Raw genomic sequence first — 115343 nt, forward strand, 5'->3', positions numbered from 1 at the left:
GCCGCAAGGGCCTGCGCCCGATGACCCCCGAGGCGGGCGCCGAGGAGTTCGTCGCCGCGATCACCGCGGGCGAGGCATGTGTCACCGTGGCCGACTTCGACTGGCCGGCGTTCTTCGAGAGCTTCCGGACCGCGCCGATGCTGGCCGAGCTCCCGCACCCGGAAACCGCGGCGCCGGAAGCGCCGGTCGCCGACCTGCGCGCACAGCTGACCGGGCTCATCGAGCCGGAACAGCGGCGGCTGCTCGTCCAGCTCGTGCGGGACGCCGTCGCCCGGGTGCTCGGCCACCCGGACCCGGCGAAGATCGGGCCGGACCGCGCGTTCACCGAGCTCGGCTTCGACTCGCTCACCGCCGTCGAGCTGCGCAACCGGCTCGACGCGGCCACCGGGCTGGCCGTCCCGGCCACGCTCGTGTTCGACCACCCGACCCCGGCGGCCCTCGCCGGGTACCTCTGGCAGGAGCTGGCCCGGCCCGAACCGGCGGACCCGGCGGACCTCGACGGCCTGCTCGACGGCCTCGAAGCCGCCCTCGACCGGCTCGACCCGGCGGGCGAGGACCACGCCCGCGTGAGCGACCGGCTGCGCGCGCTCGCCGACCGTGTGGGCGCCCCGGACTTCAAGCCGGCGTCCGACGACGAGCTCTTCGCCTTCATTGACCAGCAACTCGGCGCTTGAGCCGGGTGCACGCGACCACGACCGATGAGTGGGGACACCGTGGGTGAGAACGACAAGCTTCGCGACTACCTGACGCGAGTCACCGGCGAGCTGCAGCGCACGCGCGGCCGGCTGGCGGCGCTCGAGGAGCGCGCGGCCGAACCGATCGCGATCGTCGGGATGGGCTGCCGCTTCCCGGGCGGCGTCCGCTCCCCGGAACGGTTCTGGGAGCTGCTGACCGCGGGGGAGCACGGCATCACCGGCTTCCCGGCCGAACGCGGCTGGGACGTCGGCGGCCTCGTCGACCCCGACCCGGACCACCTCGGCACCAGCTACGTCGACCGCGGCGGTTTCCTCGACGGCGCCGACGAGTTCGACGCGGAGTTCTTCGGCATCTCGCCGCGCGAGGCCGTCTCGATGGACCCGCAGCAGCGGCTGCTGCTGGAGACGTCGTGGGAGGCCCTGGAACGCGGCGGCATCAACCCGGCGTCGCTGGCCGGCGGCCGCACCGGCGTGTTCGTCGGCACCAACGGCCAGGACTACGGCCGTGACCTCGCCAAGGGCGTCGAAGGCGTCGAGGGGTACCTCGGCACCGGCATCTCCGGCAGTGTCCTTTCCGGACGGATCTCCTACGTCCTCGGTGTCGAAGGCCCGTCGGTCACGGTCGACACGGCGTGCTCGGCGTCGCTCGTCACCCTGCACCTTGCGGTTCGCGCCCTGCGCGCCGGGGAGTGCGACCTGGCGCTTTCCGGTGGCGCCACGGTGATGGCGAGCCCGGACGCGTTCATCGAGTTCTCCCGCCAGCGCGGTCTCGCGCGCGACGGCCTGGTCAAGGCGTTCGCCGCCGGCGCCGACGGCACGGCGTGGGGTGAGGGCGCGGGCATGATCGTGCTGGAGCGCCTCTCCGACGCCCAGCGCCACGGCCACCACGTCCTCGCCGTCGTCCGCGGCACCGCCGTCAACTCCGACGGCGCGTCCAACGGCCTCACCGCCCCCAACGGCCCCTCGCAGCAGCGGGTCATCCGCCAGGCGCTGGCCGACGCGCGGCTGTCGGCCAAGGACGTCGACGTCATCGAGGCGCACGGCACCGGCACCACCCTCGGCGACCCCATCGAGGTCCAGGCGCTGCAGGCCACCTACGGCCGCGAGCGCGGCGGCCGCGGTCCGCTGCTGCTGGGCTCGGTCAAGTCGAACATCGGCCACACCCAGGCCGCCGCCGGGGTCGCGGGTGTGATCAAGATGGTGCTGGCGCTGCAGCACGGGCACCTTCCCGCGACCCTGCACGTCGACGCGCCGAGCACGCAGGTCGACTGGTCGCCGGGCACCGTCGAGCTGCTCACCGCCGCGCGCGAGTGGTCCGGTGAGGACACTCGCCGTGCCGGGGTGTCGTCGTTCGGCATCAGCGGGACGAACTCGCACGTCCTGCTGGAGCAGGCCCCGGTTCCCGAAGAGTCCACTGTGGACGCACCTGAGGTGCCGCCCCTGGTGCCGTGGGTCCTTTCCGGACACACCGAGGCGGCGTTGCGCGCCCAGGCGCGGGCGCTGCTGGACGTCGAGGGCGACCCGGTCGACATCGGCTGGTCCCTGGCCGCCACGCGCGCGACGTTCGACCACCGCGCCGTCGTCACCGGCGCCACTCTTGAGGAACTGCGGGCCGGGCTGTCGGCCGTCGCGGACGGTGCGACCAGCGGCGAAGCGGTCGGCGGGCAGCTCGCCGTCGCCTTCACCGGCCAGGGTTCCCAGCGGCTCGGCATGGGCCGCGAGCTGTACGACGCGTACCCGGCGTTCGCCGCGGCCTTCGACGAGGTGTGCGCGCTGCTGCCCGGCGTCCGCGAGATCGTCTTCGGCGAGAACGCCGACGCGCTGCAGGACACCGGGAACGCGCAGCCCGCGCTGTTCGCCCTGGAGGTCGCGCTCTACCGGCTCGTCGAGTCGTGGGGTGTGGTCCCCGAGTTCCTGATCGGCCACTCCGTCGGCGAGCTGGCCGCCGCGCACGTCGCCGGCGTCTGGTCCCTGGCCGACGCGGCCGAGCTGGTCGCCGCGCGTGGCCGTCTGATGAGCGCATTGCCGCGTGGCGGCGCGATGTGCGCGATCGAAGCCGACGAGGACGAGGTTCGCGCGGCGCTGGTGCCGGGTGCGGACATCGCCGCCGTCAATGGCCCGCGCGCGATCGTCGTGTCCGGCACTGAGGACGCCGTCCGGCAGGTCCAGGCGGTGTTCGCCGACCGCCGGACCAAGCAGCTCGCCGTGTCGCACGCGTTCCACTCCGCGCTGATGGACGGCATGCTCGCCGAGTTCGGCGAGGTCGCCCGCCGCATCACCTACCGGACGCCGAAGATCGCGCTGGTCTCGAACGTCACCGGTCACATCGCCGCCACCGCCGAGATCACCGATCCGGAGTACTGGGTCCGGCACGTCCGCGAGGCCGTGCGCTTCGCCGACGGCGTCCGCGCGCTGGTCGACGCCGGCGTCACCCGCTTCCTCGAACTGGGCCCGGACGGCGTCCTCTCGGCCGCGGGCCAGGACAGCGCGGACGGCCTGTTCGTCCCCGCCCTGCGCCGCGACCGTCCCGAGGTCGAGACGCTCGTCGCCGCGCTGGCCGCGGTGCACGTCCACGGCGGCAAGGTCGGCTGGGCCGCGATGCTCGCCGGCGGCCGGCGCGTCGACCTGCCCACCTACCCGTTCCAGCGCGCGAGCTACTGGCTGCCCGCGACGGCGTCCACCGGCGACGCCGCCGGGCTCGGCCTCGGCTCGATCGAGCACCCGCTGCTCGGCGCGGCGGTGTCCGTCGCCGACGCCGACGGGTTCCTGTTCACCGGCAGCCTGTCCCTGCGCACCCACCCGTGGCTGGCCGAGCACGCCGTGCACGGCCAGGTTGTCGTGCCCGGCACGGCGCTGGTCGAGCTGGCCGTCCGCGCCGCGGACGAGACCGGCCTGTCCGCGCTCGAAGAGCTGACCCTCCAGACGCCGCTGGTGCTCCCGGAGACCGGCGCGGTCCAGGTCCAGCTGTGGGCGGGTGCGCCGGAGGAGTCCGGCCGCCGCCCGCTGACCGTCCACTCGCGACCGCACGGCGCCGGAGACTGGACCCTGCACGCCACCGGCTCCCTTGCCAATGCGGAGCTTTCCCGTGAAAGCTCCGACCTGGGGGAGTGGCCGCCGCCGGGCGCCGAGGCCGTCTCCCTTGATGGTCGCTACGAAGAGCTGGCGGCCGCCGGGCTTGATTACGGCGAGACTTTCCAGTGCCTGCAAGGGGTCTGGCGGCTCGGCGACGACACCTACGCCGAGGTCGCGCTGCCCGACGCCGCCCGGGACCAGGCGGGCCGGTTCGGCCTGCACCCGGCGTTGCTCGACGCCGCTCTGCACGCCCTCGCCTCCGGGGACGGCCCCGCGCGGCTGCCGTTCGCGTGGAGCGACGTTGTCCTGCACGCTTCCGGGGCCGCCGAACTGCGCGTCAAGCTGACGCCGTCCGGCACCGACGCCGTGTCGCTGCAGGTCGCCGACGGCACCGGTGCGCCGGTCGCCACGGTCGGATCCCTGGTCGTGCGGCCGGTTTCGGCCGAGCAGCTGCGTCCGTCGGCGAGTGTCGACGGGCTCTACGAGGTGACCTGGCAGCCGATCGTCCCCACCGGCGACGTGCCGGGTCACGCGGACTGGCCGGAGGTCGCCGACGTTGTCGTCTTCCGTGCCTCCGGCGACGACGTGCGTGCGCTGACCGGCGAGACCCTCGACGTCCTCAAGACATTCCTCGCCGACGAGCGGTACGCCGACGTGAAGCTGCTCGTCCACACCGGACAGTCCGATGTGGACCCGGTTGCCGCCGCGGTGTGGGGCCTGGTGCGCAGTGCGCAGTCCGAACACCCAGGCCGGTTCCTTCTCGCCGACGCCGACGAGCTGACCGACGCCGTCCTCGCCGCGGGAGAACCGCAGGTCGCCGTGCGCGAAGGCGAGCTGCGTGTCCCGCGCCTGGTCACGCCCGAAGCCGCCGGACGGCTGCTGCCGCCGGCCGGGAACTGGCGCCTCGGCCTCGCGGGCAAGGGCACCTTCGACCACCTGACCCTGGAAGAGGTTCCCGAAGAGCCGCTGAGCCCGCTCGGCGTCCGCGTCAGCGTGCGCGCGGCCGGGCTGAACTTCCGCGACGTCCTCAACGCCCTCGGCATGTACCCCGGCGAGGCCGGGCTGCTCGGCAGCGAGTTCGCCGGAACCGTCCTCGAAGTCGGTGCCGACGTCGACGACCTGCACCCGGGCGACGAGGTCATGGGCCTCGTCTCGGGTGGCGCGGGTCCGATCGCCGTCGCCGAACGGCCGATGATCACCCGCAAGCCCGCGGACTGGACGTACGAACAGGCCGCGACGACGCCCCTGGTGTTCCTCACCGCCTACTACGCCCTGGTCGACCTCGCGGACCTGCGGGCGGGGGAGTCGATCCTCGTCCACGCGGCTGCCGGCGGCGTCGGCATGGCCGCCACGCAGCTCGCGCAGTACCTCGGCGCCGACGTCTACGGCACGGCCAGCGAGGGCAAGCAGCACATCCTCCGCGAGGCGGGCCTCGACGACGACCACATCGCTTCGAGCCGCACCCTGGAGTTCGAAGAGCGCTTCAGCGGCATCAACGTCGTCCTGAACGCCCTCGCGGGCGACTTCATCGACGCCTCCTTCCGCACGATGGCCCCCGGCGGCCGGTTCCTCGAGATGGGCAAGACCGACATCCGCGAGGGTGACGGCTACCAGGCGTTCGACCTGATCGACGCCGGTCCCGAGCGCACCGCGCAGATGTGGGACGCGCTGATCGAGCTGTTCGACTCCGGCGCGCTCAAGCCGTTGCCGGTGCGGTCCTGGGACGTCCGCGAAGCGCGTGAGGCGTTCCGGTTCCTCAGCCAGGCCAAGCACATCGGCAAGATCGCCCTCACCGTGCCGCGCGCCCTCGACACCGACCGCACGGTCCTGATCACCGGCGGCACCGGCGGCCTGGGCGCGCTGATCGCCCGGCACCTGGTGGAGAACCACGGCGTCCGGAAGCTGCTGCTCACCAGCCGTCGCGGCCCGGACGCCCCGGGCGCCGCGGACCTGCGCGCCGAACTCGACGCCGAGGTGGAGATCGTCGCCTGCGACGTCGCCGACCGCGACGCCGTGGCCGCGCTGCTCCAGGACGTCGACCTCACCGGCGTCGTCCACGCCGCCGGCGTCCTCGACGACGGCACCATCGACACCCTCACGCCCGAGCGTCTCGACTACGTGTTCGGCCCGAAGGTCGACGCGGCCCGGCACCTGCACGAGCTGGCCGGCGACGTCGACCTGTTCGTCACGTTCTCCTCGGCCGCCGGGGTCCTCGGCGCGCCCGGGCAGGGCAACTACGCTGCCGCCAACGCCTACCTCGACGCCCTCGCCGCGCACCGCCGCGCGCAGGGCCTCGCCGGGCAGTCGCTGGCCTGGGGGCCGTGGGCCGCGGGCATGGGTGAGGCGATGGGCGAGGCCCACCTGGCCCGCCTGCGCCAGAGCGGCACCCCGGCCCTGCCCGTCGCCGAAGGCCTCGCCCTCTTCGACGCGGCCCTGGCCGCCGGGTCGCCGTTGGCCGTGCCGGTGAAGCTGGACCTGCCGGTGCTGGCCGCGGCGGCCGCGTCCGAACCGCTGCCGCCGTTGCTCGGCACGCTGGTCAAGCCCGGCCGCCGGACCGCGAAGTCCGGTGGCGGCCAGGACTCGTCGCTCGCCCGGCGCCTGGCCACCTTGACCGAGGCCGAGCAGGACCGTGAGCTCCTCGACCTGGTCCGCACGCAGGTCGCGCTGGTGCTCGGGCACGTCACCGCGGCCACCGTCGAGCCCGGCCGCGGCTTCATGGACCTCGGTTTCGACTCGCTCACCGCCGTCGAGCTGCGCAACCGCCTCGGCGCCGCGACCGGCCTGCGGCTGCCCGCGACGGTCATCTTCGACCACCCGACCCCGGTCGCGCTCGCCGGGTACGTCCGGTCCGAGCTGCTCGGCGACCTCGCCGCCGGCCCGCGCACCCGCGCGCGGGTCGCGGCCGCCGACGAGCCGATCGCGATCGTCGCGACCAGCTGCCGGTTCCCCGGCGCGTCGACGCCGGAAGACCTGTGGCGCCTGGTCGTCGAAGGCCGCGAGGGCCTCAGCGAGTTCCCGACCGACCGCGGCTGGGACCTGGCGGCGCTCTTCGATCAGACGCCGGGCAAGCAGGGTGTCTCGCACACCCGCACCGGTGGGTTCCTGCCCGCCGCCGGTGACTTCGACCCCGAGTTCTTCGGCATCTCGCCGCGTGAAGCGCTGGCCATGGACCCGCAGCAGCGGCTCCTGCTGGAGATCGCCTGGGAGGCCTTCGAACGCGCGGGCATCGCGCCGAGCACCCTGCGCGGCAGCGACACCGGCGTGTTCACCGGTGCGATCTACCACGAGTACGCGTCACGCCTGACGAAGATCCCCGAGGAGGTCGAGGGGTTCCTCGGCACCGGCACGTCCGGCGCGATGATGGCCGGCCGCGTCTCCTACACCTTTGGCTTCGAGGGCCCGGCCGTCGCGGTCGACACGGCGTGCTCGTCGTCGCTGGTCGCGATGCACCTGGCGAGCCAGGCCCTGCGGTCCGGCGAGTGTTCGCTCGCGCTGGCCGGTGGCGTCACGATCATGGTCAACCCGGACCCGTTCGTCGACTTCAGCAAGCAGAACGCGATGGCCGTCGACGGCCGCTGCAAGGCCTTCTCCGACGGCGCCGACGGTGTCGCGTGGGGTGAGGGCGCCGGGTTCGTGCTGCTGGAGAAGCTGTCCGACGCGCGCCGCAACGGCCACCAGGTTCTCGCACTGCTCAAGGGATCCGCCGTCAACCAGGACGGCGCCTCCAGCGGCCTCACCGCACCCAACGGGCCCGCGCAGCAGCGCGTGATCCGCCAGGCGCTGGCCAACGCCGGACTGTCCACATCGGACGTCGACGTCGTCGAGGCGCACGGCACCGGCACCCGTCTCGGCGACCCGATCGAGGCCCAGGCCCTCCTGGCGACCTACGGCCAGGAGCGCGAAGAGCCGCTGCGGCTCGGCTCGGTGAAGTCCAACTTCGGCCACACGCAGGCCGCGGCGGGCGTCGCCGGGGTCATCAAGATGATCGAGGCCATGCGCCACGGCGTGGTCCCGGCGACCCTGCACGTCGACGCCCCGTCGGCCCAGGTCGACTGGGAGACCGGCGCGATCCGCGTCGCCACCGGCGTCGAGCCGTGGCCGGAGACCGGCCGTCCGCGCCGGTCCGGTGTCTCGTCGTTCGGCTTCAGCGGCACCAACGCGCACGTCGTGCTGGAGCACGTCCCGGCCGAGGAGGTCACAGCCGTCGGGGTTGCGCCCGCGGTTCTGCCGTGGGTCCTTTCCGGACGGTCCGAAGAGGCGCTGCGGGCCCAGGCCGCGCGGCTGGCCAACGTCACCGCCGAACCGCTCGACGTCGCGTGGTCACTGGCCACGGCCCGCACCGCCCACGAGCGGCGTGCGGTCGTCGTCGGCACCGACCCCGCCGTGCTGCGGGCCGGGCTGGCCGCGTTCGCCGACACCGGCCGGGCGGCCAACGTCGTCACCGGCCGCGCGGTCACCGGACGGCTCGCCGCGCTGTTCACCGGTCAGGGCTCCCAGCGCCCCGGCATGGGTGACGCGCTGGCCGAGGCGTTCCCGGTGTTCGCCGCCGCGTATGCCGAGGTCCGGGCGCTGCTGCCGGGCCTCGGTGAGGACATCAACCGCACTGGCACCGCCCAGCCTGCGATCTTCGCCCTCGAAGTCGCGCTGTACCGGCTCTTCGAGTCCTGGGGCGTGGCGCCGGACGTCCTCGCCGGGCACTCCATCGGCGAGATCGCCGCCGCGCACGTCGCCGGAGTGTTCTCCCTGGAAGACGCCGCGAAGCTGGTCGAGGCGCGCGGCCGGCTGATGGAGGCGCTGCCCGAGGGCGGCGCGATGGTCGCGATCGAGGCCACCGAGGCCGAGGTCGCCGACGTTCTCTCCGACGAGGTTTCGCTGGCCGCGGTCAACGGCCCCACCGCTGTCGTGCTTTCCGGTGTGGACAGTGCACTGCGGACGGTCGCCGCACAGTTCGCCCGCGATGGTCGTCGCACCAAGCACCTCGTGGTGTCCCACGCGTTCCACTCGGCGCTGATGGAGCCGATGCTGGCGGAGTTCGACGCCGTCGCGCGGTCGCTGACCTACGCCGAGCCGCGCCTCCCGATCGTCTCCACGGTCACGCCCGACGCCGACTTCACCGACCCGGCCTACTGGGTGACCCATGTCCGCGAGACCGTCCGGTTCGCCGACGCGGTCGAGCGCCTGGCCGCCGACGGCGTCACGACGTTCCTCGAGCTCGGCCCGGACGCCGTCCTCGCCGCGATGGGCCCGGACAGCGCTCCCGACGCCGCGTTCGTCCCGGCGCTGCGCAAGGACCAGGAGGAGGCCCGCGCGGCCGTCTCCGCCCTCGGCGCGATCCACGCCGCGGGCGCACCGGTCGACTGGACCCGCTTCTTCGCCGAGAGCGGCGCGCGCCCGGCGTCCCTGCCGACATACGCCTTCCAGCGCCGCCGGTTCTGGCTGCTTGCCCCGCCGGGCGGCGGCGACGCCACGGCGCTGGGCCTCGGCGCGCTCGACCACCCGCTGCTCGGCGCTGCCGTCGCGCTGCCCGAACGCGGCGGCCTGGTCCTGACCGGACGGCTCTCGCTCGACGAGCAGCCGTGGCTGGCCGGGCACCAGATCCGCGGCACGGTCCTGCTGCCGGGCACGGCGTTCGCCGAACTGGCCGTCCGCGCCGGCGACGAGGCCGGGTGCGGCGAAGTCGAAGAGCTGACGCTGCAGGCCCCGCTCGTCCTCACCACCACGCCGGTCCACTTGCGAGTGTCCCTTTCGGACGCCGACGACTCCGGCCGCCGCACCCTCGCGATCCACTCCCGCCCCCAGGACGCCGACACCGACTGGGACCTGCACGCGACCGGCTCGCTCCTCCCCGAAGCGGAGCTTTCCCGTGAAAGCTCGGCCCAGTGGCCGCCCGCGGGAGCCGAGGCCGCCAACCTGGAGGGCTTCTACACGACTCTCGCCGACGCCGGGCTCGGCTACGGCGATCCCTTCCGGGGTCTGCAGGCCGCCTGGCGCCTCGGTGACGACGTCTTCGCCGAGGTCGCGCTGCCGGACGGCACCGAGGTCACCGGCTTCGGCCTGCACCCGGCGCTGCTCGACGCTGTCCTGCACGCCGTCGGCCTGACCGGCGGCCCGGCCCGGCTGCCGTTCTCGTGGACCGGGCTGCGGCTGCACGCCACCGGCGCGAGCACGCTCCGGGCGAAGCTCACGCCCGCCGGGCCGGATGCCTTCTCGCTGACCGTCACCGACGGCACCGGCGAGCCGGTCCTGACCGCGGCCTCCCTGAGCCTGCGCCCGGTCGGCGACGCCCCGCTGGCCTCCACGGCCGGCGACGCGGTGTTCACTGTGGACTGGATCCCGGTGGCCCTGCCCTCGGACGCACCCGAAGTTGATGTGCTCGAAGGGATTTCGGCCGACACCGTGCTCGCCGAGCTGCAGGAACGGCTCGCCGGAGAGGGCCAGGTCGTTGTGCACGTCCCGGGCGACACCCCGGCGCACGCCGCCGTCGCCGGGCTCGTCCGCAGCGCCCAGGCCGAGTACCCGGACCGCCTGGTCCTGGTCCACGGCACCGGCGACCTCGCGGCGGCCGCGGCCACCGGTGAGCCCGAGATCGCCTTCACCGATGACGGTCCACGTGTTCCCCGCCTGGCGCGGGCCCGCGCGACCGGCGACCCGGACTGGACCCTCGACGGAACCGTTCTGGTCACCGGCGGCACCGGCGGACTCGGCGCCCAGGTCGCGCGGCGGCTCGTCGAGCGCCACGGCGTCCGGCACCTGCTGCTCGTCGGCCGCCGCGGCGGGGACGCCCCCGGCGCGGACGACCTGCGCCGCGAGCTGACCGAGCTCGGCGCCGAGGTGACGTTCGCCGCGTGCGACGTCACCGACCGCGACCAGCTGCAGTCCGTGCTCGCGCTGGTCCCGGCCGAGCTGACCGGCGTTGTGCACGCGGCCGGTGTCCTCGACGACGGCGTCTTCACTTCGATGACGCCCGAGCGCCTGGCCGCCGTCGCGGGCCCGAAGGCCGTCGCGGCGCAGCACCTGCACGAGCTGACCAGCGGCCTCAAGCTGTTCGTCACGTTCTCCTCGATCGCGGGCGCCCTCGGCGCACCGGGGCAGGCGAACTACGCAGCCGCCAACGGGTTCCTCGACGGCCTCGCCGCCCGGCGCCGTGCGGAAGGCCTCCCGGCGACGTCGATCGCCTACGGCCTCTGGGAAACCGGCATGGGCGACGGCCGCGGCGGTTCCGGCTTCACGCCGCTGCCGGTCGACGCCGGGCTGGAGCTGTTCGACCTCCTGGCCCTCGGTGACGACCCGCGCCCGGTCGCGACGCGGCTCGACCTCCCGGCGTTGCGCGCGGCCGAAGTCCCGCACGTCCTGCGCGGCCTGGTCCGGACCCGCCGTCGCACCGCCGGCGTCGCCGAAGCGGGCGGGTTGCGCGAGCGCCTGGCCGGGCTGCCGGCGTCCGAGCAGACGCGGCTGCTGACCGAGCTGGTCCGCACCGAAGCCGCGATGGTGCTCAGCCACACGAGCCCTGACGCCGTCGAGGCCGACCGCGCGTTCGGCGACCTCGGGTTCGACTCGCTCACCGCCGTCGAGTTCCGCAACCGCCTCGGCACGGCCACCGGCCTGCGGCTGCCCGCGACGCTGACGTTCGACCACCCGACCCCGCTCGCCCTGGCCGCGTTCCTGCTCGCGGAGCTGCTGGGCGCGGAGGACGAGCCGGTCAAGCCGACGTTCACCCCGGCGCGGTCCGGCGACGACCCGATCGTCATCGTCGGCATGGCCTGCCGCTACCCGGGCGGCGTGACGTCGCCGGAAGAGCTGTGGGACCTGGTGTCCGGCGGCCGTGACGGCGTCACGCGGTTCCCCGAGGACCGCGGCTGGGACGTCGACGGCATCTACGACCCCGACCCCGACCGCCCCGGCAAGACCTACACCCGCGAAGGCGGCTTCCTCCACGACGCCGGCTACTTCGACCCGGAGTTCTTCGGCATCTCCCCGCGGGAAGCCCTCGCGATGGACCCGCAGCAGCGGCTCCTGCTGGAGACGTCGTGGGAGGCCCTGGAGCGCTCGGGCACCGACCCGGCGTCGCTCAAGGGCAGCCCGACCGGCGTGTTCGCCGGCGTGATGTACCACGACTACGGCACCCGGCTCGGCGACGTGCCCGACGACGTCGAGGGTTTCCTCGGCACCGGCACGTCCGGCAGCGTCCTGTCCGGGCGTGTCGCCTACACGCTCGGCCTGGAGGGCCCGGCGGTCTCGGTCGACACGGCGTGCTCGTCGTCGCTGGTCGCGTTGCACTGGGCCATGCAGGCCCTGCGCTCCGGTGAGTGCTCGCTGGCATTGGCGGGCGGTGTGACCGTGATGGCGACGCCGGAGACGTTCATCGGCTTCTCCCGCCAGCGCGGCCTCGCCGCCGACGGCCGCTGCAAGTCCTTCTCGGCCGACGCCGACGGGACCGGCTGGGCCGAGGGCGCGGGCATGCTCGTGCTGGAGCGGATGTCGGACGCGCGGCGCAACGGGCACCGGATTCTGGCTGTGGTGCGCGGTTCCGCGGTGAACTCCGACGGCGCGTCCAACGGCCTGACGGCGCCCAACGGTCCGTCCCAGCAGCGGGTGATCCGTCAGGCGCTGGCTGCTGCGGGGGTCGAGTCGTCCACTGTGGACGCCGTCGAGGCGCACGGGACCGGCACCACGCTTGGTGACCCGATCGAGGCGCAGGCTTTGCTGGCCACCTATGGCCGTGAGCGGGACGCCGAGCCGTTGTACCTCGGCTCGGTGAAGTCCAACTTCGGGCACACCCAGGCCGCTGCCGGTGTTGCCGGGATCATCAAGATGGTCCAGGCCATGCACCACGGTGTCCTCCCGCCGTCGTTGCACCTGGGGGAGCGGACGCCGCACGTCGACTGGGAAGCCGGCGATGTCACGCTGCTGGCCGAGGGGCGGGCGTGGCCGGAGACCGGGCGGGCGCGGCGCAGTGCCGTGTCGTCGTTCGGGATCAGCGGGACCAACGCGCACGTCATCCTGGAGCAGGCTCCCACTGTGGCGCCGGTTTCGCGCTCGGTGACGCCGCCTCCTTTGGTGCCGTGGGTGCTGTCCGGTCGCAGTGACGAGGTCTTGCGCGAGCAGGCTGCCCGACTGCGGGACGTCGAGGGCGAGCCTGTTGATGTCGGCCTTTCGCTGGCCACCACTCGTACTGCGCACGATCGCCGTGCCGTGATTCTTGGTGATCTCCGGTCTGGTTTGGACGCTCTGGCGTCCGGTGTGGACAGTGACTTCGTTGTCTCGGGACGTGTCCTGCCTGGACGGACCGCGTTCCTGTTCACCGGCCAAGGTTCGCAGCGGGTCGGCATGGGATCCGGGCTGTACGAGGCGTTCCCGGTCTTCGCTGCCGCCTACGACGAGGTCCGGGCGTTGTTGCCGGAGATCGGCGAGAACCTCGACCGGGCCGGCAACGCGCAGCCCGCGATCTTCGCCCTGGAAGTCGCGCTGTACCGGCTCGCGGAGTCGTGGGGGATCGTGCCCGACTTCGTCGCCGGGCACTCGATCGGCGAGATCGCCGCGGCACACGTCGCCGGGGTGCTGTCGCTCGAGGACGCGGCCAAGCTCGTCGAGGCGCGGGGACGGCTGATGGAGGCGCTGCCCGAGGGCGGCGCGATGGTCGCCGTGCAGGCGTCCGAAGAGGAGGTTCGTGAGCACCTGACGCCGAAGGTTTCGCTGGCTGCGGTCAACGGGCCGAACGCCGTGGTGCTGTCCGGGGCCGCGTCGCCGACGCTCAAGCTCGCCAAGAAGTTCGAGAAGCTCGGCCGGCGGACCAAGCGCCTGGAGGTCTCGCACGCGTTCCACTCGGCGCTGATGGAGCCGATGCTCGACGAGTTCGCCGCGGTCGTGCGGGAGCTGGAGTTCTCCGCGCCGCGGATCCCGTTCGTGTCCACTGTGGATGGGTCGCGGACCGATCGGGTCGCCGAGCCGGAGTACTGGGTCGAGCACGTCCGCGCGACCGTCCGGTTCGCCGACGGCCTCTCGTGGCTGCGCGAGGCCGGGGTGTCGAAGTTCCTCGAGGTCGGCCCGGCCGCGGTCCTCACGGCTTTGGCCGCTGACGACGGCTTCGCGGCCTCGTTCCTGCGCGCCGACCGCGACGAAGCCACCACGGCGTTGACAACGCTGGCCGCCGCGCACACCCGCGGTGTCCCGGTCGACTGGGCCGCCGTCTTCCGTCCCACCGGCGCCCGGGTGGTCGACCTGCCGACGACGGTGTTCGACCGCCGCCACTACTGGCTGGCCGCCGGAACCGGCGCAGGCGACGTCCGCGCCGCCGGGCTCCAGACGGCCGGGCACCCGCTGCTCGGCGCGGCGGTCCCGTTCGCCGACGGCGAGGGCTGGGTCCTCACCGGACGGCTCTCGACGGCCACGCACTCGTGGCTGGCCGGGCACGCCGCGTTCGGCGAGGTCCTGGTGCCGGGCACCGGCCTGCTGGAGCTGGCCATCCGTGCCGGCGACGAGGCCGGGTGCGCGGGTGTCGAGGAGCTGACCCTCGCGGCGCCGCTGGTGCTGCGCGGGACGGTCGACGTCCAGGTGCTCGTCGGCGCGGCCGATGCGGCTGGACGGCGTCCGGTCTCGATCCACTCGCGCGCCGCGGAGGGGGAGTGGACCGAACACGCTTCCGGCACCCTCACTCCCGAGCCTTCCCGGGAAAGCTCGGGGCTCACCGAGTGGCCGCCGGCCGCCGAGCCGGTTGCGTTGGACGGGCTCTACGCGGACATGGCCGCGGCGGGTCTGGACTACGGGCCGCCGTTCCGCGGCCTCACCGCCGCGTGGCGCGCCGGGGACACGGTGTTCGCCGAGGTGGAGCTGCCGGAGGGCACGGACGTCGACGGCTTCGGCCTGCACCCGGCCCTGCTCGACGCGGCCCTGCACACCCTGGGCCTGCTGCCCGGCGAGGGGACGCGGTTGCCGTTCCTGTTCGGTGACGTCACTTTGCACGCGACCGGCGCTTCTGCGCTGCGGGTGCGGGTTACGCAGTCCGGGACGGACACGGTGTCGGTCCTGGCCACGGACGCCACGGGCGCCCCGGTGGCAACGCTCGGCACGGTCACGGTTCGGGTCGCGGAGGCCCCGCGGGCGCAGGGCACGGACTCGCTGTACGAGCTGACCTGGGTCGAGGTCCCGGCCGGAGAGGTCGGTGACGTGACCACGCAGGTGTTCACGGCACCGGACAGCGAGCCGCACGAGGCATTGGCCGCGACGCTGACGGCGGTCCAGGAGTTCCTGGCGGACGACCAGCTCGCCGACACGCGGATGGTCATCCACACGGGCGATAACCCGGCCGGGGCGGCGGTCCGCGGCTTGGCCCGCAGCGCGGCTTCGGAGCACCCGGACCGGTTCGTGGTGGTCGAGGGCACCCCCCTCGGTGGCGATGCTGACGCCCGAACTGGCGGCGAGGCTGCCGGGACTGGCGGCGAGGCTGCTCGGATCGGTGGCGAGGCCGCCCAGCCCGGCAGCGAGGCCGCCCAGCCCAGCAGCGGTGGTGCCGCCCAGATCGGTGGCGAGGCCGCCCAGACCGGTGGCGAGGTCGCCCGGACCGGCGGCGCGGGCGGCGGCGAAGCCGCCGACCGCATCCGCGCCGAGGTCGCCCTGGCCCTGGCCACCGGCGAACCCCAGATCCGCATCCGCAACGGCATCACCGAAGCCCCCCGCCTCGCCCGCACCACCACCGGCGACCCCGCGACCTGGGGTGAAGGCACCGTCCTCATCACAGGCGGCACCGGCGGCATCGGCGCAGCCATCGCCCGCCACCTGACCGCCACCCAGAACGTCACCCTGGTCCTCACCAGCCGCCGAGGTCTCGACGCCCCCGGTGCGAAGGAACTCGCGGAAGAACTCGGCGCCCAGGTCGTAGCCTGCGACGTCGCCGACCGCGAAGCCCTCGAAACGCTGGTCAACGGCATCGAGGACCTCACCGGCATCGTCCACGCGGCCGGCGTCCTCGACGACGGCATCCTCACCGAGCTCACCCCTGGGCGGTTCGAAGCCGTCCTCCGCCCCAAGGCCGACGCGGCCGAAACCCTCCACGAGCTGACCAAGGACAAACCGCTCACCCAGTTCGTCCTCCTGTCCTCGGTCTCCGGCATCCTCGGCGGCCCCGGCCAGGCGAACTACGCCGCGGCCAACGCCCTCCTCGACAACCTCGCCCAACGGCGTCACGCCGAAGGCCTCCCGGCGACTTCACTCGCCTACGGCCTCTGGGCCAACGGCATGGGCAACCAGTCCAACCTCGACCGGCTGGCCCGCGCGGGATTCGGAGCCCTGACCGAAACCGAAGGCCTGGCCCTGTTCGACGCCGCCCTGGCCGCCGGAACCCCGGTTCCGGTGCCGGTCAAGCTCGACCTGCCGACCCTGCGGACCCTCGCCCGGACCACCGAACCGCCGTCGGTGCTGCGCGGGCTGGTGAAGGTCCCGAAGCGACGCGGTGCCGCCAACGCCGCAGCCGCCGCGGGACTCGCCGCCACCCTCGCGCGGCTCTCGCCCGCCGACCAGCAGACGCACCTGCTCGACCTCGTGCGCGGGCACGTCGCCGGCGTGCTCGGGCACGGGACCGCCTCCGTCGAGGCCGGGCGCGCCTTCACCGAGCTGGGCTTCGACTCGCTCACCGCCGTCGAGCTGCGCAACCGCCTCGGCGAGGCGACCGGGCTGCGGCTGCCCGCCACCCTCGTCTTCGACCACCCGACGCCGCTCGACCTGGCCACCCACGTCCGGGCCGAGCTGGTCGGCGAGACCGAAACGACCGAGACGCCGACCGTGGTCGCCTCGGACGAGCCCATCGCCATCGTCGCCATGAGCTGCCGGTTCCCCGGGGGCGTCAGCTCGCCCGAGGACCTGTGGCGCCTGGTCGCCGACGGGACCGACGCCATCACGCCGTTCCCCGCCGACCGCGGCTGGGACCTCGACCGGCTCTACAACCCCGACCCGGACCACCCCGGCACGTCGTACGCCCGCGAAGGCGGCTTCCTGCTCGACGCCGCCGACTTCGACGCCGAGTTCTTCGGCATCTCGCCGCGGGAGGCGCTCACCGTCGACCCGCAGCAGCGCCTGCTGCTGGAGACAGCGCACGAGGCGTTCGAGCGCGCCGGCATCGACCCGGTGAGCCTCAGGGGCAGCGCCACCGGCGTCTTCGCCGGTGTCATGTACGACGACTACGCCTCCCGCCTGCCGTCCACCCCGGACGGCATGGAAGGCCTGCTCGGCACGGGAAGCGCGAGCAGCGTCCTGTCCGGCCGCGTCGCCTACACCTTCGGGCTCGAAGGCCCGGCCGTCTCCGTCGACACGGCGTGCTCGTCGTCGCTGGTCGCCCTGCACTGGGCGGCACAGGCGTTGCGCTCCGGCGAGTGCACGCTCGCCCTGGTCGGCGGCGCGACCGTCATGTCCAGCCCCAACCCCTTCATCGAGTTCTCCCGCCAGCGCGGCCTCGCCGCCGACGGCCGCTGCAAGCCCTTCGCGGCCGCCGCCGACGGCACCGCCTGGGCCGAGGGGGCCGGGTTCCTGCTCCTCGAACGGCTTTCCGAGGCCAAGCGCAACGGACGCCGGATCCTCGCCGTCGTCAAGGGTTCCGCCGTGAACTCCGACGGCGCGTCCAACGGCCTCACCGCTCCCAACGGGCCGTCCCAGAAGCGGGTCATCCGCCGCGCGCTGGCGGCGTCCGGAGTGGACTCGTCCACTGTGGACATCGTCGAGGCGCACGGCACCGGCACCGCGCTCGGTGACCCGATCGAAGCGCAGGCGCTGCTGGCCACCTACGGCCAGGACCGCGACGAGCCGCTCTGGCTCGGCTCGGTCAAGTCGAACATCGGCCACACGCAGGCCGCGGCCGGCGTCGCCGGGATCATCAAGATGGTCGAGGCCATGCGCCACGGCGTCCTGCCCGCGACCCTGCACGTCGACGAGCCGTCGCCGCACGTCGACTGGAGCGAGGGTGAGGTCCGGCTGCTCACCGAGGCACGGCCGTGGCCGGATGCCGGACGTCCGCGCCGCGCGGCGGTCTCGTCGTTCGGCATCAGCGGCACCAACGCCCACGTCGTGCTGGAGCAGGCCCCCGACCAGCCCGCGCCGGCCCGGACTCCCGAGCCGCCCGCATTGCTGCCGTGGGTCCTGTCCGCCCGCACCGAAGACGGGCTGCAGGCGCAGGCGGAACGGCTGCTCGGCACCGTCGGGTTCGAAGACCCCCTCGACATCGCCTACTCGCTGGCGACCACGCGCACCGCGTTCGAGCGGCGCGCCGTGCTCACCGGCGACGTCCGGGCCGGGCTGGCCGCCCTCGCCGGCGGCCGTGCCGGTTCCGGTGTGGTCACCGGCCGGGCGGTCGACGGGAAGCTCGCCTTCCTGTTCACCGGCCAGGGTTCGCAGCGGGCCGGGATGGGAACCGGGCTCTACGAGGCGTTCCCGGTCTTCGCCGCGGCCTACGACGAGGTCCTGGCGTTGCTGCCGGGCCTCGGCGAGGACATCAACCGCACCGGCACCGCGCAGCCGGCGATCTTCGCCCTCGAGGTCGCGCTGTTCCGGCTGGTCGAGTCGTGGGGCATCCGTCCCGACTTCCTCGCCGGACACTCGATCGGCGAGATCGCCGCGGCCCACGTCGCCGGGGTCTTCTCCCTGGAGGACGCCGCGAAGCTCGTCGAGGCGCGGGGACGGCTGATGGAGGCGCTGCCCGAGGGTGGCGCGATGGTCGCCGTCCAGGCGAGCGAGGACGAGGTCGCGGAGTTCCTCTCCGCCGAGGTCGGCCTGGCCGCCATCAACGGCCCGAACGCCGTCGTCCTGTCCGGTGTGGACGGTCCGGTGCACGCCGCCGCCGCGGCGCTCGCCGAACGCGGCCGCCGCACCAAGGGCCTGGTCGTCTCGCACGCCTTCCACTCCGTGTTGATGGAACCGATGCTGGCCGAGTTCGAGGCGGTCGCGCGGTCGATCGACTACACCGAGCCGTCCATCCCGGTCGTCTCCACCCTCACGGGGCGCCACGCCGACGAACTGACCGACCCGGGCTACTGGGTGCGGCACGTGCGGGAGCCGGTCCGGTTCGCCGACGGCGTCCGTGCGCTCACCGAAGCCGGTGTCACGCGCTTCGCCGAGCTGGGCCCGGACGGCGTGCTCTCGGCCATGGGCCTCGACAGCGCCCCGGACGCGGTGTTCGTCCCGGTCCTGCGCAAGGACCGCGACGAGCGGCAGACCGCCGAGACGGCGTTCGCGAAGCTCGTCACGGCCGGCACGCGCATCGACTGGACGGCGTTCTTCGCGGGCACCGGCGCCCGCGAGGTTCCGCTGCCGACGTACGCCTTCCAGCGCGAGCGGTTCTGGCTCGACGCACCCGCGGGCACCGGCGACGCCGCCGGGCTGGGCCTGGCCGCGGCCGGGCACCCGCTGCTCGGCGCGACCGTCCCGACCGCGGGGGAGGACGGCCTGGTCGCCTACGGCCGGCTGTCCCGCGCGGCCCAGCCGTGGCTCGCCGACCACGCCGTGCTCGGCACCGTCCTGGTCCCGGGTGCGGCCCTGGTCGAGCTGGCCGTGCGGGCCGGCGCCGAGCTCGGCTGCGGCCGGCTGGCCGAGCTGACCCTGGCCGCGCCGGTGGTGCTGCCGGAGTCCGGCGGCCTGTCGGTGCAGGTCGTGGTCGGCGCGCCGGACGGCGACGGCCGCCGTCCGGTGTCGATCCACACCCGGCGCCCGGACGCCCCGGCCGGGGAGCCGTGGACCGCCCACGCCACCGGCCTGCTCGCCACCGGCGAGGGCCACCCGGCCGCTCAGGAGAGCCAGTGGCCGCCCGCGGGTGCGGAAGCCCTCGACGTCACCGAGCTGTACCCGGGGCTCGCCGAGGCGGGCCTGCAGTACGGGCCGGTGTTCCAGGGCCTCACGGCTGCGTGGCAGAACGGCGATGAGGTCTACGCCGATCTCGAACTGCCCTCGGTCGCGCACAGCGACGCCGCGCAGTTCGGCCTGCACCCCGCGCTGCTCGACTCCGCGCTGCACGCCATCGGCCTGCTGCCGACCGGGGACGCCCCGGCCACGCGGCTGCCGTTCCTCTGGCGGGACGTCGTCCTGCACGCGGCCGGCGCCACCGCCGCCCGCGTCCGGGTCGCCAAGGCCGGGGACGACGCCGTCCGCCTGGAGCTCACCGACGGCGGCGGCGCCCCGGTGCTGACCGTCGGCGCGTTGCTGCTACGCGAGGTCACCGACCTCGGCCCGCAGACGTCCGACGCGCTGTTCCGGCTCGGCTGGGCCCCGGTCGTGAACGAGCCCGGAACCGTGGCCCCGCACGAAGTCCTGGACGCGGTGCCGAACGGCGAGACCACCCCGGTGGCCACGCACACCCTCCTCACCGAGACCCTGGCGAAGCTGCAGGAATGGCTCGCGAAGGAAAGCGACGCCGTCTTGGTGGTCCGGACGGAGAACGCCGTCGCAGTGTCCACTTCGGACACCGTCGACCCGGCCGCCGCCGCGGTGTGGGGCCTGGTCCGCAGTGCCCAGTCCGAACACCCCGACCGTTTGACCCTGGTCGACGCGGCCGAGCTGGACGTCCAGGCCGCGCTCGCCGTCCAAGGCGACGAGACGCAGCTGGCCGTCCGCGACGGGGTGGTCCACGCCGCCCGGCTGCTGACCGCGGCGTCGTCGAACGACCTCGTGCCGCCGTGGCACGAGCCCGGCTGGCGCCTCGACAGCGTCGAGAAGGGCACCCTGGAGCGGTTCTCGTTCGAGCCGTTCCCGGAGGCCGTCGGCGAGCTGCTGCCGGGGGAGGTCCGGATCGCCACCCGCGCGGCCGGCACCAACTTCCGCGACGTGCTCAACGTCCTCGGCATGTACCCGGGTGACGCGGGCCGGATCGGCTACGAGGCCGCGGGTGTGGTCGTCGAGGTCGGGTCCGAAGTGGACGACCTGCAGGTCGGGGACCGCGTGATGGGCCTGGTGCACGGCGGGTTCGGCCCGCTCACCTTCGCCGACCGCGCGCTGCTGGCCCCGGTCCCGGACGGCTGGACGTTCGAAGAGGCCGCGTCGGTGCCGCTGGTGTTCCTCACCGCCTACTACGCGCTGACCGACCTCGGCGCGCTGAAGGCGGGGGAGTCGGTGCTCATCCACGCCGCCGCCGGTGGGGTCGGCATGGCCGCGACGCAGCTGGCCAAGCACCTGGGTGCCGAGGTCTACGGCACCGCGAGCGAAGGCAAGTGGGACGTCCTGCGCGAAGCGGGGATGGACGACGGCCACCTCGCGTCGTCGCGGACCTTGGACTTCGAGGAGAAGTTCCTGGCCACCAGCGGCGGCCACGGCGTCGACGTCGTGCTCAACGCGCTCACCGGGGAGTTCATCGACGCCTCGATGCGCCTGTTACCGCGTGGTGGGCGGTTCGTGGAAATGGGGAAGACCGACGTCCGTCCGGACGGCGGCGGCGAGGGGCACCATCCCGGTGTGACCTACCGGGCGTTCGACGTGATCGAAGCGGGGAACGACCGGATCGCGCGGATCTGGGAGGAGCTGATCGTGTTGTTCGAAGCAGGCGCGCTCAAGCCGCTGCCCATCCGCACCTGGGACCTGCGCCGGGCCCCCGAGGCCCTGCGGTACCTCAGCCAGGCCAAGCACGTCGGCAAGGTCGTCCTGACCATCCCGCGGCGCCCCGAAGGCACCGTGCTGGTCACCGGCGGCACCGGCGGGCTGGGTGCGGTCCTGGCCCGGCACCTGGTCACCCGCCACGGTGTCACCGACCTGGTGCTCACCAGCCGTCGCGGCCCGGACGCCCCGGGCGCGGCCGAGCTGGCCGAAGAGCTCACCGGGCTGGGCGCGACCGTGCGGATCGAGGCGTGCGACGCCGCCGACCGCGCCGCGCTGGCCGCCGTGCTCGACCGGACCCCGGACCTCGGCGGCGTGATCCACGCGGCCGGCGTCCTCGACGACGGACTGCTCACCGCGCTCACCCCCGAGCGCCTCGAGAAGGTGCTGCGGCCCAAGGTCGACGCGGCCTGGAACCTCCACGAGCTGACCCGCGACCGTGACCTGGCGATGTTCGTGCTGTTCTCCTCGGCCGCCGGGGTGCTCGGCGCGCCGGGCCAGGCCAACTACGCCGCGGCCAACACCTTCCTCGACGGCCTGGCCCAGCACCGCCGGGGCCTCGGGCTGCCCGCGACGTCACTCGCCTTCGGTCTCTGGGCCGACGGCATGGGCGACACCGCGGACAGCGCCCGGATGGGCCGCGACGGCATCGGCAGCTTCGCCCCCGCCGAAGGCCTGGAGCTGTTCGACCAGGCGAGTGTGCTGGCCGAGCCGGTGTCCGTGCCGGTGAAGATCGACCTCGCCGGCCTGCGGGCCGAGCCGGGGCCGGTGCCCCCGCTGCTGCGCGGGCTGGTGCGCGGATCCGTCCGCCGCGCCGCCCCGATGGCCGCGGCGGCCCAGGCCGACGGGCTCAAGCGCAAGCTGACCGGGCTGTCGCAGCAGGACGCCGAAATGGTCCTGCTGACCGTGGTCCGCGGCCAGGCCGCGGCCGCGCTCGGGCACACCGGGGCCGACGCGATCGAGCCCGGCCGGGCGTTCACCGAGCTCGGCTTCGACTCGCTGACCGCGGTCGAGCTGCGCAACGGCCTCGACGCGGCCACCGGGCTGCGCCTGCCCGCGACGCTGATCTTCGACTACCCGACCCCGGACGCGCTGGCGAAGTTCCTCCAGTCCGAAGTGGTCCCGGCCGCGGCGGCGACGCCGGAAACCGGCCTGGGCGCCGGGATCGACCGGCTCGCCGCCGAGCTGTCCACTGTGGACGTCTCGACGGCCGACGGCGCCGCGGTGGAGGCGAAGCTGCGGCAGCTGGTCTCGCTCTGGCAGGAGCGGACCCGTCCGGCCGCCGGGGACGACCTCGAAGTGGAGACCATCGACGACATGTTCGCCTTGCTGGACAACGAACTCTGACCCCGGCCCGGCCCTGCCGCCGCTAGGAGGACCACCGTCATGACCACCGACGAGCGGACGCTCGAGTACTTCAAGCGGCTGACCGCCGAGCTGCGCGAGACGCGGCGACGGCTGCAGGAGGCCGAGGACAGCGGCTCCGAGCCGCTGGCCGTGATCGGCATGGCCTGCCGGTACCCCGGCGGTGTCACCTCGCCGGAGGGACTGTGGGACCTGGTCGCCGAGGGCGGCGACGGCATCACGGCGTTCCCGGACAACCGTGGCTGGGACACCGAGGCGCTCTACCACCCGGACCCCGAGCACCGCGGGACCACCTACAGCAACCAGGGCGGGTTCCTGCACGACGCCGGTGAGTTCGACGCGGGCTTCTTCGGCATCTCGCCGCGGGAGGCCCTGGCGATGGACCCGCAGCAGCGGCTGCTGCTGGAGGTCACCTGGGAGGCGCTGGAGCGGGCGGGCCTGGACACGACGTCGCTGAAGGGCAGCGGCACCGGTGTGTTCGCCGGCGCGATGCGCAGCGAGTACGTGTCCGGGTTCGACGGGGTGTCCGAAGAGGTCGAAGGCTTCCTCGGCACCGGGTCGTCCAACAGCGTGCTGTCCGGCCGGATCTCCTACACCCTCGGCCTGGAGGGCCCGGCCGTCACGATCGACACGGCGTGCTCGTCGTCGCTGGTCGCGGTGCACCTGGCCGCGCACGCGCTGCGGTCGGGGGAGTGCTCGCTCGCCCTCGCCGGGGGCGTCACGGTGATGGCGACGCCGGAGACGTTCGTCGAGTTCTCCCGCCAGCGCGGCATGGCGCCGGACGGCCGGTGCAAGGCCTTCGCCCAGGGCTCCGACGGCACTGGCTGGTCCGAGGGCGCGGGCATGCTCCTGCTGGAGCGCTTGTCCGACGCCAAGCGCAACGGTCACCGCATCCTCGCGGTGATCCGCGGCTCGGCGGTCAACCAGGACGGCGCGTCCAACGGCCTCACCGCGCCCAACGGGCCTTCGCAGCAGCGGGTCATCCGCGCCGCGCTGGCCAACGCCAAGCTCACCGCCGCGGACGTCGACGCCGTCGAAGCCCACGGCACCGGCACCACCCTGGGTGACCCGATCGAGGCCCAGGCCCTGCTGGCCACCTACGGCCAGGAGCGCGACGAGCCGCTGTGGCTCGGCTCGATCAAGTCGAACATCGGCCACAGCCAGGCCGCGGCCGGCGCGGCCGGGCTCATCAAGATGATCGAGGCGATGCGCCACGGTGTGCTGCCCGCGACGCTGCACGTCGACGAGCCGACGTCGCACGTCGACTGGTCCGCCGGTGCGGTGCAGCTGGTCACCGAACGGCGGGAATGGCCGTCCGCCGAGCGTCCGCGCCGCGCGGGTGTCTCGTCCTTCGGGCTCAGTGGCACCAACGCGCACGTCATCCTGGAGCAGGCTCCCCCGCCCGAAGAGTCCGAAGAGGACCGGACCCCGCCCGCCGTCCAGCCGTGGCTGCTCTCGGCCCGCGGTCCGGCCGCGCTGCAGGGTGCGGCTCGGTCCCTGCTGTCCACTGTGGACGACGTCGACCCGCTCGACCTCGGCTGGTCGCTGGCCACCACACGCACTGCGCTGGAGACGCGGGCCGCCGTCGTCGGCCGCACGGCGGAAGACCTCAAGGCCGGGCTCACCGCCCTGGCCAACGGCGACCCCGCGCCGGGTGTTGTCACCGGTGAGCCGCTGCACGGGCGCACCGCGTTCCTGTTCTCCGGCATGGGCGCCCAGCGCTGTGGCATGGGCCGCGAACTGTACGACACGTTCCCCGCGTACCGTACGGCGTTCGACGAGGCCTGCGCGGCTCTGGACGCCCACCTCGACCGGCCGCTGGCCGACATCGTCTTCGGGGACGACCAGTCGCTGCTCGACCGGATGACCTACGCGCAGCCCGCGATGTTCGCCCTGCAGGTCGCGCTGTTCCGTCTCTACGAGTCCTGGGGCGCGCGCCCCGACTACGTCGTCGGCCACTCCGCCGGTGAGCTGGGCGCCGCGCACGTCGCCGGCGTCTGGAACCTCGCCGACGCCGCCCGGATGATCACCGCCCGCGGCCGTCTGATGGAGGCGCAGCCGCCGGGTGGCGCGATGATCGGCATCCAGGCCACCGAGGAGGAGGTCGCCGCCGAACTGACCGACGGCCTCGCCATCGGTGCCCTCAACGCGCCCGACTCGATCGTCATCTCCGGCGAGGAAGCCGTCGCCGAGGCCCTCGCGGCGAAGTTCGCCGAGCGCGGCCGCAAGACCAAGCGGCTCAACATCTCCCACGCGTCGCACTCCGCGCGGATGGACGGCATGCTCGCCGAGTTCGGCGCCATCGCCGACGAGATGACCTACCACGCGCCGTCGATCCCGGTGGTGTCCAACGTGACCGGTCGGCTCGCCGGCGCTGACGAAGTCACCGTCCCCGGCTACTGGCCGCGGCACGTCCGCCAGCCGGTCCGGTTTGCCGACGGCGTCCAGTTCCTGCGTGGCGAGGGCGTTTCCCGGTTCGTCGAGATCGGCCCCGACTCGGTGCTGGCCGGGATGGCCGCCCGGACGCTGCCGGCCGAGGGTGTGCTCGCCGTCCCGGTGCTGCGGCGCGACCGCGACGAGGCGCTGACCGCGATGTCCGTGCTGGCCGAGCTGCACGTCCGCGGCGCCCGCGTCGACTGGACGGCCTTCTACGCCGGGACCGGCGCCCGCACGATCGACCTGCCGACCTACGCCTTCCAGCGCGACATCTACTGGTTGCGCGGCAACCGCAGTGCCGGTGACCCGAGCGGGCTGGGCCTGGCCGACGCCGGGCACCCGCTGCTCGGCGCGTCCGTCACGCTGGCCGACGGCGCCGGGGTTGTGCTGACCGGCCGGATCTCGCCGTCCACCCACCCGTGGCTGACCGACCACGCCGTCGGCGGCATGGTCGTCGTGCCCGGCACCGCTTTGGTCGAGCTGGCCCTGCGCGCGGGGGACGAAGCCGGGTGCGCGCACCTGGAAGAGCTGACCCTGCGTGAGCCGATGGTCCTGGCCGGGGCCCTCGACGTCCAGGTCGCCGTCGCCGGGCCGGACGAGAGCGGCCGCCGCGCCGTGGCCGTCTACTCCCGCGCCGGCGAGGGCTCCTGGACGCTGCACGGCACCGGCACCCTCGCCCCGACGGCCCCGGCCGCCGGCTTCGACCTGACCGCGTGGCCGCCGCGTGACGCGACCCCGGTCGACCTCACCGACGTCTACCCGGCCTTCGCCGCCGCGGGCATGGAGTACGGCCCGACCTTCCGCGGTCTCACCCACGCCTGGCGCCTCGGCGACGAGATCTTCGCCGAGACCGCGCTGCCGGAGGACGCGGGCAAGGCCGATGTCGAGCGCTTCGGCCTGCACCCCGCCCTGCTCGACGCGGGCCTGCACGCGATCGGCCTGGTCACCGGCGGGGGCGGCGGCGCGCAGCTGCCGTTCCTCTGGCAGGACGTCGCCCTGCACGCGACCGGCGCGTCCCAGCTGCGGCTGCGCATCACGCGGGACGCGTCGGGCGCGGTCACCCTGCGCGCGGCCGACAGCACCGGTTCGCCCGTCGCCACGGTCGGCTCGCTGACCCTGCGCGAACTCACCGCGGGCCCGCTCACCGCGTCGACGCCGGGCCTGGACGCGCTGTGGCGCCTCGACTGGACGCCGCTGCCGACGCCCGCCGACCCCGAGCCGGTCGGCTGGTCCTTCCACGGCCGCCTCGGTGGCGGGGACGTGCCGCCGGTTGTCGTCCTGCCGGTGCTGACCGACCCGGACGACGCCGCCGAGAGCGCCCGGCTCGCCACCCGCGAGGTCCTGGCCGTCCTGCAGCAGTGGTCGACCGAAGACCGCTTCGCCGACGCCAAGCTGGTCATCGTCACCGCCGACGCCACCACCGGCCGTGTCGACCCGGCCGCCGCCGCGGTCTGGGGCCTCGGCCGCTCCGCGCAGAGCGAGCTGCCCGGCCGCGTGCTCCTGATCGACACCGAGACCGGCGATCTCTCCGACTCCGAGGTCGCCGCGGCCATCGCCACCGGCGAACCGCAGCTGACCCTGCGCGACGGCGTCTTCTCCGCGCTGCGCCTCGGCCCGCTGCCGGGCACGGACGAGCTGGTCCCGCCCGCCGAAACCGCGTGGCGGCTCGGCATGGCCGGTCGCGGCACCCTGGAGGAGCTGCGGCTGGAGCCGTGCCCGCAAGCCCTGGAACCCTTGGCGCCCGGGAACATCCGCGTCGCCGTCGGGGCTGCGGGCCTGAACTTCCGCGACGCGCTCAACGTGCTCGGCATGTTCGACGGCGAGCCCGGCCCGCTCGGCAACGAGGTGGCCGGGGTGGTCCTCGAGGTCGGGTCCGAAGTGGACGATCTCGCCCCCGGCGACCGCGTCATGGGGGTCGCGATCGGCGGCATCGGCACGATCACCACCGCCCAGCGGTCGATGTGCGCGCGGATCCCCGGCAGCTGGACCGACGAAGAAGCCGCGTCCGTGCCGCTCGTGTTCCTCACCGCCTACTTCGGACTGAAGGAGCTGGCCGGGCTGCAGCCGGGCGAGAGCGTGCTGATCCACGCCGGCGCCGGTGGTGTCGGCATGGCGGCCATCCAGATCGCGCGTCACCTCGGCGCCGAGGTCTACAGCACCGCGAGCCCCGCCAAGCAGCACATCCTGCGCGAGGCCGGGCTCGACGACGCCCACATCGCCAACTCCCGCACCCTCGACTTCGAGCAGCAGTTCCTCGCGACCAGCGAAGGCCGCGGTGTCGACGTTGTGCTCGACGCGCTCACCGGCGACTTCGTCGACGCGTCCCTGCGGCTGCTGCCGCGTGGCGGCCGGTTCCTCGAGATGGGCAAGGCGGGCCTGCGCGACCCCGACGAGGTCGCCGCGCAGCACACCGGCGTCCACTACCGGCCCTACGACCTCATCGAAGCCGGTCCGGAGCAGTTCTCCCGCATGTGGGCCGAGGTCCTCGAGCCGTTCGCGGCGGGGACGTTCGAGCCGCTGCCGCGTCGCGTCTGGGACGTTCGCCGCGCACCCGAGGCGTTCCGGCTGCTGAGCCAGGCCAAGCACATCGGCAAGCTGGTGCTGACCATCCCGAAGCGTCCCGACGGGACAGTCCTCATCACCGGCGGCACCGGCGGCCTCGGCGCGATGCTGTCGCGGCACCTGATCACCGAGCACGGCCTCCGCGACCTGGTGCTGACCAGCCGTCGCGGCCCGGACGCCCCGGGCGCGGCCGAGCTGGCCGAAGAGCTGACCGGGCTCGGCGGGAACGTCACCATCACCGCGTGCGACAGCTCCGACCGCGATGCCGTCGCCACGCTGCTCGCCGGGATCCCGAACCTGACCGGCGTCATCCACGCGGCCGGCGTCCTCGACGACGGCCCGATCGACACCCTGACCCCCGAGCGTCTCGACCGGGTCCTGTACCCGAAGGCCGACGCGGCCTGGCACCTGCACGAGCTGACCGCGGACCTGCCGCTGCGCTGGTTCGCCACGTTCTCCTCGGCCGCCGGTGTGCTCGGAAACCCGGGCCAGGGCAACTACGCCGCCGCCAACGCCTTCCTCGACGGCCTGGCCGCGCGCCGCCGCGCCGAGGGCAAGGCCGCGCAGTCCGTCGCGTGGGGCCTGTGGTCCGGCGGCATGCGCGGCGAGCTGGGTGACGCGGGCGAGGAACGCATGCGCCGCAGCGGGTTCCCGCCGATCGCGCCCGAAGAGGGCATGGCGATGTTCGACCGCGCCGTCTCCCTCGACCACGCCGTCCTGCTCGGCCTGAAGCTCGACCGCGCCACCGTGCGCGGCAGCGACGCGCCGATCTCACCGCTCATCCGGTCGCTGGTCGGCGGGTCCACCCGCGGCAAGGCCAAGACGGCGACGGCCGAGCAGGCGGGCGAGCTGCGTCGCAAGCTCACCGGCCTGCCCGGCGCGGAGCAGGACGAACTGCTGCTGGAGCTGGTGCGCCGCGAAGTCGCGCAGGTCCTCGGTCACGCGGACGCGGCGGGCATCGCCGCGACCCGCGCGTTCAACGAAATCGGGTTCGACTCGCTCACCGCGGTCGAGCTCCGCAACCGCCTCGGCGCCGCGACCGGCCTCCGGCTGCCCGCGACGCTCGTCTTCGACCACCCGACGCCCGCCGCGCTGAGCACGTTCCTGCGCGCCGAGCTGATCGGGACCGAGGAGCCGGCCCCGGCCGTGGTCGCCCCCAGCGCGGCCGGCGCCGGTTCCTCCCCGGACGACCCGATCGTCATCGTCGGCATGGGCTGCCGCTACCCGGGCGGCGTCACCTCGCCGAGCGAGCTGTGGCAGCTCGTCGCAGAAGCCCGTGACGGCGTCGGCGACTTCCCGACCGACCGTGACTGGCCCCTCGACTCCCTGTTCCACCCGGACCCCGACCACCGCGGCACGACGTACGCCTCCGAGGGCGCGTTCCTCTACAACGCGGGCGACTTCGACCCCGAGTTCTTCGGCATCTCACCGCGCGAAGCCCTCGCGATGGACCCGCAGCAGCGTCAGGTCCTGGAGACGGCGTGGGAGGCCTTGGAGCGGGCGGGTATCGACCCGTCCTCGCTGCGCGGCACCAGCACCGGGGTGTTCGCCGGCGCGCTGTCCAACGACTACGTCTCGCGGCTGAGCGCCATCCCCGAGCAGGTCGAGGGCTTCCTCGGCACGGCGTCGTTCAGCAGTGTCATCTCCGGGCGTGTCGCCTACGCGCTCGGCCTCGAAGGCCCCGCGGTGTCGGTGGACACGGCGTGCTCGTCGTCGCTGGTCGCCGTGCACCTCGCGGCCCAGTCGCTGCGGTCGGGGGAGTGCACGCTCGCCCTCGCCGGTGGTGTCAACGTGATGGCGTCACCGGACATGTTCGTCGAGTTCTCCCGCCAGCGCGGCCTCGCGCCGGACGGCCGCTGCAAGCCGTTCGCGGCCGCGGCCGACGGCACGAACTGGGCCGAAGGTGTCGGGATCCTCGTCCTGGAAAGGCTTTCCGACGCCCGCCGCCACGGTCACCACGTCCTGGCCGTCGTCGCCGGATCCGCGGTCAACCAGGACGGCGCGTCCAACGGCCTCACCGCCCCCAACGGCCCGTCGCAGCAGCGTGTCATTCGCGCGGCGCTGGCCAACGCGGGTGTCGAGGCGTCCACTGTGGACGTTGTCGAGGCGCACGGCACCGGGACGCCGCTGGGCGACCCGATCGAAGCCCAAGCCCTCCTGGCCACCTACGGCCAGGGCCGCGAGCGGCCGCTGCTGCTCGGCTCGGTGAAATCCAACATCGGCCACACGCAGGCCGCGGCGGGGGTCGCCGGGATCATCAAGATGGTCGAGGCCATGCGCCAGGGGGTTGTCCCGGCGAGCCTGCACCTCGACGAGCCGACCCCGCACGTCGACTGGGAAGCCGGTGAGATCACACTCCTCGGCACGCAGGAGCAGTGGCCGGAGACCGGACGCCCGCGTCGCGCCGGGGTGTCGTCGTTCGGCATCAGCGGCACCAACGCCCACGTCATCCTCGAACAGGCGCCGGCCGCGGCCGAGCCAGAGCCGACGCAGCCGCTGCCCGTGGCCGCGTACCCGATCTCGGGCCGCACCCCGGCCGCGCTCGCCGCGCAGGCTTCGCGCCTGCTGTCCACTGTGGACAACCCGGCGGACGTCGGCTTCTCGCTGGCCACCACCCGCACGCACCACGCTCACCGCGCGGTGGTTGTCGGCGACCCGGCCGCCGGGCTGCAGGCGCTGGCCGCCGGCGGGACGTCGGCGCACCTGGTGACCGGCGAGACCGCGCCGGGCCGCCTGGCCTTCCTCTTCACCGGCCAGGGCTCCCAGCGGGCCGGGATGGGCCGCGGCCTGTACGCCGCGTTCCCGGCGTTCGCGGCGGCCTACGACGAGATCGCCGAACTGCTCCCGGCCGTGCGCGACGTCAACGACGCCGTCGCGCTCGGCCGGACCGGGCTCGCCCAGCCCGCCATCTTCGCCCTCGAAGTCGCCCTCTTCCGGCTCTACGAGTCGTGGGGTGTGCGGCCGGCGTTTGTCGCCGGGCACTCGATCGGCGAGATCGCCGCGGCGCACGTCACCGGGGTGCTGACCCTGGCGGACGCGGCCAAGCTGATCGAGGCCCGCGGCCGCCTGATGGAGGCGCTGCCCGAGGGCGGCGCGATGGTCGCGGTGCAGGCGTCCGAAGAGGAGGTCGCCGAGTTCACCGACGTGAGCATCGCCGCGATCAACGGCCCGCAGGCCGTGGTGCTTTCGGGTGCCGAGGAGCCGGTGCTGGCCGCCGCGGCGGCGTTGGAAGCGCGGGGCCGCAAGATCAAGCGCCTCGACGTCTCGCACGCCTTCCACTCGGCGCTGATGGACCCGATGCTCGACGACTTCGCCGCCGTCGCCGGTCAGCTGACCTACGCCGAGCCGTCGATCCCGGTGGTGTCCTCGGGCACCGATCTGACCGACCCGGCGCACTGGGTCCGGCACGTCCGCGAGCCGGTCCGGTTCGCCGACGCCGTCGCGACCCTGAAGGCCGAAGGTGTGACGACGTTCCTGGAGATCGGCCCGGACGCCGTGCTGTCGGCCCTGGCCGCGGACGCGGGCACGGCCGTCCCCGCCCTGCGCGCGGACCACGACGAGCCGGCCACGGCCGTCACGGCGTTGGCGCGGCTGCACGTCGTCGGCGTCGACGTCGACTGGACGGCGTTCTACGCTCCCGCCCGGCCCCAGGTGATCGACCTGCCGACCTACGCCTTCCAGCACGAGCGGTTCTGGCTGCGCGAGCCCGCCGTGGCCCGTGCCGCCGGCGGTCTCGGCCACCCGGTGCTGGCCGGCGCGGTCACCTCGGCCGGGGACGGTTCGGTGCTGTGCACCGGCGTCCTGCCCGCCGAGCCGTCGGACACGCTGCTCGTCGAGCTGGCCATCCGCGCCGGTGACGAGGTCGGCGCGGGCACCATCGCCGAGCTGGCCGTCGAGGCTCCGCTGGCCGGGGACCGCGAGGTCCAGGTCGCCGTCGGACCCGAAGCCGACGGCCGCCGTCCGGTCTCGATCCACACCCGCGGCGGCCGGGACTGGCAGCGGCACGCCACCGGCTTCCTGGTCGGCACTCCCGCCCCGGCGCCGGTCGCCGACGGCCCGCTCACCGAGCTGACCGTGCCCGGCGCGTCCGACGACACCGCCCAGCTCTACGGCTTGCACCCCGAACTGCTGGACCCGCTGCTGGCCGAGCACGGCTGGCCCGCCGGCTGGCGGAACGTCACCCTGCACGCCACCGGCGCCACCACGGTCCGGGCTCGGGTGGAGAACGGCAAGCTGGCCGTCTTCGACGTCTCCGGCGAGCCGGTCCTGTCCGCCGAGATCACCTTCGGCGAACGCCCGGCCGTCGCGGGCTCCGAGCAGGAGCACCTGCACCGGCTGGCCTGGACGCCGGTCGCGCTCGGCACCGCCGAGACGACGTGGACGCGTCGCGAAGACCTCGGTGACGAGGTCCCGGACGCGGTCGTGCTGGAAGTGTCCGAGTCGGACGGTGACCTCGCCGGAGTGCTGACCGCCGTGCAGGAATGGCTCACCGAGCCGAAGTTCGCCGAAAGCCGTCTGGTCGTGCTGACCGCCGGGGCGACCGGGCTGTCCGAAGAGGACGGTGCCGACCCGGCCGCGGCGGCCGTCTGGGGTCTGGTGCGCTCGGCGCAGTCGGAGCACCCGGACCGGTTCGTCCTGGTCGACGGCGACGGCGACACGACGGCCCTGGGCCGCGCGCTCGCCACCGGCGAAGGCCAGCTGCTGCTGCGGGACGGCCAGGCGTACGCGCCGAAGCTGGCCACCGTCAGCGGTCCGGTCATTGAAGCGCCCGAACTGGCCGGCGGCACCGTGCTCGTCACGGGCGGCACCGGCGGGCTCGGCGCCCAAATCGCCCGGCACCTCGTGCGGAACCACGGCGTCACCGACCTGGTGCTCACCAGCCGTCGTGGGCTCGACGCGCCCGGCGCGGCCGAGCTGGCCGACGAACTCGGCGCCCGGGTCGTGGCCTGCGACGTCGCCGACCGTGGCGCCCTGGAAGCCCTGCTCGCCGGGATTCCGCGCCTGACCGGCGTGGTGCACGCGGCCGGCGTCCTCGACGACGGTCTGGTCGAAGCCCAGACGCCGGAGCGGCTCGACGGCGTCTTCGCGCCCAAGGCCGGGGCCGCTTGGCACCTGCACGAGCTGACCAAGGGCCACGAACTCGCCGCGTTTGTCCTGTTCTCCTCGGCTGCCGGGGTCCTCGGCAACGCCGGGCAGGCCAACTACGCGGCGGCGAACGCGTTCCTCGACGGACTGGCCGTGCACCGGCGGGCTCTCGGCCTGCCGGCCCGGTCGCTGGCCTGGGGCCGCTGGGCCGACGGCATGGGCGGCGCGCTCGACACCGCGGCCGCGCAACGGCTCAGCCGCACCGGTTTCCCCGCGCTGTTGCTCGACGAAGGCCTCGCGCTGTTCGACCGGGCGCTCACCACCGACGTCGCCTCGCAGGTGCCGGTCAAGCTGGACCGGACCGCGCTCGCCGCGGCCGCCGGGGCCGGGCTGCTGCCGCCGGTGCTGCGGGACCTGGTGCCCGCGGTGCGGCGCCGGGCCGCGGCCGCCGACGCCGGGGAGCTGCGGCGCAAGCTCGCCGGCCAGGCCGGGTCCGAGCAGGAGCGCACGCTGCTCGACCTGGTCCGCGGGCACGCCGCGACCGTGCTCGGGCACACGACCCCGGCCGCGATCGCCCCGGCGCGTGGCTTCCTCGACCTGGGCTTCGACTCGCTGACCGCGGTCGAGTTCCGGGCCGCGCTGGCCGCCGCGACCGGGCTGAGCCTGCCCACGACCGTCGTGTTCGACTACCCGGCGCCCGACGCGCTGGCCAAGTACCTGCAGGCCGAGCTCGCCCCCGAGACCGGCCCCGGGGCCGCGGTGACCGAGCAGATCACCCGGCTCGAAGCCCTCCTCGACGGCGCCGACCCCGCCGACGCGGAGATCGACAACCGGCTGAAGCGGCTGGTGTCGGCGTGGGCGGCGAAGAAGCCCGCGCTCGCCACCGCCGACCTCGAAGCCGCGTCCCCGGACGACCTCCTCGCGCTGATCGACGACGAGTTCGGCCCGCGCTGACCCGCCCTCCAGCCCCTCGGGAGCCGTGACCCATGCCTTCGGAAGAGCAGTACGTCGACTACCTCAAGCGGATGGCGGCCGACCTGCGTGAGAGCCGCCGCGAGCTGGCGGACGCGCGGGAGAAGGAGACCGAGCCCGTCGCGATCGTCGCGATGAGCTGCCGGTTCCCCGGCGGGGTCCGCACCCCGGACCAGCTGTGGGACGTGGTCGACGGCGGTGTCGACGCGATCTCGCCGTGGCCGGCGGACCGCGGCTGGGACACCGACGCGATCCACGACCTCGACGCGTCCAAGCCGGGCACCAGCTACGTCCGCGAGGGCGGGTTCCTGCACGACGCGGCCGAGTTCGACGCCGAGCTGTTCGGCATCTCGCCGCGTGAGGCGGAGGCGACCGACCCCCAGCAGCGGCTGCTGCTGGAGACGGCGTGGGAGGCGGTCGAGCGGGCCGGCATCAACCCGGCGTCGCTCAAGGGCAGCGCGACCGGTGTGTTCGCGGGCGTCGGCTTCACCGACTACGCGTCGCGGCTGACGGCGCTGCCGGAGGAACACGAGGGCTACCTCGGCATCGGGACCTCGGGCTCGGTGGTCTCGGGCCGCGTGTCGTACGCGCTCGGCCTGGAGGGGCCGTCGGTGTCGATCGACACGGCGTGCTCGTCGTCCCTGGTCGCTCTGCACCTCGCCGCCCGCGCGCTGCGGTCGGGGGAGTGCACCCTGGCGCTGGCCGGCGGTGTCACCGTGATGGCGACGCCCGGGGCGTTTGTCGAGTTCTCCCGGCAGCGTGGCCTCGCGCCGGACGGCCGCTGCAAGCCGTTCGCGGCCGCGGCCGACGGCACGAACTGGGCCGAGGGCGCCGGGATGCTCGTCCTGGAACGGCTTTCCGACGCCCGGCGCAACGGTCACCCGGTGCTGGCGCTGGTCCGCGGTAGCGCGGTCAACTCCGACGGCGCGTCCAGTGGTCTCACCGCGCCGAACGGTCCCTCGCAGCAGCGGGTGATCCGGTCGGCGCTGGCGAACGCCGGACTGTCCACTTCGGACGTCGACATGGTCGAAGCGCACGGCACCGGCACCGCCCTTGGTGACCCGATCGAGGCGCAGGCCCTGCTCGCCACCTACGGCCGGGACCGCGAGACGCCGTTGTGGCTCGGGTCGGTGAAGTCCAACATCGGGCACACCCAGGCCGCGGCGGGCATCGCCGGGATCGTCAAGGTCGTCGAGGCGATGCGGCACGGCGTCCTGCCTGCGACGCTGCACGTCGACAAGCCGTCGCCGCACGTCGACTGGTCCGCCGGGGCGGTCGAAGTCCTGTCCTCGCGCCGGGAGTGGCCGACGGCCGACCGGCCGCGCCGCGCGGGGGTGTCGTCGTTCGGGATCAGCGGGACCAACGCGCACGTGATCCTGGAGCAGCCGGTCGACGAGCCCGCTTCGGAGCGTGAGGTTTTTGCGCCGCCGGTGGTTCCGTATGTCCTTTCGGGAGCTTCTCCCGCGGCGGTGAAGGCGCAGGCCGCCGCTTTGCTGTCCACTGTGGATGAATCGGGGGCGGAGCCGGTTGACGTCGCGCTCTCGCTCGTCGCCGGCCGGGCCGCGCTGGAGCACCGGGCGGTGGTCACCGGCACGAACCGCGGCGAACTCGCGGCGGGCCTGCGAGCGCTGGCCGCCGGCGAGGCGGCGACCACCAACGGCAGCGACACCGGCGGCCGCCTGGCCGTCCTGTTCACCGGCCAGGGGGCGCAGCGGCTCGGCATGGGCCGCCGCCTCCACGAGGTCTTCCCGGCGTTCGCCTCGGCGTTCGACGAGATCTGCGCGCACCTGCCCGGCGTCCGTGACGTCGTCTTCGGCGCCGACGCCGCCCGTCTCGACCGGACGGAGTTCGCGCAGCCCGCGCTGTTCGCCTTCGAGGTCGCGCTCTACCGGCTGGTGACGTCCTGGGGTGTCACGCCGGACTTCCTGGCCGGGCACTCGATCGGCGAGCTGGCTGCCGCGCACGTCGCCGGGGTGCTGTCCCTGGCGGACGCGGCGAAGCTGGTGCTCGCTCGCGGTCGTCTCATGCAGGCGCTGCCCGAGGGGGGCGCGATGCTCGCCCTCGAAGCCACCGAAGACGAGGTCCGCCCGCACCTGTCCGACGAAGTTGCGCTCGCCGCCGTCAACGGCCCGCGTGCGGTGGTCCTGTCCGGGGCCGAAGCCGCGACCCTGGCTGTCGCCGAGAAGTTCCCCGGCCGCCGTTCGACGCGGCTCTCGGTGTCGCACGCGTTCCACTCGGCGCTGATGGAGCCGATGCTCGCCGAGTTCACCGCGGTCGCGCGGACTTTGGCCTTCCATGAGCCGACGATCCCCGTCGTCTCGACGCTGACCGGCGAGCCCACCGACCGGCTGACCGACCCGGCCTACTGGGCCGAGCACGTCCGCGGCACCGTCCGGTTCGCCGACGCCGTCGAGACCCTGCACGCCCAGGGCGCGACGACGTTCCTCGAGGTCGGCCCGGACGCCGCGCTCACCCCGATGGGCCGTTCGGTGCGGCCGGACGACGCCGTCTTCGCCGCGGCCCAGCGCAAGGACCGCGACCAGGCGCAGACCCTCGTCACCGCGCTCGGTCAGCTGCACGCTCACGGCGCGCGCGTCGACTGGGCCGCCTACCTCTCCGGCAGCGGCGCCCGCCGTGTCGACCTGCCGACGTACCCGTTCCAGCGCAAGCGCTTCTGGCTGGAGGACCCGGGCACGCAGATGGTCGCCGCCGAGGACGGCCGGTTCTGGTCGGTTGTCGAGAGCGGTGATCTCGGCGAGTTCGCCGCCGAGCTGAAGCTGTCCGATGTGGACGCTCCACTCGGGACGGTCCTGCCCGCACTGACCCGTTACCGCCGCGCCCGCTCGCTGTCCGCCGAGGCCGACTCGCTCGCGTACCACGTCCGCTGGCAGCCGTTCACACCTGCTGCGTCGACTGCGCCGGGCCGCTGGCTGCTCGTCACGGCGCCCGGCGAGCACCCCTGGATCGACGCGGCCGCCAACGCCCTGGGCGACGTAGAGCGCCTGGTCGTCGAGCGCCCCGACCACGTCGAGCTGCCCGACGAGCACTTCGACGGCATCCTCTCCCTGCTGGCCCTCGACGAGACCGAGACCGACGGCCTGTCCTTCGGCGCCGAGGCCACGATGACCCTGGTCCAGGCACTGGCGGCGCGTGATCCGCAGGGTCCGCTGTGGACGCTGACCCGCGGCGCCGTCTCGACCGGCCCGGACGACGCGCCCGACGCGCCGGCCCAGGCCCAGCTGTGGGGCTTCGGCCGCGCCGCCGCCCTGGAGAACCCGCAGGGCTGGGGCGGCCTCGTCGACGTCCCGGCCGAGCCGGCGGAGCGGGCCGTCGCGCTGCTGCGCGACGTCATCACCGGCCCGCGTGGGGAGGACCAGGTCGCCGTCCGCGCGTCCGGTGCCTTAGGCCGTCGTCTTGCGCACGCCGAGGTCGGCGAGCCGAAACGCTCGTGGCAGCCGCGTGGCACCGTGCTCGTCACCGGCGGTACCGGTGGCCTGGGCGGGGTTGTCACGCGCTGGCTGCTCGACCACGGCGCCGAGCACGTGGTTCTCGTGTCCCGCCAAGGTCTGGACGCGGCCGGCGCGAAGGAGCTCGCCGGGGACCGCGTGACGATCGCCGCCTGCGACGTCGCCGACCGCGACGCCCTGGCCGCCGTGATCGAGCCGATCCGCGATGACTTGCGCGCGGTGTTCCACCTCGCCGGTGTCCTCGAACTCGGCCTGGTCGAGTCGATGGACCGCGAGCGTTACGCGAACGTCCTGCGCCCGAAGGTCGCCGGAACGCGCAACCTCGAAGAGCTGACCGACGGCCTCGACCTCGACGCGTTTGTGCTGTTCTCGTCGATCGCCGCGTCCATCGGCAACGCCGTCCAGAGTGCCTACGGCGCCGCGAACGCGCACCTGGAAGCCGTCGCCCAGCGGCGGCGGGCGCAGGGGCTGCCCGCGACGTCGATCGCGTGGGGACGCTGGGGTCAGGTCGGCATGGGGGTCGGTGCGGACCTCGACGAGCTGCTGAGCGGCCTGGGTGTCCCGGCGATGGCGCCGGAGACCGGGCTGGTCGCGCTCGGGCACGCGCTGGACCGCGACGAGACCGCGCTGACCGTCGCCGAGCTGAACTGGGAGAAGTTCGCGCCGCCGTTCGCCGCGCTGCGGCCGAGCCCGCTGCTGGCCGACCTGCCCGAGGTCGTCGCGATCGCCGAGGCCGAGGCGGCTCGCGCCGAAGAAGGCGCGGAGGCCGCGGAAGCATGGCGGACCCGGCTCGCGGGATTGCCCGAGGCTGAACGCGAGCGCGTCGTCACGGAGCTGGTGCTGACCCACACCGCGGCGGTGCTCGGGCACACCGACGGCGTGCCGGCCGGGCAGCAGTTCACCAAGCTCGGTATCGACTCGCTGACCGCGATCGAGCTGCGCGGCCGGATCAACACCGAGACCGGGCTGGGGCTGCCGCCCACGATGGTGTTCGACCACGCCACCCCGGCCGCGCTGGCCGCGCACCTGCTGGCGTCGCTCGCGCCCGGTGCCCGGGACGACCGGCCGGTGGTGACCGGCCAGGCCGCCGCCGCGGGGCAGGACGTCGCCGTCGTCGGGCTGTCGTGCCGGTTCGCCGGCGGCAGTGACACGCCCGAGCAGTTCTGGACGAACCTCGTCGAGGGCAAGGACCTGGTGCGCGAGGTGCCGCCGGACCGCTGGACGGCCGCCGACTACTACGACCCCGACCGCACCGCGCCCGGCAAGGCGTACACGCAGCAGGGCGCGTTCGTCTCCGACCTCGCCGGCTGGGACGCCGGGTTCTTCGGCCTCTCGCCGCAGGAGGCGCGGCGGCTCGACCCGTCGTTCCGGCTGCTCATGGAGCTGGTCTGGGAAGGCCTGGAGGACGCCGGCCTGACCGCCGAGGAGCTGCGCGGCAGCCGCACCGGCGTGTTCGCCGGGCTGATCGACACGATGCAGTACAGCATGCGGCAGCTGGAGGCCGACGGCATCGACGCGGCCGACGACCCGTACTTCGGCCTCGGCAGCTCGCTGTCCGCGGCCGCCGGGCGCATCGCGCACCTGCTGGACCTGCGCGGCCCGTGCCTGACGGTCGACACGGCGTGCTCGTCGGCGCTGAGTGCGGCGCACCTGGCCGTGCAGAGCCTGCGCCGGGGCGAGTGCGACATCGCGATCGTCGGCGCGACGTCCGCGATGATCAACCCGGACGTGTTCATCCAGTCCTGCAAGATGAGCATGCTCGCGGCGGACGGCCGCACGAAGACGTTCGACGAGACCGCCGACGGTTACGTCATCGGCGAAGGCGGCGGGGTCGTGGTGCTGCGCCGCGCGGCCGACGCCGGCCGCGCCCGCGCGATCATCCGCGGCTCGGCGACCAACCAGGACGGCCGCAGCAACGGCCTCACCGCGCCCAACCGCGCGGCCCAGAACGCGGTCATCCGCGCGGCGCTGGCCGACGCCGGGGTGACGCCGGACGAGATCGGGTTCGTCGAGGCGCACGGGTCCGGCACGCAGCTGGGTGACGCGATCGAGTTCACGGCGTTGAAGGAGATCTTCGCCGAGCGGTCGGCTCCGGAGCCTTTGTTCGTGGGCGCGGTGAAGTCCAACGTCGGGCACACGCTCGCCGCGGCGGGGATGGCGGGGCTGATCAAGACCGTGCTGTCGCTGGAGAACGCGACCTTGCCGGGGAACCTGCACATGAGCACGCCGAACTCCGTGGTGACGGTGGACGGGCCGGTGCGTCCGGTGCCGGGTTCGCGCCCCTTCCCGGCCAACGCCGCCGGGGTGCTGCGGGCCGGGGTGAGCTCGTTCGGCTGGTCGGGATCGAACGTCCACTTCGTCCTCGACGCGGCCGCACCCGCTCCGGCGCCGGTGTCCGGTCCGGAGTGGCAGCTGCTGACCGTCTCCGGGCAGGGGGAGGCCGGGTTGCGCGCGAACGCTTCGGCGTTGGCGGACCACCTTTCCGGGCACCCGGAGCTCGAGCTGGCCGACGTCGCCTTCACGACGCAGGCCGGGCGCAGTGCGTTGCCGCTGCGCAAGGCGGTGCTGGTGCGTGACACCGCCGAGGCGATCACCGCGCTGCGCGAGGTGAACGGCGGCTCGGCGGTGACCGACCGGCGCCGGTTCGGGCTGCTGCTGCCCGGGACGCACGGAACGTGGTCGGACGAGCTGTACCGCACGGAACCGGCCTTCCAGGCGGCGATCGACGAGGTCGCGACGGTGAAGGACCTCTCGACGGACGAGCGGGCTGCGACCTTCGCGGCCGAGTACGCCCTCACCCGGCTGCTCGCCGCCTGGGGCCTTGAACCCGCCGTCATCCTGGGCCGCGGCACCGGCGAGCACGTCGCCGCCGTCGCCGGCGGGCTGTTCACCCTCGCCGACGGCCTCGACCTCGCCCTCGGCGGAGCCGTTCCGGCCGCCGAAGCCCCCAGGATCCCCGTCATCTCCCCGCGCACCGGGGAGCTCCTCACCGCCGCCGAAGCCGCCGACCCCGCCCACTGGCGCATCTCCGACGACCGTTTCGAGGACGGCCTGCTCGCCCTCGCCCGCTACGCCGAAGTCCTCGTCGAGGCCGGGCTCGGCGACGCCGGGGCCGAAGCCGCCGGTCGCTACCTCTCGCAGACGCCGGCCGTCTCGCTGCAGCCGCAGCCCGGCCGCGAAGCCTGGCTCACCGCGCTCGGCGCCCTCTGGGAGCACGGCGTCCCGGTCACCTGGCCGGACACGGACCGCCAGCTCGTCCGCCTGCCTGCCTACCGTTTCCAGCGCATCCGCTACTGGCCCGAGGTCGAGTCGCGCGGCAGCGGCTGGTCCATGACCCAGATGACCGCGGGCCAGGCCACCGCCGAACCCGCCGCCCCGGTCAAGGACGGCCTCGCCGCCCACACGCCGACGTGGCGCCGCGACAGCACCCGCCGCGTCCCCGCCACCCCGGGGGAGATCATCCTGTTCGGCACCCTCGACGGCTTCGAGGCCGCCGCCGAAGCCGCCGGGCACGACGTCACGCGGGCCGGGATCGAGCCGTCCGATGTGGACGGTTACCGCCGGGTGCTCGCCCAGGCGAAGGGAGATGGGCCGCTGCGGATCGTGCACACCCACGGCCTCACCGGCACCGACCTCGAAGCCGGCTTCTACAGCCTGATGTGGCTCGGCAAGGCCATCGGCGCCGAGACAAACGGCCGCCGTGTCGAACTGCTCTCCCTCGGCCGGGGCGGGTACGACGTCCTCGGCGGGGACGCCACCGACCCGTTCGCGCCGACCATCGCCGCCATGACCGACGCCATCGCCGCCGAATACCCCCTGGTCCGCGCCCAGTACGCCGACCTCGACGGCGACACCGCCACCCAGGCGCTGCACGAGCTCGATCTCCTCGCCGCGTCCACAGTGGACACCGTCGACGGCGTCGCGGTCGCGGCCTGGCGCCGCGGGCGGCGGTGGCTGCGCGACTACGACGTCGTCCAGCTGCCCGAGGTCGACGACGCGAGCGCGTGGAAACCCGGCGGCACCTACCTCGTCACCGGTGGCCTCGGGGTACTCGGGCTCGCGCTGGCCCGGCGGCTCGCGCCGCTCGGGGTCAACCTGGCGCTGGCGGGACGCACCGCGCTGCCGCCCGAGGACACCTGGGACGACTGGATCCGCGAGCACGGCGTCGACGACCGCACGAGCACCGTGCTGCTGGCCGTCCGCGACCTGCGGGCCCTCGGCGCCGACGTGCTCACCGTGAAAGCCGACGTCAGCGTCCCCGGTGAGGCCGCCGCGCTGCTGGCCGAGGTCCGCGGCTACTTCGGTGGCCTGGACGGCGTGATCCACGCGGCGGGCATCGCCGGTGGTGGCCTGCTGCAGAACAAGACCCGCGAGCAGGCGGCCGCCGTCCTCGCCCCGAAGATCGACGGCACCCTCGCCCTGGCCGAAGCGCTGCGCGTCGACCCGGTCGAGCTGCTGGTCCTGTACTCCTCGACGGTCACCCTGACCGTCGGGGTCGGCGAGACCGACTACTCCGCGGCCAATGCCTTCCTCGACGGCTTCGCCGCCGTCGAGTCGGCCTCCGGCAAGGCGGCCGAGCGGGTCGTGTCGGTGGCGTGGGGCCCGTGGCAGCTGGACGCGTGGACCTCGGCCGGGCTGTCCGGCTCGGCGGAGGCGCAGGAAGGCTCCAAGCGGTTCCGCGAGGAGTTCGGCATCGGCGCCGAAGAAGGCACCGAGCTGCTCTCGCGGATCGTCGCCTCCGGCGAGTCCCAGGTCACGGTGCTGCCGCTGCCGCTGACCGACGTCCTCGCCGCCCTGGCCCGGATGGGCTCGGTCGACGCGCTGGTCGGCGCCGACGCCGCGGTCCCCTCCGGCGAGCGCTACCCGCGCCCCGACCTGCGCACCGCGCTGGTCGCGCCGCGGACACCCGCCGAGGAACGCGTCGCCGCCGCGTGGTGTGACTGCCTCGGCCTGGAAGAGGTCGGCGTGCACGACCCGTTCTTCGACCTCGGCGGCACCTCGCTGATCGGCCTGGTGCTGATCGGCCGCGTCGCCAAGGAGTTCGGCGTCGAGCTCGCCCCGGCCAGCCTGTTCGAGAAACCGACCATCGCGGAGTTCGTCACGCTGCTCGGCGAGCCGGACGCGGCCCCCGCGGCCGGGGCCGCCGCGCCCGCCGAAGCCGCCGAAGACGTCGCCGCGCGCGGCGAGCGCCGCCGCGCCCGCGCCGCGAACCTCCGCAAACGCCCGAGCCGGACCGGAAGGTAGACCATGACCACGCAACCCAGGGACACCGGCGACGACATCGCGATCGTCGGCATGGCCGGGAACTTCCCCGGTGCGCCCGACATCGGCAAGTTCTGGGCCGACCTGTGCGCCGGCCGCGACGGCATCACCCGGATGACCCGCGACGAGCTGCTCGCCGCCGGGGTCGCGCCCGAGGTCGCCGACGACCCGGCGTTCGTGCCCGCGGCCGGGCTGCTGCCGGACATCGACCGCTTCGACGCCGACTTCTTCGGCTACAGCCGCGCGGACGCCGAACTGCTCGACCCGCAGCACCGGCTGTTCCTCGAGTGCTCCTGGCACGCCCTGGAGGACGCGGGGGTCGACCCCGACAAGATCGAGGGCCTGGCCGGCGTGTTCGCCGGCGGCGCGCCGAGCACGTACCTGATGTCGAATCTGCTGCAGAACGACGTCACGGCGCTGACCGTCGGCCCGGACCAGCTGATCCTGCAGAACGAGAAGGACCTGCTGGCGTCGCGGCTGTCGTTCGCGCTCGACCTGACCGGGCCGTCGGTGAGCGTGCAGAGCTGCAGCTCGACCGCGCTCGCCGCGGTCGCCCAGGCCTGCTCGAGCCTGCTGACCGGCGAGTCCGACCTGGTCGTGGCGGGCGCGGTGTCGGTCGTCGTGCCGCAGGACCCCGGCTACCTCTACCGCGAGGGCAGCCGGTTCGCCCCCGACGGGATCAACCGCATCCTCGACGCCGGCGCCAACGGCAAGGTCCCGGGCAACGGCCTGGGCGTGATCGTCCTGCGCCGCCTCGAAGACGCGCAGGCCGACGGCGACCGCGTGTACGCCGTGGTCCGCGGCTGGGCCATCCACCACGAGGGCAACCGCGCGCGGCAGGGCTTCAACCTGCCGGGCGTGCCGGGCCAGGCCGCTGTCGTCGCCGAGGCGATGGCCGCCGCCGACGTCGAGCCGGCCGAGATCGACCACGTCGAAGTGTCCACTTTGGGCACGCCGTTCGGGGACGTTGCGGAGATCTGCGCACTGCAGAAGATCTTCGACGTCGAGGGCGTCGAGAAGGTCACCCTCGGCTCGATCGACGCGAACCTCGGGCACATCAACCAGGCCGGCGGCATCGCCCGGTTCATCAAGGCCGCCCTCGCGCTGCACCACGAGAAGCTGCCGCCCGCGGTCAACTTCAGCACCCCCAACCCCCAGCTCGCGCAGAGCGGCGACAAGCTGGTCGTGCAGGCGGAGCTGGCCGACTGGCCGCGCGGCGAGCGGCCGCGCCTGGCCGGGGTGAGCGCCTACGGCTTCGGCGGCACCGACGCGCACGTCGTCATCGAGGAGGCCCCGGAGGACCACCCGGTGCGGCCGGCGCCGCGGCCGCACCACCTGCTTGTCTGGTCGGCGCGGACGGCCGAAGCCGCCGACGCGGCCACCGACCGGCTCGCCGCCCACCGTCCGGAGTGGACGGACCTCGCCGACGTCGCCTACACGCTGCAGGCCGGGCGCAAGGCGTTCGAGCACCGCCGGATGACCGTCGTCTCGTCCCTGGACGACGCCGCCGACGCGTTCACCGCCGAGAACCGGATCGTCGCCGAGGCCGACACGAAGCCACGGCGGACGGCCTTCCTGCTCGCCGGTGTCGGCGAGCAGTACCGCGGCATGGCGGGCGGCCTCTACGACAGCGAGCCGGAGTTCAAGGCCGCCGTCGACGAGTGCGCGGCGCTCTTCAAGCAGCACCTCGGCAGCGACCCGACCGAAACCCTGCTGGGCGCCCGCGGCGGCGACGGCGGCGACCTGGCCCGGCTGCTCGGCCGCGCCACCGACAGCGAGGAAGCAGGCCCGGCGGTCACGCAGCCTGCGGTGTTCACCCTCGGCTACGCGCTGGGCCGCCTGCTGCGCGCCTGGGGTGTCGAGCCGTCGGTGCTCGCCGGCTACAGCGTCGGCGAGTTCGCCGCCGCCGCGCTCTCGGGCGCGCTGAGCCTCGAGGAGGCGACCGCCCTGGTCGCGTTCCGCGCGCAGCTGGTCGAGAAGCTGCCGCCCGGCGCGATGGCCGCCGTCCCGGTCGGCGCCGACGAGCTCACCAGGCTGGTCGGCGACGTGACGGCGTTCGGCGTCGACGTCGCCGCGGTCAACGGGCCGCGCATGATCGTGGTCTCCGGCCCCGCCGAGGGCGTCGAGAAGCTGGCCGCCGCGCTCGCCGAACACGGCGTTCCCGCACGTCCGCTGCGGACGACCCACGCCTTCCACTCGCGCTCGCTGCGGCCGGCCGCAGCCGAGCTGACGGCCTGGGCCCGGCAGCACCTCACCCCGCGCGAGCCGGACGTCCCGTACCTGTCCAACGTCACCGGCGCGCCGATCACCGCGAAGCAGCTCAAGGACCCGGGCTACTGGGCCGAGCACATGTGCCGCCCGGTCCGGTTCGCCGCGATGATCGAGCATCTCGCCAGTGCCGCACCTGACACGGTGGTCCTGGAGCTGGGAGCCGGGCAGTCGCTGGGCTCGATGTTCCGCGGCCACCCGGACTTCCCGCAGGAGTCCTGGCCGCTGCTGGTGCCGACGTTGCCGGGCGAAGCCGATCCCCGCCCGGACACGGCGGTGCTCGCGGAGGCGCTCGGCCGGGCGTGGTTGTCCGGCGCGGACGTGGACTGGCGTGCCTGCCACGCCGGCCGCGAACCGCGCAAGACCACGCTGCCCGGTTACGCGTTCCACCGCGAGCGGTACTGGATCGAACCGACGACGACGCGGTCGGCGGCCGAGGTCGCCCTCGGCGCGCGGTCCGCGGAAACGACGGCGGAGCGGCCGGTCTACCTCGTCGAAGGCGAGCTCGACCGGACCGCCCGAGACCTCGCCACCCGGCTCGCCACCGAGCTGGGCGCCACGGTCCTGTTCGCCGGCGAACAGCCCGGGGGAGCCGACGCCGTGCGCGCGACGCACGGCCGGCTCGACGGCGTGCTGGACCTGACCACGAGCAACGCAGCCAAGGAGGAACGATGAGCCTCGTCGGAGTCGTCGGCGCCGGTGTGATGGGCACCGGGGTCGCGCAGAACCTCGCCACCAGCGGGCACGACGCCGTGCTCGTGGACGTCGACCCGGGCAAGCTGGCCGACGCCCGCGACCGGATCGAGCTCGAGTGCCGGATGAGCCGGATGCTCGGCGGCCCCGAGCTCGACGCCGAGGCCGTGCTCGGCCGGATCACCACCGGCACCGAGCTCGAGCTGCTCGCCGAGGCCGAGGTCGTGATCGAGAACATCACCGAGAACTGGGACCTGAAGTCCCGCCTCTACCCGAAGCTCGACGAGGCCTGCAAGGCCGACACCGTCTTCGTCGTCAACACCTCGGCCATCCCGATCACCAAGGTCGCCGCGCTCACCTCGCGCCCGGACAAGGTGATGGGCGTGCACTTCATGAACCCGGTGCCGATGAAGCCGGCGTGCGAGTTCATCCCCGGCTACCACACCAGCGAGTCCACGAAGGACATCGTCCGGACGCTGCTGGAGTCGATGGGCAAGAAGCCGATCCCGGTCAACGACGCCTCGGGGTTCGTCTCCAACCGCGTGCTCATGCTCACCGTCAACGAGGCCGCTTTCCTGGTGCACGAAGGTGTCGCCGACGCGGCGACCGTCGACGAGGTGTTCCGCAGCTGCTTCGGCCACCCGATGGGCCCGCTGGAGACCGCGGACCTGATCGGCGTCGACACGATCCTCTACAGCGTCGAGGTGCTCTACGACGAGTTCAACGACGGCAAGTACCGCCCCTGCCCGCTGCTCAAGCAGATGACCGCGGCCGGGCTGCACGGCCGCAAGAGCGGCAAGGGCTTCTACTCCTACAGCGCGGCCGGCGCCGGCTGAGCCGCCGGCGCCCCCTTCCCCCACACGAGAGAGGCTTTCCCATGTCGCAGGACGTCCGCGGCGAGATCCGCACCTTCATCGGGGCGAAGTTCCCCGGCCTGTCGTTCACCGACGAGCAGGACATCTTCGCCCTCGGCTTCGTGAACTCGCTCTTCGCGATGGAGCTCGTCATGTTCATCGAGAAGGCGTTCGCCACGCGGATCCCCAACGAGGAGCTGAAGCTGGACAACTTCCGCACCGTCGAGCGGATGACCGAGCTGGTGCAGCGGCGCACGGCCGCGGCCGCGCACTGACCGGGGAGGCCGAGGTGACGGCGAGGACACGGCCGGAGGCTCCCGAGCTCGTGGTGGTCGGGCGCTTCGTCGACGACGAGGTCGCCCCGCACGCGAACGGGTGGGAGCAGGCCGAAGAGATTCCCCACGAAGTCCGCGGGCGGGTGGCCGACCTCGGCCTGTGGGCCCCGTTCCTGCCGGCGGAGTCCGGCGGCGCGGGCATGGACATGGTGACCCTCGGGCGGGTGCACGAGGAGGTCGGCCGCGGCTGTTCGTCGCTGCGCAGCCTGCTGACCGTGCACACCATGGTCACCGCCACGGTCGAGCGCTGGGGCGACGACGAGCAGCGTGAGCGGTGGCTGCCGGCCCTGGCCGCCGGGGACACCCTCGGCGCGTTCTGCCTGACCGACCCGGACTTCAGCGGCAGCGACGCCACCGCGGCCGGCACCGTCGCCGTCGCCGGCCACGGCAGCTGGACGCTCACCGGCCGCAAGAAGTGGATCACCGGCGGCCAGCGGGCGGGCCTGCTGCTCGTGTTCGCCCACACCGCCAACGGGATGACGGCGTTCCTGGTGCCGGCCGACCACCCCGGCGTGCGGGTCACGCCGGTGCGGCACGTGCTCGGCACCACGGCCAGCATGCTGGCCACCATCGAGTTCGACGACGTCCGGCTCGACCCGGACGCGCTGGTCGGGCCGCCGGGCTGGGCCGCGGGCACGGTGATGACCGGCGCGCTCGACCTCGGCCGCTACAGCGTCGCCTGCGGCTCGGTCGGGATCGTGCGGGCCGCGCTGGCCGCGTCCGCCGCCTACACCTCGGAACGCTCGGCCGGCGGCGGGCTGCTGCGCGACCTGCCGCAGATCCGCGCCAAGATCAGCGACATGGTCACCGCGCGCGACGCCGCGCGGCTGCTGTGCGAGAAGGCCGGGCGGCTCAAGGACGCCGGCGACCCGGCGACGATCATGGCCACCTGGGTGGCCAAGTACTTCGCGTCCACCGCGGCCGCGCGGGCGGCGTCGGACGCCGTCCAGATCCACGGCGCGAACGGCTGCGGCCCCGACTACCCCGTCGCGCGGCTGTACCGGGACGCGAAGGTCATGGAAATCATCGAGGGCAGCACCCAGATCCAGGAGCTGACCATCGCGGACGAGGCCTACCGGGAGGTGGCGGGATGACCAGCGCGGAAACCACGGCGGTGGCGGAGAAGCCGAAGCGCGGCCGCATCAAGTGCGTGGTCTGGGACCTGGACAACACGGTGTGGGACGGCACCCTGCTGGAGGACGGCGACGTCACGGTGCGCCCCGGCGTCGTCGCCGAGATCAAGCGGCTCGACGAGCTGGGTGTGCTCCACTCGGTGGCCAGCCGCAACGACCACGACGCGGCCATGGCGCGCCTGAAGGCGGCCGGGCTGGCCGAGTACTTCCTGCACCCGCAGATCACCTGGAACCCGAAGTCCGGGTCCGTGGAACGGATCGCGAAGGCCCTCAACATCGGCCTGGACGCGATCGCGTTCGTCGACGACCAGCCGTTCGAGCTGGAAGAGGTCGCGCACGCGCTGCCCGCGGTGAAGACCGTCGACGTCGCAGACCTGGCGGAAACGCTGGCGTCGGAGGAGTTCCGGCCCAAGTTCGTCACCGACGAGTCGCGCGTCCGCCGTCAGCTCTACCGGGCCGCCGCCGAGCGGGACCAGGTGGAGCAGGACTACGAGGGCACGAACGAGGAGTTCCTGTCCACTTTGGACATGACGTTCACGATCTCGGCGGCGCAGCGCGAAGACCTGCAGCGCGCCGAGGAGCTGACCGTCCGCACCAACCAGCTCAACTCGACCGGGCGGACCTACTCCTACGACGAGCTGGACCGGCTGCGGACCTCACCCGACCACGTGCTGCTGGTCGCGTCGCTGTCGGACAAGTACGGCGGCTACGGCAAGATCGGCCTGGCGCTCGCCGAGCGCGGCGCCGAAGCCTGGCACCTGCGGATGATGCTGATGTCGTGCCGCGTGATGTCCCGCGGGGTCGGCACGGTGCTGCTCAACCACATCATGGGGCTGGCCAAGGCCGAGGGCGCCAAGCTGCGCGCGGACTTCGTCGAGACCGGCCGCAACCGCGTCATGTACGTGACCTACGCGTTCGCCGGGTTCAGCGAGATCTTCCGCGACGGCAACCAGCTGGTGCTGGAGTCGGACCTCGGGCAGATCCAGCCGCCGCCGGCCTACCTGACGCTGGAGGTGCGATGACCACGGCGACCGCGCGGCCGTGGCTGCCCGGCGGGCTGCCCGCGACCGGCGCCACGAAGCTGTTCTGCTTCCCGCACGCCGGGGCGAGCGCGGCGGTCTACCGGAGCTGGACGGCCGCCGCGGGGGACGACCTGGTCGTGCTCCCGGTCCAGCCGCCCGGCCGCGCCGAGCGGGGCCGCGAACGGCCGCACGACAGCGTCGAGGCGCTGGTCGACGACGCCGTTGACGGGCTGTCCGACACGCTGACCGGGGACTTCGCCTTCTTCGGGCACAGCCTCGGCGCCCTCGTGGCGTACCTGCTGACGCGCCGGCTCGCCGAGCGCGGCGCGACCCTGCCGCGGCACCTGTTCGTGTCCGGCCGGGCCGCGCCCCAGCTGCCCGACACGCGCCCGCCGCTGCGCGCGCTGCCCGACGACCGGCTCGCCGCGGAGCTGGACGCCCTCGGCGGGCTGCCTGACGTCCTGCGGCGGGAGCCGTCGCTGCTGGCGATGTTCCTGCCGCTGATGCGCGCCGACCTGGCCGTCAACGAGACCTACCGGCACGTGCCGGGGGAGCGGCTGCCGGTGCCGGTGACCGCGTTCGGCGGTGACCACGACCCGCGGGCGAGCGAGGACGAGCTGGCCGCGTGGCTCGAGCTGGGGACGGACCCGGCGATGTTCACCTACGTCGGCGGGCACTTCTACCTCGAGGAGCGGGTGCCGGAGCTGCTGCGGGTGATGCGGCGGAGGCTGGCGCGGTGACCACGGACTGGTCGCCGGCGTGGCGGCAGCCCTCGGGCGCGGTCGGCGAGCGGCTGCGGCCGGGCCGCGACGTGCACGTCTGGCGGATCGGCCTGGGCCGCGTCCTCGGCGTGTCCGACGTCTGCGGCCTGCTCGGCCGGCTGTCCGACGACGAGCTGCGCCGCGCGGCCCGGATCACGGTCGACGAAGAGCGCACCCGGTTCCTGGCCTCGCACGTCGCCCTGCGCGACGTGCTCGCCGGGTACGTGCCCGGCGAGCTGCGGTTCACCCGCGACGGCGACCGCCCGGCGCTGGCCGGCGACTCCGGGCTGGAGTTCAGCCTGTCCCGCTCCGGCGGCCTGGCGCTGGTCGCGGTCGCCGCCGGGGTGCGTGTCGGGGTCGACGTCGAGGAGATCCGCGCCGTGGACCACGTCGGGCTGGCGTCACGCACGCTGGCCGCGTCCGAAGCCGCCGACGTCGCCGAGCCGGAGACGTTCTTCCGGTACTGGACCTGCAAAGAGGCCTACCTCAAGGCCGAAGGGGTCGGCCTGGCCGGGCTCCCGGGCCCGGCCTTCACCCTCACCGGCGGCGAAGCGGGGTGCCCGGACAGTCCCGAATGGACGGTCACGGAACTGGCCGCCGGCCCCGGCCACGCCGCGGCGCTGGCCGTCCCGGCGCGCCCGGTGACGGTGCGCGCCTTCGACTGGCTCCCGGGCCGGACCCCGGCCGGAGCGCACGGGAAAGGAGCGACATGAGCGAGCCGCGAGCGGAGCTCGAAGAGTTCATCCAGACCAAGGAGTTCAGCTGCCTCGGCGCCCGGTCGGCGCTCAAGCGCGGCTCCATCGAACACGGCCACTACCCGGCACTGGGCGACCCGGCGTCGGCCCGCGCCAACTACCGCGACCTGCTCGGGTACGCGCGGGGCATCCGCCCGACGCTGTCGGACAAGAGCTTCCGCACGTTCGTCTCGACGTTCGAGACACCCGGCGGGATCCTCGACGAGGAGGAGCACGAGCGCCTGTTGTGGCGCCACCTCCAGCTGATGCACGACATCGACAGCCGCACGTACGGCCTCGACGAGGGCGCGACGTCCGACCCGGCCGAGCCCAACTTCGGCTTCCACGTGGCCGGCCACGCGTTTTTCATCGTCGGCATGCACCCGGGCGCGTCCCGCGCGAGCCGCCGGTTCGTCCGCCCGGCGATCGCGTTCAACTCCCTGATGCAGTTCATGCTCCTGGGCGACAAGTTCTTCTCGATGCAGGACGCGATCCGCAAGCGCGAGAACACGAACAACGGCTCGGTGAACCCGAGCTTCACGACGTACGAGTACCAGATGCCGTCCCGCCACTTCGCGGGCCGGATGACCGAAGAGGACTGGAAGTGCCCGTTCAGTTCCCGGCACGAGGCGTCGGCGGTCAAGTACGACTCGGACGTCATGCAGCGCCCCACCGGCTGACGTCGGACACGAGGAAGCCCCGGTCACTTCGGTGGCCGGGGCTTTGTCGTGCGCCGGGACTCCCGCCGTGTGGGGGACATGGCTGTGCCGCCTCCCGCAGGCGAGAGGCGGCACAAGACGCGGACGCTCAGGCGGGGATCTCCGTGCGGGCCGCCCGGCTCACCGGACGGCGCAGCAGCTCGGTCCGCACCGACCGCGGGATCCGCTGGTAGGCCAGCTCCCGCAGCGCCGCGCGCCGGAACGTGAAGCCGTCCTCCTCGCGCTGCAGCACGTCGCGCTCGGTCAATGCCGTCAGCGCCGCCGCTACCTCCGAGGCGGACCGGTCGCAGACCGAAGCCACGTCGGACGCGTCGAAGACGTCTCCGGTCAGCGTCGCCGCCTTCAGGACCGCCTTCTCGGCCGGGGGCAGGCTGTCCAGCAGGGCTGACAGCGTCCGGCGGACCAGCGGGGGTGTCGTCTGGGCCGCGAACGGCGTTGTGCGGCCGCGGACGCTGTCCGCGTAAGCGTGCGCGAAACGCGGGTTGCCGCCGATGCGCGTGATCAGCTCGCGCTTGCCGCGGGCCAGGCGGGTCGTGCCTGGGAGCAGGACGTCGAGCAGGCCGGCCACCGCGTCGTCGGCGAGCGGGGCCAGGGTGACCGTCGTCTGCCCGGCCGAGCCCGGCGCCGGCTCGGGCGAGCCGGGGCGCGCCGTCGCGACCACCAGCACCGGCAGGCTCGCGCAGGCGCCGCCGAGGGCGGACACCGGCAGGCCGGACTCGTGGACGTCGTCGGCCAGCACCACCAGCGGCCCGTGCGCGGTCAGCTCGGTCGCGGCCGCGCGCAACGCGTCGTCGTCGCCCTCGGCGCGCAGCCGGGCCACCGTGCGGGGGAGCAGCCCCGGCGCGCCGGCGAACGTCGCCGCCAGGTCGCCGGACGCCTCCAGCACCCGCACCTCGGGCCGCTTGGCCAGCAGCTCGCCGAACTCCGCGAGCAGCCGCGTCTTGCCGATGCCGGGCTCGCCGAGCACCGTGATCCGGTGCGGGCGGCCGCCGTGCTCGACAAACCCGAGGAAGTGGGCCAGCAGGGCGAGGTCGTGGTCGCGGCCGGCGAACGTGCCGGGGTCGGGCGTCTCGGCCACGACGTGCGGACGCACCGAAGCCGCCTGCCACCAGTCGGGGGAGTCGTCGGCGGCGCCGTAGACCACCGTCGGCTCGCTCGCCTCTCGCACCGCGTCGGAGACCCGGACGCGGCCGTCGGGGGCGGCCAGCGCGGACCGGACGCAGCGGTCCAGCACCGGCCCGGTGACCACCGGCCCGCCGGGGGAGGACTCCGCCAGGACGTCCCCGGCGTCGACGCCGATCTGCGTGACGACGCCCGCGGCGGCCAGCCGGTCGCGGATCCGCAGCGCGGTGCGGACCGCACGCACGGCGTCGTCGTCGCGGGTGCCGGGCAGGCCGAACACCGCCAGCTGCACCGGGCCCGGGCCACCGGGCAGGTGGGCGCCCTCGGCTTCGGCCTCTTCTTCGGCGACGGCGCGCAGCCGGGCGAGGACCTCGACGGCGTCCTCGGGGTCGTCGTCGCCGGTGTCGGCGGGGGCGATGCCGACCACGACGACCGGCTTCCGCTCGGCGTCGGCCGGCTCCGGGCGGGCCGGGGCGACCGCGATCACCGGCGGCGCGGGCGAGACGGGCGGTGCGGGCGTGACCGGCGGCGTCGGCAGGACCGGCGGCGCGACGGGCCGGGGCGCGGGTTCGGGCGCCGGCTCGTGGGTCAGCAGGGTGTCGTCGTGCTGCAGGATCGCCCGCTCCAGCTCGCGCAGCTCCTTGCCCGGCTCCAGGCCCAGCCCCTCGGCGAGGGCGACCCGGGTCGCGCGGAAGACCTCGAGCGCGTCGACGTGCCGGCCGCAGCGGTACAGCGCGGTCATCAGCTGGCCGTTGAGGCGCTCGCGGTTCGGGTGGGCCTCGGCCAGCGCCCGCAGGTCGGTCAGCACCTCGTGGTGGCGCCCGCGGTCCAGCTCGAGCGCGAACAGCTCCTCGTGCACGGCCAGCCGCTCGTCCTCGAGCGCGGTGAGCTCGGGCCAGGCGACCCCGGTCTCGGCGAGGTCGGCGAGCATCCGGCCCCGCCAGAGCCCGAGCGCCTCGCGGTAGGCCGCGATGGCCGTCTCGTCGTCGCCTGCCGCGGCCCGCCCGGCCGCGACCAGCCGCCGGAACCGGGCGACGTCGACCTGCTCACCGTCGACCCGCAGCAGGTACCCGGGCGCGTGGGTGAGCAGCATCGGCGGCTCCTCCCCGGCGCCGGACCGCGCGGCGAGCGTCGTGCGGAGCCCGGAAACGGCGTTCTGCACCATCTTGCGCGCGGTCGCGGGGACCCCGTCCGGCCAGAGGGCCGAGAGCAGCGTGCTCGTCGCGACGACCTCGTTGTGGTGGAGCAGGAGGAAGGCCAGCACGGCTCGCTGGGTCGCCCCGCGCAGCACGACCGGGCGTCCGTCGTGGACTACGTCGAGTGGGCCGAGAAGGTCGAAACGCACGGGTCACCGCCTTGTCCGGGCTTGTGAAGACGATCTCCACCGTGGGCCACGAACGGGGTCGCCGACAACGCCTGGGGCCCGATACTGGCGGGGTGCCAGGCCGCACCGGAACGATGCCAGTTACCGCCGGATGTGTTGACGATGACCGGGGGAACTGCTATCGGAAACCGGCCGGAACCGAGGGGAACCGAACGCGGGCCCGCCGCGTCCGAGTGGTCGTGGTGGCGCCTGGGACGGCCGCCCGGCCCGTGAGCAGGACGGCGGCCCGGGCGCTCGGTGCTGCCCGCGGGCAGCGTCCACAAAGCACCGCGCACCGCGGGCGAACCGGAGCCGGGGCGTCCAGTAGGTTGCGGAGCGTGTCCCGTCCGACCGTGTCCGTGCCCGAAGCGGTGCTGCGCACCTCGATCGTGGAGTGCCTGTTCGCCCGCGCGGACGACGAGCGCCCGCTGTTCACCCACCAGGACCACTCGCACACCACGGAACACACGCTGACGTGGGCGGAGTTCGCCGCCCGGGTCCGCGTGGTCGCCGGGGAGCTGCGCCGGGCCGCCGAGCCAGGGGAGCGGGTCGCGATCCTCGCCGGGCAGGAGCTCGCCTACCCGCTCGCGTTCTTCGGCGCGCTCGCCGCCGGGCTGGTCGCCGTCCCGCTGATGGCGCCGTCGAGCCCCGCGCAGGCCGAGCGGCTGACCGGGATCCTCGCCGACTCCGGCGCACGGCTGCGGCTGACGTCGAAAGCCGTGGCGGAGCGCCTGCCGGGGGACGGCCTGATCGTGATCGACGACCTGGCCGGCCCGGGCGCCGACCCGGTGCCGTCGGAGCCGGAAACGCCCGCCTACCTGCAGTACACCTCCGGTTCGACGCGCGAGCCGGCCGGCGCGGTCGTCCCGCACCGGGCGATCGTCGCGGCCTGCTGGCAGGGCAGCCGCGCCTACGCCGTCGACGAGGGCACGACGTGTGCCGGCTGGATCCCGTTCTTCCACGACATGGGCCTGATCCAGCTGCTGTGCCTGCCGGTCTTCGCCGGCGGGCGCTCGGTGTTCATGGCCCCGGCCGAGTTCGTGCACCGGCCGGAGCGCTGGCTGCGGCAGCTGAGCGACTACCCCGCGGTGTTCACCGCCGCCCCGAACTTCGCCTACGACCTCGCGGCCGACGCCGCGGGTGCGGGCGAGTTCGACCTTTCCGGCGTGAGTGTCGCCCTCAACGGCAGCGAACCCGTCCGGCCGCGCACGGTCGAGCGGTTCCAGGAGGTCTTCGGGCCGCACGGGTTCCGCCGCGAAGCGCACCGGCCGTCCTACGGGCTCGCCGAAGCCACCGTCTACGTCGCGAGCGCGGGGCCGGAAGGCCCGCGGGGCGCGGTGTTCGACCGCGAAGCCCTCGCGCAGGGCCGGGCCGTCGAAACCGTCGAAGGCCAGGAACTGCTGTCGGTCGGCCGTCCGGTCGGGCAGCTGGTGCGGATCGTCCACGACGGCGAGGAGCAACCCGACGGCCTGGTCGGCGAGATCTGGGTGCACGGCCCGAACGTCGCGACCGGGTACTGGGGCCGCGGCGACGGCACGGCGTTCGGCGCGACCCTCGGCGGCCTCGGCGGCTGGCTGCGCACCGGCGACCTCGGTGTGGTGCACCGCGGCGACCTCTACGTCACCGGCCGGCTCAAGGACCTCATCGTCATCGACGGCCGCAACTTCCACCCGCAGGACATCGAAGCGTCCGCGGGCGAGGCCCACCCCGCGGTGCGCCGCGACCGCGTCGCCGCGTACGGGGTGTCCGACGACGAGGGCGAAGGGGCTGTCGTCGTCGCGGAATGGGTGCGCGGCGCCGAGGCGGACACCAAAGAGGTGACCCGGGCCGTGCTGCGCGCGGTGTCGAAGGAGCACGATCTCACGCTCCGTGCGGTACGTCTGGTCCCTTCCGGCGGACTTCCGCGCACATCCAGTGGCAAGGTCGCTCGGTCGGCCGCCAAGGCACGTTATGGTGGCGGCCGTGGGTGATCACCGCGCCGAGGTCACGAGGGTCGTCATCGACACCTTCCGGCTCGACCCGGCCCTCGTCGAGCCCGACGCCCCGCTGGAGGAGCTCGGCATCGACTCGAAGGGCCGGATCCGCCTCCTGGCGGCACTCGAGGTCTATTACGGGGTCACCATCGACCTCGACCTGCTCGACCGCTTCACCGACGTGGGATCCGTGGCCGGCGTGCTCGCGGAAGCCCTGGGAACCGAAGAATCCGAGGAAAGGCGCTGACATGAGCGGCGGGGGGTACACCGCGACGACGGAAGCGTTGTCGACGGCGTCCAAGACGATCGGTGACCTGGCGGAGCACCTGCTGGACGACAACCCGGACCTGGAGACGCCGGAGGTGACCGCGGAAGGGTTCGGCCGGGCGCACAACGCCCACGCCGCGAAGTACACCGCGGGCGCGCAGGCCCTGTGGGCCGCGGTCTCCGGCTACAGCACCACGCTGGGCTCGTTCGGCACGAACCTCGGCACCGCCGGGTCGGCCTACGGCGCCAACGAGGAAAACCAGGCGGGCGCGATCACGAACGCCGGAGGGTCGCTCTGATGGCCGAGAAGAAGAAGTGGTCCGACGTCAAGGCGATCCTCGACGACCCGAGCGTGCCGGCGGCCCAGAAGAGCACGCTGATCAGCAGCTGGCTGCGGGAGAACCCGCCACCGCCGCCGTTCCTGGCCGACCAGGAACCGGACGACATCAAGCAGAAGCGCCAGGAAGCCGACAAGTACGCGACCGCGTACAACGCGAACCCGTTGTTCGCCGGGCAGTCGGTCGACGAGGCCTACGACAAGGCGAAGTCGAGCGGCGACCAGAACTCCTACAACGAAGACCAGGAGAAAAAGGCCGTCGACGACGGCAAGGCCAAGCTCGACGGCACGAAGCCGCCCGCCGCCGGGGAGAACGGCGCGGGCGCTTCCGGGACGAAGACGTCGGACGAGATCTTCGACGCCGCCGCTCCCGCGCTGAAGCTGTTCGAGACGTTCGGGTCGCTGCTGGCGAAGATCCCCGCCGACTGCCGGGGCAACACCCGCGCGATCGACCTCGACAAGGACATCCGCGCGCCGTTCGACGAGCAGCGCGGGATCAGCTTCGAGCACTTCGTCAACGACGCCGCGCACTTCAAGACCGGCTCGGAGACGGTGGACCAGACGGTGGAGGACACCGGTTCGCAGCTGGGCTCCCTCTTCAAGACGTGGACCGGCGCCGGCGCGGACGCCGCGTCCGACACCTACAACGACAAGATCCAGCCCAAGGCCTCGAAGCTGTCCCAGACGCTCGGCAACGTGAGCGAGGCGACGCTGAACACCGCCACCACGGTGTTCCAGCTGTGCAAGGGCAAGGCCGACGCGGTGGTCGGCATGTACACCGACCTGGTCGGCAAGGCCGACTACACGATGGCGCAGAAGGTCATCGCGGTCGCCAGCGGCGAGCACGGCAACGAGCAGGACCTGGCCCAGATCGCGGGCTGGATGGACCTCAACTTCGGCACGAACCTGGTCAAGACCCTCAACGACCAGGGCTGCTGCGACGGCGACGAGATCAAGAAGCACGGCCAGGACCTGGCCAAGCAGTGGATCCAGAACCAGTTCAACCCCGACATGTGGGACCGGCTCTACCAGGGGTTCGCGAAGACCTGCAAGGACACCAAGGACCTCGTCGACCAGGCGTACGACGCGCTCGACAAGGTCATGGGCAAGGTCAAGAACGAGTTCGAAGGGGTGTCGCTGCCGGGGGGTTCCGGCGGGGGGCCCGGGGGAACCGGTGGCACGGGCGGCGGTCCGGGTGGCTCGGGTTCCGGCTCGGGCGGTTCCGGTTCGGGTTCCGGTGGCTCGGGTGGCGGGTCCGGGAGTGGCTCCGGTTCGGGCATTCCCGGCGGCGGTGGTCCGGGCGGTGGCGGTTCGGGTTCAGGCGGTTCCGGCAGTGGCTCCGGCTCGGGGATTCCCGACGGCGGCGGCTCGGGTTCCGGCTCGGGCTCGGGTTCCGGTGGTTCGGGCTCGGGTGGTGGCTCGGTGCCGCCGATCCCCGACACGACAACACCTTCCGACAGCGGTCCGGTGGGCGGCGGGTCCGGTTCGGGCTCCGGCGGTTCGGGTTCTGGCTCCGGTTCCGGCTCCGGCTCTGGTGACAACGGCCAGGCCGCGGCCCAAGCCGCCGCCGAAGAGGCCAAGAACAAGGCGGCCGACGCGCTGAAGCAGTTCAGCGGCCCGGGGATCCAGACGGATTCGGGCGCGGGCGCGGGTTCCGGGTCCGACCTCGGCTCGGGTGGCGGTTCGGGCTCCGGCGGTTCCGGCTCGGGTTCGGGTTCGGGTAGTGACGACACTTCGCCGTCTTCGGTGCCGCCGCCGTCTTCCGGCGGTCAGGACGCGGCGGCCGCGGCCGCCGAAGCGGCCAAGAAGAAGGCCGCCGACGCGCTGGCCGAGTTCAGCGGACCGGGCATCGAGACGGATTCGGGCGCCGGCGGTGGATCCGGCGCCGGAAGCGGCCTCGGCGGCGACGAAGGTCTCGGCGGCGGCGGTTCCGGCTCGGGCGGCGGGTCCGGGTCCGGGTCCGGTTCGGGCTCCGGCGACGACGGCAAGGCCGCGGCCGAGCAGGCTGCGGAGGACGCGAAGAACAAGGCGGCCGACGCGCTGAAGGAGTTCAGCGGCGACCCGATCAAGACCGAACCGGGCGGCGACCACCCCGGCCTCGACACCGACGGCGACGGCAAGCCGGACAGCCCGCTGGGCGAGGACAAGGACGGCGACGGCAAGCCGGACCATCCGCTGGGCGAAGACAAGGACGGCGACGGCAAGCCGGACAGCCTGCTCGGCGACGACAAGAACGGCGACGACACGCCGGACACCCTGAAGGTCAAGCAGGGCGACAAGACCTTCGAGATGACCGAGCCGGACCACGACGGCAAGATGGACATCAAGGTCGGCGACGGATCCGGCCCGCTGAAGGACTACAAGCTCGACTGGTCCGACGACGCGAAGGCGGGCGACGGTCCACAAGGGACGGACGACGTCCACTGCCCGGGCCCGGACGGCAAGATCCACATCGACGACGGCGGGGTGAAGATCACCGCCGAGCGGCCCGACGGGCCGGACGGGCCGACCGTCGTGACCGTCGACGACGGCAGCGGCAAGCCGACCACCTACACCCTCGGCGAAGACGACAAGAACACCCCGGGCGGCGCCCACCACCTCGCCGACGACACGCTCGGAGGCGGCAAGAAGGACGCCCTCGGCGACACCCCGATCTCACCCGCGCACGGCGGCAAGATCGACGACCTGCCCACCCACCGCGGCACCCTCGACGGGCTCACCGGCGGCGGTGGCGGCGGGCACGAGGGGCTCGGCGGCGGTGGCGGGGGTGGCCTGTCGTCGGCCGGTCTCGACCCGGTCGGCGCCGGAGCGGCGTCGGGCGCGCTGGGCGACACGCCGTCGTTGTCCGAAGGCGCCCACAGCGGGACCGCGGCGCACCAGCCGCAGCCCGCCACGGCGGCGTTCGCCCCGGCGGGTGCCGGGGCGCCCGGCGCGGCCGGCCAGAGCTTCGGCGGCGGCGGGATGGCGCCGATGGGCGGCATGGGCGGCGCCGGCGGCGGTGGCGGCGACCAGGAGCGCAGCAACCGGGCCTACCGGATCGACGGCGGTGTCTTCGAGCCGATCGCCGAGCCGACCGGCCGGATCGTCGGCTCGCTGGACGAGGAGGAGCCGCCGGCCGCCCGCCGGTGGTGAGCGTGGCACGGGAGGACGCATGACCGACATCAGCGGGATGAAGGCCGAGCTGGACGGCCTGGTCCGCGAGCAGTCCGAGCGCCGCGCGCTGCGGGAACAGCGGGGCGAGGAGATCAAGGCGCGCTCGCAGGAGTACATGACGAAGCAGGTCCAGGCCGCGGAGCGGTACGTCCAGCGCCGCCGGGAGCTCGCTCAGCGCAAGACGAAGTCGGGGTGGAGCACAGACCGTTCGGGCGCGGAGCCGCCTTCGGCCTTCGACTCGGACGCGTTCGGCGGCGAGCCGGGCTCGGCGTCCCCGTTCGCCCCGACGTCGGCGCCCCCGATGGCCCCGCCGTCACCCCGCGACGAGCCGCCCCGCCGCGGCCGCCGCGCACGCATGGACGAGGACGACGACGGGTTCACGAACAACCCCTGGTGAACGGGGCCGGCCGTGGCGAGCATCCCGCTCCCGCGGCCGGGTCACGGCCACCAGAGGTCGACCGCGATCTCGCGCAGTGTCTCGGCGAACACGCCGTTCGGGCTGGCCCGTTCCAGCAGCTCCCGCGGCTGGGTCATGGCCGCCAGAGGTCGACGGCGATCTCGCGCAAGGTCTCGGCGAACATGCCGTTCGGGCTGGCCTGTCCCGGCAGCTCCCGTGGCCGGTCATGGCCGCCAGAGGTCGACGGCGATCTCGCGCAGTGTCTCGGCGAACATGCCGTTCGGGCTGGCCCGTTCCGGCAGCTCCCGTGGCCGGTCATGGCCGCCAGAGGTCGACGGCGATCTCGCGCAGTGTCTCGGCGAACACCCCCTCCGGGCTGACCCGCCTCAGCAGCTCCCGCGGCCCGGTCACGGCCACCAGAGGTCGACCGCGATCTCCCGCAATGTCTCGGCGAACACCCCCTCCGGGCTCGCCCGCCCCAGCAGCCCCCGCAGCTCGGCCTCGAACTCCGCCCGCCGGTCCCCGAATAGGTGCGGCGCCGAGCTCGACAGTGAGAACACCGCTGCCACGACGTCGTCGAGCTGCCGCACGACCACCCGGCCCGGCACCTCGAACCGCCGTGGGCCGCCGAACCCCGCGGCCCGGTAGATCTTCGCTTCACCGCCGGCCGTCCCGTTCGGCAGTGAGCCCTGGCCCGCGCGCCGCACCGGGCCGAGGAACTTCCGCACCAGCTCGGTGATCGCGTCGTGCGGTGGCGGCGGGTGCGCGAGCGTCTCGCCCTCGATGCCCTGGTGCGTCGTCGCGTGCACGTGGGCGCAGGCGCCGCCCGGCTCCAGCATCGCGCGCACCGTCGTGGCGACCTGGAGCCGGTCGAGCCAGTGGAACGACTGGGCGAACGTCACCAGCCGGAACCGGCCCAGCCCGGCGGGCAGCTCTTCGGCCCGCCGGTGCACCCAGCGGCAGTTCCCGATCCCCGCCACGGCGGCGAGGCGCCCGGCCTCGGCGAGCATGTCCGCGTCCGCGTCCAGCCCGACCGCTTCCGAAAACTCACCGGCCAGCAGCAGCGTCAGCGAACCGGGCCCGCAGCCGACGTCGAGCAGGCGGCCCGACCCGTCGAGCCCGGCCTCGGCCACGATCGCGGTGGCGAGCTCGCGCGGGTAGGCGGCCCGGCCACGCGCGTAGTACTCGGCGCTGCCCGCGTACAACGACGAATCCATGCCCTCAGCGTAGATACTCGGATCCATGAACGAGTGGTGGCGCGACGCCGTGGTCTACGAGGTCTACGTACGGAGCTTCGCCGACTCGGACGGCAACGGTGTCGGTGACCTCGCCGGCCTGCGCTCCCGGCTCGGGTACCTGGCCGATCTGGGTGTCGACGCCGTGTGGACCACCCCGTGGTACCGCTCGCCGATGGTCGACGGCGGTTACGACGTCGAAGACCACCGGTCGGTCGACCCGCTCTTCGGCGGCGACCAGGACGCGCTCGAGCTCCTCGCCGAGGCGCACCGGCTCGGCCTGCGGGTGATCATCGACGTCGTCCCGAACCACACCTCCGACCGCCACCCCTGGTTCCGGGCCGCGCTGGCCGCCGGCCCCGGCTCACCCGAGCGCGCGCGGTACCACTTCCGGCCCGGCCGCGGCGTGGACGGCGAGCTGCCGCCCACCGACTGGCGCAGCGTCTTCGGCGGCCCGGCCTGGACCCGCGTGCCCGGTGGCGAGTGGTACCTGCACCTGTTCGCCCCCGAGCAGCCCGACCTGAACTGGGACCACGCCGAGGTCCGCGCCGAGTTCGAGGACCTGCTGCGGTTCTGGTTCGCGCGCGGCGTCGACGGCGTCCGCATCGACGTCGCCCACGGCCTGCTCAAGGACCCGGGGTTCCCCGACCTCGGCGCCGAAACCGACGTCAGCCCGCACTGGGACCGCGACGGCGTGCACGACGTCTACCGTTCGTGGCGGAAGGTCGCCGGCGAGTTCGGCCCCGACCGGGTGTTCGTGGCCGAGGCGTGGGTCGACCGGCCGGACCGCCTGGCGCGGTACGTCCGCCCGGACGAGCTGCACACGGCGTTCAACTTCGACTTCCTGCTGGGCGAGTGGGACGCGGTCAAGCTGCGGGCGGTGGTCGACCGGACCCTCGACGCGCTGGGCGCGGTCGGCGCGCCCGCGACGTGGGTGCTGTCCAACCACGACGTCGTCCGGCACGTGACGCGCTTCGCGGGGGAGTCCGGCCTCGAACCGGGCCGCCGACGGGCCCGCGCCGCGCTGCTGCTGATGCTGGCGCTGCCCGGCGGCGCTTACCTGTACCAGGGCGAAGAACTGGGGCTGGAGGAGGTCGAGGACCTGCCCGAAGCGGTGCTCGCCGACCCGACGTGGGAACGCTCCGGCCACACCCGCCGCGGGCGCGACGGCTGCCGGGTGCCGCTGCCGTGGTCGGGGACGGCGCCGCCGTTCGGGTTCACCGAGGACGGCGTCCGGACGTGGTTGCCGCAGCCCGGCCACTGGCGGGAGCTGACCGCGGAGAAGCAGGCTGCCGACCCCGTGTCGGTGCTCAGCCTGTACCGCGCCGCCCTGGCCGCCCGCCGGGCGCACCCGGCGCTGGGGGACGGGACGCTGGCGTGGCTGCCCGCACGGGAGGGCGTGCTGAGGTTCGGCCGGGAGCCGGGGTTCGAGTGTGTGGTGAACCTGTCCGCCGAGCCGTACGAGCTGCCCGGGGACACGCGGGTGCTGCTCGCGAGTGTGCCTCTGGTGGACGGCCGGGTGCCTGCGGACGCGGCCGTGTGGGTCGAGCGGTGAGCCCGGCGGACCGCAAACTGCGGCGCTACCAGGAGATGCGTGACTTCGGCCGGACCGCCGAACCGGCCGGCGGAGGCGCATCCGGCCCCGATGGTCACCGGTTCGTCGTGCAGCGGCACCGCGCCCGCCGGCTGCACTACGACTTCCGGCTGGAGCTCGACGGGGTGCTCGTCAGCTGGGCGGTGCCGAAAGGTCCTTCGCTGGACCCGAAAGCGCGCCGGCTGGCAGTGCACGTCGAAGATCATCCGATCGAGTACGCCGACTTCGAAGGGGTCATTCCGCACGGGGAGTACGGCGGCGGCGACGTCATCGTCTGGGACCGCGGGGTCTGGCGGCCGGTCGAGCCCGACCCGGCCCGGGCGATCGAGGAGGGCACGCTGCACTTCGACCTCGACGGCGAGAAGCTGGCCGGGCGGTTCGTCCTGGTGCGCACCAGCCGCGGGGACAAGGAACAGTGGTTCCTCCTGCACAAGACCGACGAACACGACCAGGCCGGCTGGGACGCCGAGGACCATCCGCGGTCGGTGAAGAGCGGCCGCACGAACGACGAAGTGGCCGCCGCGCCCTCGGCGTTGTGGCACGGTGACCGGCCGGCCGCGCAGGCGGAGGAGGCCGTCGGCTTCCCAGCCGCGACCGAGGACGAGCTGGCGGCGCTCGACGACCTGGGCGCCAAGGGAAAGTGGTCGATCGGCGGCCGGGAGCTCACGCTGACCAACCTCGACAAGGTGCTCTTCCCCGGCCCGGCGCCCGGCACGAAGCGGGACCTGATCCGCTACTACGTCACGGTAGGGCCGGCGATACTGCCGTACCTGGCCGGGCGCCCGCTCAACACCCAGCGGTTCCCGGAGGGGGTGACGGAGCCGGGTTTCTACCAGAAGGAGGTTCCGCGGCACGCGCCCGAGTGGCTGACCACCTGGCACAACGAACGCGCCGACGCCGGTGAGAGCCAGCGTTACGTCGTCGCCGACAGCGTCGCGACACTGGCGTGGCTGGCCAACTACGGCGCGCTGGAGCTGCACGCGTGGACGTCCCGCGCCGCCGACGTCGACCACCCGACGTGGGTGCTGTTCGACATCGACCCGGGCCCGGAGACGACGTTCGCCGACGTCCTGGAGCTGGCGCGGCTGCACCGCACGGCGCTGGAGCACCTCGGCCTGACCGGGCGGCCCAAGGTGACCGGGCAGCGCGGCGTCCAGGTCTGGGTGCCGATCGCGCCGCACCGGACGTTCGAGGAGACCCGGACGTGGGCGGAGACGGTGTCCAAGACCATCGGGCAGGTGCTCCCGGAGCTGGTCAGCTGGGCGTGGACGAAGGACAAGCGCCGGGGCCGCGCCCGGCTCGACTACACGCAGAACGTGCGGAACAAGACGCTGGTCGCGCCGTACAGCGTCCGCCCGCGGCCGGAAGCGCCGGTGTCGGTGCCGCTGGAGTGGGACGAGCTGGACGACCCGGACCTGAAACCGGACGGCTGGACGATCCGCGAGGTCCCGGCGCGCCTGGCCGAGCGCGGCGACCCGTTCGCGGCGTTGCTCGGCGTGGCGCAGGAGCTGCCGGGGCTGTAACCGGGTTCACGCGTGGACGACTTCCAGCCCCTGCGGCTGCAGCCGGTCGAGGTCGGGCCGGGTCAGCCGGGGCCGTCCGCCCGCGTGCTCGGTGGTCGCCGCCGCCGCGGCCACCGCCAGGCACGCCGCCGTCTCCAGCGGCCGCCGGCGGGTGAGCGCCGCCGTCAGCGTCGCGACCAGGGCGTCCCCCGCGCCGGTCGGGTCGACCACCTCGGTCTCGACGTCCGGGAGGAACCACGTGCCCTCGGGCCCGGCGAACAGGGTGCCCTGCCCGGTCACCTCGAGCACCACGAGCGACGGCCCGCGCCGGCGGAGGTCGGTGGCCGCGCGGGCCGCCGTGGCGACGTCGGCCAGAGGCCCGCCGGTGAGCAGTTCGGCGTCGTGACCGTCGGCGCGGACGACGTCGGCCAGCGCCAGCAGCTCGGGGGTCAGGGACTCCGGCGCGCCGTCCAACACGACCCGGGTGCCCGCCCGGCGCGCCAGCCGGGCCGCCAGGAGCGCCGCCGGGGCGGGCTGGCGCAGCTGGACGATCAGCGAGGCCGCGGCCGAGATCGGCGCGGACGCGGCGAAGACGTCGGTCTCGGTGACGAGCGTGCCGTCCGGGACGTGCTCGCGGTGGCGGCGGAGGCCCTGGTCGTCGACCACCTCGACCAGCCGCGCGGTCTCGGTGCCGGGCCGGCGGACGACGTGGGTCGTCCCGATCCGGTCGGCCCGGGCCTGGGCGCGCAGCGCGTCGCCGGCGGGGTCGTCGCCGACCACGCCGACCAGGGACACCGACGTCCCGAGCTGACGCAGCGCCACGGCCTGGTGGGCGCCTCTCCCGCCGAGCGTCGCCTGTCCGTGCTCGACCGGCGCGTCCGCGGCCGGGAGCACGAGGTCGCAGGCCACCTGGCCGACAACGACCACTTCGCTGTACATCATCGGCACCGCCGGTCGGTCATGACGCCTCCTCGGTTCCCCGGTTCGGTTACCCGGAGCGACGCGAGGCGCAAACCGCACGATCGGGGGGCTCGCTTTTCTTCGAGGGTGCCGAGTTTCCCGGATCGTGGGAGGCCCGGAGAAAGCGGGCGTTTCCCGCGCGGGACTTTGGGTATCAAGACCCCGTCCTTGATCACCTCGCTGCGACGCCGGCCCGCCCGGCGCGGAAGGCCTGACGACCCCGTGTCCCCCACCTCCCCGGTCCCGCCCCGGTCCGCGCCGCTCGCGGCGCGCCGGACGGAGTACCGCCCCGGTTTCCTCGTGCTGACCCTCACCGGCGAGATCGACGCCCTGACCCTGCCGATCCTGGACCGCGAGCTGCGGGCGGCGCCACCGGGCACCACGGTGGTGGACCTGACGAAGGTGGCGTTCGTCGGCCTGGCCGGCGCCCGGGCGCTGGCGGCGGCCGCGGAACGGGCCGGCAGCGAGGGACGCCGGTTCGGCGTCGTGGCGAACAGCCGCACCCTCGCCCGGCTGTTCCGGATCACCGGCCTGGCCGCGGTGGTCCCGATGTTCGCGTCGCTCTCGGACGCGCTGCGGGAGCTGCTCTCGGCCGGGATCCAGGACGCGGCCAGCTGACCTACTTGCGGCGGCCGAGCGCCTTGGCGCGGTCGTGCGCCCAGCCGGCGAGCACAACGCCGATCGCCGTCGCCACGACGTAGCACACCAGCGTGCCCGCGAAACCGGCGTGGAGCCAGCCGAGCAGGCCGAAGTGCTCGTGGTCGATCAGCAGCCGGATGACGCCCTGGGCGCCGATGACGGTCAGCACCGCTCCCACGATCTGCAGCACGTCGAACTTCACCGTGGTCCCCTCTCGTTGGTGATACGACTGCATCATAACCACGAGTGACGGATGTGCTCCACCGCCGGGGGCGGTAGCGTGTGCGGTGTGGCGGGGAGCCGGATCACGGTGCAGGTGGGCGAGCGGCAGCTGACGCTCTCGAACCTCGAAAAGGTGCTCTACCCGCGGCACGGGTTCACCAAGGGCGAGGTCCTCGACTACTACACGCGCATCGCGCCGCTGATGCTGCCGCACATCCGCGACCGGGCGATGACCTTCGTGCGGTTCCCGGACGGCGTCACCGGCAGCTCGTTCTTCGAGAAGAACGTCTCCCGGCACGCGCCGGACTGGGTCCGGACCGCGAGTCTCGCCGTCGGCGGCCGCGGCAAGGACCCCGAGATCATCGAGTACCCGCTGATCAACGACCTGCCCGAGCTGGTGTGGGCGGCCAACCTCGCCGCGCTCGAGCTGCACGTCCACCAGTGGACGGTCGAGGACGGCGACGAGCGGAGCACGCCGGACCGGCTGGTGTTCGACCTCGACCCGGGGCCGGGGGCGACCGTGGTCGACTGCTGCCGCGTCGCCGAGCAGCTCTACGAGGTGCTCACCGAAGACGGGTTCACGCCGGTCGCGAAGACCAGTGGCTCCAAGGGGATGCAGCTCTACGCGGGGGTCGTCACGGCCGACGGCGCGGAGACGTCGCAGTACGCCAGGGCGCTGGCCGAGCGGCTGGCCGCGGAGACGCCGGACCGCGTCGTCGCGCGCATGACGAAAACCCTGCGGCCGGGCAAGGTTTTCATCGACTGGAGCCAGAACAACCCCTTCAAGACCACCGTGGCGCCGTACTCCCTGCGCGGGCGCGACGAGCCGACGGTGTCGACCCCGGTGACGTGGGACGAGGTCCGCGCCTGCCGGCACGTGACGCACCTGCGGTTCACCGCCGGCGAGGTCCTCGAGCGCGTCGACGAGCTGGGCGACCTCTTCGCCGATCTGGAGCGCACGCGCGTCCCGATTCCTGCGTTCGGCTGAATTTCGGAAACCGCAATTCCGCGGTGAATCCCGGCCGGTTCCCGGCGCGGCGCCCGCGGTTTCCGGGCGAATTGCCGGGGCGGGGTCGGGACCAGGCGGTTTGATCGTCCTCAGTGGACTGTTGCACGTGCAGACGGCGTGTGCCGGTGCACGGCTCGCCGCTGGACGATCTTTCCGTTGTGCGGCAAGCTGGACGAAGTGGGTACGGTCTACGCGTAAACCGTCAGGACGGGTCTCCGATCGCCGCAAGCTGTTCACGCTCACCGCGTTCGCCGGTGAGCGGAGCACGGCCGCCGCGGTGGCCGGAGACATTGTTCTCGCGACGGTCGCCATTCTTGTCGAATGCGCGCTCGGCCGATCCTGCTCTTCCGGCCGGCAGGGCGCGCGGCCGGCGTTCCGGTGCGAAGAAAGGAAACGGGTGTCCGGCCTGATCGACACCGATCTCGAGTTCTGGTTCCAGCGCGGCCTGCGCGCCTACCTCGGCGAGGTGGCCAGGGCGCTCGGCTTCGGCCTCGAGTCCTGCACCGTGGACGTCGACGTCCCGGTGTCGGCCTACCTCGCGGTCGACTGGCGGCTGCGCCGGTTCCCCGACCGCGACGTGGCGCTGCTGTGGGACGAGGTGCACGGCTGGGCGGTCGCGGTCGAGGCGGCGTGCGGCGAGGAGATGATCGTGCTGGCCTACCTCGGTGGGGCCGACATCCTGCCACCGCCGCGGGTGATCGTGCGGTTCCTGGCCGCGCTGCGCGCCGGGGACCTCGCGCCGGACGGGCCGGGTTCGCCGGTGCTGCGCCGCGCCGGGAGCCACCAGGAGCTCCTGCCGCTGCTGCCCGCCGGGTGACGCGCGGCCGCCGATCCTCCACACTGGACGTCGAGCGCGGAGGTGGGGGATGGGGACGATCCCGGCGGCGGTGGCCGCGATGCTGGCCGTCGACGGGCCGCTGCCCGACGACGACCGCCACGGGTACGAGTGGAAGTGGGACGGCTTCCGCGGCTGCGCCCGGGTCGCCGACACCGGCGAGGCCCGGATCACCAGCCGCAGCGGCAGTGACCACACGCACCGCTACCCCGAGCTGCGGGACGTGTTCGGGGCGGCGCTCGGCGGCCAGGCGGCCGTGCTCGACGGCGAGGTCGTCGCGCTCAACGAGGCCGGGCGCCCGGAGTTCGTGCTCATGCAGCGCCGCGCCATGCACCCGCCGACGCCGGAGCTGCAGGCCGAGGTCCCGGTCGTCTACTTCGCGTTCGACGTGCTGCGGATCGGGAACGAGTCCCTGCTGGAGCTCCCGTACGAGCAGCGGCGCGAGCTGCTCGCCGAGCTGGTCCGGCCCGCCGACGGCCGGCTCGTCGTGCCGCCCTGGTACTCCCGGGCCGACATCTCACCGGACCAGCTGCTGGCGACGGCCGCCGAGCACGGCATCGAAGGCGTCGTCGCAAAGCGCCTCGACGCGCCGTACCTGCCCGGCGCGCGCTCACCTCTGTGGACAAAACACGCGCTGAGGCAGACGTGCGAAGTGGTCGTCGGCGGCTGGCGAGCCGGCGAAGGCCGCCGCGCGGGCACGTTCGGCGCGCTCCTGCTCGGCGCGTTCGACGACGCCGGCGAGCTGGTGTACCTCGGCGACGTCGGCACGGGGTTCACCGACGAGGCGCTCGACCACCTCAGCGACGCGCTGGCGCCGCTGGTCCGCACCGCGAGCCCGTTCGCGACCGAGCTGCCGCGCGACCGGGCACTGGGAGCCAAGTGGGTGGAGCCGTCACTGGTCGGTGAGGTGGTTTACCGCCGGATCACGCCGGACCGCCGGTTGCGGCACACGGCGTGGCGAGGGCTGCGGCCGGACCGGACCCCGGACGAGGTGCGCGTCCCGTGAGCTCGCCGGTGCTGAGCGCCGCGCCCACGCGCATCCGCCGCGAAGACGTCGTGGTCATGGAACAGACCACCGCCGACGAGCTGCCGGCGATCCAGGCGCTCTGGCCGGCGTTCGAGCGGGCGGTGGGCCTGCGCGGCCGCCGGATGTTCGCCCGCGCCGACGAACGGGCGGGCACCTACACCGTGTGCACCCCGGTCAAGACCGGTGACCGGCCGGAAGCCCTCAGCCTGCGGACCGGGGTCCTGCCGGGCGGCTGGTACCTGCGCGGAACCCTGGTCGGCGACCCGGACCTGATCTACCGGCACATCGCCGGCGGGATGGCCGAGCTCCGGCGCGCGGCGCCGATGGACGAGACGCGGCCGCTCGTGGAGTTCTACCGCCGGCACGGCCACATCGAGCTGTGGCTGCCGGTCGGGGAGCCCGCGCGACAGCGGTGCGGCTGGTGCCGGGCCGGGAGCGGTTCGGTTCGCCGGTCGCCGGAGCACGCCGCGACGACCCGGGGGGCGAGCCCTGGTTCCGGGGCGAGGTCGACCACGGCGAAACGGTGCTCCGGCTGACGCTGTGACCGCCGTCACGAGAAGTGCTGTCACATCGGTCCCGACCCCGGAGTCGAGGGGGTGACGGCGCCGGAACCCCCGGCGCCCGCGATCTCCCGAGGAGCTCCGATGTCGACCGCATACCTGATCGTCACCCTCGTCGCCGCCGCACTGGCCGGGTTCTCCGCCGTCTCGGTGTTCACCCGCGCGAAGTGGGTCGTCGAGCCGATCACCTCCTACGGCGTGCCGGAGGCGTGGTGGCCGTGGCTCGGCACCGCGAAGGCGGCGGGCGCCGTCGGGCTGGTCGTCGGCCTGTTCGTGCCGCCGATCGGCGTCGCCGCGGCGATCGGCCTGGTGCTGTACTTCCTCGGCGCCATCGTCACCGTCGCCCGCGCCCGGTCGTACGGGCACCTGGCGTTCCCGGTGATCTACCTGGCGCCGGTGGTCGCTTCGCTCGCGCTGCTGTGACCGGCGAGCCAGGTGAGGGCGCCGGCGGCGTGGTCCAGCACGGAGATGTGCCCGTCGCCGGCGGTGGCCCGGAACTCCGCGTCCGGGCAGGCGCCGGCCAGCCACGCGCTGTGCGTCGCCGGGATCATCCGGTCCGCCTCGCCGTGCAGCAGCAGGACCGGCGCGGTGATCGCGGCCGGGTCGCCACCCCAGGGCGCGACGTAGGCGAGGTCGTCGTCGATCAGGCCGTCCGGCCCGCCGGCGAGCGCGGGCTGGACGACCTCGTCCAGCCACGACCAGGAACCCTTCAGAGCGGCGAAGTCGGCCTCGGTGAAGACGTCCGGATCGAACTCACTGGCGGCCTCGTGCTTTTCCTTGGCCGAGCGGCCTTCGACGGCGGCGCCGAGCGAAGCGGCACTGGCGGCGGCCATCCCCCCGAACCAGTCGAGCCCCTCGGCGTCGAAGGGCGCGACGGCGGCCAGGCTCGCGACGGCGATAACGCGATCCGGCAGCAGCGCGGCACAGGCCAGGGCGTGCGAGCTGCCCCCGGAATGCCCCATGACGGCGAACTTCCCGACGCCGAGCGCATCGGCGACGGCGGTCGCCCACCCGGCGGCGTCCCCGACGGTCCGCCCGGGCGCGGGGGTGGAAGTGCCGTAGGCGGGCCGGTCGTAGGAGATCCAGCGAACCCCGAGCCGCTCGCCGAGCGGCAGCAACGGCCCGGGCGGCGCGCCGAGGTTGGGCGTGCCGTGGTGCCAGAGCACGGTGAGCCGCGCCGGGCCGCCGCTGTCGTAGACGTGCAGGGTGGCTCCGCCGGGCAGCACGACGTCGGTCTCGGTCACCATGCGGCCGAGCCTAGCGGCTGTAACAAAACCCGGGCGCCGATCGTCGGAAGACCACACACCACCACGAGGGGAGCCGCCATGAGCACCGGGAACTACGCGATCCTGGGGGAGGACCGGTACCCGTTCAACGTCTGGTACGACGAAGAGAACCGGTCGATCCACCTGACGTGCACCGATCCCCGGCTGACCGACGAAAACGGGCGGAAGCCGAGTTCTTCACGGAGTTCAACGCCAACCCGCGGTCGGCGGACTACGACCCGGCCAACTTCAACCGGTTCGCGCGGTACCTGCGGCAGCAGGGCAAGTCCGCGCCGGACGAGGTGCCGGTGCACCCTCGCCAGCTGGCCCAGCGCCCGCAGGTGATCGAGGCGATCGGCGGCTGAGCCCGGCTCAGCGGGCCAGCCGTTCCGCCAACCAGGCCAACGACAGCGGATACCGGTAGTCGATGCCCCCATGACCGGCATCGAACAGCTCGAACCGCACCCGCTCCTCCGGCAGGCCGACCTCCGCCACCGCGTTCCGGAACGCCTCCGCGCCCAGGTCGAGGTACCACTCGTCACTCGTGCCCGCGTCGATCCACACCGCGCGCAGTGAACGGATCGCCTCCGCGTGGTCCGGCACCATCCGGACCGGGTCCCAGTCCAGCCAGCGCTGCCACACCGCGGGCCGCAGCGCGCCGGTCGCCGGGTCGAACGGCAGCTCCGGGGTACCGTCCTCGGTGGCCGAGAAGCACGCCGCGACGCCGTACAGCATCAGGAGGTTCGAGTCCTCGGGCTTGGTGAACGCCGTGCGGCTGCGGAAGTCCGCCCACCACGCCTCGACGTCCTGGTCGTACTCGCGCAGCGCGCGGACCGCCTTGCCGAAGTCCGGGACGTAACACATCTCGTACAGCGCGTCGCCCGCGTGCGTGGCCAGTGCGCCGAACAGGTCCGGGCGCAGCATCGGCGTGATCATCGCACCGAAGCCGCCCGACGACTTGCCCGTGATCGCGCGGGACTCGCGGTCGGGCAGCGTGCGGTAGTGCTCGTCGACCCAGGGCACGATCTCGTCGCAGAGGTACGAGTGGTAGCGGCCGGTGCCCGGCGAGTCGACGAACTGCGAGCCGCCGTACGCGGTCCAGGCGTCCACGTACACGACGACGCAGCCGGGGGTGCCGCCGGCGAAGACCGCGTCGGCCGTCTCGACGAACGGCTGCCGGAACGGCGTCCGGTTGGCCCACATCGACAGGTGCCCGGTGTACCCCTGGATGACGTATACCGCGGGGTAGCGCTGGTCGCCGTCGTCGTACCCCGGTGGCACGTACACCCACAGCGGACGCTCGTGCGGGTCGCCGAGCGGATTGTCCCGCAACAGCGCGGAGTCGACGGTGTGCCGGTCGAGCCGGCCGGCGAGGTCGCCGTCCCAGGGCAGCATGCGCCCAGTCAACCACGGCTCACCGGTTGCAGAGGCTAAGCGATACCTCTTTTCCACGCGTAGCGTTGAGCCGTTCCGCCCCGACCCTCGTGTTACGAGCACGGTGGTGGGTAGGGAGAAGCGGGGAGATCATGAAACATCCGGGGCCGTTGTTCACCTTGCTCGCCGGTGTGGTGCTCGCCGGCGGGATCGGGATCGCCAACCTGGCGATGGGGACGGGCGTCGCGCCGGTCGCCGGCGCCGCGAGCGCGGCCGGCGCCGCGAGCACGACGGCCGCGCCGCCGCCGAAGACGTCCGAAGCACCGAAGCAAGAAGCAGCACCCGCGCGAGCGGACTACGCCGGACGCGTCACCGGCGGCGGCGCGTCGGTCGCGGTGTCGGTGCGCGACGGGCACGCCATCGCTTACCTCTGCGACGGCAAGAAGGTCGAAGCCTGGCTCCAGGGGGTGACGGTCGGCGGGAAGCTCGACCTCAAGGGCGCCAAGAACGCCAGCCTGACGGGCAGCTTCGACACCGCCGCGGTCACCGGCACGGTGACGGCGGCCGGCAAGACCTGGCAGTTCTCCGCGCCCCCGGCGAAGAAACCCGCGGGCCTCTACCGCGCGACGCCGAAGGTGAAGGGCAAGGCGGGCAAGGTCGGCTGGATCGTGCAGCCCGACGGCAGCCAGGTCGGCATCCTCACGACGGACGAGGACTCGACGTCGGCGCCCGCGCTCGACCCGGCCGCCGCCACGGCGACCGTCGACGGCGCGCCCGTGACCGCCGAAGCCGTCAGCGGCCTGGCCGGGAACGGGGACTTCTGATGACCACGGCGGGCAACCGCGCCGCGGTGGTGCTCCTGGTCCCGCTGGCCGTCGGCGCCGTCGTCTCGGTGGTGCTCGGTGTCTACGGCAGCCTGCACACGCCGACCGGGGTCGCGATCAACGTCGCCGGCTTCTCCAGCCCGCAGTCGGTGAAGGCGTGGCTCGCCACGGTCGTCGTCGTGCTGGCGCTCGTGCAGCTGGTTTCGGCACTGGCGATGTACGGCAAGCTCGGCCGCACCACCCCCGCGTGGGTCGCGCCGGTGCACCGCTGGTCGGGCCGGCTGGCCTTCCTCGTGTCGATCCCGGTGGCGCTGCACTGCCTCTACGCGCTCGGGTTCCAGTCGTTCGACACGCGGGTCCTGCTGCATTCGCTGCTGGGCTGCTTCTTCTACGGCGTGTTCGTCGCGAAGATGCTGCTGCTGCGCAAGGACGGCGCCCCCGGGTGGTCGCTGCCGGTGGTCGGTGGCCTGGTCTTCACCGCGCTGGTCGGGCTGTGGCTGAGCGCGTCGTTGTGGTTCTTCACCCAATTCGGCTTGACCTTCTAGGCGGAGGACGACCTTGCGCGACGACAACACGGACCCGGTGCTGGCGCGCCGGACGGCCCTCGCGGTCCTGGGCGCCGGCCTGGCCGCCGGGTGCAGCACGTACGGCGGCACCTCGGCCTCGACGTCCGCCGCGCCGGCGCCCGCGGCCGGCCCCGCGCTCGGCGACGCCGCCGACGTGCCGGTCGGCGGGGGCAAGGTGTTCGCCGCGCAGCAGGTGGTGGTCACGCAGCCGGCGGCCGGCACCTTCGCGGCCTTCTCGGTGGTCTGCACCCACCAGGGCTGCGCGGTCGACGCCGTCGCCGACGGCACCATCAACTGCCCGTGCCACGGCAGCAAGTTCGCCATCGCCGACGGCTCGGTGGCGAACGGCCCGGCGTCGCAGCCACTGGAGAAGAAGAAGGTCACCGTCACCGGCGGCAAGATCACCCTGGCCTAGGTGTAGGCCTTCGCGACGGTCGCCGCGTCGATCGTCCACAAGGGACTCGACGTGTCCGGTTCGCCGTGCAGGAAGGTCTTGCCGTCGGCGCAGGCGAACCGGGCGCCCGGCGGCGCGTTCCCGGTGACGGCGGCGCACTCCAGGCCGCCTTCCAGCGTGAGCAGGAAGGGATCGGCGGTCCCGCCGGGCTCCGGCGGCGACGGCAGCGCGCCGGTGTAGGTCAGCAGCACGGCCTTGCTCGCCGACGTCGGGCAGAGCACCTGCGGCCGGGCGCCGGTCCCGGCGAAGCACGGGTCGTAGGTCTTGTCGCGGGTCGAACAGCGGTAGGCGTCGTGGCGGCCGGACACCGCGGACACCGCGGCGCAGGTCCCGGTCACCCGCAGCGCCGTCGTGACGCGGGTGCCGGTCCACGGCCGGTAGTCGACGTTCTGGGTGAACCGCGCCGAGCGGCTCGTGGTCACCGGGATCTCGACGGCGGGCCCGGCGAGCGCGTCGGCGAACCCGCCGGCCACCGGCCCCATCCCGGCGGCGAGGAGCCGCCGCACGACACCGCCGCCGTCCGGGTGGCACGGTTCGAGCGCGGCCCACACCTCGGTCGCGACGGCGTCGAGCGGCCGGCCCGCGGAGTAGCGGGCGGCGGCGGTGTCGGCGGCGCAGGTCAGCACCCCGGACGCCGGTTCGGGCCCGGTGGCCAGGCCGAACAGCGCGGCCACGCGGTGCGCCACCGTGGCGAGCGCCGTCCCGAGCGCGGGACCGGGTTCGGCCGTGCCGCGGACGCTCGCCGGCAGCCGGCCGAACGGCACGTCGTAGGTCACGCCGGAGCCGGGCCAGAGCAGCTCCCGCTGGCGTGGCCGCCCGAGCAGCTGCACGGCGGACGTGCTCGCCGCCGCGGTCCGGGCGCTCGGCTCCGGCCAGCCCGCCGGCACTTCGAGCCGGTAGGGCACCCGCGCGTTCGAGGTCAGGGTGACACTCGCGCGGCCACCGGCGGCCGTCACGCACGCCTGCACCGGCGCCTGGGGATCCGCCGCGCCGATCCCGACCGTCACCCCGGCGGAGCTCGCGGCCCGCCCCGCGCAGTCCGGTCGCGGCGCCGGGCCCGGCACCCCGCTGCGGCCCAGCGCCGCGAGGTCGAGCAGCCCGCCCCAGAAGGCGCCCGGCCGGTCCAGCTCGGCGACGATGCCCCCGGCGTCGTACCCGGCGGGCACGAGCCGGGAGCCGTTCGCGGTGACGAGCACGGGCACGAACCCCGGCGGCGGCGCGGCGACGAGCGGGATCCGCACTCGCGGCCTGCCGCCCTCGAAGGCCACTTCGACGCCGCTGCCGACGCGGCGGGTCATCGGCGTCTCGAGACCCGGCTCCGGCGCCGGGCCCGCCGACAGGCGCGTGCCCGCCGGCGCGACGACCTCGACGCCGCCGACGGTGAGCGTCCCGCCGGCCACGGCCGACCGGCCGGAAAGCCGTTGGTGGACCAGGACTCCCGCGCCACCCAGCAGCAGCACGGCCACGGCCACCACGAGCGCGCGCCGGGCCCGTGTGTCGTTCGCGGCCATCACGCCTCCCGAAACCCCTGTGCCTCCCCAGTCCGCGGGGGGCTCATGGTCGTTAGCCGGTGTGGCCCAACCGTGACCGGACCTGCGCTTTCCCGGTTCGCCCGGCAGTTCACCGTGGACGGACGGCGGCGCCGGTAAGCCGGTCGCCACCGGCGGGCCGGTCTGGCACCATCGGACCGGTGAGCCCGGTCGAGATCGCCTGCGACGAGTCGGGCTCCGAGGGCGAAAACCTCCTCGGCGGCGAGACCGACGTCTTCGCCCACGCCGGGGTGCGGCTGACGTCGGCGGAGGCCGCCGCGTGCGTGCGGGAGATCCGCCGCCGCATCGGCTCGCCGGCCGAGGAGTACAAGGCCAACCACCTGCTCCGCGCCAAGCACCGCGCGGTCCTCGAGTGGCTGCTCGACCCGGCCGGCCCGCTCGCCGGCCGCGGGCACGTGCACCTGACCGACAAGACGCTCTTCGCCGTGCGGGCCGCCGTCACGCTGCTGGCCGAGGACGGCACGGACACGGTGGCGCGCACGCTGTACCGCGCCGGCCCGGCCGCTTTCGGCGCCGCCCGCTGGGAGTTCTTCCTGACCGCGTTCACGAGTGTGCTGCGGCTGAAGCCGCGCCGCGGGCCGACGGCGTCACCGGCGGAGTTCTTCGCCCTGGTCGAGGAGCTCGCCGCGATCCCCGGCGAGGCCGGTGAGATCGTCGCGCGGTTCCGCGGCGGCGGTGCGCGCGTGGCCGCCTACCGCGCCCGGCTGGCGAGCGACCCGGGGCTCGTGCCGGTGCTGGACCCGCTGGTGCCCGCGGTGGTCCACACCGTCCGCCACTGGAGCGCCGGCGGCACGCCGGTCGCGCTCGTGCACGACGAACAGCTCGCCCTCACCCCGGAGCGCGTGCTGCAGCTCAAGGCCGGGCTCGGGCACCGGCTGGCCGGCGTCCGGTTCGTCGACTCCCGCTCGGACGCCCGGGTCCAGGTCGCGGACTTCCTCGCCGGGGTCGCCCGCCGGATCGCCTCCGACGCGCTGAACGGCCGCGGGGACCCCGCGTTGACCGGCCTGCTGCGGTCCTTTGTGGACCGTGAGTCCGTCTGGGCCGCGGTCAGCAGCTGACCACCTGCGCCGGTGAAGACGTGTTGTCGAGCCGCTTGACGTACGCGGCGCCGGTTCGTCGCGCGCACGCGGCTTCCTTGCTGCCGAACGGCCCGGCGTACACCGCGTAGACGTCGGCGCCGTCGAGCCGCTGCCGCAGCGAGCCGCAGCCGGTGGTCGGCGCGTGCAGGTACCCCGAGCCGGGGTTCGTGGTCAGTAACTGCTGGACGTCGGCGCGGTAGCGGGCCCGGGTGACGGCCGAGCCGAGCACAACGACGAACGAGCCGTCGCACGCCGGGGTGCTCATCGCCGTCGCGAGCCCGAGGTCCGCACTGCTCGCGATACTGGTGGCGACGGTCGTCCGGGTGGTCGTGACCGGTGCGGCGGTCACCGGCGGTGCGGGCGCCGTCGACTTCGGCGAGGACGACGGCGCCGGGCTGGACGACGCCGCGGCCTGCGTCGAGGTCTCGTGGAAGGTGAACCAGCCGACGACGGCGAGGAGCGCGGCCAGCGCGGCCGCGGCGACCAGCCACGGCGCCTTCGACCCGCGCCGGACCACCGTCGCCGGCGGCGTCTCGGGAGCCGAGCCGACCCGCGTCGCCTGCCGGGTCGGGGGAGCGGCGGCCGGGACCGGGCTGGTGCCGCCGAGCGCGGCGCGGGCGGCCTCGGCCAGCTCGGCCACACTGCCGAACCGCTCGGCCGGGTCCTTCGCCATGCCCCGCGCGATGACGTCGTCGAAGGCGGCGGGCAGGCCGGGCCGCAGCGCGCTGGGCCGCGGCGGCGGCTGGTGCAGGTGCGCGCCGATCAGCGCCACGGCCGTCGACGCGGCGAAGGGCTTGCTGCCGGTCAGGCACTGGTGCAGCACGCAGGCCAGCGAGTAGACGTCGACGCGGTGGTCGGCCGGCGCGTCGGTGAACCGCTCGGGCGCCATGTAGTCGAGCGTGCCGACGGCGCCGCCGGTCGCGGTGAGCCCCGTCGCGGGCCCGGCCGCGCGGGCGATGCCGAAGTCGACGAGGTAAGCGAACCCGGTCGCGCCGACGAGCACGTTCGACGGCTTGACGTCGCGGTGCACCAGCCCCTCGGCGTGTGCGGCGGCCAGCGCCTGCGCGACCTGCCCGACGACGTCGACCGCTTCGGCCGGGGTGAGCGCGCCGCCCGCGGCGAGCCGCCCGCCGAGGTCTTCGCCGTCGACCAGCCGCATGTCGAGGTAGAGCCGGCCGTCGATCTCACCGTAGGCGTGGATCGGGATCACGTGCGGCTCGCGCAGCCGCGCCACCGCGTGCGCCTCCCGCCGGAACCGCTCCTGGAACTCCCGGTCCTCGGCGAACTCGGGCGCGAGCAGCTTCAGGGCGACAACGCGGTCGTGACGCGTGTCGTAGGCCCGCACGACCTCGCCCATGCCCCCGCGGGCGACCAGCGACTCCACGCGGTAGGGGCCGAACTGCCAGCTCACGCGTTTCCCTCCGTTGCCCGTGCGAAGGGAGGTTACCGGGCGCTATCCCTTCGGGGTGCCGAAGTCCTGCGTCCAGTACGCCCGGCGGCCCGAGTCGACGGTGTAGCCCACCCCCAGCTCGGTCAGCCGGCAGTCGAGGATGTTGGCCCGGTGCACCTTGCTGTTCATCCAGCTCTCCACGACCTGCTCGGGGGTGCGCTGGCCGGCGGCGATGTTCTCGGCCCAGCGCTGCCACCGGTACCCGGCGGCGGTGATCCGGGCCGACGGGTCGCCGCCGTCCCGGCCGGTGTGGCTGAAGTACCGGTAGCGCGCCATGTCGGCGGTGTGCGCGTCGGCCGCGGCGGTGAGCAGCGGGTCGGCGGTGAGCGGCCCGCACCCGAACCGGACGCGCTGGGCGTTGGTCAGCTGCAGCACCTGCGTGGGGTAGGACCCCGCGGCGGACGCCGGCGGGGCCGGCACGAGCAGCGCCAGGACGGCGGCGGCACTCCCGGCCACGATTTCGCGGAACATGACGACCTCCTCTTCGACGGTTTTTCCGACACCGGGAAACTGCGCCGGTTGCCCGGGTGACCAAACGCGCCCGAGCGAAGGAAACCGCTGGTACGGAGCGTGCGGAGGGTCGAGGGAATTCACCGGGAACGGGCGCGGGATTCGCCGGGCGGGCGAATTTCGGGAACCGCCGGTGAACGCGGTGTCGCGGCACGTGCAGCCTCATGTGCGTACCCTGGCGTGGTGCGGACCCGACCCACCCTGACCTGGACGTCGGCGGAGGCGCCGCTGCCGCGGACGTCCAGCCTCGACGAAGTCACCGACGTCCTCGCGCGGCGCCGGGTGGCCGTGCTCAGCGGCGCCGGCCTGTCCACCGAGTCCGGGATCCCCGACTACCGCGGCGAGAGCGGCAGCCTGCGCCGGCACACGCCGATGACCTACGACGAGTTCGTCTCCAGCGCCGAAGGCCGGCAGCGGTACTGGGCGCGCAGCCACCTCGGCTGGCGCACGATCGCCCGCGCCGACCCCAACGACGGCCACCGCGCGGTCACGGCGTTGCGCGACGGCGGTTTTGTCTCCGGCGTGATCACGCAGAACGTCGACGGGCTGCACCAGGCGGCGGGCACCGCCGACGCGGTCGAGCTGCACGGCAGCCTGGACCGCGTGATCTGCCTGGCCTGCCGCCGCACGAGCCCCCGGGCGGAGCTGGACCGGCGGCTGCGGGCGGCGAACCCGGCCTTCGAGGGGACGGCCACCCGGATCAACCCGGACGGCGACGTCGAACTGCCCGAGGACGTCGTCCGCCGGTTCACGCCGGTGCCGTGCACGGAATGCGCCGGGGTGCTCAAGCCGGACGTCGTGTTCTTCGGCGAGAACGTGCCGCGCCCGCGCGTCGAGCAGTGCTACCGGCTGGTCGACGACGCCGGCGCGTTGCTGGTGCTGGGTTCTTCACTGACCGTGATGTCGGGCCTGCGGTTCGTCCGCCACGCGGCGGCCGCGGGCAAGCCGGTGGTGATCGTCAACCGCGGACAGACCCGCGGTGACCGGCACGCGTCGGTGCGGGTGGACCTGCCGCTGGGGCGGGCGCTGCCGGAACTGGCCGCACGGCTGGGCTGCGGGGGTCACGGCCGAAGCGCGTGAGCAGCCGGTCCTGCCGGGACGCGCCGGGTGCGACGGGTGGCGGGCCGGCGAAGAACGCCGGGCCGAGCGCGAGCCCGGCGAAGATCGTGTCGAAGTCCTCGTCGATCCAGGCGACCAGACCCGGATCGAGGGTGTCGTCGGCGCCGAGCGCCCGCGCCAGATCCCAGGTGTGGATCGTGCTGTCGGTGGTCCGCACGGCCAGGGCCCGCCGCCCGGTCAGCTCGCCCAGCGGGTAGTCGACGACCCGGTCCAGCGCGCCCGGTTCGGCGAACGCCGCCGCGCACCCCCGCACCGACGCGGTGTACGCCGCGACCGGGTCGGTCCCGAGTGCGTCGACGTCGCGGGCGGCCAGGAACTCTTCGCGGCTGCTCCCGCGCAGGAGCGCGACGTAGTTGAGGTTGCCGCGGGTCATGTGGTTCACCAGCGCCCGGACGTCCCACTCGGAGCACGGTGTCGGAGCGCCCCAGCCGTCCGGTGCGACCGCCCGGAGGTGGTGCTCGAAACCCTCGGCGGCGAGGAGGTAGCGGTCCAGGAGCGTCATGGCCGCAGTCTGGCCGGGCGGGTGGCGGTGGTGCTCGCGGGAATCGGACGTCGTGGACGAGCCGGCCCCGGGCGGATCGGGGGGAAACCCGCCCGGGCCGGCTCTGCGACGGACCTCCACAGCCGGTCGTTGCTCACAAGACGCGCGGGCCCCTCACGTCGTTACAGTGCTGTTCGGTACCGATCCGACCGCAGCCACGGCCGAAGGCCTCTCGGGAAACGGTTACGTGCCGATCCGGGGGCGGCCTACTTTCGGCCGGATCGGTACCCTGCTTGCAGTCCGTCCCACGACCAGCGCGGCATCGCCAGCCCGGCGGGGACGTCGCCGGCCGGGCCGGGGTAGGTGAGCACCTCGGCCACCGCCCACTCCATGTAGGCCCGCAGCGCGGCGCGGAACTCGGGGTCGGCGGGCAGACCGGCGTCGTCGGCGGCCTGCACGAAGCACGTCACGAACCGGCGGCCGAGGTCGCTCATGTCGCCGTTGCCGGCGTGCATCCGCAGCATCGCCGAGTGGTCGCTGTACTCGGCGGAGAACGTCGGCGGCCCGCCCAGCACCTCGGCCCAGTACCGCGCCAGCCGTTCGACGTGCCGCGGGTGCTGCCCGGGGTGCGAGAACGGGTGGTTCAGCTCGGGGTCGGCCAGGCAACGCTCGTGGTGGGCGGCGGCCAGCGCGAGGAACGCGGGGTCACCGCCGGCGAAGTCGTACAACGTCGGGCGCACCCGCCGAGCCTGGCACGCGCGCCCGCCGAACGCTAGGACGTCAGCGCGCCGCGGCGGCGGCGCGTTCCGCAGCCGGGGTGAAGCCGCCGAACGCGTCGACCGCCTGCCGGACGTCTTCGGCGACGAGGTCGTGGTTCAGCGCGCCCGCGGCCGCCGCGCCCTGGGCCGCGGCGATGATCACGGTGGCCCGCGCGTCGACGACGTTCCCGGCCGCCCACACGCCCGGCACGCTGGTCTTGCCCACCGGGTCGACGGCCACGACGTCGTCTTCGGTGACGGCGCAGCCGAGTCCGCGCAGCACGTCGTCGTGCGGGACCGTCCGGGTCCGGACGAACAGCGCCACCCGCGGCACGAACCGGCCGCCCAGCTCGATCCCGGTGAGGTGCCCGTTTTCCCGCCGAAGGGCGGTCACGACGCCGTCGACGACCCGGATGCCCCGTGCGTCGAGCCGTTCGCGGTCCTCTTCGGACGGTGGCGTGGTGTGCGCGAAGTACACGACGTCCGGCGACCACTGGCGCACCAGCAGTGCGTGCTCGACGCTCGCGGGCTCGGTGCCGAGCACCCCGAGCGGCTGGTCGCGCACCTCGTAGCCGTGGCAGTACGGGCAGGTCACCGCGTCGGTGCCCCAGCTTTCGCGCAGGCCGGGCAGGTCCGGCAGGTCGTCGTGGACGCCGGTGGCGACCAGGACGCGCCGGGCGGTGAGCTCCCGGCCGCTCGCGAGCCGCGCGGTGAACCCGTCGTCGAGCCGGGTGACCTGGTCGTCGAGGAGGTCGACGCCGTACCCGGCGAGCTCCTCGCGGCCGATCTTGAGCAGTTCGGACGGCGGGAGGCCGTCGCGGGAAAGGAAACCGTGCATGTGCGACGCGGGCGCGTTGCGGGGCGCACCGCCGTCGACGACCGCGACGCGCCTGCGCGCCCGGCCCAGCATCAGGGCGGCGCTGAGACCCGCCGCGCCGCCACCCACCACCAGGACGTCATAGTTGTTTTCGGTCATGCGGCCACCCTGCGCCCGGCGTCGCGGATCCGACAACAAATGTTGCCATTTCCGCAACGACGGCGTTTCCTGGGGGCATGACGGACGCGATCACCCAGGCCCTGGCCGAGGTCGGCCCCCGGCTCAAGCGGGTCCGCACCCAGCGGCGGGTCACGCTGGCGGACCTGTCGACGGCGACGGGGATTTCGAAGAGCACGCTGTCCCGGCTGGAGTCCGGGCAGCGGAAGCCGAGCCTGGAGCTGCTGCTGCCGATCGCCCAGGCCCACCAGGTCCCGCTGGACGAGCTGGTGGGCGCCCCGGAGGTCGGCGACCCCCGTGTCCGCCTGACCGCGCGCCGCATCCCGCGCCACAACGGCACGGCGATGACGGTGCTCCCGCTGACCCGCCAGCCGGGCGCGCCCCAGGCGTTCAAGATGATCCTCGAGCCGGACGCGAGCGAGCCCGACCCGCAGGTGCACGAGGGGTACGAGTGGCTCTACGTCCTGTCGGGCCGCCTCCGCCTGGTGCTGGCCGACCGCGACATGACGCTCGGCCCGGGCGAGGCGGCGGAGTTCGACACGCGGCTCCCGCACTGGTTCGGCGCGGTCGACCGGCCGGCGGAGATCCTCAGCCTGTTCGGGAAGCAGGGGGAGCGGCTGCACCTGCGGGCGAAGTCCCGCTGACCGGCCGCTGGCCGAGTTCGCGCTGCATCAGGACGGTGTCGAGCCAGCGGTCGTGCTTGAACCCGACGCGGCGCAGCACGCCGGCGTCGGTGAACCCGGCCGCGCGGTGCAGGTTCCGCGACGCGGGGCTGCCGGAGTCGACCACCACGGCGATCGCCTGCCGCGCCCCGGCTTCACTGCAGTGCTTGAGCAGTTCGTCGAGCAGGCGCCGGCCGTGTCCGCGGCCGGTGGCGCCGGGCGCGAGGTAGATCGTCGTCTCCACCGAGAACCGGTACGCCGGCTTCGGTCGCCACGGCGTGGCCAGCGCGTACCCCAGGACGTCGGTTCCGTTCGCCAGCACGAGGAACGGCAGCTCGCTCGCCCGGATCTTCGCGCGCCACTGCGCCGGGGTCGGCGGGGTGGTCTCGAAGGTGACGACCGAGTCGGTGACGTACGGCGCGAAGACCGCCGCGATGCCCTCGGCGTCGGCCTCGGTCACCGGCCGAATTTCCTCTATAGTGGACATAATCTGTATTATAGAGGAATGATTGATCCCGTCGTCCTCGGCCGCCGCCTGCACGACCTGCGCGCCGACCGGGCGCTGGCGCTGAGCGCCCTGGCGAAGGCGGCCGGGGTCAGCGTCAGCATGCTGTCGGCCATCGAACGCGGCGAGAAGACGCCGACGGTCGTGGTGCTGTCACGGATCGCGGACGGCCTCGGGCTGTCGCTTTCGCGGCTGCTGGCCGACCTCGAGGCCGACCGGGTGATCCTCCGCCGCGCGGCCGCGCAGGAGCACGTCGCCGAGCCGGGCGGCTGGCGCCGCACGGTGCTGACGCCGGTCGTCCCCGGCGTCAACTTCGAATGGATCCGCACGACGCTGCCGCCGCACGTCGACGCGGGCACGTTTCCCGCGTACGCCCCGGGTTCCCACGAGTTCGTCGCGGTCTCGGCGGGGACGTTGCACCTCGGTGTGGGATCGGAGGAGTACGTGCTGCACGCGGGCGATTCGGTCTACTTTCCCGCCGACGTAACGCATTCCTACGCCAACCGCGGTGAGGACGTGTGCGAATACCACGTCGCCGCGCTCGTGATGCGGCCGCGCTCCTAGGAAAACCCGGTGACGCGGCGGCCGCCGTGGCACTCTTCCCGGCATGTTCCCCGTGTCCGATCGCGCGACGCTCGCAGGCCTGTCCCTGCCGAGCGCCCGTTCGGCACGGCTGTTCCCGGTTGTGTCCACCGGCGCTCGAAGCTGACCCTTCCCCGATTCCCCTGTCCTGCCGCGGAACCGCCGGGGGAGGGTCGACGCGCTCACCGCGGCCATCACCAAGGTGCTCGCCGAGCAGGGCGGCGCCAACCACTACGTCGCCTTCGACCGGCGGATCGGGGTCGAGCACCTGGTGATCGCGCTGAACAAGGCCGACCTCGCCGAGGACGAGGACCTACTCGACCTGGTCAAGCTCGAGGTCCGGGAGCTGCTGACCCGCTAGGGGTTCGACGGCGACCGGGTCCCGGTGGTCCGCGTGTCCGGGCTGCGCGCGCTCGCGGGCGACCCAGCGGGTCCTCGACCTGCTCGCGGTCGTCGACGAGCACGCGGTCGAGGTGGTCGGCCTCGGCCCGGCGGTGTCCACTGTGGTCACGGGACTGGAGACGTTCGGCAAGCCGATGGACCGAGCCGAAGCGGGCGACAACGCGGCGGTGCTGCTGCGCGGAGTGAAGCGCGGCGAGGTCCGGCGCGGCCAGGTGGTCTGCCTGCCGGGCACCATCCGGCCCACACGCGGTTCCGGCGGAGGTCCACGTCCTGTCGACGGCAGAGGGCGGCCGCCGCACGCCGTTCGCGGCGAACTACCGGCCGCAGTTCCACTTCCGCACGAGTGACGTGGTCGGCGTGGTGGGCCTGGCCCAGAGGGTGACGGTGGTCCGCCCGGGCGAGACGGCATCGCTGACGGTGGAGCTGGGGCTGCCGGTGCCGATGAGCCCGGGTCTGGGTTTCGCGAAGGCCGCCTGACCGTGGCGGCCGGGACTATCACCGAGGTGCTGGACTGAAGAGCGGACCCGTCCCCGGGTTGGGGACGGGCCCCTCCGATTTTGCCGTTCGACGGTTTTGCGCGCCCGGCGCTGCTAGCGTCCGAAAGGTGCGAATGTGCTGGTGTGGTCTGGTTCTGGCGGCCGCCTTGGTGGCGACGGCCTGCACGGGCGCGCGGTCGGGCAGCGGCCAGGTGGTACCGCCGACCACAACCACGCCGATCACGACCACCACCGCACCGGCCACAACGGACTCCCCGGTGGCGACGACACCCGGGACGACCCAGACCCGCGCGCACACCCCCACGGCGACGACGACGAAGAAGCCGACCACTCCGCGCCGGAGCACCACGACCCGCCGTCGCCCCCGCTGAGCCGGGTCCGGTCAGCGGCCCCGCAGGTCCGGCCGAGCCAACCCAACCCCGGCCAGCGCCATCAACCCCACCGCCAGCACCGCCACGACCACGGCCAGCACCGGCACGTTCGCCGCCGTCGTCAACGTGATGATGCTCGACACCAGCAGGAGCACGCCCGCCGCCAGGCTGAGCCAGCACAGCGGGGCCGTCCTCGGGATCACGTGCCAGTGGTTTCGCTCCGCCATCGGACCTCCTCGGTCGGTACGCGTCCAAGCTGCCCCGATCCCGAGTCGATCAAACCGGCGGGAAGCCCACGGTCGCCGACGTTCCGCTGGTCGGAACACCCCGCTGTCCCGACACCCGGCCGCGGTGCGACGGTCGGGGCATGGCTCCCGTGAAGGCGGCGATCGTCGGCCCCGGCAACATCGGCACCGATTTGCTGGCGAAGCTGCGACGCAGTGAGGTACTCGAAGTCGGTTACGTGGTCGGGGTGGTCGAGTCCGACGGGCTCGACCGCGCCCGCGCGCAGGGGATCGCGGTGTCCGCCGAGGGGGTCGACTGGCTGCTGCGCCAGGACCCCCTGCCGGAGCTGGTGTTCGAGGCGACGTCGGCGAAGGCCCACGCCGCGAACGCGCCGCGATACGCGGAAGCCGGCATCCAGGCCATCGACCTGACCCCGGCGCACCTCGGCCCGATGGTGTGCCCGCCGGTGAACCTCGGCGCGCACCTCGACGCGCCCAACGTTTCGATGATCACCTGCGGCGGCCAGGCCACGATTCCCATGGTGCACGCGGTTTCCCGGGTGACGCCGGTGCCGTACGCGGAGATCGTCGCCTCGGTGGCTTCGCGCGGCGCGGGCCCGGGAACCCGCGCGAACATCGACGAGTTCACCCGCACGACGTCCGGCGCCGTCGCCGAAATCGGGGGTGCCGACCGCGGCAAGGCGATCATCATCCTCAACCCGGTGGAACCGCCGATGATCATGCGCGACACGGTGTTCTGCGCGATCGGGCTCGACGCCGACCGCGACGCGATCACCGCGTCGATCCACGAAATGGCGGACGAAGTGAGAAAGTACGTGCCCGGATACTCGCTCCGCGCCGATCCGCAGTTCGACGATGCGCGCGAGGAATGGGACGGCCACGCGCGGGTCGGGATCTTCCTCGAGGTCCGCGGCAACGGCGACTACCTGCCCGAGTACGCCGGGAACCTCGACATCATGACCGCCGCGGCCGCCCGCGTCGGCGAGCTGATGGCCCGCGCCAAGCAGGAGGTGCCGGCATGAGCCGCCCGGAACTGAAGCACGACGTCCGGATCGTCGACACGACCCTGCGCGACGGCAGCCACGCCATGGCGCACCGCTTCACCGAGCAGCAGGTGCGCGACACGGTGCGCGCGCTCGACCGTGCCGGCGTCGAGGTGATCGAGGTGACCCACGGCGACGGCCTCGGCGGCTCGTCGTTCACCTACGGGTTCTCCGCCGTCGATGAGCTGAAGCTGATCGCCGCGGCGCGCGAAGAAGCGAAGCAGGCGAAGATCGCCGTGCTGCTCGTGCCGGGAATCGGCACTGCCGAAGACCTCCAGCGCGCGTTCGACGCGGGCGCCGAGATGGTCCGTGTGGCAACCCACTGCACCGAGGCCGACGTCTCGCCGCAGCACTTCGGGCTCGCGCGGGAGCTGGGGATGGAGACGGCCGGGTTCCTCATGATGGCGCACCGGACGCCGCCGGAGGACCTCGCGAAACAGGCCCGGATCATGGTCGACGCGGGCTGCCAGGCGGCGTACGTGACCGACTCGGCCGGCGCGCTGCTGATGCACGAAGCCAAACAACGGTTCGAAGCGCTCGTCGCCGAAGTCGGCGACACGGCGTGGGTCGGCTACCACGGCCACCAGAACCTGAGCCTCGGCGTCGCGAACTCCGTGCTCGCCCACGAAGCCGGCGTCCGCTACATCGACGGGTCGCTCTGCGCGCTCGGCGCGGGAGCCGGGAACTCGCCGACCGAGGTCCTCGCGGCGGTGTTCGACCGACTGGAGATCTCGACCGGCCTAGACGTCGGCGCGCTGCTCGACGCGGCCGAGGAGGTCGTCCGCCCGTACCTGCAGCGCTGGCCGAAGATGGACCGCAACGCGATCGTGCAGGGCTGGGCCGGGGTCTACTCGAGCTTCCTGCTGCACGCCGAACGCGCGGCCGAGCGCTACGGCGTCCCGGCGCAGGCGATCCTCCGCCGCTGCGGTGAGCTCGCCCTGGTCGGCGGCCAGGAGGACATGATCATCGACGTCGCCGTGCAGCTGGCTGCGGAGGGATGACAACCGTTCGCGGGGCTCGCGCGTGAAGCAAGCATGGAAACAAAACCGCGGGCCGACGAGGACCTCTCGCTGTCGGTCGTACGCCGCCGCGGCCACGGCGAGCCCGCCCAGTGGCGGCGGACGTGGGCGATCGTGCTCGACCTCGCGCTGCACCTCACGGCGGCCCTCGTGGTCGCCTCGCGGCTGGGCTTCCCGTTCCTGCTCACGGCGATCGCGACGTACGCGGTGGTGTCGTTCGCCCACCGGGTCCTGCTGCAGTGGTGGTGGGGCGCCACGCTCGGCCGGGCGTTCTTCGGCCTGCGCTGCGTGGTCGAGCCGATCGGCGAAAAAGCGACGTTCGAGCTGCTGGCCAAGGAGTGGCTGTTCACCTCCTACGTGCTGGTGGTCTTCGCCGTGCTCCCCGTGGCCGACGCGATCCCGCGCTAGTCCTGGTCGCGATTGGCGCAGTCGCTGAAGATCGCGCCCGCCGACGGCCACCGGAAGCTCGCGTTGTTGTTCTTCATGGTGGCGGTGAAGTCGTGCCCGCTGTACATGCCGAACGACTGCGACGCGAAGCTGCCGTTGCAGCCGCTGTTGTAGTAGACCGTCGCGGTCCAGCCCGCGTTGTTGATGACCGAGGCGGCGTTGTTCTTCACCTGGACGCCGCGGCCGTTGGCGCCGCCCCACCGGAACACCTCGTTGTCGAGGTTGCCGTCCGAGTAGGCGTAGTTGGCGAAGGCGCCTTGGAAGCCGCTGTTGAAGTAGAAGCAGAGGTAGAGGTCGGGGCAGCCGGAGAGGGGCGCCGCGGAGGCGGCCGGAGCCGTGAGAGAGGTTCCGGTGAGCGCGGCGGCGAGTGCCGTGAACCCGATCAGTGCCCGTTTCGCACGCATGGGTCTCCGTTCCTGGATCGGTCGCCCCTCAGCCGCATCACTGCCGGCCGCTGATCCGGTTTACCGGCCTCCCGGGGGTTCACTCGATCGGCCCAGCGCACGCCAGGCGCCGACGTCGTTGTCGGCGCCTGGCGCGCAAGTCAGGCGGGCTCGCCGAACCACCGGTGCAGCGCGTCCGCCAGTCCCGCGGTCGTGCCGTCTTCCCGCGCCCAGGCGATGTGCCCGTCCGGCCGGATCAGCACCCCGGTGAGGGACGGCTCGCTCTCGCACTTCACGCTCAGCACCCGGACGCGCCCGGCCCACGCGGAAGCCGCGTCGCGGACGTCGGCGCTCTCGGCGAGGTCCAGCAGGAGCGCCTGGCCGTCCTGGAGGTGCTCGCCGAGCCGGGTGCCGTCGGCGAACGCGAAGTCGGGCGCCCCGCGGCCGGTGAGGTCGTGCTCGCCCTCGATCGGGTAGCGGTGCAGCACGCCGGAGAGCTTCTTCGCCAGGTACGTCGCGCCGTCGTCGGTGTGCAGGAGATCGGTGACGACCTGGCGCAGCGCCCGGGTCCGGGCGTCGGTGCGCATCAGCGCGACCTGCGCCCGGGTCCACTCGAGCACCCACTCGCCGATGGGGTGGCGTTCGGTGGTGTAGCTGTCGAGCAGGCCGCCCGGCGCCCAGCCGCGGATCGTCGCGGCGAGCTTCCAGCCGAGGTTGACGGCGTCCCCGACACCGAGGTTGAGCCCCTGCCCGCCGAACGGCGAGTGGACGTGCGCCGCGTCGCCGGCCAGCAGGACGCGGCCCTGGCGGTAGGTCGCCGCCTGGCGGGCGTTGTCGGTGAAGCGGGTCGCGCTGTGCACCTTCGTCACCCGGACGTCCGCGCCGGACACCCGCCGGAAGCTGTCTTCCAGCTCCTGCGCGGTGATCGGCGCGTCGCGGTCGGCGGGCGGGCCGTCGAACTCGACGGTGAGGATCCGCCCCGGCATCGGCCCGTGGACGTACAGGCCGCCGGTGCCGTGCTGCCAGCCGCCGGGAAGCCCGTCGGCGCCGGTGAGCTCGACCATCGCCTGCCGTCCGGTGATGGCGGGATCGGTGCCCGGGAACGCGAAGCCGGCCTGCTTGCGGACGAAGCTGCGACCCCCGTCGCAGCCGACGAGCCAGCCCGCGCGGACCTCTTCGTCCCCGATCCGGACGGTCACACCGTCGTCGTCGGCGTCGAAGCCGGTCACCTCGGCGCCGCGCCGGACCTCGACCCCCAGCTCCTTCGCGCGTTCGCCGAGGATCGCCTCGACGGCCTGCTGCTGGATCACGACGACCCGGGCCGCGGGCCCGACGTCGCGGAAGTCGGGGTCGTCGAAGTGGACCCCGCCCGCGCCGACCATGATCCCGGCGAAGTGCCCGACCGGCATCGCGGGCTTCGGCCCGGGCCCGCCCCCGCCGCGCGACTTCAGGAACTCCTGGATCCGTTCGAAGTTCTGCCGCACGTTCTCGTCGAGCGCGGGCAGCATACCGCGGCGGTAGAACGCCTCGGCCGTCGGCAGGTTGATCGACCCCGCCTTGATCGTCTGGTCCGGTTCGGGCAGCCGTTCGACCACGAGCACGTCGACGCCGTGGAGCCGCAGTTCGCAGGCGAGCATCAGCCCGACCGGTCCGCCCCCGGAGATCACCACATCCCTGTTCATGGCTCCGATGATGCCGATAAACTTTTACCGAGTCAAACTTTATGATCAGTCTATACTCTCGGCTCATGGTGGACGACGGACTGCGCGAACGGAAAAAACGGGCCACCCGCCAGCTGATCGCGGACGTGGCGACGGGTCTGTTCATCCACCGCGGCTTCGACGAGGTGACGGTCGCGGAGGTCGCCGAAGCGGCCGGCGTCTCGAAGATGACCGTGTTCAACTACTTCCCGCGCAAGGAAGACCTGTTCCTCGACCGGCACGCCGACCGCCTGGCCGACCTCGTGGCGGCCGTGACCTCCCGCCCCGCGGGCACGTCGGTGGTGGCCGCGCTGCGAAACCACCAGCAGGAGCTGCTGGCCGCCGGCCATCCGCTTTCGGGCGCCATCGCCGGCGGCCCCGGGTTCTGGTGGGTGCTCACCTCGAGCCCGGCCTTGACGGCGCGCTGGTACGAGCAGGAGCGCGAGATCGCCGACGCGCTGGCGGAGGTGTTCAAGAAGGAGACCGGGGACGCCTTCCGCTCCCGGATGGTCGCCGGCCTGGTGACCACGGCGATCACGACGATCTTCACGCACGCGATGAGCCGCATCATGGCCGGCGACGAGCCGGAGGTCGTCCGGAAGGAGCAGGTCGGGTTCATCAACCAGGCCTTCGACCTGGCCGAGAACGGGGTGGGCGACTTCCCGGGGGAGTCAGTCTGACAACACCTGGATGATCGTCTTGCCGGGAGTGCGGCGGCGGCGGGTGAACGCGTCGGCCGTTTCGGCGAGCGAGCGCACGTCGCCGACGAGGGGCCGCAGCCGGCCGTCCCGCACCCGCTGGGCGAGGTCCGCCAGCCGCGCGCGGTCGGGCTCGACGACGAAGAAGACGGTGCGCCCGTCCTTCGGCCGCACGGCGGTCGGCTCCGCGATGGTCACGACGGTGCCGCCCGGGCGCACCAGCGCGGCCGAGCGCTCGAGGACGTCACCGCCGATGACGTCGAGGACCACGTCGACCTCGCCGATCCCGGACCAGGGATCGGCGGCCAGGTCGGCGAAGGAGTGGGCGCCCAGCTCCAGCACGACGTCGCGGTCGGCGGCCCGGCCGGTGCCGATGACCCGGGCGCCGAGCTCGCGCGCGAGCTGGACGGCGATCGAGCCGACCCCGCCGGCCGCGCCGTGGATCAGCACGGTCTGCCCGGTCGTGAGCCCGGCGTGGCCGACCAGGCCCTGCCACGCCGTCAGCCCCGAGACCGGCAGTGCCGCGGCGACGGCGTAATCGATGTCGGCGGGCAGCGGCGCGAGGTTGCGGGCCTCCACGGCGGTGTACTCGGCGAGGGAGCCGTCGCGGGCCCAGTCGCCGAGGCCGAAGACCCGCTGGCCGATCGTGAGACCGGTGGTGCCGTACCCGAGTTCGACGACCACTCCGGCCAGCTCGTGCCCGGGCACGCTCGGCGTCCGGTCGTGGCCCGCGCGGTCGGTCCAGGTGGCGGGCCAGTCGAGCTCGCCGGGCGTGAAGCCGGCGGCGTGGACCTGAACGATGACGTCGTTCTCGGCGGCGTGCGGGTGGGGCAGGTCGGTCAGGGTGAGCCCGCCGACACCGGCGTCGCGGTCTCGTACGGTGATGGCTTGCATGGTGGTTCCTTTCGGGGTGGTCTTCGCCGGGCCGCGTGCGTCAGCTCGGCCAGGCGGAGCCGAGGATGCGTTCGACGGTGGTGGTGCGGCGGAAACCGGGGACGAAGTGCTCGAGGACGTCGGCGTTGACGGTTCCGTTGGCCGTCTCCGGGCGGTTCTTCAGGCCGTCGAGGTAGGTGCTGAGGAACGCGTTCTTGAAGTCGCCTCGGGGGTGCGCGGCGACGATTTCGTCCACCTGCGCGGTGTCCATTCCGTCCAGCCCGAAGCCGAGGATGTCGGTCAGCACCCCGAAATGCGTCGTGGCGATCTCCGGCCCCATGCGGCCGGGAATGCCCGGGGTCGTGTGCAGCGCGATGGCTGTCCAGACGGTTTCGGCGGCCGCGGCGGAGAAGCCGTGGTCGAGCAGGAACCTGCGGCCGTGGTCGGCGCCGTCGACCTCGAACCGCTGTTCCGTCGCCGAAAACGGCGTCAGGAGACCGGAGTCGTGGAACATCGCGGCGAGGTACAGCAGCTCGGGATCGGGGTCCACCTCGAGCCGGCGGGCGTGGAGCCGGCTGAAGAAGTAGACCCGGCGGGAGTGGTGGTAGAGGAGGGGACTGGTCGTGGCCTGGACGAGCCGCGTCGCCTCGGCGACGGCCGCGGTCTCGGGAACTTCCACTCCCGCGATGATCTCGGACATGACGTCAGCGCTTTCGTTGATGGTCTCCGCCCTCGGCCAAGGTAGCCGCGAGTTAAGTTACAGTCAATGTGTGTAACGGAACATCACTCGTGGGTGGCCCGGCTGATCGTCATCATGGCGTCGCCGCCGCGCTGGAACTCGTAGTCCACGGGCCGGACGGTCGTGTGCAGCCCGGCCGCCGCCAGCTCGGCGCGGACCGGCGCCAGCTCCGGGGTCTCGGCCAGGCCCATCGGCACCAGGGGGAACACGCGGACCTCGCGGCCGATCCTCGCCAGCTCGCGCAGGCTGGCCACGTGGAACGCGCGGTCGAGCCGGTCGGCGTAGCTGAACAGCAGGTGCGAGCTCAGCACCAGGTCGAACTCCCCGTCCGGGAACGGCAACGCGGGCAACGCGGCCCGGAGGTAGTTCTCCGGGTGCGCGGTGCGGTCGGCCGCGAACAGCTCCACCGACCGGGTCCGCGACTCCAGGTAGTGGCCCGGGTCGCGGAAGTACGTCCACACGTACTCGTCCGGGTTGGCCTGGTGGTAGGCGTACCCGCGGCGCAGGCTCTCGAGCGCGGCCTCCCGGACCTGCTCGACCGGGCGCTCGTACACCGGGTCGCACGCCAGCGTCGTCCCGCCGGCCGCGTTGACCTCCGCCGTCAGGCTGGCCGCACCGCCGGGGCAGTCGAGGATCCGCCCGGCGAGGTCGGCGTCGGTGAGGGCGAACATCCGGCGGTATTCGTCAAGCGAGCGCGAGCTGACGAGCACCGCGCCGATCCGGTTCTCGGGGCGCAGTTCGTCCGGTTTGGTCATCATTGTCTCCCCATGGCAATCCGACGAGAGGACTTCCCCCTCCTGCCCGTCACTTATTTTCCCATTGCCGCCCAGTTGGACGACAATGAACCGGTAGTCTCCCTTCCCGTCATCGAGGGAGGGGCCCCATGAACACATTCCGGCGGTGGATCACCGCCGCAGCCGTCGTTTCCGCTGTCGCCGCGCTGGGCGGGTGCGGCCTGCTCGGCGGGTCGGACGACAACGTCGGCAGCAACAACAAGGTCGAGAAGGCCACCGTCAAGGTCGGCATCATCCCGCAGCTGATCGACATCGCCGGCTTCGAGCGGGCACGCAGCGCGGGTTACTTCGGCGCCGAGGGCCTTCAGGTCGAGCTGGTCACCATCAAGAGCGCCACCGAGGCGGTGCCCAAGCTCAAGACGGGGGAGCTGGACTTCGCCTTCGGCAACTGGACTTCGTTCATCGCGGCCCAGTCCGAGGGGACGGTCGACCTGCGGACGGTCGCGGACGGCCTGCAGGCCAAGCCGGGGATGACCGCACTGGTCGCGATGCCGCAGTCGCCGATCAGCTCGCCGAAGGACCTGCCGGGCAAGTCGGTCGGCGTCAACGCGCTGGTCGGCAACGTGACGCTCACCAGCAAGGCGGTCATCAAGGCCGCCGGGGTCGATCCCGGCGGCGTCCAGTTCAAGGTCATCCCGACCGCGAACGCGCTCAACGCCCTGCAGACCGGGCAGATCGACGTCATGTCGCTGCAGGAGCCGAACCTGACCATGGCCAAGCAGCAGCTCGGCGCCAAGGTGGTGGTCGACCGGGCGACCGGGCCGGTGGCGGACTTCTCGATCAGCGGCTACGTCGCGCCGGCGGACTTCGTCAAGAACGACCCGAAGACGACCGCCGCGTTCGCCCGCGCGATGGCCAAGGGACAGGGCGACCTGGCCGACGAGCAGACGGTCCGGAAGACCCTGCAGGACTACGCCAAGATCGAGCCGGGTGTCGCGAACGCGGCCGGCGTCGGTGTCTTCCCGGCCGCGGTCGACCGGGCCCGGCTGCAGAAGGTCGCCGACCTGATGCTGACCTACGGTGACCTCAAGCAGAAGTTCGACGTCGGTCCGATGATCTACCAGGCGCCGGCGTCGTAGGTGATGCGCCGGTTCCTCCGCCGTCTGGCCGGGGTGGCTGTGCTCCTCCTCGCGTGGGAGGGGTTCAGCCGCTCCGGCGTGATCGCGCGGGAGTACTTCCCGCCGCCGTCCGAAGTCGTCGTCGCGCTGGTCCGGATGCTCGGCGATCGCGAGTTCCAGCTCGACCTGGTCGCGACGCTCCTCGCGTGGCTGATCGCGCTGGGCGTCGCGGTGCTGATCGCGGTTCCCGGCGGCCTGCTGCTCGGCAGCATCCCGGTGGTGCGCACGGCGGCGGGCGCGGTGATCGAGTTCCTGCGCCCGATCCCGGCGATCATGTGGTGGCCGCTGTTCTACATCATTCTTTCGGACGGACCGGGAACGAAGATCACGCTCGCGGTGTACGCGGCGATCTGGCCGATCGTGTTCAACATCGTCTACGCGCTCGGCGAGGTCGAGCGCGGCTACATCGAAACGGCGCGAACCTTCGGCCTCGGCCGGCTGTCGGTGCTCCTGTGGGTCAAGCTGCCCGACGTGGTGCCGTTCGCGATCACGAGCCTGCGCATCGCATCGACGTTCGCGTTGCTGGTGGTGGTTTCGACAGAGCTGGTGTTCGGCGGCGACCGTGGTATCGGGATCTACCTCATCCGGTACGGAGACGAGAGCGGCCACTTGGACGTCGTGCTGGCGGGGGCGGTGCTCGCCGGACTCGTCGGATACCTGAGCAACAGCGCGTTCGCGGCACTGCAACGGAAGTTCGTCGTGTGGGCGCCGGGGGAGCCGCGATGAGGGGTGTCCTCCAGCGGTGGGTGGTGTTCGTCATCGGTGTGGTCGTGTGGCAGGCCCTGACCGCGTACTTCGACGACGCGTACTTCCCGACCCCGGTCGAGATCGCCGGGAAGATGCACGAACTGTGGTTCGCCGGCCCGCCGAGCCACCTGTTCCTGACCAGGCTGGCGATCGAGAACATCATGCCGAGCCTTGGCCGCCTCCTGACCGGCTGGCTCATCGGCAGCGCGGCGGGCGTGGTTTTCGGTCTGGTACTGGGCCGGTCTCGAGCAGGCCTCGACTACGCGGACGCGGTGATCAACTTCGGCCGAGCACTCCCGGCGCCGGCGCTCTTGCCGGTGTTCTTGGTGCTGTTCAAGATCGGCACCCCGGTCCAACTGGCCACGATAGTCTTCGGCGTGGTGTGGCCGGTGCTGCTGAACACGATCCAGGGCGCGCAGTCGGTGGACCCGATCATGGTCGACACGGCCAGGGTGTTCGGAACTCGACGGCTACGGCTGCTGTTCGTGGTGATCCTCCCGGCGTCGCTCCCGAAGATCTTCTCGGGCATGCGGATCGCGCTTGGGCTGTCTCTGGTGCTGATGGTGATCTCGGAGCTGGTGGGCGCTACGAACGGGATTGGTTATCAGTTCCTGTTCGCCAGCCAGAGCTTTGACCTGTCGGCTGTGTGGGCTTGGATCGTTTTGGTCGGGGTTCTGGGGAATGTCTTGAACTGGCTGTTCCTGGTGGTGGAGAAACGAGCGCTCGGCCGCCACCACGCGGCAGTGAACCCAGTGGAGGTGTAGGACCAACCTGCGTTGAGTTCATCTGGTCCCGTGTGGGAACGTCATGTGTCCGAGGACGATCTTGTTCACTATCTACACGCCTGCAACTGCCCAGTCGAACAGTTCGACCACCAGGCGGGCGCCACTCTCCGCGGACACGGTCAACTTCTCCAGTGGTTTTGGCTTAACTTACGCTACCCAGTCGACCCGAGGACCGAGAACTTGTTCCCCGCTCTTCGCAGTCATACTTACCTTACAGACTGACTGTTGATATGGCGGGTCATCCTGCCGCCACTATCCAAGCCGCCGGTCGAACGATCGACTAGCACGCCCTTGACGCATGGACTGCACGCGATTGCCGTAGGATCACTCGGCGGCTAGACTTCCCCTGTCCTTTCTATGATGAGATGAGGAAAACCGTGGTAGCGCTCGAATCCATAGCAGCTAAGGTCGTCGAAAAGTCGCTTACCGCAGTCCTGTCCCAACTGGCCAAGCGATTACGCGGCAATCGCCTCAGAGCAACAAAGGAAGTCGTTCGACAACTTTCGGTCCACGATTTCAATGGGCAGATTCGGCTAACATCGGTTTTGCCTGAACTGTCAGCTGGTTTCTCGCTGAAGCAAGTAAAAGGATGCCTCAGCGGTCCGATTTTCGAGGGTTTATTGCATGAACTAGTCGCGGCACGTGTCATGAGGATGCCACCCGCAACTATGGCCCGCGTCCGAGAAAATATGCAGATTGCGTTACGCCTGGAATTTCCACAGGCAGACCCTGATCAGGTCATGACGTTCGGCCTGAAACTCTTCGACGAACTCGATAGAGTCGTCCTTGAGTTGGTTAAAAAGTTGAACGGCACCAACATGCCAGAACTGACCGAGCTCCGCGAGAACGCAACAGCGCTACTCAACTCCAGTCAGGACAGCATCAAACGACATAACTCCTACCTAAAAGGCTTGGAGGATGCCGCAGAGACTCTGGAGTGGGAATCCGCTTACCGTCAGCAAGTCCGTGCCGGCCATGGGTATATCGAGCCCCCGGACTTCGAGCGAAAACGTAAGGTCCCAATCGGCGACTTGTTCGTTTCTCCGCAAGTCGCAGAGCGCGAAGAGAGCGATGGTAGTACCGTTCGCGACGTATGGACATTGGCAGAAGCGATCGATCGAACAGTTCTACTGGGCGACCCAGGTGGCGGAAAGTCGACTGCGTGCAACGTGATCGCCTGGCACCTTGACGATTTGATTCCACTCGTGGTCATTCTTCGAAATTTTGTGGATGATAACCAATCTGTGGTCGACTATATTGAGTCCAGATTGTCTGCCTACTATCAGTGCCCGGCCCCGCCACAAGTGGTCGACGGCCTACTTTTATCAGGACGCGCCATGGTCATATTCGACGGCTTAGACGAGCTGATCGATACCTCTAAACGCCGCCAGGTCACCGAGCGCGTGGAATTGTTCTGCACTAGGTACCCGCTAACCAAAGTGCTCATTACATCTCGCCGCGTCGGGTATGAGGAAGCAGCCCTTGACTCAAGCGTGTTTGAAGTCTACGGATTAGCCGAGTTCTCCGACCATGATGTTGAGAATTATGTGACCAAATGGTTCATGCAGGTCGACAGTGCAACGGAAGACAAGGCGCGTGCGCTTGCAGTGTCGTTCGCTCAGGAAAGCGCGGCCGTCCCAGATCTACGTCGCAATCCGTTGATGCTTTCGTTGATGTGCATCATCTATCGAGGGCAGAACTGGATTCCTCGAAACCGCCCGGAAATGTACGAGCACTGCTCTAAATTGTTGTTTGAAAAATGGGACAGCAGTCGCCAAATCTATGTTGAACTCGCGGCGAGCGCACACGTGGACGGAGCCATTAAACAGCTCGCCTACTGGATGTTCACTAAATCAGAAGCAACACAGGGCGTACGAGAGCAGGATCTGGTCCGGGAGGCGGCAGCCTACCTCGAACCCGCGTTCAGTTCAGCACCGGAAGCCAAGCGGGCCGCGCAGCAATTCATCGAGTTTTGCCGCGGGCGAGGTTGGGTGCTCACGGATGTGGGCACAACAGCCGACGGTGAAGCGCTTTTCGCCTTTACTCACCGGACTTTCATGGAGTACTTCGCCGCCTACGAACTGACTAGACTGCACGATCGGCCAGAGCAGATCGCGAAAGCAATCCTTCCACACGTCGCGGCTGCAGAGTGGGAAACCGTCGCAGAACTCGCACTACAGATATCTGACAAACATTCCCGAGACGGCGCAGCCCGAATTCTTAGAACCCTCTTATCGAATAAACAGTACAGCGCAGTTGCATCCCGATACAACATAGCCCGCTTCGCAATGCACTGCCTTGGCTTCGTTCATATCCCTGTCCCGTTAGCCAAAGAAATCGGACGATCGTTCATCGAGTCCACCCTCCGGTACGGAGCCACAGGAAAGCGCATAGAAGGCGACCGGTACGCTGTCATATCAGACCTTCAATTCTCTGTAGAAATGGCAATCTTGGATACTCTGAGAACAGTGGCAACTAGCGAGGACATGAGTCTCCGCAGCGTCGCAGCCGAGCTGATCATCTCCTTGCCGCAATTCATGAACGTCCGCGAGAACATGCTTCCCAATTGGAATGAATATAATCGATGGAGATTGCATCGTCAGACCCTATCCGCACAGTTTCTTGCAGGTCTAGTTGACATCCAAGACGACGGGATCTGGTTTGCTGCTTGGCGAAAAGGCCTAATTTCACTAAGACAACTACTCCTCGAAGGGCCCGATGCAGGAAATTACCCCTTGAGTGCACTTTTCCGGAACGCGACCCTCCAGCACGTCATCCACGGTTGGGGAGATTGGGGGTCGTTCATACCTGAACGCCTCCTTCAGTCGGACGCCGACACGGATCCTGATTTTCCATTGAAACAGACGGAGCTTGATTGGCTCGGCTACTTTATCGATAATCTTGGCTCACCTCCTTGGGTAATCGACCCTAGAGATGTATATATGAGCCACGGATTCAGTGGTGACTTCCTCGTAGGAAAACTCGCCACAGAAAACGGTTGGACACTTTTCCGTCTATTGCTCATTGCCATCGAGTCAGAGACGCGTCTCCAGCCCAAGTTAACCAGAAAAGAATCGCGCAAATTTAATGACGTCGTGGCAGCTCTGAGTTGGCGGCGAAAAGATGGAACTGCCTTGCCTGGTTGGTTGTCGAAGCTCATCGACAGCTTTCCGCCTGAACGGCATGCCTTGGTGGCGGCGTGGCTTGACCGCGAGGTTAACTTTATCGCGGACTGATGTCGTATACCGATCAACACTTGGTCACGAGACTTGTCAATCGGAATTCGGGAAGGCCGGCTGCAAAACACGGCCACAGCGGCTCCACGCAGCGATCAAGGCTGGCGCAGAGTCGGCGCTCCCTTCTGCGGCGACAGGTGAGGCCTTTGCTGGACTCGTACAAGCCCCAATCACCGCGATTTTGCCCTGCGCAGGAGGGGGTAGCTGACCGAGGGATGCAAATTTCCCATCGTGAGCTTGTCACGGATCCAACCTCACGACGCGTCCCACGAACCGTCTGAGCGTCACACTCGTGCGCGTGCGGCAGGACGAATGAACTGCGAGGATCGTGCTCGTGACGGCCGTGACGGGGCGAGATGATCCGTCACAGCCGTCACGTATGAGGTTACCGGCGTCGGTTACATTCGAGTCAGTCAACTGTACTCAGGTAACTGCTGCGCCTAAGGTTCACCGCTCACGATATATGAGCCATGGTTCAGGGACGATTGATCCGATCTTGTCGGGGTGGAATTATATGCTGACGACGGTAGATGGCGTCGCAGCGTTCGCACTGCCGAGGAATCTGGTTCTGGCGACGCACATTTGATAGCTCGAACACCGCGGCTCCGGAGGCCCAGAGCATCGTGATGAGCTGTCCGGGCGCCGGGATCCCTGTTAGGCGGATCCGATGCCACTCACCGTCGATTACCGGCTGGATCACGAGCGGGTCGATGTAGATCGCTGCAGTCAACGCGCCGCTCGAATCAGCGCAGGTGTACTCAACGCAGAGGTACTCGTCGGCTCGTCGAACGCGCGCCGTAGCAGAGCCCTTGGCGTGTCGTGGTAGCGGCTCAGCGTGTTTCGGTCGGTAAGGTAGGTGTTGCAGTGGTGATGCCTGAGCACCACGGCGATCGGATCGATCCTCGAAGAGTGTGAAGGCGCCGATCGACTCCAGCGCGATCTCAGCCGGGGGGCACGAACTGTGCAGTCACGTGCTTAAGCTGCGCCACCGCGCGACGGTGCTCGATCTGCTCGTTGCGCAAGTCGTCCAAGCCGTGTAGCGCCTGGTTAGCGATCAGGAAGACCGTAGCGACGGGTCCCGTCGTTCATGGCCTGCTGGCGGACTTGGCGGCTCAGCAGGTCCATGTCCTGCGGTCTTCCTGCACCACGGCCTTGTCGAGCACTCGTTCGGCATACGCCCGCGTCTGGAGAAGATCCGGGATGCATGACGGTGTCCATCAACCAGGAACAGGCCGAACGAGCCGCAGCAAAGCGCAGATCGAGAGCGTTCCGGGCGACTCGACGGTAAGGCGTGCCGAGATCTACGCGAGGATCGATGCGCTCGGCGACGTCTGCGGCACACTGGCCGACGCGACCACAGTTGGCATGAGCCGCCTATACCGAGCACTGAACCTGGAGCTACGCTACGAACCAAAAGAGCTGGCCGTCTATGCGGCGACGAGCCAGTGTGTAGATAGTGCGTGTGTCCGAGGAGGGCCTTGAACTCCATGCGCGTGGCTTGAAGATTTGTCGCTCGGTCAGGCGAGTCGTGGAGTTGGGCCGACAGCTGATGGTCGGTGTTGGGCGGTGGCTGTTCAGCGGAGTGCGGCCTTTGCGCCTTGGGTTACTGCCTGGGCTACTGCTGCCAGGGCTGGGGAGTCCAGCTTCCACTGCTGCCAGTGCAGGGGGACGTCCAAGGGACGGTCCGGTGCTAGGTCGACCAGGGCGTCTCCGCGGGAGGCCGCCTGGATTTCTGGGACCATTCCCCAGCGCAGGCCGGCTGTTACGGCGTCGGTGAAGGACTCTGAGGCTGGGACGTAGTGGCGGACCAGCGTGAAGTTTCGGCGGCGGGTCAGGGCTCGGAGGAAGCGGTCCTGGAGGTCGTCCTTGCGGTCGAACACGATCACCGGTGCTGTGGGCAGGGCGGATGGGAGCGGGGCTGATGAGAGCCAGCGCTTGACGAATGCTGGTGACGCCATTGCCCGGTAGCGCATGCGGCCGAGGCGGTGGGATGTGCAGCCTCGGACTGGTTGGGGAGCCGCCGTTACTGCGGCCATCACCAGGCCTTCGCGCAGGAGCGCTGCTGTGTGGTCCTGGTCCTCGCGTTGCAGGTCGTAGCTGAGGGACAGGGACTCCGGGACTTGGGACAGGGCCGGGAGGAACCACGTTGCCAAGGAGTCGGCGTTTACCGCGATAGTGAGCGTGCGGACGGCTGACGAGCCCAGGCCCAGCTCGGAGAGCGCGTCCTGTTCCAGTTGGGCCAGGGACCGCGCGTAGCGGACTACCACCTTGCCGGATTCGGTCAGGCGTACTGGCTTGGTTCGGAGCAGGAGGACTCGGCCGGTGCGCTGCTCCAGGGCCTTTACTCGCTGGCTGACCGCGGACGGGCGTGACGTGCAGTACTGACGCTGCCGCGTCGAAGCTTTGCTCGTCCACTACGGCCAGGAGTGTTCTGACCTGGTCCAGAGGGAGGTCTGACATCATGAGCGCTAATGTTACGTAAGAATCTTTAGCTGGAGTAACGCAGCCGGACGGTCATACGGTGGTGGCGTGCTCCCTCTGCTCGTCGCCGGGTTCGGAACCGGCCTCTCGCTCATCGTTGCCATCGGCTCTCAGAACGCCTTCCTGCTGCAGCAGGGTCTGCGTGGGGGAGCCGTGACGCCGCTGGTGGTCATCTGCGCCGTGTCCGATCTGGTGCTCATCGGGCTGGGGGTCAGTGGGATCGGGGCCGTCCTGGGCCGGTGGCCGACCGCCATCGGGGTCATCGCTGTCGGGGGTGGGCTGTTCCTCCTTGCCTATGGCGCCCTAGCCGCGCGGCGGGCGTTCCGGCCTTCGGTGATGACCGTGGGTGAGGAACGCACGCCGCTGCGGAAGGCGGTGCTTGCCTGTGTTGCCTTTACCTGGCTCAACCCGCACGTCTACCTCGACACCGTGCTGCTGCTCGGCTCGATCGCCGTCGCTCATGGGGACGGGCGGTGGGTCTTCGGTGTCGGGGCCGGCATTGCCAGTGCCGTGTGGTTCAGTGCGCTGGGCTTTGGCGCGAAGCGGTTGGCCGGGGTGTTTGCCAAGCCGGTGGCGTGGCGTGTCCTCGACGTCCTCATCGCCGTGACCATGACCGGCCTTGGTGCGACGATGCTGCTGAGCCACGTCTAGCTCACCAGAGCTGGCCGCGCTCTGACGCTGGCGGGCGTTCCAGTTCCAGGAGGAACTCCTTGCGCTTCAGGCCGCCTGCGTAGCCGGTCAGCTTGCCGTTCTTGCCGACGACGCGGTGGCACGCCACGAGGATGCTCAGCGGGTTCCGGCCCACCGCCGCGCCGACTTCGTGCGGCAGGCCGCCCGCGACCTTCGCGAGTTCGCCGTACGTGGCGGTGTGGCCGTAGGGGATCTTTGCGATCTCGGCCCACACCGCGCGGTCGAAGGTGGGGCCGTCGGCGCGCGTGGGGATGTCGAACTCGGTGCGCTGGCCGGCGAAGTACTCCTTCAGCTGGTGGACCGCTTCCGGGAAGGCCGTGTCGTCCTGCTCGCCGAACGTCGACCGGTCGGGGCGCGTCCAGTGGTGCGGGAAGTACAGGCCGGTGACGACCTCGCCGTCTCCGACGAGGGTCAGGGGGCCGATCGGTGAGTCGACGATCGTGTGTTTCATCAGTCCTCCCAAGTGGTGCCGTCAGCCCGTGCGCCGCGTACGCCGGGCATGCGAAAATCTGCCAAGGTTGCGGTGACGACTGTCCGATGTGGACTCCAGGACGTCGACGTCCGCAACCGCTGTGCCATCCCGGCCCAGCCGGCCGGTGTTGCGCTGACCACCCACACGTCCGGTTCCGGTGCTGCGAACCGGCGGGCTTGGCGCAGCCAGGACGCTGCCGTCTCCGGCCACGTCACTGTTGCCAGGACCAGGCCGCCCCAGGCCTCGGCGATGCGTGCTCCGTCGGCCCGGGACACCGGATCGGCCGCGGTGCCGAGGACGATGTGGCGGGCCGAGCCAATGAGGCGGACCAGTGCCTCGAGTTCTGCGTCGGTCATGTTGCGTCGTGGAAGACGAGGCCGAGCGTGTGCCGTTGGCCTGAACGGACTGCTGAGACGCCGTGGCGTACCGGAGCTGCCGACCAGCCGCGAGCTGAGCGGACCGGACGGTCGCGAGTGGTGAACACCAGGCCGTGGCCCTGGGGGATGAGTGTCGCGGTGCCGCGTGACTGAGCGCGTGGTCGTTGCTCGACCAGCAGGAACTCGCCTCCGGTGTGGTCGGTGCCCGGGTTGTTGAGGTTGATCACGACCTGGAGCGGGAAGACCTTGTCGCCGTACAGGTCGCGGTGCAGGGCGTTCCAGCCGCCCGTTTCGTAGCGCAGCAGGATCGGTGTCGGCCGGTGTTGGCCGGCGGCGTGGCAGATGTCCAGCCATTCGTCCAAGGTGGACGGCCATTCCGCGTCGCGGCCGAGGCGGGCGTGCCAATCCTGGGCGATCGGCAGCAGCCGGGGGTAGAGCGCCCGGCGGAGGCGCTGCACCGGCTCCGGGAACGGTGCGGCGAAGTAGTGGTAGTCGCCGTTGTCGCCGAAGCGGTGGCGCCGCAGGTTCACGGTGGCGCGGAAGTGCTCCGGCTCGTCCCACATCGCGACGAGCTTGGCGCACTCGGCCGGGGTCAGGAGCTGCGGCAGCAAGGCGCAGCCGTAGTCGTCGACTTCGGCGGCCACGGCGTTCCAGTCGGCCGCCGCGACCCGCTTCTCGAATGTGCTCATACCTGGTAGACGCGCCGGGTGGGGAAAACGTGAGATCGGTGGGAGGGCGATTTGGTTCTGGTGTGGACGCGAGGTGAGAACGGGGGAGTGGCGGCTCGGCTGGGCTAGGCAGCCGGGGCGCGAGGGGACCCGTGCCGGGCGTTGCTGGTGGATGGACGAGCGGTCCCGGTGCCAGGTGGGTTGGCTGGGCGAGTGGTCCGGTGCCGGTGGGGCAAGGCGGGCGGACCTGCTGGATGCGGCTGTCCTGGCCAGGTGGCTGTTGTGGCGGCGGCCGTGAGGGTGAGTGCTGCGGAGGGTGGTGGTGAGGGCGAGTGCGCTGTTGAGCGGATGGCGAGGACGAACGCTGCGGACGGCGGCGCCGAGGAGGGGGGTGTGCTGTTGGGGGGCGACGATGAGTGCGCGGCGAAGGGGCGGTGGTGAGGTCGAGTGTGCTGTGGGGGCGGGGATGTGCGTGCTGCGGAGGGGGGTGGTGAGGTCGAGTGTGCTGTGGGGGCGGGGATGCGCGCGCTGCGGAGGGTGGTGGCGTCGCCGGGGCCAGCGGGGCGTGCTGGGGAATCGGCGACGCCGAGTCAGTCGCCGCCCTCCCGCCGGGGGGAAGAGAGAGACGGGACAGCGCTACTCCACCTTCGGCCCCGCTGACCCAGGCCGAAGGTGGAGTAGCTGAAGACCGGCGCCTAGCAGCGGCTCAGGCCGCCTCCAAGGTCAACAGCACTCGCTTGGCCTCTTCACCGCCTGCGTACTGGCCGTACGAACCGTCGGAGCGGACTACTCGGTGGCAGGGCACCACCACCGGCAGTGGGTTGAGCGCGCACGCCGTGCCCACGGCGCGGACTGCCTTGGGGCTGCCCGCCGCCGCTGCTACCTGGGCGTAGCTCTCCGTGTGGCCGTACGCGATCTCCGGGAGGTGCTCCAGGACCGACAGGCGGAAGCCGCGGGCCAGGCGGAAGTCGAGCGGGACGTCGAACGACTGGCGGCCGCCCGTGAAGTACTCGTCCAGCTGTCTGGTCACCGTTTCGAGGCGGGCTGGGGCTCGGAGGATGCGGGGGCTGATGGTCTCGGCCAGCGCCGCCAGCACCGCGTCGTGGTCCTGGCGGTCGAACGCCACCTTGACCAGGCCGCGCTCGGTCGCTGCCAGCAGCAGGGGGCCGACCGGGCTGTCCAGGGTGCGGTAGGCGAGGTCGAGCAGGCCTTCGCGCTCGGCGGCCGCGGTCAGGCGCTCGTGCATGCGGTTCGGGTTGAGCTCGTACTCCACCGGAAGCGAGGCGAAGATGTCGGTCATGAGTGCGCTCCTTCCAAGTTCACGGGATAGGTGGCCCGCAGGGCCTTGACGCCGTCGGCGGCCGCGCGGCGGGCGGCCTCCGTGGTGCCGCCGAGGATCTCGGCGATTTCGCGGTACGACAGCCCGCCCAGGTAGTGGTAGGCGACGGCGGCGCGCTGCTTGTCGGGCAGCCGGGCGAGCGCCGCCCACAGGTCGCCGTCCCACGTCGGCTCGCGGCCCGGGCGGTCCGGGATCTCGCCGACCGGGACCGGGGCGCGCGCGTGCGCCCGGGTGACGTCGATGGCCTTGCGGTGCGCGATCGTGACGAGCCACGCCTGGACGTTCGCGTCGGCGGGCAGCTCGGGGTAGGCCTTCAGCGCCGACAAGAAGGTCTCCGACCAGGCGTCTTCGGCGTCTGCGGGGCCCAGCACGGCCCGGCAGACCCGGAAGACCATCGGTCCGTGCTCGGCCACGATCTGCTCGAACGGTTTCACGATCACACCTGGTAGACGCTCACGGCGCCGAAACGTGAGATCTCGGATGGGTGATGCGGGACCCGGTGACCACGGTGGCGCCCAGCTCCTCGGACTCGTGCACCTGCGGCGCCAGGCCGGCCGCGGCGAAGAGCGCCGCCAGCACCGGCGCCTGCCGCTCACTCGCCTCGACCAGCACGGTCCCGCCGGGAACCAGCCAGTCCGGCGCCCCCGCGGCGACACGGCGGGCGAGGTCGAGGCCGTCCGCGCCGCCGTCCAGCGCGACGCGGGGTTCGTGCAGCCGGGCCTCGGGCGGCATCGTCGCGACGGCTTCCGACGGGACGTACGGGACGTTCGCCAGCAGCACGTCGACCCGGCCGCGCAGCGACGACGGCAGCGCGTCGTAGAGATCGCCCTGGTGGACGTGGAAATCCGGAAGGTTCACGCGGGCGCACTCGACGGCCGCGCGCTCGACGTCGGCGGCGTACAGCTCAAGCGGCCGCAGCACCGCGGCGAACGCGGCGCCGAGCGCGCCCGAACCGCAGCACAGGTCCAGCACGACGGGGTCCGGCGGGGCGAGCGAAACGGCGACGTCGACGAGGAACTCCGTCCGGCGCCGCGGCACGAACACGCCGGGCCGCACGGTGATCCGCAAGCCGTGGAACTCCGCCCAGCCGAGCAGCTGCTCCAAGGGCAGGCCGGCGATGCGGCGCACGACCAGCGACTCGAGCTCGGCGGGGGACGCGGCCGCGGTGACGAGGAGCTCGGCCTCGTCCTCGGCGAACACACAACCGGCGGCACGCAGCCGCGCGACGACGTCGGAAAGGGAAGTGGTCAAGGTCAGCGAAGTTTATACGACCTGCACCGCGTCGCCGACGTTCAACCCGGCGAAGAACGCGGCCGCGTCGGCGTCGTTCAGGTGGACGCAGCCGTGCGACGGCGCGTCCAGCGGGCCCTCGTGGAAGGCGATGCCGCCGGCCGCGAAGAACACTGAGTAGGGCATGTTCGTGCCGTAGATGCTGCTGGTGTGCTCGCGGTCCTTCCACGCGACGCGGAACGACCCCGCGGGGGTCGCCTGGTCGGGCGGGCCGAAGCCGGCGGGGACCGGGCCGCGCACGACCTGGCCGTCCCGCAGCAGCCAGGCGAGCCGCTGGGTTAGGCTCACGCACGCGCCGGTGGTGACGGCGCAGGGTGGCGCGGGCGGGGGAGTCGTCGTGGTCGGCGTGGTCGTCTTGGTCAGTGGCGCCGGCTCGGCGATCGGGCTCGGCGTGGTCGTCCGCGGCGGCGAACACGCCGCCGTGACCAGCATCAACCCCAGCAGGGTCGCTACCCCGGTGCTGCGCATCCGTCTTTCCCCTCGTCGCGGGTCCTCCCGGGGATCAGTACGGCTGACCGGCCCCGAAGGTTGAGCCACGTGTGCAGCGGGGTTGTCCCTGCGTGCAGCGCGGCTACCGCGGCGGGTACCCGGACGGTCAAGGTCGAACCCATGACCAAGCTGAGCGCCGAGCAGATCGCCCGGCACGCCTACGACGCCGGGTTCCGCGGCCAGGGCCTGACCACCGCGGTCGCGGTCGCGCTGGCCGAGTCCGGCGGCCGGACGACCGCGCACAACGCCACGCCGCCGGACAACTCCTACGGCCTGTGGCAGATCAACATGCTGGGCGCGCTCGGCCCGGACCGGCGCCACCAGTACCACCTCAAGTCGAACGACGCGTTGTTCAACCCGGACACGAACGCCCGGGTCGCGAAGGACATCTCGAGTGACGGGCACGACTTCACGCCCTGGTCGACGTACACGAACGGCGCCTACAAGGATCACCTCACCGCGGCGCGCAAGGCCGCCCAGGACGTCACGAAGCACCACGGCAAGCCGCACGCGCAGTCCGGCGCGTCCCACGGCAAGCCGCTGCGCGTGGACGACGCCGTCCTGCACTCCTACGTGAAGCGGACCCGGCACGTCGCCGACAGCCTGGGTGCCACGACCGGGCAGCTGCGCGACGTGCGGGAGATCGGTCACGAGAGCTTCGGCAAGATCGGCAAGGAGTCCGGGTTCGCCGACGCGCTCGCCGGCTTCGGCTTGGCGCTGCAGAAGCAGGTCAAGGGCGTCGGCGCGCACGCCGACGGGCTCGCTACGGCCGCGCAGAAGGCCGCGAAGTCCTATCGCGACCACGAGACGGCGACCGCCGCCGCGTTGAACGGACGGAACTGACATGGACACCGCCGCGCTGGCGCGCTCCTTCGCGAAGGACCTCATCGCGCACCGCAACAAGCTCGCCGGGAAGGCCGAGGACGCCGTCCGCGCCGAGTTCGCCCTGCACCAGGTGGCGGGCGCGCTGGACGCCCAGCACGACGCCTACCACAAGGAAAGCGCCACGGTGCTCGGCCAGTGGCACGGCCACGGCGCCGACGGCTTCGAGCACACCAGCGCGAAGCTCACGAAGGAGCTGAAGGTCACCGGCGCCGCCGGGGCCGCGGCGGAGAAGCTCGTCGCGCACGTGGCGTCCACTGTGGACAGCGGGCACACGGCCGTGCAGCGGCTGGTCGACGAATACACCACCAAGGCCAAGCAGATCCTCGACGCCGGCGCGACGACCGGGACGCAGGCCGCGCTGATGCGGGCCGTCGGGCACGCCGCGGACCTCGCGCCGCAGTACACACGCCAGTCAGCGTCGACACTGCGGCACGTCGACGCCGAGCTCAAGGCGGCGGCGAAGAAGCTGAACGAGCTCCGGAAGGACCTGACCCACGACGGCGTCGCCGACAAGACGGCGCCCGCGCACGCGAAGTCGACTCATCCCGGCAAGTCGACCCATCCCAGCAAGGCATCCGGGCGCGGGAAGGACGTCGTCCACGCCGCGCGCACGCAGCTGGGCGTCCGCGAGAACCCGCCGGGCAGCAACCGGAACCCGTACGGCCCGACCGCCGCGTGGTGCTCGTCGTTCGCCACCGCGATGTGGCGCAAGGCCGGGGTGAAGATCCCGATCCTGCCGTTCAGCGGCGACGTCTACCACTGGGGCCAGGAGAACGGGCACGCGTACGGCAAGAACTCGCTGCACCAGGCGCGCCCGGGAGACGTGCTGATCTTCGGCACCGGGCCGCAGAACACGTCGACGAGCACGCACATCGGCATCGTCGAGAAGGTCGAGGGGAACCAGGTCACGATGATCGAGGGCAACTCCGGGGACGCCGTCCGCCGGAACACGCACACGCTCTCGGCGTCGACGTTCTACGGAGGGGTCCACCCGTGATCACCGGAAAAGCCGCCGACCGGACGGTCGCCGTGGAGGTCGCGCCCGGCGGGGCGCTGCAGGAGCTGACGCTGGAGGCGTCGGCGCTGCGGCTGGAGCCGGACGAGCTCGCCCGCCGGATCCTGCTGCTGACGGCGGCCGCGTCGGCTCGCGCCACCGCGTCGCTGTGGCACACCGTCGACGACGGGCTCGAGGGTCTCGGCCTGCCCGCGCCGGGGGAAGCCGCGGAAGAGACGACGCCGGAAAGCTGGCGGGCGCAGTGAACGGGGAGCGGACGGCGGTGGAGCTGGCCGACGACGCCTTCGCGGCGCCGGACCCGGGGTACGGGGCGCGGCTGGCGGCGATTCGCGCGAGTGCGGCCGGGGACGGGGTTTCGGTGCTGGTCGATCTGCACGGTGCGCTCGTCGACCTGCGGTTCGACCGGTGGGCGCTGAACCGGGCGCCGGGGGAGCTGGCTGGGGTGATCCGACGGCTGGCCGAGGAAGCCGCGGTTGATGCGCTGCGGCAGGGGCGGGAGCTGCTCGGCGACTTGCTGCCGGAAGAGGAGTCCGGCGGCATGGAGGGGCCCGCGATCCGGCCGCGCGAGCAGGACGAGTCCGGCCCGGCTCGAGCCTCGGGACCCGAGATCCGGCCGCGCGAGCAGGACCAGCCCGGCCCGGCTCAAGCCTCGGGACCGGCGATCCGGCCGCGCGAGCAGGACCAGCCCGGTCCGGCTCAAGCCTCGGGACCGGCGATCCGGCCCCGACGGCAGCCCGCGATCCGGTCACGCGAGCCCGACGACTCCTTCACCCCCGTGACCTGGGCGACCTGACCGGTCCGCTCACCGGACGTCGTCGACCAGACGGCCGATCCGGTCCGCCAACCACGCGCTGTCCGCGGGGGTGAGCGTCACCCACGGCTCGCCGCCGACGTCCTCCGGGGTCACCGCGTACCGCCCCGCCGCCGTGTCGAACCACGCCACGACCGGGGTGCGGCCCGCAGGACCGGTCGCGGCGAGCTGGCCCGCCGCGTAGCGCTCGGCGGTGACCAGCGTGGCGAGCGGCCGCACGGCCCGGCCGGTGATCCCGGCCGCGCCCAAGGCCCGCTCGAACGCGTCGTAACCGCTGCGGGCGTACGCCTCTGTCGCCGCCGAGTAGGCCGCGCGAGGGAGGCGGAGCTGGTCGCCGGGGCCCGGGGGCTGGTCGCCGAGCATGCGGGTCACCGCCGGGACCAGGTCGGCCGGGCGCAACGGCTCCAGCACCAGGTCACGTTCGTCCAGCACGGCCAGCACCCCGGCCGTGTCCCGCACCGCGGCGAGCAGCCGCCACGGCGCCTCGCCGAGCACCAGCGCGTCGACGCTCAGCGCCGGTGACCCCAGCAGCCCGAACAGGTCCGCCAACCCCGGGTCGACGTCGTCGCCGTCGGTCAGCCCGGCTTCGGACAGCCCCGCGAACACGCGGACGCCCAGGTCGTCGCGCTCGGCGTGGGTGGCGCCGTGCGCCGGGACGTCGAACGGGTGCGGTGGCGGCCCGCCCGGTCCCAGGTCCTCCCAGAGGAGATCGAATTCCAGATGCGACAGGATCACTCCCGCCGTCGTCGCGGTGCGGCGCGCCATGGTCCCCCTTCCCGTGGTGGGCGGCCGCCGTCGGGCACGATGGTGCCGATGGCCGAGCCGCACCCTGTGGAGGTACCCGCGAGCGGGTACCTCGTCGTCCGCGCTTCGGGCGCGGCGGCGGCGCGCGCGGCGATCCTCGGCGGCGCCGCCGGTGCTCCGGAGGGCATCCAGCTGCTGCTGCGCTGCCCGGTGCCCCGCGCGGTCGCCGAGTCCGGCGCGAAGCTGACGTTCGCCGACGCGACCCTGCACCTGCAGCCGTCCGGCGTGGTGATGCTGACCGTCGCCGCGGCGAAGCTGTCGATCTCCTTCACCGAGCTGCGGCCGCTGATGTTCCGGCCGGTCGAGGTCGACGCGCCGCTGCGGTCGCTGTTCGCCGGCGCCGTGGCGCACGTCCTCGCGGCCGGGCCGCGCCTCGACCCGCACGGCCTGGCCCACCACCTGCTCGGGCTGGCCGAACTGGTGCTGCGCAGCGCGTTGCGCGTCGAGCTCGACCGTGTCGACGCACTCGCGGCGCGAAGGCGCGAAGCACTGGAGTACATGCGCGCGCACCTGTCCGAGCAGTCGCTCACAGCGGACAGGATCGCCGAAGCGCTGTACATCTCACGAAGGCGGCTGTACCAGCTGTTCGACGACGGCCAAGGCGTCTCGGAACGGCTCAAGGGCCTCCGGATCGAACGCGCGAAGGTGCTCCTGGCCGACCCCGCGAAGGCCGGGCGCGGGATCGCGGAGATCGCGCGGGACTGCGGGTTCACGAGCGCCCCGCACTTCTCGCGGACGTTCCGCGCGGCGACCGGCCGGACCCCGCGGGAGTTCCGGGAGCGGGCGCTGCGGCCGTGAGGTCGACGCCGGCGACGAGCGTGCCCGCCAGGCCCGCCACCTCCAGCCAGCCCCGGCCGCCGGGGGAGTGCAGGGTGAACACCGCCGCGCGCGGGCGGTCCGGGTCGAGCACCACGGCCTGCAGCTGCGCGCCGGACAGGCCGATGCGCTCGACGATCGTCACCGGGTAACCGCGGCCGGTGCGGGCGCTGCTCACGTCGCGGATGCCCGGGCTCCGGTCGGCGACGAACCGGCCGAGGTCCGCCGCGGCGGCTTCGTCGAGCGGCCCGTCCGCGGCGATCATTCCGGCGATCAGCAGCGCCGGGTCCGCGTCGCGGTGCTCGACCAGCGCGAGCAGGCCCGCGCGCTGCTCGTGGGCGATCTCCGCGGACTGGACGGCGGCCGCCTCGAGCCCGAGGTCGCGGGCGGCGTCGGGCCCGCGCAGGCGCGCCATCAGCGTGTGCAGCTCGGCCGTGGTGCGCTCGACCGAGTCCAGGCTCACCGGGGTGATCCCCGGGACGGCGGGCAGTTTCACCGGCCACCCAGCGCGGCGGCGAACGCGCCCACGGCGCCCGGCGGCGGGGTCACCGGCGCGACGGGTGTCCGTGCGACGGTCACCCCCAGCTCGCGCCCGGCGGCCGCGAACGACTCCAGATGGGTGCTGAGGGAAGGGAAGTCCGGCGCGCTCGGCAGTGGTCCGCCGTCACCGAGGGCCCACAGCCGGGCGGCGACGCGGGCCGCTTCGGCGGTGTGGGCGCGTTCGAGGTCCCGCGCTTCGGCGAGGACACGCTCAAGGTCGTCGCGCCGGGCGGCGAGGCGGGTGCGGGCGGCGGTGAGTTCTCCTTGGCCGGCCGGGGAAAACTGGGCTTCCGTCTCGGCCCGCTCGACGTCGTCTTCGGCGTCGACGACGGCTCGGCGCGCGGCCGCGGCCCGGCGGTCCAGCTCTTCGGCCTGGCGGCGGTGGGCGAGCAGCGTCCCGGCCCAGTCGCCGAGAACCGTTGCCGCCGTGCGCATCGCGTCCGGCACGGCGGACAGGCCCGCCGCGGCTCGGCGGGCGCGGTCGGCCAGCGCCTGGGCGGACCGGCCCGCCCATTCCGGGATTTCGCCGGGGGACAGGGCTTCGCCGAGCCGGGCCGCCGCTTCGGCGCACCGGCGGGCCGCTTCGGCGACGGCGTCGGGACTGCCGGGCGCCGGGTCGAAGCCGAGGCCGCGGAACTCAGCCATCGGCCCGGCCCAGGTCGCCGGCGGCTTCCGCGTCCGTGGACCGGTAGGCCTTCGCCGCGGCCCGGACACTCGCCGCCGCCATGCCGAAGTCCGTCTCCACGGCACGCATCCTGCCGGACCATTCGCCGATCAGCGCGGTGAGCGCGGCCGACACCGGGCCCGGGTCGTCCAGGCCCGCGGCGTCGACCTCGGCCGCCGCGGCGCGATGCTCCTCCGCCGCGTCCTCCAGCCGCCGGGCGAGGACGTCGAGCGCGGCGGGGTCGGCGTGGAACCCGCTCATTCGCCGAACACCGGCGGGTACGCGGGCGGGAGGTCGTCGAGCAGGTCGTACCCGTCGGCGTACTTGTCGCGGTGCTCGGTGTCGTCCTCGCGCCGGGCACCCTGGCCCGGCGGGTACATCCCGTACCCGCCCGCCGAGCCGCGGCCGCCGTTCGCGCCCGGGCCGAAGCCGGACACGCCGGCGCCCGGTCCGCGGCCCAGGCCTGTCCGCCCGCCTTCGCCGAAACCTCCGCCGGAAGCCGAACCGGCCGGGACCCCGGGGAAGCCCGGGCCGAAGCCGGTCCCGTACCCCGCCCCGCTGGTCTGGCCGCCGGTCGTCACCCCCGGCCCGATCACGCCGTCGAGCCCGCCGGGCACCACGGCGCCGGTGAGCGTGCCCGGCAGGGCGGCCGCGGACGACGTCGAGTCGTCCGGGACGCTGCCGGGGTCATGGCCCGGTTCGGGGTGATCGACGGGCGGGGCCACCGTCACCGGCGTGGGGACCCGCGGGGTGTCGGAGCCCGCGCTGACCTGCGGCGCGGTGTCGAACGCCGGGGGCAGCCGGTGGCGGACGTCGTGGCTCGCGCCCTCGTACTGCTCCATCACGCGCACGGCTTCGGCCTTGGCCTGGTCGGCCTGCTTCTTGGTGGGCAGCTTGTCGTCGAGCAGGTCGTCCAGCATGTACGCGCCTTCGGGCCCGTCGAGCCGCTTGACGGCGTACCCCTCCTGGAACCACCGCTCGGCCCAGTAGTGCACCGGCTCCGGCATCTTCCGCCGGGCTTCGCCGATCGCCGAGGTGTAGCTGTCGAGTCCGTCGCCGATGTGGCGGGCGTTCTCGCTCGCGGTGCTCGCCCAGCCGGTCAGCCGCTGCACCGAGTCCGCCGCCTGCGCCGCCGACGGGCCGCGCCACGACAGCAGCAGCTTCTGCACCAGCGCGTGGACGTCGCCGGTGGCCGTGTCGACACCCTTGCCGAGCTCGGCCCACCGGTGGGCCTGCTCGCCCAGCCGGGGCGGGTCGGCCGACTGGACCATGTCCCACAGCTCGCGGTGGTCGTAGCTCTCCCAGTTGATCCGCCCGAACGTGTCTTCACGGTCGTTGACGGCTTTCTCCCGACGGACGCGCCGCGCTTTCGCCTTCTCGCGCTTCGTGGGCTCGTGGTGCGTGGAGTGGTACTCAGGCATCACGCTCACCCGCCCGGAGGGACGCGGCGGCCTCCTCGTCGTTGCGGCGGTGCGTCGCGGCGACGGTGTCGAGCGCCTGCCGGAGCGCGGCGAGCTCGCCGAGGTACGACGTCAGCGCGGCCTGCACCCCGCCGGCCTCGGCGCCCCCGCGGACGCCGAACGAGCGGCGCATCCAGTGGGAGACCGGCCCCTTGCCGTCGGCCAGCGGAGTGCCGAGGTCACGGGCGCTTTCGAGGTAGGCGGACAGCTCCTGGTGACGCTCGTCGAGGGCCTTCTTCGCCGCGTCGACCTCGGCGTAGTCCAGCTCCAGGACGTCGGAGCCGTCGGCGACCAGCGCGGCCGTGCCCCCGCCCTGCGGCTGCGCGACGCCCGAGGCGTGTTCCCGCGGGTCGTGCCCGTCCTGCTTCTCTCGCTGGTGCTCCGCCCGCAGCTGCCGCCGTGCGTCGGCTTCGTTGCGCACTGTCGCCATTGAGGTCCTTCCCTCGCCACCCAGGCGTCCATCCTGGCCAATGGGCGGCGCGAAGAGAAGGGAGACCCACCCGGGTGCACGGGTGGACACGAAGACTGCACGGGCGGATAGGGCAGGATGTCCGGATGATCCCGCGTCGCACGTTCGGTGCCGTCCTCGCCGCCCTGGTGGGGCTTGTCGTCCTCGCCGGACCGGCGTCGGCCCACACCGAGCTCGAGTCCAGTTCACCCGCCGAAGGCGCGTCGATCGCGACCGCGCCGACGCAGCTCCAGCTGACCTTCGGCGAGCCTGTGACGCTGCCGCCGGACCCGGTCAAGGTCACCGGGCGCGACGGCACCGCCTGGAAGGTCGGCACGCCGGCGGTCGCGGGCAAGGTCGTGACGGTGCCCGTGACGCCGGCCGGGCCCGCCCAGGCCTACACGCTGACCTGGCAGGTGATCGCCGAGGACGGCGACAACCTCACCGGCACCGTGCACTTCACCCTCACCACCGCGGCGTCGAGCTCGGCGACTCCGACGTCCGCGGTCGCCCAGACCCAGCCGGCGGCGCCCAGCTCGCCGGCCCCCGCCGGCGTCGACTCCGTCGGCATCCCGAGCTGGATCTGGGTCCTGGTCGGCGTGGTCGGCCTGCTCGCGGTGATCATCATCGGCGTGCGCCAGCTGAGGGGCCGGCCGAAGGACTGACCTACTCCTCCGGCGGGACGGTCACGACCCACCGCTCGGGCCGCCGCCGCAGGTACCCCCACCAGTACAGCGCCGACACGACCAGCACCCCGGCGGTGATGCCCAGGTCGAGCGCGCTCTGCTCGACCAGGACGTACGCCAGCGCGGCGACGGCGACCGCCGGCACCACCGGCCAGGCCGGCATCCGCCAGACGTGGGGCTTGCGGTGCGCGGCCCGGCGCGCGCCGAGCGCGGCGGCCGCGACGCTGAGGTACAGCGCGACGACGGCGACCCCGGTGACACCGCTGAGCGTGTCCACCGGCACGAAGCAGAGGACGGCTTCGGACAGCCCGACCACGAGCGTCGCGACCCACGGCGCGCCGAACCGTTCGCTGACCACGCTCATCACGCGGTTCACCGGCGCCGGCCACGCCTGGTCGCGGGCGGAGGCGTAGAGCACCCGCGAGTTCTGGATGACCATCACGATGACGGCGTTCACGATCGCCGCGGCGATGCAGAGGCTGATCGCGACGCCGACGGCGGAGCCGCTCCAGGCGGTGACCAGCGCGGTGAGGTCGACCCCGGCGAGCGCGGCGGCGTCCGGCACGGCCAGGGTGATGGCGACGACCGGCACGAGGATGACCAGCGCGCTGATGCCGAGCGTCCAGAACACCGTCCTGGCCACGGTCTTGCGCGGCTCGCGCATCTCTTCGGCGAGGTAGACGGCGGTGCTGAAGCCTTGCACGACGAACAACGCGACGGCGAGCCCGGCGACCACGGCGATCAGCCCGATGCCGCCGGTGCCGAGGCTCGGCTTCAGCAGCACGGCCGGGCTCTGCGTGGTGTGCGTGAAGCCCAGCAGGGACACGACGAAGATCGCGACGATCTCGATGACGAGGAAGATTCCGGTGATCCACGCGTTGGACCGCAGGTTCAGCAGGCCCATCACGGTCGAGGCGAGCATCACGAGCGCCCCGGCGACCGAGGGGTTGAT

83 protein-coding genes and 2 pseudogenes (2 of these 85 only partly in view) are annotated in these 115343 nt (G+C 72.7%); 51 read left to right on the plus strand and 34 right to left on the minus strand.

The window, feature by feature from the left end; genetic code table 11:
* The 12 genes in view from ACZ63J_RS03340 to gntA are tightly spaced (at most 41 nt apart) and all read left to right on the plus strand, a layout consistent with a single transcriptional unit that may run on beyond the window.
* Positions 1 to 674, plus strand: partial view of a type I polyketide synthase gene (locus tag ACZ63J_RS03340; protein WP_465439381.1) — the end only. 3688 nt of this gene lie to the left of the window's left edge; the window shows 674 of its 4362 coding nt (coding positions 3689-4362); its start codon lies beyond the left edge, outside the window; it ends in the stop codon at positions 672 to 674.
* Positions 675 to 713: 39 nt separating this feature from the next.
* Positions 714 to 22670 (plus strand): SDR family NAD(P)-dependent oxidoreductase, encoded by a 21957-nt coding sequence (locus ACZ63J_RS03345; RefSeq protein ID WP_465399948.1) that lies wholly within the window; start codon positions 714 to 716, stop codon positions 22668 to 22670.
* A gap of 39 nt (positions 22671 to 22709) precedes the next feature.
* Positions 22710 to 33725 carry an SDR family NAD(P)-dependent oxidoreductase gene (locus tag ACZ63J_RS03350; protein WP_465399947.1) on the plus strand — a complete coding sequence of 3672 codons (11016 nt, stop codon included), beginning with the start codon at positions 22710 to 22712 and terminating at the stop codon, positions 33723 to 33725.
* Positions 33726 to 33757: 32 nt separating this feature from the next.
* Positions 33758 to 42454: a type I polyketide synthase gene (locus tag ACZ63J_RS03355; RefSeq protein WP_465399946.1), complete on the plus strand. Its 8697-nt coding sequence runs from the start codon at positions 33758 to 33760 to the stop codon at positions 42452 to 42454.
* A gap of 3 nt (positions 42455 to 42457) precedes the next feature.
* The gene (locus ACZ63J_RS03360; protein WP_465399945.1) at positions 42458 to 45415 is read left to right on the plus strand and encodes a type I polyketide synthase; all 2958 of its coding nucleotides are present in this window, start codon (positions 42458 to 42460) and stop codon (positions 45413 to 45415) included.
* Positions 45412 to 46269: a 3-hydroxyacyl-CoA dehydrogenase family protein gene (locus ACZ63J_RS03365; protein ID WP_465312142.1), complete on the plus strand. Its 858-nt coding sequence runs from the start codon at positions 45412 to 45414 to the stop codon at positions 46267 to 46269. Before ACZ63J_RS03360 ends, ACZ63J_RS03365 begins: the two co-directional genes overlap by 4 nt.
* 41 nt (positions 46270 to 46310) lie before the next feature.
* Entirely contained in the window at positions 46311 to 46562 is a 252-nt protein-coding gene (locus ACZ63J_RS03370; RefSeq protein ID WP_395922619.1) for an acyl carrier protein, read from the plus strand.
* Positions 46563 to 46576: 14 nt separating this feature from the next.
* Positions 46577 to 47716 (plus strand): acyl-CoA dehydrogenase family protein, encoded by a 1140-nt coding sequence (locus ACZ63J_RS03375; RefSeq protein ID WP_465399944.1) that lies wholly within the window; start codon positions 46577 to 46579, stop codon positions 47714 to 47716.
* Positions 47713 to 48777, plus strand: a complete 1065-nt coding sequence (locus ACZ63J_RS03380) for an HAD-IIIC family phosphatase (RefSeq protein ID WP_465399943.1) — start codon at positions 47713 to 47715, stop codon at positions 48775 to 48777. Before ACZ63J_RS03375 ends, ACZ63J_RS03380 begins: the two co-directional genes overlap by 4 nt.
* Positions 48774 to 49517: a thioesterase II family protein gene (locus ACZ63J_RS03385; protein ID WP_465399942.1), complete on the plus strand. Its 744-nt coding sequence runs from the start codon at positions 48774 to 48776 to the stop codon at positions 49515 to 49517. Before ACZ63J_RS03380 ends, ACZ63J_RS03385 begins: the two co-directional genes overlap by 4 nt.
* Complete coding sequence (locus tag ACZ63J_RS03390) at positions 49514 to 50251, plus strand: 4'-phosphopantetheinyl transferase family protein (RefSeq protein ID WP_465399941.1); 738 nt, start codon at positions 49514 to 49516, stop codon at positions 50249 to 50251. Before ACZ63J_RS03385 ends, ACZ63J_RS03390 begins: the two co-directional genes overlap by 4 nt.
* The gene (gntA, locus tag ACZ63J_RS03395) at positions 50248 to 50952 is read left to right on the plus strand and encodes a guanitoxin biosynthesis heme-dependent pre-guanitoxin N-hydroxylase GntA (protein ID WP_465341167.1); all 705 of its coding nucleotides are present in this window, start codon (positions 50248 to 50250) and stop codon (positions 50950 to 50952) included. Before ACZ63J_RS03390 ends, gntA begins: the two co-directional genes overlap by 4 nt.
* Positions 50953 to 51079: 127 nt before the next feature.
* On the opposite strand, the gene ACZ63J_RS03400 is transcribed toward gntA, so the two are convergent.
* The gene (locus ACZ63J_RS03400; protein WP_465399940.1) at positions 51080 to 53458 is read right to left on the minus strand and encodes a BTAD domain-containing putative transcriptional regulator; all 2379 of its coding nucleotides are present in this window, start codon (positions 53456 to 53458) and stop codon (positions 51080 to 51082) included.
* Between the two features lie 356 nt (positions 53459 to 53814).
* Between ACZ63J_RS03400 and ACZ63J_RS03405 the strand changes: the two genes are divergently transcribed.
* From ACZ63J_RS03405 to ACZ63J_RS03425, 5 genes are read left to right on the plus strand one after another with little or no spacing between them, the layout of a single operon-like run.
* Complete coding sequence (locus ACZ63J_RS03405; protein ID WP_465399939.1) at positions 53815 to 55446, plus strand: fatty acyl-AMP ligase; 1632 nt, start codon at positions 53815 to 53817, stop codon at positions 55444 to 55446.
* Positions 55427 to 55696 carry an acyl carrier protein gene (locus tag ACZ63J_RS03410; RefSeq protein ID WP_465312133.1) on the plus strand — a complete coding sequence of 90 codons (270 nt, stop codon included), beginning with the start codon at positions 55427 to 55429 and terminating at the stop codon, positions 55694 to 55696. Before ACZ63J_RS03405 ends, ACZ63J_RS03410 begins: the two co-directional genes overlap by 20 nt.
* 1 nt (position 55697) lies before the next feature.
* Positions 55698 to 56015, plus strand: a complete 318-nt coding sequence (locus ACZ63J_RS03415) for a hypothetical protein (protein ID WP_465312132.1) — start codon at positions 55698 to 55700, stop codon at positions 56013 to 56015.
* Positions 56015 to 59185, plus strand: coding sequence for a WXG100 family type VII secretion target (locus ACZ63J_RS03420; protein WP_465399938.1), 3171 nt, complete (start codon positions 56015 to 56017; stop codon positions 59183 to 59185). Before ACZ63J_RS03415 ends, ACZ63J_RS03420 begins: the two co-directional genes overlap by 1 nt.
* Before the next feature lie 19 nt (positions 59186 to 59204).
* Positions 59205 to 59603 carry a hypothetical protein gene (locus ACZ63J_RS03425; protein ID WP_465312130.1) on the plus strand — a complete coding sequence of 133 codons (399 nt, stop codon included), beginning with the start codon at positions 59205 to 59207 and terminating at the stop codon, positions 59601 to 59603.
* A gap of 407 nt (positions 59604 to 60010) precedes the next feature.
* Here ACZ63J_RS03425 and ACZ63J_RS03430 read toward each other — a convergent pair whose 3' ends face one another.
* Complete coding sequence (locus ACZ63J_RS03430) at positions 60011 to 60820, minus strand: class I SAM-dependent methyltransferase (RefSeq protein ID WP_465399937.1); 810 nt, start codon at positions 60818 to 60820, stop codon at positions 60011 to 60013.
* Between the two features lie 25 nt (positions 60821 to 60845).
* Here ACZ63J_RS03430 and ACZ63J_RS03435 point away from each other — a divergent pair, with 25 nt between their 5' ends.
* Together ACZ63J_RS03435 and ligD (ACZ63J_RS03440) are read left to right on the plus strand one after the other, a co-directional pair.
* Positions 60846 to 62393 carry a glycoside hydrolase family 13 protein gene (locus ACZ63J_RS03435; protein WP_465399936.1) on the plus strand — a complete coding sequence of 516 codons (1548 nt, stop codon included), beginning with the start codon at positions 60846 to 60848 and terminating at the stop codon, positions 62391 to 62393.
* Entirely contained in the window at positions 62390 to 63955 is a 1566-nt protein-coding gene (gene ligD, locus ACZ63J_RS03440; RefSeq protein ID WP_465399935.1) for a non-homologous end-joining DNA ligase, read from the plus strand. Before ACZ63J_RS03435 ends, ligD (ACZ63J_RS03440) begins: the two co-directional genes overlap by 4 nt.
* A 6-nt stretch (positions 63956 to 63961) precedes the next feature.
* Here ligD (ACZ63J_RS03440) and ACZ63J_RS03445 read toward each other — a convergent pair whose 3' ends face one another.
* Positions 63962 to 64873, minus strand: coding sequence for a PfkB family carbohydrate kinase (locus ACZ63J_RS03445; RefSeq protein WP_465399934.1), 912 nt, complete (start codon positions 64871 to 64873; stop codon positions 63962 to 63964).
* Positions 64874 to 65116: 243 nt separating this feature from the next.
* Between ACZ63J_RS03445 and ACZ63J_RS03450 the strand changes: the two genes are divergently transcribed.
* Positions 65117 to 65512: an STAS domain-containing protein gene (locus ACZ63J_RS03450; protein WP_465399933.1), complete on the plus strand. Its 396-nt coding sequence runs from the start codon at positions 65117 to 65119 to the stop codon at positions 65510 to 65512.
* 1 nt (position 65513) lies between these two features.
* Here ACZ63J_RS03450 and ACZ63J_RS03455 read toward each other — a convergent pair whose 3' ends face one another.
* Positions 65514 to 65735, minus strand: a complete 222-nt coding sequence (locus ACZ63J_RS03455) for a hypothetical protein (RefSeq protein ID WP_465399932.1) — start codon at positions 65733 to 65735, stop codon at positions 65514 to 65516.
* A gap of 87 nt (positions 65736 to 65822) precedes the next feature.
* Between ACZ63J_RS03455 and ligD (ACZ63J_RS03460) the strand changes: the two genes are divergently transcribed.
* The 5 genes from ligD (ACZ63J_RS03460) (at position 65823) to ACZ63J_RS03480 (ending at position 69609) form a co-directional block, all read left to right on the plus strand.
* Positions 65823 to 66743: a non-homologous end-joining DNA ligase gene (gene ligD / locus ACZ63J_RS03460; RefSeq protein ID WP_465399931.1), complete on the plus strand. Its 921-nt coding sequence runs from the start codon at positions 65823 to 65825 to the stop codon at positions 66741 to 66743.
* A 418-nt stretch (positions 66744 to 67161) separates the two neighbouring features.
* Entirely contained in the window at positions 67162 to 67581 is a 420-nt protein-coding gene (locus ACZ63J_RS03465; RefSeq protein ID WP_465312122.1) for a DUF6292 family protein, read from the plus strand.
* Positions 67582 to 67630: 49 nt separating this feature from the next.
* Positions 67631 to 68605, plus strand: a complete 975-nt coding sequence (ligD, locus tag ACZ63J_RS03470) for a non-homologous end-joining DNA ligase (protein WP_465399930.1) — start codon at positions 67631 to 67633, stop codon at positions 68603 to 68605.
* Positions 68602 to 69162, plus strand: a complete 561-nt coding sequence (locus tag ACZ63J_RS03475) for a GyrI-like domain-containing protein (RefSeq protein ID WP_465399929.1) — start codon at positions 68602 to 68604, stop codon at positions 69160 to 69162. Before ligD (ACZ63J_RS03470) ends, ACZ63J_RS03475 begins: the two co-directional genes overlap by 4 nt.
* 108 nt (positions 69163 to 69270) lie before the next feature.
* The gene (locus tag ACZ63J_RS03480; RefSeq protein ID WP_465399928.1) at positions 69271 to 69609 is read left to right on the plus strand and encodes a DoxX family protein; all 339 of its coding nucleotides are present in this window, start codon (positions 69271 to 69273) and stop codon (positions 69607 to 69609) included.
* Here ACZ63J_RS03480 and ACZ63J_RS03485 read toward each other — a convergent pair.
* Positions 69570 to 70433: an alpha/beta fold hydrolase gene (locus tag ACZ63J_RS03485; RefSeq protein WP_465399927.1), complete on the minus strand. Its 864-nt coding sequence runs from the start codon at positions 70431 to 70433 to the stop codon at positions 69570 to 69572. The genes ACZ63J_RS03480 and ACZ63J_RS03485 overlap by 40 nt on opposite strands.
* A gap of 167 nt (positions 70434 to 70600) precedes the next feature.
* Between ACZ63J_RS03485 and ACZ63J_RS03490 the strand changes: the two genes are divergently transcribed.
* On the plus strand, positions 70601 to 70816 hold the full coding sequence (locus ACZ63J_RS03490; RefSeq protein ID WP_465399926.1) for a hypothetical protein: 216 nt from the start codon (positions 70601 to 70603) through the stop codon (positions 70814 to 70816).
* 7 nt (positions 70817 to 70823) lie between these two features.
* On the opposite strand, the gene ACZ63J_RS03495 is transcribed toward ACZ63J_RS03490, so the two are convergent.
* Positions 70824 to 71846 carry an alpha/beta hydrolase gene (locus tag ACZ63J_RS03495; protein ID WP_465399925.1) on the minus strand — a complete coding sequence of 341 codons (1023 nt, stop codon included), beginning with the start codon at positions 71844 to 71846 and terminating at the stop codon, positions 70824 to 70826.
* A 131-nt stretch (positions 71847 to 71977) separates the two neighbouring features.
* On the opposite strand from ACZ63J_RS03495, the gene ACZ63J_RS03500 reads away from it, so the two are divergent.
* The 3 genes from ACZ63J_RS03500 to ACZ63J_RS03510 are packed head-to-tail and all read left to right on the plus strand — an operon-like array spanning position 71978 to position 73630.
* Complete coding sequence (locus ACZ63J_RS03500) at positions 71978 to 72649, plus strand: hypothetical protein (RefSeq protein WP_465399924.1); 672 nt, start codon at positions 71978 to 71980, stop codon at positions 72647 to 72649.
* Positions 72649 to 73194 carry a DUF6529 family protein gene (locus ACZ63J_RS03505; RefSeq protein ID WP_465399923.1) on the plus strand — a complete coding sequence of 182 codons (546 nt, stop codon included), beginning with the start codon at positions 72649 to 72651 and terminating at the stop codon, positions 73192 to 73194. Before ACZ63J_RS03500 ends, ACZ63J_RS03505 begins: the two co-directional genes overlap by 1 nt.
* 13 nt (positions 73195 to 73207) lie before the next feature.
* Complete coding sequence (locus tag ACZ63J_RS03510; RefSeq protein ID WP_465399922.1) at positions 73208 to 73630, plus strand: Rieske (2Fe-2S) protein; 423 nt, start codon at positions 73208 to 73210, stop codon at positions 73628 to 73630.
* Here ACZ63J_RS03510 and ACZ63J_RS03515 read toward each other — a convergent pair.
* Complete coding sequence (locus tag ACZ63J_RS03515) at positions 73627 to 75180, minus strand: hypothetical protein (RefSeq protein WP_465399921.1); 1554 nt, start codon at positions 75178 to 75180, stop codon at positions 73627 to 73629. The two genes, ACZ63J_RS03510 and ACZ63J_RS03515, sit on opposite strands and share 4 nt — an antisense overlap.
* Positions 75181 to 75359: 179 nt before the next feature.
* Here ACZ63J_RS03515 and ACZ63J_RS03520 point away from each other — a divergent pair, with 179 nt between their 5' ends.
* Positions 75360 to 76277 carry a DUF3800 domain-containing protein gene (locus tag ACZ63J_RS03520; RefSeq protein WP_465399920.1) on the plus strand — a complete coding sequence of 306 codons (918 nt, stop codon included), beginning with the start codon at positions 75360 to 75362 and terminating at the stop codon, positions 76275 to 76277.
* Here ACZ63J_RS03520 and ACZ63J_RS03525 read toward each other — a convergent pair.
* Positions 76267 to 77709, minus strand: a complete 1443-nt coding sequence (locus ACZ63J_RS03525) for a serine/threonine-protein kinase (RefSeq protein WP_465399919.1) — start codon at positions 77707 to 77709, stop codon at positions 76267 to 76269. The two genes, ACZ63J_RS03520 and ACZ63J_RS03525, sit on opposite strands and share 11 nt — an antisense overlap.
* Before the next feature lie 42 nt (positions 77710 to 77751).
* Positions 77752 to 78219 carry a CAP domain-containing protein gene (locus ACZ63J_RS03530; protein ID WP_465341140.1) on the minus strand — a complete coding sequence of 156 codons (468 nt, stop codon included), beginning with the start codon at positions 78217 to 78219 and terminating at the stop codon, positions 77752 to 77754.
* Between the two features lie 222 nt (positions 78220 to 78441).
* Here ACZ63J_RS03530 and ACZ63J_RS03535 point away from each other — a divergent pair, with 222 nt between their 5' ends.
* A complete protein-coding gene (locus ACZ63J_RS03535) occupies positions 78442 to 79338 on the plus strand; it encodes an NAD-dependent protein deacetylase (protein WP_465399918.1) in 897 nt (298 codons plus the stop codon).
* A gap of 10 nt (positions 79339 to 79348) precedes the next feature.
* On the opposite strand, the pseudogene ACZ63J_RS03540 reads toward ACZ63J_RS03535, so the two are convergent.
* The 3 genes and pseudogenes from ACZ63J_RS03540 to ACZ63J_RS03550 all read right to left on the minus strand — a co-directional run.
* A pseudogene (locus ACZ63J_RS03540) lies at positions 79349 to 79879 on the minus strand (TIGR03086 family metal-binding protein); the annotation flags it as partial.
* Between the two features lie 245 nt (positions 79880 to 80124).
* Positions 80125 to 80598: a group II truncated hemoglobin gene (locus ACZ63J_RS03545; RefSeq protein WP_465399917.1), complete on the minus strand. Its 474-nt coding sequence runs from the start codon at positions 80596 to 80598 to the stop codon at positions 80125 to 80127.
* Between the two features lie 40 nt (positions 80599 to 80638).
* On the minus strand, positions 80639 to 81592 hold the full coding sequence (locus ACZ63J_RS03550; RefSeq protein ID WP_465399916.1) for an NAD(P)/FAD-dependent oxidoreductase: 954 nt from the start codon (positions 81590 to 81592) through the stop codon (positions 80639 to 80641).
* A gap of 77 nt (positions 81593 to 81669) precedes the next feature.
* On the opposite strand from ACZ63J_RS03550, the gene ACZ63J_RS03555 reads away from it, so the two are divergent.
* Positions 81670 to 82254 (plus strand): helix-turn-helix domain-containing protein, encoded by a 585-nt coding sequence (locus ACZ63J_RS03555; protein WP_465312106.1) that lies wholly within the window; start codon positions 81670 to 81672, stop codon positions 82252 to 82254.
* On the opposite strand, the gene ACZ63J_RS03560 is transcribed toward ACZ63J_RS03555, so the two are convergent.
* Complete coding sequence (locus ACZ63J_RS03560; RefSeq protein WP_465399915.1) at positions 82199 to 82759, minus strand: GNAT family N-acetyltransferase; 561 nt, start codon at positions 82757 to 82759, stop codon at positions 82199 to 82201. The genes ACZ63J_RS03555 and ACZ63J_RS03560 overlap by 56 nt on opposite strands.
* An 18-nt stretch (positions 82760 to 82777) precedes the next feature.
* On the opposite strand from ACZ63J_RS03560, the gene ACZ63J_RS03565 reads away from it, so the two are divergent.
* From ACZ63J_RS03565 to ACZ63J_RS03580, 4 genes are all read left to right on the plus strand, one after another.
* Complete coding sequence (locus tag ACZ63J_RS03565; RefSeq protein WP_465399914.1) at positions 82778 to 83341, plus strand: helix-turn-helix domain-containing protein; 564 nt, start codon at positions 82778 to 82780, stop codon at positions 83339 to 83341.
* Between the two features lie 220 nt (positions 83342 to 83561).
* On the plus strand, positions 83562 to 83720 hold the full coding sequence (locus ACZ63J_RS03570; RefSeq protein WP_465399913.1) for a hypothetical protein: 159 nt from the start codon (positions 83562 to 83564) through the stop codon (positions 83718 to 83720).
* 112 nt (positions 83721 to 83832) lie between these two features.
* Positions 83833 to 84108 carry an EF-Tu/IF-2/RF-3 family GTPase gene (locus ACZ63J_RS03575; RefSeq protein WP_465399912.1) on the plus strand — a complete coding sequence of 92 codons (276 nt, stop codon included), beginning with the start codon at positions 83833 to 83835 and terminating at the stop codon, positions 84106 to 84108.
* Positions 84032 to 84238, plus strand: a complete 207-nt coding sequence (locus ACZ63J_RS03580) for an EF-Tu C-terminal domain-related protein (protein ID WP_465399995.1) — start codon at positions 84032 to 84034, stop codon at positions 84236 to 84238. Before ACZ63J_RS03575 ends, ACZ63J_RS03580 begins: the two co-directional genes overlap by 77 nt.
* A 402-nt stretch (positions 84239 to 84640) precedes the next feature.
* On the opposite strand, the gene ACZ63J_RS03585 is transcribed toward ACZ63J_RS03580, so the two are convergent.
* A complete protein-coding gene (locus ACZ63J_RS03585; protein WP_465399911.1) occupies positions 84641 to 84856 on the minus strand; it encodes a hypothetical protein in 216 nt (71 codons plus the stop codon).
* A gap of 140 nt (positions 84857 to 84996) precedes the next feature.
* Between ACZ63J_RS03585 and ACZ63J_RS03590 the strand changes: the two genes are divergently transcribed.
* The 3 genes from ACZ63J_RS03590 to ACZ63J_RS03600 are packed head-to-tail and all read left to right on the plus strand — an operon-like array spanning position 84997 to position 87344.
* On the plus strand, positions 84997 to 85896 hold the full coding sequence (locus tag ACZ63J_RS03590; protein ID WP_465399910.1) for an acetaldehyde dehydrogenase (acetylating): 900 nt from the start codon (positions 84997 to 84999) through the stop codon (positions 85894 to 85896).
* Complete coding sequence (dmpG, locus tag ACZ63J_RS03595; RefSeq protein ID WP_465399909.1) at positions 85893 to 86918, plus strand: 4-hydroxy-2-oxovalerate aldolase; 1026 nt, start codon at positions 85893 to 85895, stop codon at positions 86916 to 86918. The genes ACZ63J_RS03590 and dmpG overlap by 4 nt, the downstream gene beginning before the upstream one ends.
* Before the next feature lie 33 nt (positions 86919 to 86951).
* A complete protein-coding gene (locus tag ACZ63J_RS03600) occupies positions 86952 to 87344 on the plus strand; it encodes an RDD family protein (RefSeq protein WP_465399908.1) in 393 nt (130 codons plus the stop codon).
* Here the strand turns inward: ACZ63J_RS03600 and ACZ63J_RS03605 are convergent.
* A complete protein-coding gene (locus tag ACZ63J_RS03605) occupies positions 87341 to 87787 on the minus strand; it encodes a peptidase inhibitor family I36 protein (RefSeq protein ID WP_465399907.1) in 447 nt (148 codons plus the stop codon). The genes ACZ63J_RS03600 and ACZ63J_RS03605 overlap by 4 nt on opposite strands.
* Before the next feature lie 140 nt (positions 87788 to 87927).
* The gene (locus ACZ63J_RS03610; protein ID WP_465399906.1) at positions 87928 to 89448 is read right to left on the minus strand and encodes an FAD-dependent monooxygenase; all 1521 of its coding nucleotides are present in this window, start codon (positions 89446 to 89448) and stop codon (positions 87928 to 87930) included.
* Positions 89449 to 89513: 65 nt separating this feature from the next.
* Here ACZ63J_RS03610 and ACZ63J_RS03615 point away from each other — a divergent pair, with 65 nt between their 5' ends.
* Entirely contained in the window at positions 89514 to 90146 is a 633-nt protein-coding gene (locus tag ACZ63J_RS03615) for a TetR/AcrR family transcriptional regulator (protein WP_465399905.1), read from the plus strand.
* On the opposite strand, the gene ACZ63J_RS03620 is transcribed toward ACZ63J_RS03615, so the two are convergent.
* The 3 genes from ACZ63J_RS03620 to ACZ63J_RS03630 all read right to left on the minus strand — a co-directional run bounded on the left by ACZ63J_RS03620 (position 90138) and on the right by ACZ63J_RS03630 (position 92531).
* Positions 90138 to 91058, minus strand: coding sequence for an NADP-dependent oxidoreductase (locus tag ACZ63J_RS03620; RefSeq protein ID WP_465399904.1), 921 nt, complete (start codon positions 91056 to 91058; stop codon positions 90138 to 90140). The genes ACZ63J_RS03615 and ACZ63J_RS03620 overlap by 9 nt on opposite strands.
* Before the next feature lie 40 nt (positions 91059 to 91098).
* Positions 91099 to 91737 (minus strand): HD domain-containing protein, encoded by a 639-nt coding sequence (locus tag ACZ63J_RS03625; RefSeq protein ID WP_465399903.1) that lies wholly within the window; start codon positions 91735 to 91737, stop codon positions 91099 to 91101.
* An 83-nt stretch (positions 91738 to 91820) separates the two neighbouring features.
* Complete coding sequence (locus ACZ63J_RS03630) at positions 91821 to 92531, minus strand: methyltransferase domain-containing protein (RefSeq protein WP_465399902.1); 711 nt, start codon at positions 92529 to 92531, stop codon at positions 91821 to 91823.
* 128 nt (positions 92532 to 92659) lie between these two features.
* On the opposite strand from ACZ63J_RS03630, the gene ACZ63J_RS03635 reads away from it, so the two are divergent.
* From ACZ63J_RS03635 to ACZ63J_RS03650, 4 genes are all read left to right on the plus strand, one after another.
* The gene (locus tag ACZ63J_RS03635) at positions 92660 to 93649 is read left to right on the plus strand and encodes an ABC transporter substrate-binding protein (protein ID WP_465399901.1); all 990 of its coding nucleotides are present in this window, start codon (positions 92660 to 92662) and stop codon (positions 93647 to 93649) included.
* Positions 93650 to 93652: 3 nt separating this feature from the next.
* Positions 93653 to 94414, plus strand: a complete 762-nt coding sequence (locus ACZ63J_RS03640; RefSeq protein WP_465399900.1) for an ABC transporter permease — start codon at positions 93653 to 93655, stop codon at positions 94412 to 94414.
* A 20-nt stretch (positions 94415 to 94434) separates the two neighbouring features.
* Complete coding sequence (locus tag ACZ63J_RS03645; RefSeq protein ID WP_465399899.1) at positions 94435 to 95199, plus strand: ABC transporter permease; 765 nt, start codon at positions 94435 to 94437, stop codon at positions 95197 to 95199.
* Positions 95200 to 95585: 386 nt separating this feature from the next.
* Positions 95586 to 98456: an NACHT domain-containing protein gene (locus ACZ63J_RS03650; protein ID WP_465399898.1), complete on the plus strand. Its 2871-nt coding sequence runs from the start codon at positions 95586 to 95588 to the stop codon at positions 98454 to 98456.
* A gap of 1574 nt (positions 98457 to 100030) precedes the next feature.
* On the opposite strand, the pseudogene ACZ63J_RS03655 reads toward ACZ63J_RS03650, so the two are convergent.
* Positions 100031 to 100919 (minus strand): annotated as a pseudogene (locus ACZ63J_RS03655) (LysR family transcriptional regulator ArgP).
* 66 nt (positions 100920 to 100985) lie between these two features.
* Here ACZ63J_RS03655 and ACZ63J_RS03660 point away from each other — a divergent pair.
* Complete coding sequence (locus ACZ63J_RS03660) at positions 100986 to 101588, plus strand: LysE/ArgO family amino acid transporter (RefSeq protein WP_465313941.1); 603 nt, start codon at positions 100986 to 100988, stop codon at positions 101586 to 101588.
* 1 nt (position 101589) lies between these two features.
* Here ACZ63J_RS03660 and ACZ63J_RS03665 read toward each other — a convergent pair whose 3' ends face one another.
* From ACZ63J_RS03665 to ACZ63J_RS03695, 7 genes are all read right to left on the minus strand, one after another.
* A complete protein-coding gene (locus ACZ63J_RS03665; protein ID WP_465399897.1) occupies positions 101590 to 102078 on the minus strand; it encodes a methylated-DNA--[protein]-cysteine S-methyltransferase in 489 nt (162 codons plus the stop codon).
* Positions 102078 to 102455: a hypothetical protein gene (locus ACZ63J_RS03670; RefSeq protein ID WP_465399896.1), complete on the minus strand. Its 378-nt coding sequence runs from the start codon at positions 102453 to 102455 to the stop codon at positions 102078 to 102080. The genes ACZ63J_RS03665 and ACZ63J_RS03670 overlap by 1 nt, the downstream gene beginning before the upstream one ends.
* Positions 102452 to 103165, minus strand: coding sequence for a 2OG-Fe(II) oxygenase (locus ACZ63J_RS03675; protein ID WP_465399895.1), 714 nt, complete (start codon positions 103163 to 103165; stop codon positions 102452 to 102454). The genes ACZ63J_RS03670 and ACZ63J_RS03675 overlap by 4 nt, the downstream gene beginning before the upstream one ends.
* A gap of 685 nt (positions 103166 to 103850) precedes the next feature.
* Complete coding sequence (locus tag ACZ63J_RS03680) at positions 103851 to 104444, minus strand: methylated-DNA--[protein]-cysteine S-methyltransferase (protein WP_465399894.1); 594 nt, start codon at positions 104442 to 104444, stop codon at positions 103851 to 103853.
* A complete protein-coding gene (locus tag ACZ63J_RS03685) occupies positions 104441 to 104923 on the minus strand; it encodes an RNA polymerase sigma factor (protein ID WP_465399893.1) in 483 nt (160 codons plus the stop codon). Before ACZ63J_RS03685 ends, ACZ63J_RS03680 begins: the two co-directional genes overlap by 4 nt.
* A 13-nt stretch (positions 104924 to 104936) precedes the next feature.
* On the minus strand, positions 104937 to 105734 hold the full coding sequence (locus tag ACZ63J_RS03690; RefSeq protein WP_465399892.1) for a putative protein N(5)-glutamine methyltransferase: 798 nt from the start codon (positions 105732 to 105734) through the stop codon (positions 104937 to 104939).
* Between the two features lie 12 nt (positions 105735 to 105746).
* Complete coding sequence (locus ACZ63J_RS03695; protein ID WP_465399891.1) at positions 105747 to 106241, minus strand: L,D-transpeptidase; 495 nt, start codon at positions 106239 to 106241, stop codon at positions 105747 to 105749.
* A 141-nt stretch (positions 106242 to 106382) separates the two neighbouring features.
* On the opposite strand from ACZ63J_RS03695, the gene ACZ63J_RS03700 reads away from it, so the two are divergent.
* From ACZ63J_RS03700 to ACZ63J_RS03715, 4 genes are read left to right on the plus strand one after another with little or no spacing between them, the layout of a single operon-like run.
* Positions 106383 to 107105, plus strand: coding sequence for a transglycosylase SLT domain-containing protein (locus ACZ63J_RS03700; protein ID WP_465399890.1), 723 nt, complete (start codon positions 106383 to 106385; stop codon positions 107103 to 107105).
* Position 107106: 1 nt separating this feature from the next.
* Complete coding sequence (locus ACZ63J_RS03705; protein ID WP_465399889.1) at positions 107107 to 108144, plus strand: CHAP domain-containing protein; 1038 nt, start codon at positions 107107 to 107109, stop codon at positions 108142 to 108144.
* Positions 108141 to 108407 carry a YbaB/EbfC family DNA-binding protein gene (locus tag ACZ63J_RS03710; RefSeq protein ID WP_465399888.1) on the plus strand — a complete coding sequence of 89 codons (267 nt, stop codon included), beginning with the start codon at positions 108141 to 108143 and terminating at the stop codon, positions 108405 to 108407. Before ACZ63J_RS03705 ends, ACZ63J_RS03710 begins: the two co-directional genes overlap by 4 nt.
* Entirely contained in the window at positions 108404 to 108955 is a 552-nt protein-coding gene (locus ACZ63J_RS03715) for a hypothetical protein (protein WP_465399887.1), read from the plus strand. Before ACZ63J_RS03710 ends, ACZ63J_RS03715 begins: the two co-directional genes overlap by 4 nt.
* A 9-nt stretch (positions 108956 to 108964) precedes the next feature.
* Here the strand turns inward: ACZ63J_RS03715 and ACZ63J_RS03720 are convergent, their stop codons facing one another.
* Positions 108965 to 109738, minus strand: coding sequence for an ESX secretion-associated protein EspG (locus ACZ63J_RS03720; protein ID WP_465399886.1), 774 nt, complete (start codon positions 109736 to 109738; stop codon positions 108965 to 108967).
* A 48-nt stretch (positions 109739 to 109786) separates the two neighbouring features.
* On the opposite strand from ACZ63J_RS03720, the gene ACZ63J_RS03725 reads away from it, so the two are divergent.
* Positions 109787 to 110575: a helix-turn-helix transcriptional regulator gene (locus ACZ63J_RS03725; RefSeq protein WP_465399885.1), complete on the plus strand. Its 789-nt coding sequence runs from the start codon at positions 109787 to 109789 to the stop codon at positions 110573 to 110575.
* Here ACZ63J_RS03725 and ACZ63J_RS03730 read toward each other — a convergent pair.
* The 5 genes from ACZ63J_RS03730 to ACZ63J_RS03750 are packed head-to-tail and all read right to left on the minus strand — an operon-like array spanning position 110487 to position 113687.
* Positions 110487 to 111089 carry a hypothetical protein gene (locus tag ACZ63J_RS03730; protein ID WP_465341102.1) on the minus strand — a complete coding sequence of 201 codons (603 nt, stop codon included), beginning with the start codon at positions 111087 to 111089 and terminating at the stop codon, positions 110487 to 110489. The two genes, ACZ63J_RS03725 and ACZ63J_RS03730, sit on opposite strands and share 89 nt — an antisense overlap.
* A complete protein-coding gene (locus ACZ63J_RS03735) occupies positions 111086 to 111778 on the minus strand; it encodes a hypothetical protein (protein WP_465399884.1) in 693 nt (230 codons plus the stop codon). Before ACZ63J_RS03735 ends, ACZ63J_RS03730 begins: the two co-directional genes overlap by 4 nt.
* Positions 111771 to 112058, minus strand: coding sequence for a hypothetical protein (locus tag ACZ63J_RS03740; RefSeq protein WP_465399883.1), 288 nt, complete (start codon positions 112056 to 112058; stop codon positions 111771 to 111773). The genes ACZ63J_RS03735 and ACZ63J_RS03740 overlap by 8 nt, the downstream gene beginning before the upstream one ends.
* Entirely contained in the window at positions 112055 to 113218 is a 1164-nt protein-coding gene (locus ACZ63J_RS03745) for a PPE domain-containing protein (protein WP_465399882.1), read from the minus strand. The genes ACZ63J_RS03740 and ACZ63J_RS03745 overlap by 4 nt, the downstream gene beginning before the upstream one ends.
* Positions 113211 to 113687 (minus strand): hypothetical protein, encoded by a 477-nt coding sequence (locus tag ACZ63J_RS03750; protein ID WP_465313923.1) that lies wholly within the window; start codon positions 113685 to 113687, stop codon positions 113211 to 113213. The genes ACZ63J_RS03745 and ACZ63J_RS03750 overlap by 8 nt, the downstream gene beginning before the upstream one ends.
* A 125-nt stretch (positions 113688 to 113812) precedes the next feature.
* Between ACZ63J_RS03750 and ACZ63J_RS03755 the strand changes: the two genes are divergently transcribed.
* The gene (locus tag ACZ63J_RS03755; protein WP_465399881.1) at positions 113813 to 114370 is read left to right on the plus strand and encodes a copper resistance CopC family protein; all 558 of its coding nucleotides are present in this window, start codon (positions 113813 to 113815) and stop codon (positions 114368 to 114370) included.
* Position 114371: 1 nt separating this feature from the next.
* On the opposite strand, the gene ACZ63J_RS03760 is transcribed toward ACZ63J_RS03755, so the two are convergent.
* Positions 114372 to 115343, minus strand: partial view of an APC family permease gene (locus ACZ63J_RS03760; protein WP_465399880.1) — the 3' portion only. The gene runs 405 nt beyond the window's last position; 972 of the gene's 1377 nt are visible here — the last part of the coding sequence; its start codon lies beyond the right edge, outside the window; the stop codon is at positions 114372 to 114374.

Source organism: Amycolatopsis sp. NPDC104863 (assembly GCF_055582965.1).

Excerpts from the sequence above, each read along its gene's own strand:
- ACZ63J_RS03350 (WP_465399947.1), top strand. The coding sequence starts at position 22,710 with ATGACCACCGACGAGCGGACGCTCGAGTACTTCAAGCGGCTGACCGCC.
- ACZ63J_RS03355 (WP_465399946.1), top strand. The coding sequence starts at position 33,758 with ATGCCTTCGGAAGAGCAGTACGTCGACTACCTCAAGCGGATGGCGGCC.
- ACZ63J_RS03360 (WP_465399945.1), top strand. The coding sequence starts at position 42,458 with ATGACCACGCAACCCAGGGACACCGGCGACGACATCGCGATCGTCGGC.
- ACZ63J_RS03365 (WP_465312142.1), top strand. The coding sequence starts at position 45,412 with ATGAGCCTCGTCGGAGTCGTCGGCGCCGGTGTGATGGGCACCGGGGTC.
- ACZ63J_RS03370 (WP_395922619.1), top strand. The coding sequence starts at position 46,311 with ATGTCGCAGGACGTCCGCGGCGAGATCCGCACCTTCATCGGGGCGAAG.
- ACZ63J_RS03380 (WP_465399943.1), top strand. The coding sequence starts at position 47,713 with ATGACCAGCGCGGAAACCACGGCGGTGGCGGAGAAGCCGAAGCGCGGC.
- ACZ63J_RS03385 (WP_465399942.1), top strand. The coding sequence starts at position 48,774 with ATGACCACGGCGACCGCGCGGCCGTGGCTGCCCGGCGGGCTGCCCGCG.
- gntA (WP_465341167.1), top strand. The coding sequence starts at position 50,248 with ATGAGCGAGCCGCGAGCGGAGCTCGAAGAGTTCATCCAGACCAAGGAG.
- ACZ63J_RS03410 (WP_465312133.1), top strand. The coding sequence starts at position 55,427 with ATGGTGGCGGCCGTGGGTGATCACCGCGCCGAGGTCACGAGGGTCGTC.
- ACZ63J_RS03415 (WP_465312132.1), top strand. The coding sequence starts at position 55,698 with ATGAGCGGCGGGGGGTACACCGCGACGACGGAAGCGTTGTCGACGGCG.
- ACZ63J_RS03420 (WP_465399938.1), top strand. The coding sequence starts at position 56,015 with ATGGCCGAGAAGAAGAAGTGGTCCGACGTCAAGGCGATCCTCGACGAC.
- ACZ63J_RS03425 (WP_465312130.1), top strand. The coding sequence starts at position 59,205 with ATGACCGACATCAGCGGGATGAAGGCCGAGCTGGACGGCCTGGTCCGC.
- ACZ63J_RS03430 (WP_465399937.1), bottom strand. The coding sequence starts at position 60,820 with ATGGATTCGTCGTTGTACGCGGGCAGCGCCGAGTACTACGCGCGTGGC.
- ACZ63J_RS03435 (WP_465399936.1), top strand. The coding sequence starts at position 60,846 with ATGAACGAGTGGTGGCGCGACGCCGTGGTCTACGAGGTCTACGTACGG.
- ACZ63J_RS03445 (WP_465399934.1), bottom strand. The coding sequence starts at position 64,873 with ATGTACAGCGAAGTGGTCGTTGTCGGCCAGGTGGCCTGCGACCTCGTG.
- ligD (WP_465399930.1), top strand. The coding sequence starts at position 67,631 with ATGGGGACGATCCCGGCGGCGGTGGCCGCGATGCTGGCCGTCGACGGG.
- ACZ63J_RS03480 (WP_465399928.1), top strand. The coding sequence starts at position 69,271 with ATGTCGACCGCATACCTGATCGTCACCCTCGTCGCCGCCGCACTGGCC.
- ACZ63J_RS03485 (WP_465399927.1), bottom strand. The coding sequence starts at position 70,433 with ATGGTGACCGAGACCGACGTCGTGCTGCCCGGCGGAGCCACCCTGCAC.
- ACZ63J_RS03495 (WP_465399925.1), bottom strand. The coding sequence starts at position 71,846 with ATGCTGCCCTGGGACGGCGACCTCGCCGGCCGGCTCGACCGGCACACC.
- ACZ63J_RS03500 (WP_465399924.1), top strand. The coding sequence starts at position 71,978 with ATGAAACATCCGGGGCCGTTGTTCACCTTGCTCGCCGGTGTGGTGCTC.
- ACZ63J_RS03505 (WP_465399923.1), top strand. The coding sequence starts at position 72,649 with ATGACCACGGCGGGCAACCGCGCCGCGGTGGTGCTCCTGGTCCCGCTG.
- ACZ63J_RS03515 (WP_465399921.1), bottom strand. The coding sequence starts at position 75,180 with ATGGCCGCGAACGACACACGGGCCCGGCGCGCGCTCGTGGTGGCCGTG.
- ACZ63J_RS03530 (WP_465341140.1), bottom strand. The coding sequence starts at position 78,219 with ATGTTCCGCGAAATCGTGGCCGGGAGTGCCGCCGCCGTCCTGGCGCTG.
- ACZ63J_RS03550 (WP_465399916.1), bottom strand. The coding sequence starts at position 81,592 with ATGACCGAAAACAACTATGACGTCCTGGTGGTGGGTGGCGGCGCGGCG.
- ACZ63J_RS03555 (WP_465312106.1), top strand. The coding sequence starts at position 81,670 with ATGACGGACGCGATCACCCAGGCCCTGGCCGAGGTCGGCCCCCGGCTC.
- ACZ63J_RS03560 (WP_465399915.1), bottom strand. The coding sequence starts at position 82,759 with ATGTCCACTATAGAGGAAATTCGGCCGGTGACCGAGGCCGACGCCGAG.
- ACZ63J_RS03565 (WP_465399914.1), top strand. The coding sequence starts at position 82,778 with ATGATTGATCCCGTCGTCCTCGGCCGCCGCCTGCACGACCTGCGCGCC.
- ACZ63J_RS03585 (WP_465399911.1), bottom strand. The coding sequence starts at position 84,856 with ATGGCGGAGCGAAACCACTGGCACGTGATCCCGAGGACGGCCCCGCTG.
- ACZ63J_RS03590 (WP_465399910.1), top strand. The coding sequence starts at position 84,997 with ATGGCTCCCGTGAAGGCGGCGATCGTCGGCCCCGGCAACATCGGCACC.
- dmpG (WP_465399909.1), top strand. The coding sequence starts at position 85,893 with ATGAGCCGCCCGGAACTGAAGCACGACGTCCGGATCGTCGACACGACC.
- ACZ63J_RS03600 (WP_465399908.1), top strand. The coding sequence starts at position 86,952 with ATGGAAACAAAACCGCGGGCCGACGAGGACCTCTCGCTGTCGGTCGTA.
- ACZ63J_RS03605 (WP_465399907.1), bottom strand. The coding sequence starts at position 87,787 with ATGCGTGCGAAACGGGCACTGATCGGGTTCACGGCACTCGCCGCCGCG.
- ACZ63J_RS03610 (WP_465399906.1), bottom strand. The coding sequence starts at position 89,448 with ATGAACAGGGATGTGGTGATCTCCGGGGGCGGACCGGTCGGGCTGATG.
- ACZ63J_RS03615 (WP_465399905.1), top strand. The coding sequence starts at position 89,514 with ATGGTGGACGACGGACTGCGCGAACGGAAAAAACGGGCCACCCGCCAG.
- ACZ63J_RS03620 (WP_465399904.1), bottom strand. The coding sequence starts at position 91,058 with ATGCAAGCCATCACCGTACGAGACCGCGACGCCGGTGTCGGCGGGCTC.
- ACZ63J_RS03625 (WP_465399903.1), bottom strand. The coding sequence starts at position 91,737 with ATGTCCGAGATCATCGCGGGAGTGGAAGTTCCCGAGACCGCGGCCGTC.
- ACZ63J_RS03630 (WP_465399902.1), bottom strand. The coding sequence starts at position 92,531 with ATGACCAAACCGGACGAACTGCGCCCCGAGAACCGGATCGGCGCGGTG.
- ACZ63J_RS03635 (WP_465399901.1), top strand. The coding sequence starts at position 92,660 with ATGAACACATTCCGGCGGTGGATCACCGCCGCAGCCGTCGTTTCCGCT.
- ACZ63J_RS03640 (WP_465399900.1), top strand. The coding sequence starts at position 93,653 with ATGCGCCGGTTCCTCCGCCGTCTGGCCGGGGTGGCTGTGCTCCTCCTC.
- ACZ63J_RS03650 (WP_465399898.1), top strand. The coding sequence starts at position 95,586 with ATGAGGAAAACCGTGGTAGCGCTCGAATCCATAGCAGCTAAGGTCGTC.
- ACZ63J_RS03665 (WP_465399897.1), bottom strand. The coding sequence starts at position 102,078 with ATGAAACACACGATCGTCGACTCACCGATCGGCCCCCTGACCCTCGTC.
- ACZ63J_RS03670 (WP_465399896.1), bottom strand. The coding sequence starts at position 102,455 with ATGACCGACGCAGAACTCGAGGCACTGGTCCGCCTCATTGGCTCGGCC.
- ACZ63J_RS03675 (WP_465399895.1), bottom strand. The coding sequence starts at position 103,165 with ATGAGCACATTCGAGAAGCGGGTCGCGGCGGCCGACTGGAACGCCGTG.
- ACZ63J_RS03680 (WP_465399894.1), bottom strand. The coding sequence starts at position 104,444 with ATGACCGACATCTTCGCCTCGCTTCCGGTGGAGTACGAGCTCAACCCG.
- ACZ63J_RS03695 (WP_465399891.1), bottom strand. The coding sequence starts at position 106,241 with ATGCGCAGCACCGGGGTAGCGACCCTGCTGGGGTTGATGCTGGTCACG.
- ACZ63J_RS03700 (WP_465399890.1), top strand. The coding sequence starts at position 106,383 with ATGACCAAGCTGAGCGCCGAGCAGATCGCCCGGCACGCCTACGACGCC.
- ACZ63J_RS03705 (WP_465399889.1), top strand. The coding sequence starts at position 107,107 with ATGGACACCGCCGCGCTGGCGCGCTCCTTCGCGAAGGACCTCATCGCG.
- ACZ63J_RS03720 (WP_465399886.1), bottom strand. The coding sequence starts at position 109,738 with ATGGCGCGCCGCACCGCGACGACGGCGGGAGTGATCCTGTCGCATCTG.
- ACZ63J_RS03725 (WP_465399885.1), top strand. The coding sequence starts at position 109,787 with ATGGCCGAGCCGCACCCTGTGGAGGTACCCGCGAGCGGGTACCTCGTC.
- ACZ63J_RS03735 (WP_465399884.1), bottom strand. The coding sequence starts at position 111,778 with ATGGCTGAGTTCCGCGGCCTCGGCTTCGACCCGGCGCCCGGCAGTCCC.
- ACZ63J_RS03740 (WP_465399883.1), bottom strand. The coding sequence starts at position 112,058 with ATGAGCGGGTTCCACGCCGACCCCGCCGCGCTCGACGTCCTCGCCCGG.
- ACZ63J_RS03745 (WP_465399882.1), bottom strand. The coding sequence starts at position 113,218 with ATGCCTGAGTACCACTCCACGCACCACGAGCCCACGAAGCGCGAGAAG.
- ACZ63J_RS03750 (WP_465313923.1), bottom strand. The coding sequence starts at position 113,687 with ATGGCGACAGTGCGCAACGAAGCCGACGCACGGCGGCAGCTGCGGGCG.
- ACZ63J_RS03755 (WP_465399881.1), top strand. The coding sequence starts at position 113,813 with ATGATCCCGCGTCGCACGTTCGGTGCCGTCCTCGCCGCCCTGGTGGGG.